This window comes from Acuticoccus kandeliae, assembly GCF_003073115.1.
Window position 1 is genome coordinate 633,893 of sequence record NZ_QBBV01000004.1, and the last position, 113,318, is coordinate 747,210.

Below are 113,318 nucleotides of genomic sequence, written 5' to 3' on the forward strand. Positions count from 1 at the left end.
TGGTCGGCCACCTGCCGGGCGGCCTCGGCCACGTCAACGTCGTCGTGTCGATGCTCTTCGCGGGCATCTCCGGCTCGTCGACGGCGGACGCGGCGGGCATCGGATCCCTCCTCATCCCGCAGATGAAGAAGGAGGGCTATGACACCTCCTTCTCCGTCGCGATCACGGCGTGCTCCAGCGTCATGGGCGTCGTCATCCCGCCTTCGATCCTGATGGTGGTGTGGGGCGGCCTGATGTCGGTCTCGATCGGTGGGCTGTTCCTCGCGGGCGTGCTCCCCGGCATCCTCATCGCCGGCTCGCAGATGCTGACCGTCTACATCTACGCCAAGCGCCGCAACTACCCGGTCTCGGTCCGCTCGAACCTGCGCGAGCTGATCTCGGCCGTCTCCGGCGCGGTGCTCGCCCTCGTGACGCCGCTCATCATCATCGGCGGCATCGTCGGCGGCTTCTTCACGCCGACCGAGGCCTCGGTCGTCGCGGTGCTCTACTCGCTGGTGCTCGGCGTCCTCATCTACCGCACGGTGCCGCTGCGCCGCCTGCCCTCGATCCTCTATGACAGCGCCCGCTTCGCCGCGATCTCGCTGTTCTGCATCGGCACGGCGTCGGCCTTCGGCTGGTGCCTCGCCTACTTCAAGATCCCGGCCGCCCTCGTCGGGCAGATCGAGGCGATGGGCCTCGGCCTCGTCGGCACGGGCATCATGGTCGCCGTCGCCTTCCTGATCATCGGCATGTTCATCGACGCGATCCCGGCGATCATCATCCTCGGCACGGTGCTGATGCCGGTGACCGAGCATGTCGGCATGAACCCGATCCACTTCGCGATCATCGGCGTCGTCAGCCTCTCCTTCGGCCTCATCACGCCGCCCTACGGGCTGTGCCTGCTGATCGCGGCCTCGATCGGCAAGATCAGGCTGGTGGACACCTTGAAGGACGTCGCCGTCCTCCTCGTCCCGATGCTGGTCGTCCTTCTCGCGATCGTCCTCCTGCCGGGCATGATCCTCTTCCTGCCGCGCCTCATCATGCCGCAATTCGTCGGCTGATCCGGACCGGACCGCGGAACGAAAAAAAGGCCGGGGTGGTCACCACCCCGGCCTTTTCCGTGTCCGAGGGCCGACGCCCTCAGGGCATGTACTGCCCGCCATTCACGTCCATGATCTGGCCGGTGATGTAGCCGCTGCAGGCGTTGGAGGCGAAGAACAGGTAGATCGGCACGCACTCAGCCGGCGTCCCCGGCCGCTTCATCGCGACCGAGTTCGTCATCGCCTCCTTGCGCGCGGCGGGTGTCGCGGCGTGGAACGGGGTCTCGATATAGCCGGGCGCCACCGTGTTCACGCGGATGCCGTCGGCCGCGAACTCCTTCGCCATGTTGCGCGAGATGTCGTGCACGAAGGCCTTCGACCCGGCATAGAGGAGCGAGCCGATGCCGCCCCCGTCACGCCCGGCGATCGAGCCGGTGTTGACGATCGCGCCGCCGCCGGCCGCCTTCAGATGCGGGATCGCATAGCGCGACATCATGATGACCGAGCGCACATTGAGGTCGAGCACCGCGTCATAGGTCTCGTCCGTCACCGCCTCGGCGCCGACGCGGTGGAGCAGCGCCCCGGCATTGTTGATCAGCACGTCGATGCCGCCGAAGCGCGCGACGAAGGCCTCCACGAGGCCGAGGCACGCCTCGGTCTTCGACACGTCGGCGACGAACAGCTCGGCATCGGCGCCGGCCTCGCGCGCCGCGCGGACCACCTCTTCGCCAGCCGCCTTGTTGCTGTGCGCCACGACGCCGACGCGGGCGCCGGCCCTGGCGAAGGCGATCGCCAATTCGGCGCCGATGCCGGTGCTGCCGCCGGTGATCAGAACGCGCTTGTCCACGAGGTCGTTGAACACCGAACCCCTCCCTTTTCCTGAATTTTTCTCCGGGCACGGCTAGCATTGTGCGCCCGGAGGGGAAAGGGAAACTACCGCGTGATCGGCCGGATCGTGCGCCGCCGCGCCTGGCGCAGCCGCACCACGCGCAGCGAGTCGATGAGGACGGCGAGGAAGATCACCCCCGCGAGAACGATCGGCTGCAGGTAGAGGTTCACCGTGGTGAAGACGAGGCCGGTCTTCACCGTCTGGATGAGGAGCGCGCCCACCGCCGCGCCGAGCGCCGAGCCGATGCCGCCGAAGAGACTGACCCCTCCGAGAACCGCCGCGGCGATGACGTCGAACTCCCGCCCCTCGCCGAAGGCGACGTCGAGGCGGCCGATCTGGGCGATCAGCACGAAGCCCGCCACCGCCGCGCACGCGGACGAGATGATGTAGACGCGCGCCCGCACCCACTCGACCTGAATGCCGGCCTTGCGCGCCACCTCAGGGTCGGCCCCGACCGCATAGACCTGCCGCCCGAAGGTCGTCCGGGTGAGGACGATGTGGGCGACGATCACGAAGACGAGGAGGATCACCACCGGCACCGGCACGCCCGCGACGCTCGCGAGGCCGAAATCGAGGAGCGAGCGGTCGAAGTCGAACTGGCGCGAACTCGTCATCCACGTGCCCGCCCCGCGGAAGAAGAACAGCGTCGCCAGCGTCACGATGAAGGGGGCGATGTTGAAGCGCACGATGAAGAGCGCGTTGATCGCCCCCATCGCGAGCCCGGCGAGGGCCGCGACCACGAGCCCGCCCGCGACGCCGACCCCGAGATCGCGCATCGCGAACCCCGCGATCAGCGGGCCGAGATACATGACCGAGCCCACCGAAAGGTCGATCCCGCGCGTCAGGAGGACGAAGCTCATCCCCACCGCCGCGACCCCGATGAAGGAGGATTGCTTGACGATGTTGGCGAAATTCTCCGCCGACACGAATTGCGGCGCCTGAAGCCAGAAGAAGGCGATCACGGCGACGAAGATGAGCGCCGTCGCGTTCTTCAGGACGAGCCGGGTGAAGAGATCCTGCATCGCGCCCTCACGCCCCCTGCCGGAAGGCCATCGACAGGATGGCCGACTGCTCGAAGGGCGGCGCGGCGAACCCGCCCACGATCTCGCCCTGGCTCATGACGAGGATGCGGTCGCAGACCCCCATCAGCTCCTCGATCTCGGAGGAGATGAAGAGCACCGCCCCGCCGCCCGCCGCGAGGCGATCGGCGAGCGTGTAGATCTCGTATTTCGCGCCGACATCGACGCCGCGAGTCGGCTCATCGAGGATGAAGACCTGCGGCTCGCGCATCAGCCACTTGCCGATCACCACCTTCTGCTGGTTGCCGCCCGAGAGGGACTTCGCCGGCTGGCGGCGGATGTTGCCGGCCTTCAGGCGGACCTGGTCGGCGACGAAGCGCGTGTCCTCGTCGAAGGCCTCCGCGTCGATGAGGGAGAGGGGCGGACGGGCGAAGCGGTCGACGGCGACGAGGGCGAGATTGTCGGCGATCGGGGCCTCCATCATCAGCCCTTCGGCGCGACGGTCCTCCGTCACGAAGGCGAGCCCCGCCTCGATCCGCGCCCGCGGCCCGCCCGACAAGGGCTGCCCCGCGATGGTAACGACGCCCTCGGTGTGCGGGTCGAGCCCGAAAAGGATGCGCGCAAGCTCGCTGCGGCCCGACCCCATCAGCCCGAAGAGGCCGAGGATCTCGCCGCGATGGATCTCGAACGACACCTTCTCGAGGACGCCCGGCTGGGAGAGGTCGGTGACGGCGAAGACCGGATCGGCCGTCGGGCGGGAGGTGCGCTCGGGAAAGAGGCCCGTCAGCTCGCGCCCGATCATCGCGCGGATCATGCGCGGGATGTCGAACTCGGCGGCCGGCGCCGTCTCCACCAGCTTGCCGTCGCGCAGCACCGCGATGTGTGTGCAGAGCGCGGCGACATCGCCGAGGACGTGGCTGATATAGATGATCGTCTTGCCCTGCGCGTTCAGCCGGCGGATCACCTCGAAGAGGCGCACCGTCTCGCGCGGGGTGAGCGAGGTCGTCGGCTCGTCGAAGATGATGAGCTCGGCGTCGCGGTGGAGCGCCTTCGCGATCTCCACGAGCTGCCGCTCCCCCGGCGACAGATCCTCGATCAGCGCGTCGGGCGACACGTCGAGATCGAGCGCCTCCATCAGCTCCTTCGCGCGGCGGCGGATCGCGCCGCGATCGATGAGGCCGTGCCACTTGGGAAAGCCGTCGACGAAGAGATTTTCCGCGACGGTGAGGTTGAAGAAGAGGTTCAGCTCCTGGTGGATGAAGGAGACGCCGCGGGCGGTGGCGTCCGCCGCGTCGCGCGGCGCGTAGGGCTCGCCCCGCCACAGCATCGCCCCGCCCGACGGCTCCACCACCCCGCCGACCATGTTCATGAGCGTGGACTTGCCCGCCCCGTTCTCGCCGATGAGACCGAGAATGCCGCCCTCCGGCACGTCGAAGGAGACGCCCTCCACCGCGTGGACGCCGAAGAAGGCCTTCGAGAGATCCTCGAACCGCAGGAGGGCAGTCATGTCGCGCGCTCCCGCAACAGGCGCGTGCGCAAGACGTCGAGCATCGCCGCGGCCAGGATGACCCCGCCTTTCACCATGTCGATGTGGAAGGAGGAGAGGTTCATGAGGTTCAGCGTGTTGGAGAGGAGCACGAAGAAGAGGACGCCCCAGACCGTCCAGATGATCTTGCCCTTGCCGCCGAAGAGACTCGTCCCGCCGATGACGACCGCGCCGACCACGTCGAGCAGGAACGCGCCTTCGCCGAGTGTCGGGCGGCCGGCCTCGAGGCGGGCCGAATAGAGGATGGAGCCGGCCGCCGCGCACGCCGCCGAGATCATGAAGACGAGCACGATCACCCGCTTCACCGGCACGCCGGAAATCTCGGCGGCACGGCGGTTGGCGCCGATCGCGGTGACGTAGCGGCCGAAGACGGTGCGCGAGAGGAGGATGTGCGCGCCGATCGCGATCAGGACGGCGATCACCATCGGGTAGGTCACGAAGGAGTAGATCTGCCGGCGCGGAATGCGCGGCTCGTCCTGCGCGCCGAGATAGACCGAGACGATGTCGCCCTTGCCGAGGTCGACGAAGCTGTCGGGGAGCGGGCGGATATTCTCCGACTGGGTGAGCCAGATCGCGAGTGCGCCGATGCCGATGAGGCCGACGAGCGTCACCATGAAGGGCGGCATGTTGAGATAGGCGACGGACGCGCCGTTGATCGCGCCGATGATGAGCCCGGTGACGAGCATCGCGCACACGCCGAGGAGGACACCATAGGGCACGCCCGCGAGCGGACCGCCCTCCTCCGTCAGCACCGTGCCCCAGAGAGGTGCATTCTCCAGCACCGCGCCCGACCCGCCGACCGCGAGGAGCGCCCCGCCGACGACGCTCGCGAGCCCGATGACCGAGCCCTGGCTGAGGTCGATGCCCGCGATGGTGAGGACGAAGGTCTGCCCCACCGCGACCACCAGGAGCGGCCACATGTTGGACAGGATGTTCGACACGTTCGCCGGATTGGAGAGGGTCGGCAGGAAGGGCAGGAGGACGAGAACGTAGGCGAGCGAGAGATAGAGGACGAAATAGTCCGACAGGAAGAGGTCGCCGACGCGCCGCGACAGCCGCGCGGCCGCGGACCGCTGCCCCCCGGACGGCCGGCGCACGCCGAGGCGCGGCGTGGTGTGCGCCGGCGTCGCGGTGGCGGCCGGGCTGGGCGCCGACTCGCCTCCCGGCCCGTGGGCCGGGAGGGGGCGCGTGGCGTTGCGCGCGGCCTCGCTCACTTCTTGAGGAAGCCTTCGGACAGGAGCACGCAGCCCCACATGTCCATCTCACGCTCGCCGAGATTGGCCGAGGTGAGCGCGAAGCCCGGATCCTCGATCACCTGGTTCGGGGTGTACTCGCCCGAGTCGATCGCGGAGAGGATCGCCTTCAGCGACTGGTCGGCCTCGAAATAGAGGTCCTGCACGCCGGTCGCGTCGACATAGCCGTCCTTGATGAGCTGGCAGGCGGTGGCGTCGCCGTCGAGCCCGCCGAGGAGGATGTGGCCCTCCTCGCCGGACTTCTTCCACATCCCGCGCGGCTCCAGCACGGAGCGGATCGTCGGGAACAGGAAGTCGGAGGAGGTGAAGATGAGATCGATCTTCGGGTTCGCCGTCACCGCGGCTTCGAGGTTTGCGAGCGCCGTCGCCGCATCCCACTCCGTCGCGACTTCGATCGGGGTCTCGAAGCGGTCCTTGTGCTCGCCGATCGCGGCGTAGAAGCCTTCCTTGCGGCCGACGGCGTTCGGGTCGCCGAGATCGCCGACGAGGATCAGCGGCTGGAGCTTCGCGCCGTCACCGGCCTTGGCGAGGGCCTGTTCGGCGAGGAAGGAGACGGCCTGGCCGGCGATCGTCGCATTGTCGGCGACGACGACGATGCCGCGCGACAGGTCAGAGGGCGGGCGGTTGAAGACGGCGATCGGAACGTCATTCTCCTGCGCCTCCTTCACGATCGTGACCGCGCTCTCACCGTCCTGCGGGATGATGATGATGCCGTCGACGCCCTGGGCGATGCAGTCGCGCACCTGCTCGAGCTGGCGGTTGGCGTCCTCGTTCGCGTTGCGCTCGATGACGGTGTGGCCCTCGTCCTCCAGCGTCTTGGTGATGGCGGCGTGGCCGGCGACCCAGAACTCGGTCTCGAGATCCTGGAAGGCGAAGCAGATCGTGGCCGCCGAGGCCGGGCCTGCGATGGCGGCGCCCGACGCGGCAAGCACCGCGCCGAGACCGAGTTTCGTCAATCGATTCATGAAATTTCCTCCCGGTTGATGTCAAAAGGGCGGGTGGCTTCTCAGGCCGCCTCGCCCGGCTCGCAGATGTCTTTCACCGAGGCGAGGACCGCCTCCGGTGCGAACACGCGATCGAGCCATCCCTCGCGGAAAATCTTCGGCTCGGCTTCGCGGATGGCGTGGAGCGCGCCGTCGGAGAAACGCCCTTCGGGGAAGATGCCGAAGGCGATGGCGAGCTCGATGTTGAGGTGTCCGAGCATGAAGTCGATCGCGGCCTGCTCGGGGACGCCGCGGCGCACGGCTTCGTCGGTCGCCTTGCGCAGCGCGAGGGCGAAGGTGGCCCCCACCGTCTCGGAGAGCGCCGGCTCCAGGATCGCCATCTGCTCGACCGTCACGCGGTGCGAGCGCATCACCGGCTTGTAGATCGTCCGGGCGACCTCTTCGCACAGGGCATAGTGCTCTTCCGGCCCCTGCATCAGCGCGCACACGATGTGCTGCTTCGCCTTCACGCCGCCGAAGAAGTCGAGCCGGTCCTCGTTGTTCTCGTCGTTGAAGATCGGCGGATGGCAGGGGTGGGTGACGAAGTAGGTGATGTCGGCGCGCGCGGGGAGTTCGCCGGCGTGCGGCGCGGCGGCGTCGAGCATGATGATGGCCGCGCCCGCCTTCACCTCGTTGATGATCTCGTGCGCGATCTTGCCGATGAGGCGGTCCGGCGTCGCCATCACCACCACGTCGGCCTCGGCGAGCGCGGTGTCGCGGTCGACGCAGTCGAACCCGGTCGCCGCCTTCAGTCGCTCGCGCCCGGCGGGCGCCACCTCCACATGGGCGACGTCGAAGCGGGAGCCCTTGAGGTTCGTCGCGAGGCGGACACCCATTTTCCCGCCCGCGCCGAGCAGCGCAATTTTCGTCATGATCGTCCTCCTGGGCCACCGGCCCTCAGTTGTTCGAAGAAGTTGGGCGGGCCCATCTGTCCGCCCTTGAGCGCGATCTCGAGGCCATCGGTCGCCGGGTCGTCGCCGTGCCCCTTGAGGAGGGCGACGCCGGGCGCCAGCGGCGCTTCGGCGGTCACGGCATAGAGCCCGAGCCCGCGCGCGGCCGCGCTCGAGGTGTCACCGCCGGCGATGGCGGTGCGGGTGAGACGTGCGGTCCGCACGATCTCGTTGAGGATGAGGCCGAGACCCTCGCCGAGGCGCGCGTTCACCGCCTCTGAGGAGGCGCCCGCGGTCGCGATCGCCTCGCGTAGCGCCGCGACGGCCGGATCGCCCGGACCGCGCGCGGAGTGGATGAGGGGATCGCCCCCCTCCCCGATCACCTTGAGCGCGGCGCCCACCGCGCGCCCCCGCTCCGCCTCCCACGCGCCGGGATCGATCGCGGCGCGGGCGTCGAGGGGGATGAGCACGAAACCGTCCGACCCCGCGGTCGCGATCTGCTCGGCCGTGATCGGCGAGCAGGAGCCGGAGACGACGGCGACGCGGTCGGCCCGCCGCGGCGGCGCGGCGCGCGGCGCCTCGGGCGCGAGGCCCGCCGCACGCCAGGCGGCGACGAGCGCATATTCGACGCCCTGGGAGCCGAGCGCGAAGAGCTGGCGCTCCTGCGCATTCTCCCAGACGAGCGCGCCCGCGGCCGCGAGCGTCGCAGCGTCCACCACGTCGAGCGCGACGATGGAGCGGCCCGCGGCCCGCTCCGCGGCGAGCGCGGCCGCGCCCGCTCCCGCGCCGAGCGCCCGCAGGTCGACGAGGCCGACGCGCTTCTCCGTCTGCTTTTCGAGGTGGCGGCGCACGTCCGCCTCGTCCATCGGCGTCACCGGATGGACGGACATCGTCGGATGCCGGTCGAGCCGGAAGACCTCGCGCCCGGCCGCCGCGAAGAGCGTGCCGAAGGCCTGCCAGCGGCCGATCTCCGGCGCGCCGATGAGGAGCGGCGCCCACGCCCCCTCGCCCATCCCGAGATCGGCGGCCTTGCCGATGGAGCCGACATGGGGGGCGGAATCGAAGGTGGAGCAGACCTTGTAGTGGACGACCGGCGCGCCCGTCGCCCGCAGCGCCGCGTAGACCGGCGGCAGGTTCGCCTCCATCCAGGCGGGCCCCTTGGCGCGCGCCTCCCCGGCGATCCCGATGCCGCGCAGATCCCCGAAGCGCGCGAGGCGCGCCGCGTCCGGCGTCTCGAAGAAGAGGACCGAGGGAAAGCCCGCGAAGGTCAGCACCTCCATCACCGCCGAAGCGCCGGTGAAGTCGTCGCCATACCAGGCGACGAGAGGTCCGGCCGGAAGGCTCATGCGTAGGCCCCGAGCGCGGCGGCGAGCGCCGGCCGGCCGCGCGCATATTCGTCGAGCGGCGTGCCCGCGATCGCCGCCGCCCACGCATCCTTGAGGCTCGCGACACCCGCCGCCGGCCCGTTCGGATGGGCCATGATGCCCCCGCCCGCCGCGAAGATGAGGTCTGACGTGCCGAGCGCGCGATAGGTGCCGGGCGCCTGCTTGGCGGACTGGCCGGACGAGAAGACCGGCATCGCGATGCACGGCTTGTCCTCGTACATCGGCGTGAGGCAGGCCCGCGCCGAGGCGATGACGCTGTCGTCCGCCTCGCAGAATTTGTTGGAGAGGCCGTTCACGTGCATGTGGTCGGCGCCGATGAGGCGCCAGAATTTCTGCCACGCCACGTAGGAGAACCCGAGGAGCGGGTGGCGGTCGAACATCCCCCACCCGTTGCGGTGGGCGTGGATCGGCAGGGCGCAATGGCGGCGGAAGGCGGCCATGCCGACGAGTCCGACCGAGTTGAGGCTCACCATCGCGCAGGTGCCGCCGAGTTCGGCGACGAGGTCGTGGCGGCGGCGCATCTCGTCGTGCTCGCCGGTGACGTTGAAGGCGAACATCACCTTCTTGCCGGTGCGGTCCGCGTGGCGGTTGATCACCGCCATCACCGCGCGCGCCCGGTCCTCGAACGGGCAGCCCGGCCCGTCGGACTGAAGCTCGTCGTCCTTGATGAAGTCGATATCGGCGGCGCAGAGCGTGTCGGTGAGCGCGGCCGTCTCCTCCGCGGTGAAGCCGATGCTCGGCTTGATGATCGTGCCGATGAGGGGCCGCCCCTCCACGCCGGAAAGGCGGCGCGTGCCCTCCACGCCAAAGGCCGGACCCTGATAGGCGTCGGCGAAGGCGCGCGGGAGGCGCAAGTCCAGGAGCTTGAGGCCGGAGAATTGCTTCAGCTCGAAGAGGTTGCCGGCGACCGTCGCCATCAGGTTCGGCAGCGACGGGCCGATATTGGCGAGCGGCCAGGAGAGGGTCACGCGCGCGCGGCGGTGCGGGGCATCGGCCTTGCCCGCGCCCGGCAGCGCGGGCGCCTCGACCGGGCCGAGATCTTCGAGGTGCACGACCTGCGCGGCGGCGCGGGCCTTCAGTTCGGGCGTCTCCCCCGGCACGGGGACGAAGGTGCCGGAGGATTGTTCGCCCGCCATCGCCTCGGCGGCGGCCTCCAGCGGGTAGGCGGTCTCGATCAGATAGTCGGCTTCGAACCGCTCGCTCACCGTGCGCCCTCCGCAATGAAGGCGTCGATGTCGACGGTGCGGCCCGTCTCGGCGGAGCGGTAGGCGGCGAAGGCCATCGCGAGGGTCTCCAGATTGTGTGCGCCCGAGGGCTGGGGCTCGGCGTTCCCCCGAAGGACGTCGACGACGTGGCGCTCGAACGCGGCGACCGAATCCTGCACCGCGTGCCAGGGCGTGGCGCCCCATGCGGGGACGGCGGGCTCCACGTCGATCTCCTCGAGCGCGCCGTCCTTGTGGATGCGCAGGCGATAGTCGCCCGTGACCTCCAGCGTCCCCGCGTCGCCCTCGATCCAGGCAAGCGTCTGCGGGAACGGGTCGGGCACGATCTTGGAGAAGAAGGAGCACTCGATCGTGGACACGACGCCCGTGTCGTGGCGCAGCGTCGCGACGAAGGCGTCCTCCCCGGCGATGCCGGGCTTCAGGCTCTGGGTGCGGCAATGGATGTCGGCCGCGTCGCCGATGAGAAAGCGGATTGCGTCGAAGAGGTGGATGCCCACGTCCATCAGCGCGAACTGCTTGGTCTTCGCCAGATAGGGCTGGTTCGCGTAGACGTCGTAGCCGTGGCGGAAGGCGAGGCGCGCGTAGGTCGGGTTGCCGATCACCCCGGCCGCGAGCTTCTCCTTCAGCGCGATCAGCGGCAGCTGCCAGCGGAAATTCTCGTGGACGAAGAGCGGCTTGCCGGCGCGCTCGGCCGCGTCGACCATCGCCTTGCCGTCGGCGAAGGTCTCGGCGAACGGCTTCTGGCAGATCGTCGTCGCGCCGTGGGCGAGCGACAGCTCCACCAGCGGGCGGTGCGACTCCACCGTCGTCGCGATGTCCGCGAAGTCCGGGGTCTCCGCGCCGAACATCTCCGCCGCGTCCGCATAGGTGCGCGCGATGCCGAACTCGCGGGCGAACGCCTCGGCCTTGCCGGTGTCACGGTCGCAGACGGCGACGATCTCCGCCCCCTCGGCGTCGGCCCAGCCGTGCATGTGGTTCTTCGCGAAGAAGCCACAGCCGATCAGGACGCCGCGGAATGGTTCGCTCACAAAGTCTCTCCTTCACCGAACAGAAAAGCGACGTCGAGCGGGTCGAGGCGCGCCCCCTCGGCGATCGGCGCGTCATCGAGCCAGCCCGGATCGGCCGCCGCGTCGAAGGTCGCGACCGAGAGGACCGCCGCGCCGCCCGAGAGGTCCGCCGGCGCCGCGCCGAGATTGGCCGCGACGCCGCAGAGCCCGGCCCGCCCCTTTGCGCGGACCGTGACGAGGCCGTCGCGCCGCGTGATGTCGGCGGAGGCGCCCGCGAGATGGGCGAGCGCACGGGCGACGTGGAAGAGCGGATAGGCGTGGGACTTCTTGCCCGCCATGAGGCCGAGCGGCCCTGACCCTAGCGCCGGCGAGAGGCTCTCGATCCCGGCCTCGGCCGCCGCCGCCACGACCCCGACGAGGAAGGCCGCGCCGAAGAGGCCGCGCTGGCGCGGGTCGGCGAAGGCCATCGGGATGCGGCCGAGCGAAGGGTTGTCGGCGACGGCGCTGCCATAGGGGTTGGTGCGCATGCCGATCGCCGAGAGGCCGAGCCGGATCGGGCGTGCCCCGGCGATGTGGCGCGCGCTCGCATAGAGGCCCGGCAGCGTCTCCAGCGTCTCCAGCACGGAGGTGTCGTCGGCGGCGTGGACGATGGCGCACGTCCCGAACGAGACGGTGTCGCTGTCGAAGGCGGGCCGGCAGCGGTTGAACTCGGTAAAGTTGGTGAGGACGCCGCCCGTGATCGCGGCCTCCGGGAAGATCTCGCGCGCGGCGGCGGCCGCCTCGGCGAGGGTGCGCTCGGGCCAGGGACCGGAGGGCTGGATGCTCGCGAGATAGCCTTCGGGGAGGGCAAGCACGCGCTGCGGCCGCACGCCCGCCGCCGCGCACGCGCTGCGCACCGCGGCGAGCGCGTCGGTCATCGCCATCGCGTCCGGCAGCTCGATCTCGAGTTCCACCGGGAGGTCAAGCTGTGCGGCGCGGCGCAGGTCCGTCCCCGCCCGATCCGGCCGCGTGCGCACCTGGACCGCCGCGAACGGGATCGACCCGAGCGCCGCGTCCGCGCGGGGGCCGAGCGGGGCGCGCGCCTCGTCAAGCGCGAGGGTGATGTCCGGAAAGCGGCCCTCGCCCGTCGTCGCGCCCGCCTTCTGCGCCTTCGCGGGGCCGGGCGTGAGGGTGAGCGTGATCGTCTGCTCGATCCGTTCGCCGGGGGCGAGGTCGTATGGCCACGGGAGGGAAAGCGGGCGGCAATAGGTCTTGAACGACGCGTCGCTCCAGTTTCGCTGGTCCTCCATCTCGAAGACATCGCCCTCGAAGGCGATGTCGACGCCCACCCCGTGGACGGAGAGGGACATGCCGGCGAGGTCGAAGGCGGGCTGGCTGGGAGAGATGAGGGTGGGAAAGGCGAGCTCGTCGCGGCTTCCGTCCGGGCGGTGCGCGGTGAAGGGCTCGCCGACAACCCCGCTCAGCGGATGGAGGACGACGAAGCCCGCGCGGTTCACCGTGAAGGCGCGCCGGGGCACGAGGACGAGGCTCGCGACCAGCGTCGGCGTCGCCCCGCCCTTCGCGACCACGCGGAAGGTGCCGTCGAAGTCGTCGTCGCCGACGGTGAAGTCGCGCTCATAGACCGCGCCGTCGCCGTCCTCGCGGAAATCTTCGCGCACGGTGTGGGTCGGCGGCGTGCCCCAGTCGGCGTCGCGGACCGGGTAGTCGATCGCGCGGACGATCTCGGTGTCGCCAGCTCGGATCCAGCGGATCGCGCCGCGATCGATCGCGAACGCGATGCCCTCCGTCTCCACGAGCCGTGGTGTCTCAGCGCGCGCGCTGGTGCCGAAGCGGGCGATGTCCGCATCGGTGCGCGCGGTGGCCTCGGTCGACCCCATGCGACCGCCTCCCCGTCCCTGTGGCGGCCCGTCAGGCCGCGTGCCAGCCCGTCGCGGACCGAGACCCACGCGCGCTCTTATTCTGATCTACTCATTATACCAGGACACCCTACCGCCGCAAGCGACGGAGGGCGTCATTGGGCAAGGTGCGCCCGGCGATAGAGTTCGTTCGCGCGGGTCAGATGGTCGGTCATCGCCTGCCCGGCCGCGTCCGGGTCGCGCCGCTCGATCGCGTCCGCGATCTGGCGGTGCTCGGCGATGGTGAGCTGTTCGAGGCCCGGCACCGCGACGAGGTCGACGTGGAAATGGTTGAGCCACCCGAACACCGCCTCGGAGACGGCGGGCCAGATCGGGTTGCCGCTGATCGCTGCGATCTCCCGGTGGAAGCGCCCGTCGAGCGCGCGGAAGCGGACGGGCTCGCTCGCCGCCGCCTCCTGCTCCTCGATGAGGGCGCGCAGGCGCTTCACGTCCGCCTCGGTGCGGCGGCGGGCGGCGATCCTGGCGATCTCCCGCTCCAGCGTCGCCCGCGCGTCCTTCAGATGCTCGAGGTTGGCGGGGGAATGGACGAGGAGATGGCGCATCGTCTCGCCGATCTGCTCGACCATGTGGCCGAAGGACGGCTCGCTGACGCGCGCGCGCTCGCCGTGCTTGATCTCGATGAGGCCCATGCGCGCGAGCGCCTGAAGCGCCTCGCGCACGGCGGGGCGCCCAACCCCCAGCGTCTCCATGAGGTTGCGCTCGGAGGGCAGCGAGTCGCCGGGCTTGAGGGTCCCGTCCTTGATCATGTCGAGCACCCTGTCGAACACGTCGTCCGACAGTTTCCGCCGCTGGATCGGCGCGCTCTCCATCAGCATCCGTTCTTTCACGCCCCCTCCTGTCCTGGCGAGCAAATTGACCACCCTCGGCGACTGGTATAATCATTAACACGCCCTGGGTCGACTGGGCGCAATGCGGGGCCGCCCAAGACTTACCCGCCAAAATGTAAAAAATGACTGGGAGGGACTTCATGACCATCGCGCGCGCGACGCTCGCGTCCTTACTCGCCGCCACCGCTCTCGCCGGCGCGGCCTCACTTCCGGCGCTGGCGGCCGACAAGCCGGTCATCGCGCTCAGCAACTCCTTCTACGGCAATGACTGGCGCCGGCAGATGGTCGATTCCTTCACCGCGGCCGCGGAAGAGGCGAAGGGCAAGGGGCTGATCGCCGACTTCGTCGTCCTCAATGGCGACGGCAGCGTGCCGCAGCAGCAGAGCCAGATCGCCGATCTCATCCTGCGCGGGGTCGACGCGATCGCGATCAACGCCGCTTCCGAGACCGCGCTCAACGACATCATCACCAAGGCCTGCTCCGCCGGGATCGACGTGATCGCGTTCGACAGCCTCCTCACCGCCGACTGCGCCCACACGCTCGGCTTCGACTTCACCGAGTACAAGACCGAACAGGCCAAGGCGACGATCGGCCTCATCGGCGACAAGGGCAACGTGATCGTCGTGCGCGGCGTGAAGGGCTCCGGGCCGGACGAGCAGATGTATGCCGCGCAGATGGCCGTCCTGAAGGACCATCCGAACGTCAACATCGCCGCCACCGTCTACGGCCAGGCGACCGCGCCGATCGCGCAGGCCGCGATCGCCAACGTCCTGCCGAGCCTTCCGAAGATCGACGCCGTGTTCGGCCAGGGCGGCAGCGACGACTACGGCATCGCCCAGGCGTTCGAGCAATATGGCGGCGAGTATGAGGGCGCGATGCCGGTGATCGAGGGCGGCGGCAGCGCCGACTTCATCCGCTGGTGGGCCGCCCAGCACGAGGCGAACGGCTACACCACGACCTCGATGAACACGACGCCCGGCATCGGCGGCGCCGCCTTCTGGGTCGCGCTTGCCCTGTCCGACGGCAAGGACGTGCCGAAGGAGATGACGATGCCGGTCGCCGTCGTCGAGGAGGCCAATCTCGGCGACTATGCCGACATGCCCCAAGGCCGCATCGTCAGCCCGACCTACACGCAGGAATGGGTGGACGAGAAGCTCCTGAACGCGGCCGACTGATCCCAGCCGCGCGCCACCATGGGTGAAGCGTTGCACAAGGCGTGGCCGGCCGACCCGGCCGCCACGACCTCCGACCGGCCCGCCGTCATCGCGCTCGACGATGCGCGCGTGACCTATGGGCCGACCGTCGCGGTCGCCGGGCTCAGCCTCCTCATCCGCCCCGGCGAGGTCATCGGCCTCGTCGGGGCGAACGGGGCCGGCAAGTCCACGCTGATGCGCGTCCTGTGCGGCGCCGTCGCGCCCGAGACGGGGACGCTCGCGGTCGGCGGCGCGCCCGTCGACTTCGCCCGCTACGGCGCGCGCGAGGCGCACAAGGCGGGCATCCGCATCGTGTGGCAGGAGCTTTCGCTCTGCGCCAACCTCACCGTGGCCGAGAACATGTTCGTCGAGCGGCCGGACGTCCCCGTCCCGCCGGTCGGCTGGCGCCGCCCCTTCCGCCGCCTCGCGCGCGAGAGCCTCGAGGCGGTCTTTCCCGACGCGCGCATCGGCGTCGACCGCGTCGTCGGCGACCTGCCGATCGGCCAGCGCCAGATGGTGGAGATCGTGCGCGCGGCGACCGCGCCCGGCCTCTCCCTCCTCATCCTCGACGAGCCGACCTCCTCCCTCGACGCCGTGCGCAGCCGCCAGTTGCGGGACTATGTGCGCGCCCGCGCGGCGGAGGGGCTCGCGGTGATCTTCATCAGCCACAAGCTCGGCGAGGTGCTCGACATCGCCTCCCGCGTCTTCGTGATGCGCAACGGGCGCGAGGTGCTCGACGCGCCGGCCGCCGAAGTCTCCGCCTCCCGCCTCGTCGAGGCGATGGGCGGCAAGGAGGCGGTCCCGGCGAGCACGCGCGCCGCCAACGCGACAGGCGCCCCGCTCGCGCGTATATCCGGTCCCCTCACCACGCCCCTCGGCCACGATGTGACGCTCCACGCGGGCGAGATCGTCGGCGTCGCTGGCCTCGAAGGGGACGGGCAGAAGGAGCTTCTGGAGCGCCTCTTCCACGGCCGCGCGGGGGACCGCGAGGTCACACGGCTCGGCCGCGCCGCCTACGTCTCGGGCGACCGGGCGCGCGAGGGCGTGTTCCCGCTCTGGCCGGTCTCGGCCAACATCGCGATCGGGCGCATCGCGCAGCGCGCGGGCTGGTCGCGCGTCTCAGCCAGCGCCGAGCGGGAGGCCGTGCGGCCGGAGGCGGAGCGGCTCGACCTCGACCCGGCGCGCTTCGATTCCAATATCCTCGAACTCTCCGGCGGCAACCAGCAGAAGGCGCTCGCCGCCCGTGCGCTCGCGACCGAATCCGACATCCTCCTCCTCGAGGACCCGACGCGCGGCGTCGACATCGCGACGAAGCGCGCCTTCTACGATGTCGCCCGCGACGCCGCCCGGCGCGGCAAGCTCGTCATCTGGCACTCCACCGAAGATGCCGAATTCGCCGAGTGCGACCGCGTCCTCGTCATGGCGTCCGGCCGCATCACCGCCGAACTGACCGGTTCCGCGATCAGCGAGGAGCGCATCCTCGCGACCGCCTTCGCGGGCCGCGAGGCGGAGGGCGCGCGCCCGGCCGCCCGCACGTCCGGGCTCGGCCTCGGCCTCGCGCGCCTCATCCTGCGCAACGCGGCGATCGTCGGCCTCGTCCTCGTCTGCGCCGCCCTCGTCTCGCTGAACCCGATGGTCGCGAGCGCGTTCGGCATCGAGCTTCTCCTCGGCCCCGCCGTCGCGCTGACGCTGATCGCGCTCGCCCAGATGTTCATCGTCGGCGGCAGCGAGATCGATCTCGGCGTCGGCGCCTTCGCCGGCCTCGTCAACGTCCTGAGCGCGACGCTCCTCTTCACCGCCCCCGTCCTCGGCGTCGGCGCGATCCTCGCCGGCCTCGCGGGGTACGCGCTGATGGCGACGATCATCCGCGTGCGCGCGGTGCCCGCGATCGTCGTCACGCTCGGCGCGTCCTTCATCTGGTACGGCATCGGCTATTCGATCCAGCCCTCCCCCGGCGGCACTGCGCCCGGATGGCTGCGCGCGCTCACCCAATGGTCGATCCCGGACGTGCCGACCCCGCTCGTCCTCATCGTGATCTTCACGCTCGTCGCCCTCCTCATCCACCGCTCGCGCCTCGGCACGGTGCTGCGCGGCTTCGGGGCGAGCCCACTCTCGCTGGAGCGGTCGGGCTGGTCGCCGCTGCGCTTCGGCATCATCCGCTACCTGATCGCGGGCGCGTTCGCCGGCGCCGGCGGCCTCGCGATCACCGCCATGAACGGGGCGAGCGACATCAACGCGGGGTCGGGCTACACCCTCCTCGCCGTCGCCGCCGTCGTCCTCGGCGGCTGCCGCCTCCTCGGCGGCTTCATCTCGCCCGTCGGCGTCGCAGCCGGCGCGGTGACGCTCTCCCTCATCGGCGCGCTTCTCGGCTCGCTGGGCGTCTCGACCGACTTCAACGCCGCCGTCCAGGGAATCCTCATGATCAGCGTGCTCGGCCTGCGCGCATTGGTGGAACGGGAGGAGGCATGAACACGCTCCTCGCCATCCCGCGCCGCCATCGCTGGATCTGGGCCGCGCTCGGCGTCGTCATCCTGTGGGTGGCGCTCTCGATCGCGACCGAGCGCTTCAGCCTCCACAGCGTCTCGGGCGTCGCGCGCTCGGCCTCCTTCCTCGCCCTCGTCGCGCTCGGGCAGATGTTCGTGGTCGCGACCGGGCGCGGCAACATCGACCTGTCGGTCGCGGGCGTCGTGACGCTCAGCGCCTTCATCACCGTCACGATCGCGGACGGGACCAACCTGCACCTGCCGCTCGCCCTCGGGGCCGCGCTCCTCACCGGCGCGCTCGTCGGCCTCGTCAACGCGCTCCTCGTCGTCCGCTTCCGCATCGCCGCGATGATTGCGACGCTTGCGATGGGGTACGTGCTCGCCACTGCGACACTGATGGTGAACCGCCAGGTGCGCGGCTTCGAGACGGCGCCGATGCTCGAATGGCTCGCCTCGGGCCGGATCGGCGACGTGCCGGTCGTCGCCCTCCTCGCGATCGTCGCCGCGACGCTCGCCGCGTACGTCCTCAACCGCACATCATATGGGCAAGCGCTCTCGGCGACGGGCCAGAATATTCGGGCAGCCGAGCTTGCGGGCGTGCGCACCGGGCGGATCGTGACGACCTCCTTCGTCATCAGCGGCATCTGCGCCGCTCTCGCGGGGGCGCTCCTCTCGGCCAATGTGGGCGGCGCCTTCCTCGACATGGGGACGCCCTATCTCCTCCAGTCGGTCGGCGCGGTGGTGCTCGGCGGATCCTTGATTTTCGGCGGTTTTTCGACCGCGCTCGGCACCCTTTTCGGCTCCCTCCTCCTCATCCTCATCGTCACCACCATGCAGATCTGGGGGCTCCCCGCCGGGGCGCAGGACGTGGTTCAGGGCGTCGTGATCGTCGCCGTCCTCGCCTTCGCGGGCGATGTCGGCGGGCGCGTCGTGCGCCGCCGCAAGGCCGGCGGCTGATGTGGCGGCATAACAAATTTCAAAAATAATTCGTTCGCGGAGGGAACCGATCAACGATTGGTGAGTTGACCCAATCAGCTTGGTCGACACCAAGATCAGAGATTGCATATTTGAGGCTTTAGGTGGATCGCATGCCTGACAAGCCTTTGCGAGGATGGGAACCGCTCGGCTTCGATTTTACGTTTGCGTTCCAGCCGATCGTCGATTTGGGTTCCCGGTCCGTGTTTGGCTACGAGGCCCTCGTGCGTGGTCGCGAGGGGCAGCCGGCCGCGTCCGTGCTCGCGAAGGTGGATGCCGAAAACCGGGAGCAGTTCGACCAGGCGACGCGCCTGAAGACGATCTCCCTCGCCCATCGCCTGTTCGGCAACACCGACGCGCGCCTCACGATCAACGTCTCCCCGAACGCCGTGGTTGAGCCGGCGCGCAGCGTCCACACCACGGTCGAGATCTGCACCGCGCTCGGCTTCCCGCTCGACCGGCTGATCTTCGAGATGACCGAGCACGAGACAATCGAGAATGTCGCCCACCTGCGCAGCGCCGTCGATCATTACCGTGTCCACGGCCTCGCGACGGCGATCGACGATTTCGGCAGCGGGATCTCCGGCCTCACCATCCTCGCCGACTTCGTGCCGGATTATCTGAAGATCGACCGCGCCCTGGTCCGCGGGGTGGATGGCTGCGGGAGCCGCCAGGCCATCATCGACGGGATCCTGCTCATCGCCGACAGGCTCGGCGTCAAGGTCGTCGCCGAAGGGATCGAGCGGGAGGAGGAGCTCGCCTACCTCGCCGGGTGCGGGATCGACCTCTTCCAGGGCTACTACATCGCCCGGCCCACCTTCGAGGCGGTGCCGGAGATCGATTTCAGCCGCTTCCCCACCGTCGGGGGCACGAGGGAGACCGCCGCCCCCCTCCTCGCCGCCGCGCTCGCCTGAGCGGCGCGGCCGGCGTTCGCGCCAGCCCGATCAGGCCGCGATTGCGAAGGGCGAGTCTTCCGAATGGATGTGGCCGAGCCCGTCCTCGCGCTGGCTCCAGCCCCGGCCGGGGGCCATCAGCCACAATTGCGCCGCCGCGGAGAGCGTCGAGAAGGTGTCGCGCGTGATCGCGGCGACGAACATCTTGTCGTGCTGGCCGAGCGCGGGGCGCACGAGCGCACCGACCTGGTCGGCGTCGCGGGCGGTGTCGACGAGCCAATATTCCACCCCGACGCGGTAGACGTCGGGAAAGCGCTGGCGGAGCATCATGTCGACTGCCGCGCCGTTCTTGTTCTTCGGTGAGATGAAGACTCCGTGGATGGCCATGAATCGCTCCCTTCGCCGCTGTGAAGGATGGTGAACAGCCATGGTTAACAAGGATCTAACCAAGCCCCATCTTCGCCACACTCTCCCCCGCCGCGCATCATTCCACCGCTCCCGCCGCGTCCCGAGCGCGCGGTCGATTTTCTTCGCCCTCAAAGCGCGCTAAAGGCGGAGCCCATGGCCAGGCCCCCACTCCTTTCTCTGCAAGACATCTCCCTCACCTTCGGCGGAACGCCCCTCCTGGAGGAGGCGTCGCTGCAAGTCGGGCCCGGAGAGCGCATCGCGCTCGTCGGGCGCAACGGCTCGGGCAAGTCGACGCTGCTCAAGATCGCCGCCGGGATCATCGCGTTCGATTCGGGGCGGCGCTTCATGCAGCCGGACGCCACCGTGCGCTACCTCGCACAGGAGCCGGACCTCTCGGCCTATCCCTCCATCGAGGCCTATGTGCAGACCGGCCTCGGGCCGGGCGACGACCCGCACGCGGGGCGCATCATCCTCGAAGGGCTCGGCCTCGATCCGGACGCGCCGACGACCAACCTGTCGGGCGGAGAGACGCGCCGCGCCGCGCTCGCCCACACGCTCGCCCCCGATCCCGACGTCGTCCTCCTCGACGAGCCGACCAACCATCTCGACATCGCCGCGATCCGCTGGCTCGAAGAGCTGTTGAAGGCGCGGCGCAAGGCCCTCGTCCTCATCAGCCACGACCGCCGCTTCCTGGAGACGCTATCCACCGCCGTCGTCTGGCTCGACCGCGGCCGCACCCAGCGCATGGACCGCGGCTTCGCCGAATTCGAGGACTGGCGCGACGCCCTCATCGCCTCGGAGGAGGAGGAGCGGCGCCGGCTCGACAAGAAGATCGAGCAGGAGCAGGAGTGGCTGCGCTATGGCGTGACCGCCCGGCGCAAGCGCAACATGGGGCGCCTGCGCAATCTCCAGGCGCTGCGCCAGGAGAAGCGCGACCAACGCAAGCAGACCGGCCTCGCCGACATGCAGATCGCCTCGGCCGAGCGCTCCGGCAAGCGCCTGATCGTCGCCGACAAGCTGCAGAAATCGTTCGGCGACCGCGCGATCTCGAAGGACCTCTCCCTCACCATCATGCGCGGCGACCGGCTCGGCCTCGTCGGCCCCAACGGGGCGGGCAAGACGACGCTCATCAACCTCCTCCTCGGCCGCCTCGCGCCCGACGCAGGGACGGTGAAGTTCGGCGTCGACCTGAAGCCCATCCTCCTCGACCAGCGGCGCGAGGGGCTCGACCCCAACATGCCGCTGCGCCAGGCGATCAGCCCGTCGGGCGGGGACCAGATCACCATCGGCAGCGTGACGAAGCACGTCGCGGGCTATCTGAAGGACTTCCTCTTCACCCCCGAGCAGTTCAACACCCCGGTCGGCGCGCTCTCCGGCGGCGAGCGCGCGCGCGTCCTCCTCGGGCGCGCCTTCGCGATGGAATCGAACATCCTCGTCCTCGACGAGCCGACCAACGATCTCGACCTCGAGACGCTCGACCTCCTCGCCGAGGTGATCGGCGACTATGACGGCACGCTCCTCCTCGTCAGCCATGACCGCGACTTCATCGACCGGACCGTGACGACCACCCTCGTCGCCGAAGGGGACGGGACGTGGGGCGAGTATCCGGGCGGCTATTCCGACATGCTCGCCCAGCGCGGCGAGGGCCCGTCCGAGCTCCTCGTCGAGGCGCGCGAGAAGGCGGTGAAGAAGGATGCGCCGGCGTCCGCGCCGAAGCCCGCCCAGAAGCGCAACAAGCTCTCCTTCCGCGAGAAGCACGACCTCGAAACCCTCCCCGCCCGGATCGAGACGCTCGAAGGGGAGATCGCGAAGCTCTCCGACCAGCTCGCCGACCCGAGCCTCTACGCCAAGGACAAGAAGCGCTTCGACACGCTGACGAAGGACCTGACGGCGAAGCAGGCCGAGCGCGACGCCGCAGAGGAGCGCTGGCTGGAACTCGAAATGAAGCGCGAGGAGCTGGAGGCGGGGTGAGCGCCGCCCCGCCGATCCGGATCACCGACCGGGACGCGCCCGAGATCGCCCTCTTCCGCGAAGTGCGCGAGCGCGACCTCGTCGGCCGCGAGGGTGTCTTCATCGCCGAGGGGCTGTCGGTGCTGAACGTCCTCCTGCGCTCGTCGCTGAGCGTGCGGGCGATCCTCGTGGAGGAAGGGCGGCTCTCGCGGCTCCCCGTGCTCGAGGCGCGCGGTGCGACCCCGCTCTACGTCGCCCCTCAAGACGTGCTCGACGCGATCGCGGGCTTCCACCTCCACCGCGGCATCCTCGCCGCCGCTGAAGTGCCCGCCTCGGCCGATCTCGCCGTGCTCCCCGAGACCGGACCGCTCCGCCTCCCCGTGCTCGTGACGCTCGCGAACCACGACAATGTCGGCGGGATCTATCGGAACGCGGCGGCTTTCGGCGCGGCGGCCGTCGCGATCGACGCGCGCACGGCCGATCCCTTCTATCGCAAGGCCATCCGCGTCGGCGTCGGGGCCCCGCTCATCGTGCCGACGATCCGGACCGAGAGCGCTGAGGCGCTCCTGCCCGTCCTCGCCGCGCGCGACATCACCCCCTACGCGCTGACTCCGCGCGCAACGCGCTTCGTCGGCGAAGCGCCGCTCGCCCCGCGCGCCGCCTTCTTCCTCGGCACCGAGGGCGAGGGGCTGCCGGACGCGCTGATCGATGCGGCGGAGCCGCTCGCGATCCGCATCGCGCCGGGCTTCGACAGCCTCAACGTCGCCGCGGCGAGCGCCGTCGCCCTCCACGCCCACGCAATCGCGCACCGGGCCTGACGGCCGGCCCGCCCCTGCGTCGTCGCGGAGGGAGGGAAAGGGGTCAGTGCCCCTCGAAGGAGAGGACGCTGTAGACCTCGACGCCGCGCTCGCGCAGGCGGTCCGCACCGCCGAGCTCGGGCAGATCGATCGCGAAGGAGGCCGCCGGCACCGTGCCGCCCGCCCGCTCCACGAGCTTCACCGCCGCGACCGCCGTGCCGCCCGTCGCGATCAGGTCGTCGACGATCAGCACGCGCGCCCCGGCCGGGACCGCGTCGATGTGGATTTCCACCTCGTCGACGCCGTATTCCAGCGCGTATTCCTCGCGATAGACCTCGGCCGGAAGCTTGCCGCGCTTGCGCACGGCGACGAAGCCCTTGCCGAGCTCCATCGCGATCGCGCCGCCGAGGATGAAGCCGCGCGCGTCGATCCCAGCGACGAGGTCGACGCCCACCCCGCGCGCATAGTCCGTCATCAGCGCGACGGTGCGGCGGAAGCCCTCGGCGTGGCTGAAGAGGGTCGTGACATCGCGGAAGATGATGCCCTTGCGCGGATAGTCGGGGATCGCGCGCACGAGCGCGGAGAGGTCGTTCATCGTCAGCTCCGGGAGAGGACGCGGCCGGCGACCGCGTCGAGCTTGGCGAGAAGCGCGGGATCACGTTGTTCCGGCGCGGTGATGATGGCGAATTCGAGCGCGGTGTCGGACCCGCGCGAGCACGGTTCGCGCGTCGCCGGCATCCCGACCGCGAGCGTCGCGACGAGCTGGCGCGCGGCGTCGCCATTGTGGTGCATCGTCTCGATGATCTTCGCGATGTCGACCTCGCCATGGTCGGGGTGCCAGGAATCGAAGTCGGTCACCATCGCGACCGTCGCGTAGGAGATCTCCGCCTCGCGGGCGAGCTTGGCCTCGGGCATGTTCGTCATGCCGATCACGTCCGCGCCCCACTGGCGGTAGAGGAGCGATTCGGCGAGGGAGGAGAATTGCGGCCCCTCCATCACGAGATAGGTGCCGCCGCGCCGGTGCGGCACGCCGACGACCTTCGCCGCCGCCTCGATCCGGTCGCCGAGATCGCGGCTCACCGGGTGCGCCATCGAGACGTGCGCGACGCAGCCGGGACCGAAGAAGGTCTTCTCCCGCGCGAAGGTGCGGTCGATGAACTGGTCGACGATCACGAACGTGCCCGGCGGCAAATCCTCGCGCAGCGAGCCGCACGCCGACAGGGAGATGAGGTCCGTGACCCCCGCCCGCTTCATCACGTCGATATTGGCGCGATAGTTGATGTTCGTCGGGTCGACGCGGTGGCCGCGGCCGTGGCGCGGCATGAAGACGATGCGCGTGCCCTCGATCGTGCCGCGCAGGACCTGGTCCGAGGGCGCGCCCCAGGGACTCTCGATCGTCTCCCACTCACCCTTCAGGCCGGGCAGGTCGTAGAGGCCAGAGCCCCCGATGATCCCCAACGTCACGTCCATCAACCGTCCTCGTCGTCGTAGTCCACCTGTGTGAGGATCAGCCCCGACGCCGGCGCGACCGGGCCACAGGCCGGCCGCGAGCGCGCCGCCAGCGCCGCCGCGATATCATCCGGCGTCCAGCGGCCGAGCCCCACTTCCACCAATGACCCCACCATGGACCGAACCTGATTGTGAAGGAAGGAGCGGGCTACCGCTTCCACGGTGACGAGCGCCCCCTCCCGCCGCACGTCGAGCCGGTCGAGCGTGCGCACCGGGCTCGCGGCCTGGCACTGGGAGGCGCGGAAGGTGGTGAAATCGTGCCGGCCGAGGAGGTGCTTCGCGCCCGCATCCATCGCCGCCGCATCGAGCGGAACGGCGACCTGCCAGGCGATCGTGTCGAGCGCCAGCGGCGGGCGGCGGTTGATGATGCGGTAGAGATAGCGCCGGCGGCGGGCCGAATGGCGGGCGTCGAATTCGTCGCCCACCTGGGAGGCGGCGAGGATCGCGACGGGCTCGGGCCGCATGTGCGCGTTCATGGCGTCGCGCACGGTGTCGGCCGGCCACGCGCGCTCGAAGTCGAGATGGGCGACCTGGCCGGTGGCGTGGACGCCGGTGTCGGTGCGGCCCGCGCCGTGGACGCGCGTCGGCGTCCCGCACAATTTCTCGGCCGCCGCCTCCAGCGTCTCCTGCACGGAGCGCCCGTTGGTCTGACGCTGCCAGCCCACGAAGGGCCGGCCGTCATATTCCACGACCAGCTTGTAGCGCGGCACTCAGGCCGCCTCGAACTTGTCCCCGGCGCCGACCCGCGCGCCGCGCAGGAACGCGTCGGCATCGACGGGGCCCTTGCCGGCCCGCTGCACGCGCAGGAGTCGGACCGCTCCGCTGGAGCAGGCCACGGTGAGCGCATCGTCGAGGATGGTGCCGGGCGCGGCGCCTCCATTGCCGCTCTCGGCGGCGGGGACCGCGACGGCCTGGAGGATCTTCAGCCGCTCGACCTTGCCGCCGATCGGCAGCGTCGCATACGCGCCGGGGGCGGGGCTGAGGCCGTGAATGTGGTTGCGCACGGCGACGCAATCCTGCGCGAAATCGATCCGCGCCTCGGCCTTGTCGATCTTCTTGGCGTAGGTGACGCCTTCTTCGGGCTGCGCCTGGAGGTCGAGCGCCCCGCGCTCCAGCCCGCCGAGCGCGCGCCCCATCAGGTCGGCGCCAAGGCGCGAGAGGCGCTCGGTCAGCGTCGCGGCCGTGTCGTCGGGACGGATCGGCGTGCGCTCCACCATCGCGACGGGGCCGGTGTCGAGGCCCGCCTCCATCTTCATGACGGCGACGCCCGTCTCCGCGTCGCCCGCCATGATCGCCCGCGCGATCGGCGCGGCGCCGCGCCAGCGCGGCAGCAGCGAGGCGTGGACGTTGAAGCAGCCCTGCTCCGGCGCGTCGAGCACGTCCTGCGGCAGGAGGAGGCCGTAGGCGACGACGACGGCGACATCGGCCTCATGGGCGGCGATCTCGTCCGCGGCTCCCTTCAGGGTGAGCGGGTGGAAGACCGGCAGGGCGAGCGCCTCGGCGGCCTCGTGGACGGCGGATTTCTTCTCCCCCATCCCGCGCCCGGCCGGACGCGGCGGCTGGGTGTAGACGGCGGCGATGTCGTGCCCCTGGCCGACGATCTCCATGAGGGTCGGGACGGCGAAGGGCGGGGTCCCCATGAAGATGACGCGCATCATCGCGTTTCACCGCGTGTCACGAAGGTCGGCGTGGCAGACAAATGTCGTCCCCTGGCGGTCATTGGGCGAAAGCGCGCCATCTTCGCGGGGCCGCGGCGTCGTGTCGAGCCGCGTCGGCGCGCCGATGATCTCAGATCATCTCGGGCTCGTCGCCGCCCGCGGCGGCGAGCTTCGCCTGTTTGGTGAACTTCTTCACGACCCGCTCCCGCTTCAGGCGCGACAGATAGTCGATGAAGAGGACGCCGTTCAGATGGTCGATCTCGTGCTGGAGGATGACGGCGAGGAGACCGTCGGCCTCCACCTCGCGCGCCTCGCCCTCGAGGTCGGTATAGGCGACGCGCACGGACGCGGGGCGGATCACGTCCTCGACATAGTCCGGGATCGAGAGGCAGCCCTCTTCCCAGACCTTCGTCTCCTCCGAGCTTCCGACGATCTCGGGGTTGATCAGCACCATCGGCTGCGGCTCGGCCCCCTCCTCGTTCGCCGGGTCGGCGACGATGATGCGCTCGGTCACACCGATCTGGGGCGCGGCGAGGCCGACGCCGGGGGCGTCGTACATCGTCTCCAGCATGTCCTCCGACAGCTTGCGGATGCGCTTGTCGATGGTCGCGATGGGGGTCGCAACCTTGCGCAGAACGGGGTCGGGGAGGATGAGGATCGGGAGCTTCGCCATATTGTGCGAAATATGGTGTGCGAAACGTCCGGTCAACGATCATCGTGTGCGCAAAGACGGCCGATGCTGCAATGCGGCATCATGGCCGCACCGAATCGCGCCCCTGCGGCCCGAACCGCCCGTCCTTCCTTCCCTCCTCGCCCTTCCGGTTCTAGGTTCGGCCGACCTTAAGCACGGCGGAGACCTGATGGCGGCCCTCATTGCGACGTCGGCCCGAGTGGTGGAGAAGTGGAAGGACAAGTTCCGCACCTCCGCACCGGAGCGGACCTTCTACATCCACGGCGAAGACGACTACGATCCGGCCTCGATCCGCTACGCCATCGTCTGGAATCCGCCCTCCGCATCGCTGAGCGCGCTGCCCAACCTCGAGGCGATCTTCAATCTCGGGGCGGGCGTCGACGGCATCCTGAAGGATTCCTCGGTCCCGGCGGACGTGCCGATCGTGCGCCTCGTCGAGAACGACATGACCGAGCGCATGGCCGAATGGGTGACGCTCCAGGTCCTCCTCCACCACCGCCACACGCTGCAATATCTGGAGCAGCAGCGGCGACGCGAGTGGGCCGACATCACCCAGCCGATCGCGAACGAAGTACGCGTCGGGATGATGGGGTACGGCGTCCTCGCCCAGCACGCGGGCAAGATCCTGCGGATGCTCGGCTTCAAGGTGCACGCCTGGTCCCGCTCCGAGAAGCCGGCCGACGTGCCGCTCTTCGCCGGCCCCGCGGCGCTGCCGGACTTCCTCGCCGAGACCGACATCCTCGTCGCCCTCATCCCGCTCACCGAGGAGACGCGCGAGATCATCAACGCCCGCCTCATCGACGGCATGGCGAAGGACGGCGCGCTCGGCGGGCCGATCATCGTCAATGGCGGGCGCGGCGGGCTCCAGAACGAGGCGGACCTCCTCGCCGCGCTGAAATCGGGCGCTCTCAAAGGAGCGAGCCTCGACGTGTTCCAGACCGAGCCGCTTCCGGCGGACGACCCGATCTGGGCGGCGCCCAATCTCGTGATCACCCCGCACGTCGCGGCGATCAGCGAATTGAACGCCACCGCGGCCTACGTGCTGCGCCAGATGGAGGCCTATGAGCGGGGCGAGCCGTTCCAGAACGTGGTGGTGCGCGACCGCGGCTATTGAGCCCGGCCGCGCGGCCCTCGAACTCGGCGGCCAAAGGCTGTATCGTTCGGCCAATTCAGCGGTCGGTCATTTTCGCTCTGCTACATTGCAGCAATTGGCGCGACCGCGCCTGCGCTGGTGTGGCGTGATTCGGGCGGCGCCTTGTGCGGCCCACCCGAACCGCCGAGTTCGGAGAGTACACATGAAGCGCTTTGCGCTGATCATCGCGGCGACGCTGACGAGCGGCGTGGCACTCGCACAGAACTACCAGAGCGCCTTGCCCGTCAGCCCCGCCGAGCGGCGCGCCATCGAGGCGCGGCTGTCGACGATCCTCGACTATGCCGGGACGGACGAAGTGAGCCGCTTTTCCCTGCCGACCGGCCGCCAGGTGCTCGTGCGCACCTATCGCCCGGTGATGCGCAACGGGCGCCAGCCCTGCCGCGGCTATCGCATCGACGTCGCCGGCCCGCGCGGCACGACGGCGGTTGACGGCTATCGCTGCCGCCGCGCGCGCAGCCAGGCCTGGGTGATCGTGGAACCGGAGATCGTGCTCGCGCAGAACGGCGCGCCGCTCGATCTGCGCAACCTGACCGAGGCGCCCCCGGCGCAGGTCGCCCCGCCGCCCGGCGGCGGCTTCGGCGCGCCGCCCCAGCGCATCGAGCAGCCGGGCCGCTTCTCCGACCAACTCCTCTATCCCGACGAGCCCGATCCCGTCGCCGAGAGCACCGAGCCGCCGCCCGTGCCGCGCCCGGCTCCGCGCACCGACATCGCGACGGGGACGACGACCGGCCCCGCCGACACGTCGACCTTCAGCGCCGCGCCGCCGGCCGCGACCGACATACCGCCGCTCTCCAACGGCACGAGCGGGGCGAACGGGACGAGCGTCGCGACGACGAGCCCCGCCCCCATCATCCCGAGCACCTCGGGGCTCGACGGAGTGCGCCGGGTTCTGGCCGACGGCGAGCGCCCCGCGAACGTCGCCAACGCGCCGGCACCGGCGCAGGCGCCCGCCCCGACGAGCACCGCGGCCGCCCCTTCCGCCTCGCCCGGCGTCTCGGTGGTCTCGCCCTCCTCCGGGAATGGCGGCGGCGCGCCGGTCACGACGCTGTCGCGCGAGCAGCCGGCACGGTCGAACGGCCCCGCCCAGACCGCGCGCGTCGTCGGCGAGCGGAACGAGGCGTCCGACGACGCCTTCTCCGGCAACGCGACGATCGTGAATGCGCTGAAGGATCTCGACTATCTGCCGCTGGAGGCGACGGTCGACGAGGCCGGCGTGCAGGCCGCGGTCGACGATTTCGCGCGGGACGAGCGCTTCGCCCTCCCCGTCTCGTCCGACGCGCTGATCGCGCGCCTCAACGACGCGCTCGACCGCTCCGAGACGCTGCCGACCTGCACGGGCGGCGCGGCGGGACCCTGCGTCGTCCCGGAATGATGGGAATGACGGCGCCGGGCTGACCGGCGCCGCGTTCGGTCAGGGAAGCGGCGCGACGCGGACGACGGTCGGCTCGCGCACCACGCGCACCGACAGGCTCGTCGTGTCCGTCACCGGCACCTGCAGCGCCTGCTGCGTCCCGTCGACGGTGTAGACCTCGCCATTGAGGCGGACGCGGAACGGGCCGTCCGCGCTCACCACCATCGTCCCGACGCCGCCCGGCACGGAGACCCAGCCGTCGGCGGCACGCACCTCGATCCCCTGCGGACCGGACGAGATGCCGCTCGCGATCCGGCCGCGCAGGCCGAGATCGGCGATGCCCGTGCGGTCGACCCACCAGGCGCCCGCACCCACCACCACGATCATCACGAGGGCGAGCATCGCCGTCCCGGTGAGGCTGCGCCGCTTGGAGCGACGCGGCCGCGTGGTCAGCTCGCGCGAGGAGGAGGCCGGCGGGACGCGCTCGGCGATGACGACGCGCCGCTCGCGCGAGGCCCGGTCGCGTTCGCGCGCGGGGGTGACGGTGAGGCCGCCGACATCGCGCTCGCGGTGCCGGCCGCGCCGCTCGCCGACGGGCGCGCGCGGCGCGTTGAGGGTCGAGGCCTCGTGCTCGTGGGCCTCGTCCTCGTCGTCGAAATCCTCGTCTTCGTCCGCGTCATAGTGCGCGGGCTCCGGCTCGCTCGGCGCGCCGAAGGCCGGCTCGCGGCGGCGGTCGTGCCGCTCGGGCTCCGGCTCCGGCGTGGGGGCGGCGGCGGCAGGCTTCGGCGGCGACGGCGGCGCGGGCTCGGCCTCGCGCTCCGTCTCCCGCTCGCGGCCGGGAACGACGCTCAGCTCATCGTCGAGCGCGCCGCGCAGGTGCTCGGCGAGATTGTCGACGTTGAACTCCGCCGTCCGGCGGTCCTGCTTGCGGGTGGGGTCGACCGCGGCCGGCGAATCCGGCGCGTTCGGCGTGCCGGGCGTGCCCGTGGGAAAATCGATCCCACAGACCGGGCAGCGATAAGCGCCGGCGACAACCGGCTCGCCGCAAGCCCGGCAACGGAAGAAGGCGCGTGAAGCCAATCGGGTCCCCTTTCACTGGACGCGGGGCGAATGCCACGCACCGGCCTCGCGGTCAAACCGTGAGCTGGATGATGTGGTACCGGCCAGGGCGAATTCCCTCGGGAAGAGGCAAAGCAATCTGACGCTCGAACGGCAAGGGAAAACTCGTCAGCACGATCGCATCGGGGCGCGACACCGCCTCGATCGCGGGGGCGAGCCAGTGGCCGATCGCCGCGTTCGCGACCGGATCGGCCGAGCCGAGATCGTTATGGACGAGCGCCGCGGGTGCGCCGATGCGCGGCAGGCAGACGGGCAGCGTGTCGCGGATTTCACCCAGGATCATGTGGTGAGTATCGGGCAGGCCGCCGAACGCACCCTGAACGAACTGGTCGAAGGCGAACACGTCCCGGTCCGGAAACAGCGCGCACAGATGGTCGTAGGTGCGTCCCGACCCGAGGCCGAGATCGAGGATCGGGCCCGCGACGTCGCCGAGCCGCGCCGCCGCCGCCTCGATGAGGAGGCGCTGGGCGCACATGCGGCGGATGAAGCTGTCGAGGCGGCTCATCGCGCCCCGCCCGCTGGCGAGGGGGGAGCCTGTCTCATGGGGTCTTGCGGTAGATCCAGTAGCCGCCCGTCTCGGCGGCCTCGCTGCGCGGGAGGGCCGAAAAGCCCGGCATGTCGAGCGCCAGCGCGCTCGCGACGCAGCCGCCGGGCGCGGTGCGTGCGGCGATCAGCGGCGCGAGCCAGCCCGCGCGGGCAAGGTTCGCCGTCGGGTCGCCGGTCGCCATCGCGCAATGGATGAGGGCAGCCGGCGCCTTCACGCGCAGGCTGCAGAAGGCGAGCGTGTCGCGAACGTCGCCGATGATGACGTGCTCGCCGTCCGGCATCGAATCCGGCGGCGCGATCAGCGTGTTGTCGAAGACGAAGATCTCGCGGTCCGGCAGGATCTCGCGCAGGTGGTCGAAGGTCCGCCCGTTGCCGAGGCCGATCTCGATGACCGGCCCCGCGACGTCGCCGATCATGCCGGCGACGCTCTCAAGACATTCCTTCTGCGCCACGATGCGGGCGATGAAGGCGTCGAGGCGGCTCGCGCGCCGGGGCCGGGCCCCGGACTCCACCGCTTCGCTCACGTGCGCAGGGCGCTGCGCAGCCGTTCCGGATCGGGCATGCCCTTCTGGACGAGCTCCGGCCGGTCACCGGCCGTGAAGACCTTCAAGACGCCGCAGTTGAAGATGCGGTCGACGAAGGTCTGGTCGATCTGCACGGTGCGGATCGATTCGAGCTCGATCTCGAGCCGCTCCTTGTTGAAGACGCCGCGCGAGAGCAGGACGCGCTCGTCCCCGACGGTGAGGAGCGTGCACTTGATCTTGATGTACCAGACGATGAGCCAGACGATCCCGACCCCGATCGGGACCAGGAGGCAGGCGAGCAGGAACTTGCCAGGCTCGTCCGCGAACATGCGCGGATGTTCCTGGTAGCGGGGCTTCATGGACGGAGTAGCGGACATGGAGTCGGACCTTTTTGGGCGGATCGATCAGTCGTTGCGGGCGTTCCGGAGCGCAGCGCGCAGCCGGTCCGGGTCGGGCAGGCCGCCCTGCTCGAGGTCCGGATTGTCGCCCGCGGTATAGACTTTCAAAATGCCGCAATTGAAGATTCGATCCACAAACGTCTGATCGACGCGCACGGCGCGGATCGAGGGCATCTGAACCTCGATGCTCTCCTTGTTGAAGATGCCTCGGCGCAGCGTGATGCGCTCGGCGTCAACGGTCACGATGGTCGAGCGGTTCGTGATGTACCACCAACCGAGCCAGAAGATCCCGATGACGAACGGCACGAGAAGACAGGCGAGGATGAACTTTCCCGGTTCGTCGGCGAACATCGTGGGATGTTCTCGGTAAAGCGGATTCATGGCGGGCCTTTCGCTGAGCACAGTGTCCGAAGCTTATATGGCCAACGCTTCGGCCGGCGCCCACCCTGACGCTTTCGTGTCGCGCCGGTCATTCACCGCCCGAAATGCTCGACCGCAAAGGACGGCCCGCGTCGCATAGCCCAAGGATGCGCCGCGCGCCAGCCGATTTCGGGATTGGGCCGAGCATTCAGACTAGTGAAAGTGTTCGTAGCGCACCGTGCGATAGAGACCCGGTGAAATGAGCCGCCGGCATGTCACGTTGACCGAATGCAACGGCCCTTCAATCTCTCGTTTCCAAAAGTCCAAAAATGTTTCGAGAACTGGAAATTCGGGCGCCTGGTCGTATTCCTGCCAGATGTACGATTGGAGAAGCGCCGGATGATCCGGCATGCGGTACAATATCTCAGCGGTGGTCAGGCTAAATCCGGCAAGCTGACGCTCAAGATCACTTCTCATCCCCACCTCCAACAAACTCACACCATGAGTTTGCCACGACGCAAGCAAGAAACAAGCCATCTTTTTAGCTAGCTCACGACTGAAGACAGCTTGTTAGCAGCCCACTTTGTCGAGTGCTAATTCTTGTGATCTTCCCCCGGCAAGTAATCGGCCATCACGGCATTGCGCATCCCCTTCGGCTTGTAGGGGCCGCTCGTCGTGTCGGTCGCCACCTGATGCTCGATCTCCGAGTTCAGCTCCGCCCCCGCGAGCATCACGTAGAGCGAGATGTAGAGCCACATCATGAAGCCGATCACGGCCCCCAGCGCCCCATAGGTCGCGTCATAGTTGGCGAAGTTCGACAGATAGAACGAGAAGCCCGCCGACACCGCGACCCACAGGATGGCCGTCAGCGCCGTTCCCCAGGAGATCCAGCGCCACTTGGGCGGCCGCCGCGAGGCGCCGAATTTGAACAGGAGCCCGATGCCGCCCATGATCGCGACGAGCAGGATCGGCCAGCGCAGGATGGCGATCAGGATCTCCGTCTCCGCGCCGAGCCCGAACATGCTGAGGACCGAAGGCGCGGCCACCACGACCACGATGAGGAGGCTCGCCCCCACGATCGCGGCGAGGGTGAAGGCCAGCGATTTCAGCGTCAGCTCGATGAAGCCGCGCTTCTCGCGCTCGTCATAGACGACGTTGAGCGCGGCGAAGAGCGCCTTCACCCCCGCATTCGCGCTCCACAGCGCGACGAGGAGGCCGATGAGGAAGCCGATCCCGAGCGAGCCGTTCGACTGCGAGGCGAGGCGCTCCAGTTCGCCCCCGATGAGGTTCACCGCATCGGTCGGCATCACCCCGGAGAGGAGGTTGAGGTGCTCCTCCACCGTCGAGACGTCCGAGACGAGGCCGTAGAGGGCGACGAAGGCGGCGAGCGCGGGAAAGATCGCGAGGAGGAGGAAGAAGGCCGCGCCGCCCGCAATCAGCGAGATGTTGTCCCGCGAGATCTCCGTCGCCGTGCGCGACAGGATCTCCTTCCAGCCGCGGACCGGAATATGCCGGACCGTCTCGGCATATCGCCCAACACCTTCCGCCTCGTGCGCGTCGATACTTTTCGCCATCGGGAGCCCTCCGTCTTCCATCGAACGCTGCTTCCCCCGCTGGCGGTTCCCGAACGGGTCCCTCATCTGCAACAATGGCACGGGAGTGCCCGAAGGATGAGATGGACTCCGTCCACACCGATGATATGAGCCAACAATTCGCGATGGCGCCGCTCAGGAGGACACGACGATGAATGCCGAGGAGGATGACCGGCGCGGCACTGTCTACGTTCCGGCCGGATCGCGGGAGCGCCAGCACCTCGCGGGATTCGACAATGCCCCGGCGCTCGCGGCCTCCTTCCCGGCCGACCTCGCCCCCCTCTTCTCCGAGGTCGCCGAGCTGAAGCGGGTCGGCTCGGAGCTGTGGGAGGGGCGCAGCCTCGCTGACGCGCGGTTCCGCCGGGCCTGGGCCGCCCTCGTCGCCGGCGCGACGCCGGAGCGCGTCGCCTATACCGAGATCGCGGTCGCCGGGGCGCACGTCTCCTTCGGCACCGTCGACGGGACGACGCTGACGCGCGCCGGCGTCTCCACCGACGACCGCCGCACCATCTATCACCGCGCCGCCGCCCGCGCGCTCGGCCCCCTGGAGCCGCCCTTCGACGACGCGATCGAGAGCCTCGCCGACGGCTTCACGCGCCCGGTTCCGGTGCCCCCGTTCGTCACGCGCCTCTCCGAGCAGCAGCGCGCCGGCGCGCCGAAGCCGATCCACCGCGCCGCCCCCCGCGCCCCCTCCTACGAGGACGGTCTCGACGACGTCTTCGCCGAGTACGAGGCGGAGAACGCCCGGTTCGACCCGATGGAGGATCTTGTCGACCCGCTCCAGGCGGAGGAGCGGCAGAGCGAGCATTGCTGGACGGTGGCGGTGATCGCCGGGATGATCCAGCGCTGGCGCGGCGAGCCGGTGTGGCCGGCCGTGCTCCTCGGCCTCGTCCACCATGCCGAGCACGCCTACCTCCCCACCGAAGGGCCGGAATACGTCCACGAATACAGCGAGGCGCTGCGCGCGGCCTCGCTCGAGAAGGCGCTCTCGGAGTGCCCGCGCGACCTCGCCGAGACCTGCCGCACCCTCCTCGCCGCCCGGCAGGAGACGACGACGACCCTCGGCAGCGCCTTCAACGCGGCGAACGTCGTCGACCGCGTCCTCCAGCAGCGCCACTACGCGAACCTTGCCGGCCTCTCCCTCTCCGACACGGCGGACGGGCACGACGTGGTGCGGCCCGGCCCGCTGGAGTCCTTCCACCTCTACGTCCTCGACGCGCTCCGCCTCGCCTTCTGACGGACCCGCCCCGCCCGCGACGGGCGGGGCGGCCCGCCGTCAGGCGACGGTCTCGGTGCGCACCGTGTGCTTCGCCACCGCGTCCTCGTCGACATCGACGCCGAGGCCGGGCGCGACCGGGATGTCGAGGCACTCCTCGCGCAGCGTGAAGGACTGCCGCACGAGGTCGTCGCGCAGCGGATTGTAGGTGCGGTCGAACTCGATCATCGTCTCGTTCTGGAGCGGCACCGGGTTCGCCGTGTAGGGCGCGTAGGGCACGATCGCGAGCGCCTGGAGCGCCGCGGCCACCGCAACGCCCGATCCCCATACGTGCGGCACCACCATGACATTGTGGCTCGTCGCGAGGGCGAGGATGTTCTTCCACTCGGTGAAGCCGCCCGCCGCGCAGATGTCGGGCTGGGCGATGTCGACGCAGCCCTCGCCGATGAGGTCGCGGAAACCGTAGCGCGTGAACTCCGCCTCGCCACCGGCGATCGGCACGTCGAGCGCGTCGCGCAGGCGCCGATAGCCCTCCCGGTCCTCCGGCACCACCGGCTCCTCGAACCACAGGAAGTTCAGCGCCTCCATCGCGCGCCCGATGCGCAGGGCCGCCGACGCGGTGTAGGCGTGGTTCGCGTCCACCATGATGCCGATATCGTCGCCGAGCGTGCGGCGCACGAGACGCATACGCTCGATGTCGTCCTTGATGGGGAGAAGGCCGATCTTCATCTTCACCGCGCCGACGCCGGTCTCGCGGATGCGCTTCACCTCCGCCTCCAGCTTTTCGAGCATGACCGGCCGGTTCTGATAGTCGGGCGGGTAGTAGCAGCCGGTGCCGTAGGCGCGCACGCGCTGGCGGATCGCCCCGCCGAGGAGGGCATGGACCGGGCGGCCGACGACGCGGCCGAAGATGTCCCACAACGCGATGTCGATCGCGCTCAGCGCCTCCACATAGGCGCCCTTCTGGCCGAAATCGCGCGTGCGGGCGTAGAACTCCTCGAAGATCGCGGTCGGCGCGGTCGCCTCGCGTCCGATGAGCTTCGGGCCGAGCACGTCGCGGATGCACGCGGCCGGCGGCTCCGGCGGGCCGTACTGGCCGCCCTCGCCCCAGCCCACCGTGCCGTCGTCGCACGTGATTCGCACGAGCAGGCTCGACCGCTCGTCGAAATATTCCTGAGAGGAGTAGAAGCTTCCCGCCCCGCTCGGCACCTTCAGAACATAGGTGTCGATCTGTTTGATCTTCGTCATTTTTGTTTTTCGTGCTCGTTCGCTTTGGCTGACTTGCCCGCCGCGCCCCGGAGGGCCGCGGCGACGGCCGTTGCATTGAGGCCTCTCGCGGCAGAACTGTCGAGCGATTTCGCGCGGGCGCGCCGGGCGGAGTGCGACACGGCGCGCGCCGCTGGAAACACCCTTGCCAAGCCCGCCGCGCATAAGGAAAAGTCGCACGGGGCGTCGCCCTTGCGCGGCGCCTCCCCGGCCCGAACAAGCAGGCATCGCCCGTCGTTGCTTCGGACGAGACTTTGACACTAACGGCTCAGAAGGCCGCCTGACGATGCTGCGCTTTGCCTACAACACGAACGGCTGCACCAACCATCGGCTCGACGATGCGTTGGAATTGATCGCGGAGGCCGGCTATTCCGGCGTCGCGCTCACGCTCGACGTCCACCATTTCGACCCGCTTGCGGACGATTATGAGGCGCGGGCGGAAGCGCTCGCGGCACGCCTCGCCGCGCTCGACCTCGCCGTGGTGCTGGAGACGAGCGCTCCCTACCTCCTCGACCCGCGCGCCCGGCAGGAGCCGACCCTCCTCCACCCCTCGCCCGAGGGGCGCGCGCGCCGCGTCGACTTCATCCGCCGCGCGATCCGCATCGCGAAGATCTGCGGCGGGGAGTCGGTGTCCTATTCGTCCGGCCGGCCGCGCCGCGGCGTCCCGCAACAGGACGCCGGCGTCTGGCTCCTCGACGGGCTGAAACAGATCTGCGAGTTCGCGGCGGCCGAAGGCGTCGTCGCGGCGCTGGAGCCGGAGCCCGGCCACATGGTCAGCACGCTCGACGATTTCATCCTCGTGCGCGAGACGCTGAAGCAGATGACGGACGCCCCGCTGCGCCTGTCGCTCGATGTCGGCCACTGCCTCGTGACCGGCGATCGCGAGCCGGCGAGCGCGGTGAAGGAGTTCGACCCCTTCATCGGCGCCGTCACCGTGGAGGACATGAAGCGCGGCGTCCACGAGCACCTCCCCTTCGGCGAGGGCGACATGAATATGACCGCCGTCCTGCGCGCGCTGGAAGACATCGGCTTCGAGAAGCTCGTCACCGTGGAGCTGCCGCATGACGGCCATCGCGCCCACGAGATGATCCCCCGCTCGATCGACTGGCTGCAGGAGCACCTGCCGAGCGACTGACCCGATCGCCACCGCGGCGCTGGACTTTCTCCCCCGCGGTGCGATCTATCTCCACTGGCCACCGAACGGACTGCGCCCCGCGAGAGGCGCGCGCACAGCGGGGACGTTGACGGCATGGGGCTCACCCTCTTCGACAAGCTCTGGCAGAGTCACGTGATCGCGGAGCGGGAGAGCGACGCGCTTCTCTTCGTCGACCGCCATTTCGTCCACGAAGGCTCCTTCCACGCCTTCGACAAGGTGCGCGCGCGGGGCGAGCGGGTCGCCCGGCCCGACCTCACCTTCGGCGTCGCCGACCACTACGTCCCGACGCGGCGTGAGGGGCCGATCGCCGAGCCCGAGATCCGGCGCATGGTCGATGATCTCCGCGCCAACTGCGCCGAGCACGGCATCCACCTCTTCGGCCTCGACGATCCGCGCCAAGGCATCGTCCACGTCGTCGGCCCCGAGCAGGGGATCGCCCTCCCCGGCCTCATGATCGTGTGCGGCGACAGCCACACCGCGACCCAGGGCGCCCTCGGCGCCTACGCCTTCGGCATCGGCGCGACGGAGGTGAGCCACGTCCTCATGACCCAGACGCTGTGGCAGACGAAGCCGAAGCGGATGCGCGTCACCGTCGACGGTGTCCTCTCCGACGCGGTCGCGGCGAAGGACGTCGCCCTCTCCATCATCGCCAAGATCGGCGCCGACGGGGCGGCGGGGCACGCGGTCGAATATGCCGGCAGCGCGATCCGCGGCCTCTCGATGGAGGGGCGGATGACGCTCTGCAACATGACGATCGAGGCCGGCGGGCGCTGCGGCATGGTCGCGCCCGACGAGACCACCCTCGCCTATGTGCGCGAGCGCCCCTACGCCCCGGCCGATTTCGACCGGGCGGCGGCGGACTGGCTCGCCCTCGCGAGCGACGCCGGCGCCGTCTTCGACCGCGAGATCCGGCTCGACGCCGACGCGATCGCGCCGAGCGTCACCTGGGGGACGAGCCCGGAGGACACGCTCCCCATCACAGCGACCGTCCCCGCCCCGTCCGACCTTCCGGCGCGGGCCGACCATGTCGCCGACGCGCTCTCCTATATGGGCCTCACGGCCGGGATGCCGCTCGACGGGCTCGCGATCGACCGCGTCTTCATCGGCTCCTGCACCAACGCGCGGCTCGAGGATCTGCGGGCCGCCGCCCAGATCCTCCACGGGCGCAAGGCGAAGGTGCCCGGCATCGTCTCACCCGGCTCCTCGATCGTGAAGGCGCAGGCCGAGGCCGAGGGGCTCGACCGCACCTTCACCGCCGCCGGCCTCGAATGGCGCGAGTCGGGCTGCTCCATGTGCGTCGGCATGAACGGGGACCGCGGGGCACCCGGCGAGCGCGTCGCCTCCACCACCAACCGCAATTTCCGCGGCCGCCAGGGGCGCGGGGTGCGCACGCACCTCATGAGCCCCGCGATGGTGGCCGCCGCCGCCGTCGCCGGCGCGATCACCGACGTGCGCCCGCTGATGCGGGGGCCGCGATGACCCCGATCCTCACCATCGAGGGGCGCGCCGCCCCGCTCGGCCTCGACAATCTCGACACCGACCAGCTCTGCGCCGCGCGCTTCATGAAGCGGCGGCGGCATGAGGGCTATGGCGACGCCCTCCTCCACGATCTGCGCTTCACCGAGGCGGGCGCGGCGAAGGCGAACCCGATCGACGCCGCCGCCGGCGCGCCGATCCTCCTCGCGGGCCGCAATTTCGGCGGCGGCTCCTCGCGCGAGGCGGCGGTCTATGCCGTGCTGGACGCCGGTTTCCGCGCCGTGCTCGCATCGAGCTTCGGCGACATCTTCGCCGCCAACGCCGCGCGCAACGGCCTCGTCCCCGCCGTCGTCGCGCCCGATGCGCTCGCCGCCTTCCTCGACCTTGCCCGCAGCGCGCCACAGACGCCCTTCCGGCTCGACCTTGCGGCGCGCACCGTGTCCGCCGGGCCGCACGTCGCCGAATTCGCGATCGACGACGCGCGGCGAACAATGTTGATGAACGGATGGGATGATTCGGACGTGACGCGGCAGTATAGAGATGCCATCGCCGCATTCGTCGAAGAGGACGCCGTGCGTCGCCCCTGGGCGAAACCCGCCCCCTGACCACATTGCCCATCCGCTGCACGGCGCGTCCGGCGCCGGCCCGCATCCTTGCGGATAAGCCGATTCGGGCAACTTCGGATTAACCATACTCGGTAACCCTTTGGCCCGTTCCTATCGGGCTTCAGGACGCGACATGCACACACGCAATCTCCTGCTCGCGGGCTTGCTCGCGGCGCTCCTCGCCGGCTGCCAGACCGAGCGAGCCACAATGTCCTATGCCGCGAGCGGGACCCCCACCATCGCGCGCCCCGCCGCACCGGTCGCCGCCGCGCCGCAATCCCAGTGCGGTCCCGTCCGGCGCGCCGGCACGTCCACCCTCGCCGGGCGCGTCCTCCCGGTCTCGAAGGTGTCGGACATCAAGCTGCGCAAGGGCGAGGTCGTCCTCACCTTCGACGACGGGCCGGCCCGCAAGCGCACGCCCGCCATCCTCGACACGCTCGACCGCTATGGCGTGAAGGCGACCTTCCTGATGGTCGGCCAGATGGCCGCCTCCTATCCCGACCTCGTGCGCGAGGTCGCCCGGCGCGGCCACACGATCGGCTCCCACACCGCCCACCACGACAATTTGCGGAAACTGAGCCAGACGGCGGCGCTGGAGGAGATCGCGAAAGGCGAGCGCTCGGTGAACGCCGCCCTCGTCGGCACCGGCTACGGCCCCGCCCGCTTCTTCCGCTTCCCCTATCTCGCCGACACGAAGGCGCTGCGCGGCGCGCTCGCGAGTCGCGGGACCGTCGTGCTCGACGTCGACATCGACTCGCAGGACTATCACCGCGTCTCGGCCGACGCGGTGGCGGCTCGCACCCTCGCGAAGCTGCGCCGCCAGGGCCGCGGGATCATCCTCTTCCACGACATCCACGCGCGGACCGTCGCGATGCTGCCGGGCTTCCTCGCCGCCCTTCAGAACGAGGGCTACCAGGTCGTCCAGCTCGTCCCCCCGGGCGAGGCGGGCTGCCCCGCCGTCGCCTTCTGACGGCCGGCCGCTCTCAGGTGCGCCCGCCGAGGGCGTGGAGCGCGTGGAGCATGCGCTCCGCGCTCTCCGGCGTCTCTCCGGCGAAGGGCAGGAACGAATGCGGCAGCGCGCCGTGCCGCGTCTCGCCGTCCGCCTTCGCATCGTAGACGACGGCCCCGTCCTTCACCGTCACGAGGACGTCGATCTCGGCGAGCGTCTCCGGGTCGATGGCGGTCGGGTCCTCCGACAGGATGACGAAGTCCGCGTCCTTGCCGGTCTCGATCGACCCCTTCCGCGCTTCCTCGAATTGCTGCCATGCGGGCCAGATCGTCATCGCCTTCAGCGCGGTCATCACGTCGACGCGCTGGCTCGGGCCGAGAATGTCGCCCGAGCGGGTGCGGCGCGTCACGGTCGCGGAGAGGACGCGCATCGAATCGGGGAAAGCGACAGGCGCGTCATGGTGCGTGCCGAACTTCATGTCGCGCGTCACGACCCAGCCGGTCGGCGAGATATTGTCGGCGTTGACCGGACCGACCGTGTGCTCGCGGTGCCAGTCACCCCAGTAGAAGGTGTGCATCGGGAACAGGGACGGGAAGATGCCGAGGCGCTTCAGGCTGTCGACCTGATCCTCCCGCAGGAACTGGCCGTGGATGAGGACGGGGCGGATGTCGGGCGTGCCGTACTTCTCCTGCGCGGCGCCGATGGCCGCGAGCAGCATGTCCGTCGCCCCCTCCCCGTTCGCGTGGGTGATGATCTGGATGCCGTGCTCGTAGCACCAGTTCACCGCGTCCTGCGTCTCTTCCATGGTGATGGCGGAATAGCCGGCATAGCCCGGCGGATAGTCGCCGACCGGGTCATAATAGGGACGGTCGCGCAGCGCGGTGAACCCTTGCGGCGAGCCGTCGATCGTCAGCTTGCAGCCGCCGACGCGGACCCTGTCCTGAAAATCCTTCGAGACGTTCGCCTCGATATAGTCCCGCGATTCCAGGACATCGGGATAGGCGATGACGTCGACCGGGAGTTCACCCGCCGCGCCGAGCGCCTTCAGCGTCTCCACGATCGGGCCGGAGGAGCGGCCCTCCTGCGCCGTGGTGTAGCCGAAGCGCGCCCACAGTTCCGTGCCGGCGCGGGCGAAGGTGGAGAGGCCCTCCGGCCCCACCCGGCCGAGAAGGGGGATCAGCACCTCGAAGAAGGCATACTCCTCGAGCACCCCGTTCGGCGCGCCGTCCGCATCGCGGCGGATGATTCCGCCCGGCGGGTTCGGGGTGTCGGCGGTCACGCCCGCCTCCTCGAGCGCCTTGGAGTTCGCGACGCCGAGATGGCCCGACTGGTGGACGATCACGATCGGAACGTCCTCGGACACCGCGTCGAGATCCTCGCGCGTCGGGTGGCGCAGTTCCGCGAGCTGGGCGTTGTCGTAGCCGAAGCCGACGATGAGGCCCACTTCGTCCACCGCCGCGCGGTTCGCCTCCATCCAGGCGCGCAGCGTGTCCTGAAGGGAGGCGATGTCGGTGACCTCACCGTCCGGCGGGGCGAGGAGGTTCGCCGACAGCGCCTGGATCCCACCCATCACCACGTGGCCGTGACTGTCGACGAAGCCGGGCAGCATCGTGCGGCCCGCAAGGTCGAATTCGGCAGTGCCCTCGCCGCGATGGGGTGCGATCGCGTCCATCGAGCCGACGGCGATGATCGTCCCGTCCTTCACCGCGACCGCCTCGGCGGTCGGCGCGGCATGGTTGATGGTGAGGATCGGGCCGCCCGAATAGATCGTGTCGGCGATCTCCTGCGCGGACGCGAACGGGGCGAACCCGACGGACGCCGACACGACCAGGGGCGCGAGCCAGTGACGGGACATGATCACTCTCCTCTCCATGAGCAAATCGACCATGCACCGGCCGAGTTCGGTGTCAACCAAGTATAGTTCAGAAAAGACGATCTGGCTCTGATCAGTCATTCGCGCACGGCGGACCGTTAAAGTTAAGCAAAACCGAAAATTCCAGGTATGTTCTGGGTCCGTTGACTGAAATCAATTTGAGAGATGCACGACGGATTGCCGGGATCCGCGCATATGGAGGCAAGGCGCAGCCGGAAAATCACGACAATCGGCGCCGGCACGTGACCTGCCGGCCCGATTGACGAACGCCTCCAGAACCGCCCTGGCGCTCGTGAAATCAAGAGAGCCAGGGCCGCTCGGCATCGAAGAACGCTGGACGCGCTAGTGGGAGGAGCCGTGGCTCGTGCCGTGGGCGTCACCCTCGCCGTGGCCGTGTCCGCCCGCGCCGTCTCCGCCGGGGAAGGCGCCGGCGCCGAACTGCGACACGGGCATCGTGACCTCCACCGGGCCAGCCTCGGCGAAGTCGAGCGTGACGGTCACCGTGTCGCCGGGCTTCGGCGGGGCGCTGAGCTCCAGGAACATCAGGTGATAGCCGCCGGGGGAGAGCGTCACCGTCTCGCCGGGGGGCAGCGGCAGGCCTTCGGGGAGCGGCGCCATCGTCATCATGCCGTTGGTCATCGCCATCTCGTGCACCTCGACCGCGCCCGCGAAGTCGGTGGACCCGCCGAGGAGCCGGTCGGGCGCCGTGCCGCTGTTGACGATGGTGAGGTAGCCGCCCGCGACCGGCGCACCCGGCGGCACGCCGCGCACCCAGGCCCGCTCGATCGCGAGATCCCCGGCATGGGCCGCACCCACGACCGCGCCGGTGTCGGCGATGGTGAGGACGGGGGCCGGCCGATCCAGCGAATGGGGGTCGACGCCCGGCGCCGCGCGCTCCACCCACGCGATTTGCGCGTCCGCGCAGACCTGCCTTGTCGGGAAGGCGAGCGCGGACCCGGCCGGCAGATCACCGAGGCGGCCGGTGATCGCGAACGTCTCCTTCGCGTCGGCCGGGAGACTCCCGCCCTGCCACACGATTTCGCGCACGCCGGACGCGGTCTCGGCGAGGCTCGCTTCCCACCCGTCCTTCGCGACCGGGGCGGCGTCGGTGAAGCCGTCGGGCAGCTCCACCCGCACCTCCAGCGTCGGCTGGCCGTCGCAGCCGTGGCCGATCCGGATCGCGGCCTCGTAGGCGCTGTTCGCGGGGGCGGTCTTCGTCTCGAGGCTCGCGTGGGCGAACGCCGTCGTCGGCGCCAGGACGAGCGCCATCATCATGAGATTTTTCATCGTTCATTCCTCGGAAAAGCTGGGCCGTGCGCCGGGCGGCGCACGCATGATCGCGTCAGCTTTCGAGGGATGGCGGTCCGCGAATGGGGGGGACGGGCGGTCGGCGGGCGGGCGCCGGGTTGGCGGCGACCGCCTCGTGCAGGATCTCCGCCTTCTCGGGCAGAACGAGGGCCGGCGGCGCGATGTCGGGGAGGACGGCGGGGACGCAGTGGTCGCAGATCGGCTTCGCCCAGGAATCGGGCGAGAGGCCGCCGAGCGTGCCGATGCACCACGTCCCGTCCGCCTTGGCGACGACGGGAATGACCGTCGCCCAGATGACGAGGACGACGCCGAGCGCGGCGAGTGGATGGCCGAGCGCGCGCAGCGAGCGCAGGAGCCAGGGCGTGCGATCGAAAGCGCGCGGAGGCGTCAAGGCACGATGCGCCGCCCACGCCTGCGATCCGTTCGCGCCGTCCCCGGCCATCGCGTCCCCCGCTCGGGGGGCTCGCCCCCGCACCGCTTCGCCGAAGGGCTTACATCCAGTCGCTGGCGCGGGGAAGAGCCGATGCCTGACCGGGGATGAGGCACGTGCGCCCGCCCCTCGTTGCCAAATTCCCGCACTGGCGCAGGAACTTGGATTCGGCCCCTTCCGGTCGACGCTTTTGGTTGCACTTCTGATAATCGATCGGCAGCGTTCGATCATCATGAGGAGGATTTTGCGCTGTGAGAGCCATACTGACCACATGCCTCGTCGTCGTCGGGCTCACCGGGTGTCAGATGTCGGGCGGCCAGGGTGTCGAGGGCAACTGGGCCTCGGACGACGGCGTTTTCATCGCGACGTTCCAGAACGGGGCTTTTTCGTCCCGCCTGACCGGAACGGGCGAGACCGTCGTCGCCGACGGCCGCTATGGACGCAACTCGGGCGGCCTGCAGCTTGAGTGGACGAGCATCGCGGCGAACGAGCGCCGCGCCGCCGATTGCCGCTTCCTGACCCCGCAGAAGCTGTCCTGCACGCCGACCGTCGGGCAGACCTTCACCATGACAAAGGTGGTCTAAGGCCGGCGAGCGCCGCCTCGACCCCTCAGCTTCGGCCGGACGCGACGAGCGCGTCGACGGCCCGGCGCGTGCCCGGGCCGAACTCGGCGTCGATCGCGCCATTATAGTGGCCGTCGGCCCGCAGGAGCCGCTGGAAGGCGCGGCGGAAGGCCTCCGTGCCGTCCCCGCCCTTCACCCAATCCACATGCTCCTGGCTGCCGCCGGCGATCGCGCGGTGCATCCAGTCCGCCGCCGCCTCGGGGTCGGCCGCGACGCCGCGCCCCTCGTCGAGGGCGAGGGCGAGATTGCCCATGGCGCGCGTGTTCCCGGCCTCCGCCGCGCGGCGGTACCAGCCTGCCGCCTCCGCGTCGCTCGCCGCGACGCCGCGGCCATTCTCGTACATCCAGCCGAGATTGTTCATGGCTGACGCACTGCCGGCCTCCGCCGCGCGCTGGAACCAGGCGACGGCCTCGCCATCGTCCGCGTCGACGCCAGACCCGTCGCGGTACATCAGCCCGGCATTCTCCATGCCGGTGACGTTGCCGGCCTCGGCGGCGCGGCGATACCAGCGCGCCGCCTCCGCGTCGTCCCGTTCGACGCCGCGCCCGTTGCGGTACATCCAGCCGAGATCGTTCATCGCCGACCCGTTGCCCGCCTCCGCCGCGCGGCGGTACCAGTTGACAGCCTCCGCGTCGTCCGCCGGCACGCCACGGCCGGAGAAGTAGATGTCGGCGACATTGTACATCGCGCCGGGATCGCCCGCCTCGGCGGCCCGCACATAGAGCGCCAGCGCCTCGGCCTCGTCGCGCGTGACGCCGCGCCCGTTGGCGGTCATCCAGGCGAGGTCGCGCATCGCCTCGATGCTGCCGAGATCGGCGGCGCGGCGGTACCAGCGCGCGGCCTCCGCCTCGTCCTCGTCGAGGCCGCGGCCGTGGAAATAGAGTTCGCCGAGATTGAAGGCACCGCGCGCGTCGCCCGCCGCGGCCGCCGCCTCGAACCAGGTCGCCGCCGTCGGATAGTCCTGGGCGACGCCCGCGCCGGAGGCGTAGAGCATCCCGAGATTGTTCATGCCGAGCGCGCTGCCCGCCTCCGCGGCGCGGCGATACCAGTCCGCCGCCGCGGCGGGATCGGCGGCGACGCCCTGGCCTTCCTCCATCATGTAGCCGACGGCGTTCATCGCCCCGGCATGACCGGCATCGGCGGCCTTGCGGTACCAGTCGAGCGCGGCTGCGAAATCCTCCGCGACGCCGCGCCCGCTCCGGTGCATCCAGCCGAGATCGTACATCGCGTCGGCGTAGCCGGCCTCCGCGGCACGGCGGTACCAGGCCGCCGCCTCCGCCTCGTCCTGCGCGACGCCGCGGCCGTAGAAATAGAGTTCGCCCACGCGGTAGAGGCCCTCGGCGCTCCCCGCGTCGGCGGCCTTGCGGTACCAGGCGCCGGCCGCGGCGGGATCGGCGGCGACGCCGTTCCCCGCCTCGTAGGCGTGCGCGAGGGCGAGCATCGCGGTGACGTCGCCCATCCCGGCCGCCCGCTCATAGAGCGCGAGCGCGTCCTCGAACGCCGCCGGCCCGCCCTCTCCGGCCGCCTTCATGCGCGCGAGCGCCGTGAGGGCCGGGACATAGTCCGCCGCGCCGGCCGCCTCGTATCCGGCGATCGCGGCGGCGACATCACCGCCCGCCTCCGCCGCCCGCGCGGCCTGGAATTTGATGCGCGGCGAGTCTGGCGCGGCGGCGCACGCGGCCCTGGCGGCGGCCGCGTCCATCGCGTCGAGCGCGACGCCGGCCGCCGTGGCGCCAGGATCGTCGGGCGAGGCGGCGAGCCGGTCGCATTCCGCGAGCGCCGCCGCGTCCTCGGCCGCATTGTCCGGGGCCGTCGCGACCTCAACGCCGGTGGACGCCTCGGACTGCGCGGCGGCTGCCACCTCGGTCTCCGCCTCGGCGGGTGGCGCAGGGGTGGCCGCGGCCGTCTCGGGCGCGGCCTCAACAGGAGGTGTCGTCGCATCGGGCGCGGCGGGAGCCGGCGTCTCGACCGCGGCGACGGGCGCGACCGATGGCGCGGCGGCGGGAGCTTCGGCCTCGGATGCTGCGGCCGGACGCGATGCGGCTTGCGCGGCGGCGGCCTCCGCCTCCTTCCGCGCAACCTCCTCGGCGGCAGCGGCCTCCGCCTCCTTCCGCGCAACCTCCTCGGCGGCAGCGGCCTCCGCCTCCTCGCGCGCGGCCTCTTCGGCGGCGGCGGCTTCCGCCTCCTTGCGCGCGGCTTCTTCGGCGGCTGCGGCGGCTTCGGCCGCTTCCTTGCGTGCCGCTTCCTCGGCGGCTGCCGCCGCCTCCGCGGCCTCCTTGCGCGCCGCTTCCTCCGCGGCTGCGGCCGCCTCCGCGGCTTCCTTGCGCGCGGCTTCCGCGGCCGCCTCCGCGGCCTCGGCCCGGCGGCGGGCGGCCTCCTCCGCGGCGGCGTCGGCCTCGAGGCGGGCAAGGCGCGCGTTCGCGAGCGCGGCCTGCAGCGTTCCGGCATGGGTGCGGGCGAAATCGGCGAGCGCGCCCTGGTCCTCGCTCGCGGCGAGTGCCGACCAGGCGCGAGCCGCCTCGCTGCCGGGCGTCTCGGTGTCCGCCCCCGCCTCGGCCCCGAAGGTGCAGCCGGCGAGATCGGCGGGGTCGGCCATCGCCTTGAAGGTCATGGTGTTGACGGGCATCGCGCCGTCGAACCGGGCGAGGCGCACGCGCACGGCCTTGTCGGTGCCCTTCGCGGGATAGAGCGTCGCGACGATGCGGCCCTCCCCCGTCGGCCCGCCGCGAATCGTGAGGGTGGAGCCGCGCGATCGCGCCTCCTCGCGCGCCCGCGTCATCCGCTCCGGCAGCGAGGTCGCGAGCGTGCAGGCCCCGTCGATCCCCTCCACCGCCATCGGCGGCGACCCGGCGGAATCCGCGGCGCCGATGCGCCGCATTCCGTTCGCGAGCCCGGCATCGAGGATCACATAATCGTCGATCGCCCCCTCGGGCGCCGCGCCTTCGAGCAGCGTCGCGCTGTCGAGGAAGACGGGCGCGGTCTCGAGGCAGCCGTAGCGGTTCTCATCGTCGATCGCGACGAGGTTCAACTGGAGGAAGATCGTGTCGACCGTCGGCCGCGCCGTCTCGATGAAGAGGATCACCGGGGCGCTGTAGCGGCGGGCGAGCACGTCGCCGAGCGCCTCGGCGTTCGCCTGGCCCTGCATCACCGAAGGCAGCAGGCCGGAGGGCTGGATGGGGTTCGCGATCCAGCGCTCGATCCCGTTCACCGCCGCCGTCGCCGCCGCGTTCACGCCCGCCCTGTCGGCCGCCGCGAGGTGGGTGGATTCGGGCTGCACGCCGATCACCAGGACCTCGCGCATCGTCCCCGGCAGCGGCACGGCGCATTCGGAGAGCCGCACCGCCATCGCCTCGACCTTCTGCGCGAGCGTCTCCCGCAGGGTCGGGCTCGCGGCCTCGGCCTTTCCGCCCGCCAGCGGCACCGTGGCGACGCACGCCACAGCCACGACCGCCCGCGCAACGATTCGAACAGAATTCAGCAAGTTTCTCGCCTGCCTCCCCATGGCGTCCACCCGTCATGCCGCGTCGCGTGAGAGTGTCCGGCGGTGTGCGGAGGTAATCGGAATCGCCTTGGCCCCGCAACGCCGAACGTCGTCTTTTATGTCAATTGTACGGCAAGGTGCGGGGGCCCCGCGACGTGTCATCCCATCGCGCGGCACAAAAAAAAGGCGGTGCCGAAGCACCGCCTTTCAACTTGGGAGCCGGGTCGCCTTACGCGGCGGCCTCGGGCTTCACTTCTTCGCCGGTCTCCTGATTCACGACCTTCATCGAGAGGCGGACCTTGCCGCGCTCGTCGAAGCCCATGAGCTTCACCCAGACCTTCTGGCCTTCCTTCACGACGTCGGACGACTTCTCGGGGCGGCCCTGCGTCATCTGCGAGATGTGGACGAGGCCGTCACGCGGACCGAAGAAGTTCACGAACGCGCCGAAGTCCACGACCTTCACGACCGTGCCTTCGTAGATCTGGCCGACCTCGGGCTCGGCGGTGATGCCCTTGATCCAGTTCAGCGCGGCGTTGATCGCCTTGCTGTCGGACGAGGCGACCTTCACCGTGCCGTCGTCGGAGATGTCGATCTTCGCGCCGGTCTTCTCGACGATCTCGCGGATGACCTTGCCACCCGAGCCGATCACTTCGCGGATCTTGTCGACCGGAATGTTGATCACCTCGATGCGCGGCGCGTACTCGCCGAGCTCGGTGCGCGCGGTGTCGAGCGCCTTCGCCATCTCGCCGAGAATGTGGAGACGGCCGTCCTTCGCCTGGCCGAGGGCGACCTTCATGATCTCCTCGGTGATGCCGTCGATCTTGATGTCCATCTGGAGGCTGGTCACGCCGTTGGCGGAACCGGCCACCTTGAAGTCCATGTCGCCGAGATGGTCTTCGTCACCGAGGATATCGGACAGGACCGCGAAGCGATCGCCTTCCTTGATGAGACCCATCGCGATGCCCGCGACCGGCGCGGAGAGCGGCACGCCCGCATCCATCAGCGCGAGCGAGGAGCCGCAGACCGTCGCCATCGAGGACGAGCCGTTCGACTCGGTGATCTCGGACACGACGCGGGTCGTGTACGGGAAGTCGTGGTGCGCCGGGAGCATCGGGTGCACGGCGCGCCAGGCGAGCTTGCCGTGGCCGATTTCGCGGCGGCCGGGCGAGCCCATGCGGCCCGTCTCGCCGACCGAGTAGGGCGGGAAGTTGTAGTGCAGCATGAAGGTCTGCTTCGTGGTGCCTTCGAGAAGGTCCACGAACTGCTCGTCGTCGCCCGTGCCGAGCGTCGCAACCACGAGGGCCTGCGTCTCGCCGCGGGTGAAGAGCGCCGAGCCGTGGGCGCGCGGCAGGATGCCGACTTCGGCCACGATCGGGCGGACCGTGACGAGGTCGCGGCCGTCGATGCGGGTCTTGTCGTCGAGGATCTGGTTGCGGACGATCGAGGCTTCGGCCTTCTTGAAGAGGCCGCCGACGTCCTGCTTGGTCGGGCCTGATTCGCCTTCGGCGGCGACCAGCGTCTCGAGGACCTTCGCCTTCACCGCGTCGATGGCGTTGCGGCGCTCGGTCTTGCTGGCGATCGCGTAGGCCTGCTTCAGCTCGGCGCCAGCAAGGTCGGTCACCTTCGCGTAGAGCTCGGCGACGTCCGGAACGACGTGCGTGCGGGGCTCCTTCGCGGCGCGCTCGGCGAGGCGGATGATAAGGTCGATCACCGGCTGGAACTCGCGGTGGCCGAACATCACGGCGCCGAGCATGATGTCCTCGGAGAGCTCCTTGGCTTCCGATTCCACCATGAGGACCGCGTCACCCGTGCCGGCGACGACGAGATCGAGGACCGTGTCCTCCATCTGGTCGAGGGTCGGGTTGAGGACGTAGTTGCCGTCGACATAGCCGACGCGCGCGGCGCCGATCGGGCCCATGAAGGGGACGCCCGAGAGGGTCAGCGCGGCGGAGGCGGCGACCATGGCGACGATGTCGGGCTGGTTCTCGAGGTCGTGCGACAGCGTGGTGATGATCACCTGCGTGTCGTTCTTGTAGCCCTCGACGAAGAGCGGGCGGATCGGGCGGTCGATGAGGCGCGAGGTGAGGACCTCGTGCTCGGACGGACGGCCCTCGCGCTTGAAGAAGCCGCCGGGGATCTTACCGGCCGCGAACGCCTTTTCCTGGTAGTTCACCGTCAGCGGGAAGAAATCGAAGCCGGGCTTCGGCTCCTTCTCGGAGACGACGGTCGCGAGAACGGTGGTCTCGCCATAGGAGACCATCACCGCGCCGTCGGCCTGGCGGGCGACCTTGCCGGTCTCGATGGTCAGGGTGCGGCCACCCCATTCGATGGATTCTTTGTGGATGTCGAACATGTTCTTGCCTTTCATGCGTGTCCGGCACGCGGGCGGGCAAGACGACGAGCCGCTGCCCGTCATGAGCAGCGGCCGGCAATCCTGCCCCACTCCGGGACCGGAGGCCAAATGGCCGATGGGGCGCGTCCTGGCCCCTGCGTCTCGGGGCACCGTGCCCCACGTGTGTGACGGGACGAACCGCCCCGTGAAAGGAGGGCCCTGCCCTCCGCGGATCGGGAACCAGACCCGGCCCCCATGAAAAAGAGGCCGCACGAAGGCGGCCTCGTCGTCGATCGTCGCTTAGCGGCGCAGGCCGAGTCGCTGGATCAGGCTCTGGTAGCGCTCAGTGTCCTTGGCCTTCACATAGTCGAGAAGGTGACGGCGCTGGGAGACGAGCTTCAGCAGGCCGCGACGCGAGTGGTTGTCCTTCGCGTGCGTCTTGAAGTGCTCGGTGAGGTTGACGATCCGCTCGGTGAGAAGCGCGACCTGCACCTCGGGGGAGCCGGTGTCGCCTTCCTTCGTGGCGTATTCCTTGATGAGCTCCTGACGGCGCTCGGCAGTGATCGACATCGGGGATCTCCTTGATCTAGAGGAACGCGAAGAGCCGGGATGTCGTCCAGCCCTCGCGGAAGCGGTGTGGCGCGCCACACCTGCGGCAACGCCAAAGTGCGGAGCCGGCGCGCCACATATGGCGATCCGTTCGGCTCCGCTCAACTCATTTCTGTCCTGCGCGGCCGCATGGCCGCGCCGTCGCGCGTTATTGGCAGATGAGGTCGCGCGTGTACACCCATCCATAATATTGGTTGAAGCGCGGCGGCTTGATTCTCACCCACAGGTCGCGCGAGCGGCTGTAGGGCGTGTCGAGAATCTCGACCTCCATGCCCGCCGGCAGAACCCCGTTCGACGGCTGGCCGGGTGCGATATACACCTCGACCGGGTTCCCCGTGAAGCAGAGATTGTCCGGCTGCGTCACCGCCACTTGCGGGACGATGACAACCTGGGGTTCGATCGGCATGGGCAGATCCGCCGCGCCGGCCGGGACGCCCCAGAAGAGGGCGGCTCCGGCGATCGCGGCGGCGATGGAGGTCGTTTGGCGCATCACATCGTGGGCTCTGGCTGGTTGATCGGGACCGTGATCCGCCGCCGGGGGCTGCGGAACACACGGACAGGATGCAACGAACCAGCTTGCGCCGAGCAGAGGGCGACGAGATCGTCGCCCAGCATCGCGCAGATATCGCCCTCGCCGACCGTCTCGCCCGGCCGAAGCAGCGTGCTCTGCCCCCGGCGCAGGCGGCCGGCGGCATTGCGGTCGATCTCGAAGCGCGGCAGGCCGAGAAGCGCGTCGGAGGGCGCACGCAGAACCGAGTTCACCGCCTCCTGGACGTCTTCCGCGGCACGCTCACGCAAGGCTTCGAGCGTGATCATGTCCTTCTCGCCGAACGGGCCGACGCGGGTGCGCCGCAGCGCCGTCACGTGGCCGAACGTGCCGAGCATGATGCCGAGATCGCGCGCGATCGCCCGCACATAGGTGCCCTTGCCGCAATCGGCCTCCAGCGTGACGCTGTCGGCGTCCGGCATGTCGACGATGGCGAGGCGCGTGATCGTCACGATGCGCGACTTCAGCTCCACCACCTCCCCCTCGCGGGCGAGGTCATAGGCGCGCTGCCCGCCGACCTTCACGGCCGAATAGCGCGGCGGCACCTGCTCGATCTCGCCGACAAAGGCGGTGAGCGCCCCCTCGATCTGCTCGGGCGTCGGCCGCACGTCGGAGGTCGCGATCACCGAGCCGTCCGAATCGTCGGTGTCGGTGGCGACGCCCCAGCGCACGGTGAAGCGGTAGCTCTTCGCGCCGTCGACCACGAACGGGACCGTCTTCGTCGCCTCGCCGAGGGCGAGCGGCAGGAGGCCGGTCGCGAGCGGGTCGAGCGTCCCGGCATGGCCGGCCTTCTCGGGCAGGAAGAGCCGCTTCACGGCGGCGAGCGCCTGCGTCGAGGTCAGCCCCATCGGCTTGTCGAGGATGATCCACCCGTCGAGGTGGTTCTTGGGCTTGCCGCGGCGGCGCGGCTGTCCCTTCGCACGCATGCGGGGCGGCGCGGAGGGCGCGGACGCCGTCGCCTCGGAAAGGTCGAACGTTCTAACCATTGCGGCCCTCCCCGTCTTCGGCGGCATCGTTCTCGTCGAGATCGTCCGCCACCTTCGGGTCGGCCAGCATCTCGCGCATCTTGTCGTCGTCGTCGAAGCGGGTATCGAGACGGAATCGCAACTCGGGCATGTACTTCAGCTGTCGGATTTCTTTGGAAAGTTCACCACGAAGGAACTTGGCGGAGCGCGCCAGCGCCTTCACGACGCGATCGCCCTCGCCGCCCCCGAGGGGCATCACGAAGACGGTCGCGATCTTGAGGTCCGGGCTCATGCGCACCTCCGGCACGGTGATCGGCCGGCTGTCGAGCTCGGGATCGTAGGTCCCGCCGCGCATGAGGATGCCGGACAACGCGTGCCGGACGAGTTCGCCGACACGAAGCTGTCGTTGTGAAACGGTCATAATTCGAACCCTCGGGAAACGGCGGGGCGATGCCCGCCGTCCGCCAAGTCACTCGAATATTTAGGCGAGACTCCGCTCGATCTGCTCCACCCGGAAGCACTCGATCTGGTCGCCCTCGCGGATGTCTTCGTACCGCTCGAACGCCATGCCGCACTCCTGACCGACGGGCACTTCCTTCACTTCGTCCTTGAAGCGCTTCAGTGTCGACAGCTTGCCTTCGTGGATCACCACGTTGTCGCGCAGCAGGCGCACGCCGGCGCCGCGCTCCACGATCCCCTCGGTGACCCGGCAACCCGCCACCTTGCCGACCTTCGTGATGTTGAAGACCTGCAGGATCTGGGCGTAGCCGATGAAGGTTTCGCGCATCTCCGGCTTCAGCATGCCGGACATGGCTTCCTTCACGTCGTCGATCAGGTTGTAGATGATCGAGTAGTAGCGGATCTCGACACCGGCACGGTCGGCCGCGTCGCGCGCCTGCTTGTTGGCGCGGACGTTGAAGCCCATGATGATGCCGCCGGTCGCCGCCGCGAGGGTGACGTCCGATTCGGTGATCGCGCCGACGCCCTGGTGCAGGATGCGCGCCGCCACCTCGTCGGTGTTGAGCTTCTCCAGCGCGCCGACGATCGCTTCGACCGAGCCCTGGACGTCGCCCTTCAGAACGATCGGGAACTCGGAGAGCCCCGCCGACTGCAGGTTCGTCATCATCTGCTCGAGCGACATCGAGGTCGACGGCGCCGCGCTCGTCTCGCGCTTCAGGCGGGCACGATACTCGGTGATCTCACGGGCGCGGGCCTCGGAGTCGACGACCACGAACTGGTCGCCCGCCTCGGGGGTCGCATTGAGGCCGAGCACCTCGACCGGCATGGACGGAGGCGCGCTCTTCACGCGCTCGCCCTGGTCGGTCACCAGTGCGCGCACCTTGCCCCACTCGGTGCCGGCGACGATGATGTCGCCCACCTCGAGCGTGCCCTGCTGGACGAGGACGGTCGCCACGGCGCCGCGCCCCTTGTCGAGCTGGGCTTCGACGACGGTGCCCTGCGCATCGCGGTCCGGGTTCGCCTTCAGCTCCAGGATTTCGGCCTGGAGGAGACACGCCTCGAGCAGCTTGTCGAGGTTGATGCCCTTGAGGGCCGACACTTCGACTTCCTGCACGTCGCCCGACATCGATTCCACCACGATATCGTGCTGGAGGAGGTCGGTGCGGACCTTCAGCGGGTTCGCGTCCGGCTTGTCGATCTTGTTGATCGCCACGATGATCGGCACGCCCGCCGCCTTGGCGTGGCTGATCGCCTCCGCCGTCTGGGGCATGACGCCGTCATCGGCCGCGACCACGAGGATGACCATGTCGGTCGCCTTCGCGCCACGGGCACGCATCTGGGTGAAGGCCGCGTGGCCCGGCGTGTCGAGGAAGGTGACCTTCTGACCGCCGAGCTCGACCTGGTACGCGCCGATATGCTGCGTGATGCCGCCGGCTTCGCCGGACACCACGTTGGCATGACGGATCGCGTCGAGAAGGCTCGTCTTGCCGTGGTCGACGTGACCCATGATGGTCACGACCGGAGGCCGCGGCACGGCATTCTCGTGGTCGATCTCGCGCTCGTCGAACAGGCCCGTTTCGACGTCCGCCTCGGAGACGCGCTTGACCGAGTGGCCAAGTTCGGTCGCCACGAGTTCGGCGGTGTCGGCGTCGATGATGTCCGTGATCTTGTGCATCTGCCCCTGCTTCATCAGGAGCTTGATCACGTCCACACCGCGCTCGGACATGCGGGATGCCAGATCCTGAATGGAAATGGCGTCGGGGATCGTCACTTCACGCATAACTTTTTCGCGCGGACCGGTACGCGACCCGCGCTTTTCCTTTTCACGGCGACGGCGCAGGGCAGCCAGCGACCGACCGCGCTCGGAATCGTCTTCCAGCGCAGTGGTGATCGTCAGCTTCGTCTTGCGGCGGTCGTCGCCCTTGGCCGCGGTCTTCGTCGGAGTCGCGCGGGCCTTCTTGGCCTTTGCGCTCGCGGCCTCGTCTTCCTCAAGTTCCTTCGCCGTCTTGCGACGGACCGGGGTCGCGCCACGCGTCGCCGAGCGCTGCTCGCCGTCGGCCGGCGCGGCCGATGCATCGGCCGCCTGGTTGGCGGCCGCCGTCACGGCCTCGGCCTCGCGCTTGGCGGCGAGAGCCTCCTCGGCCTTGCGGCGCGCTTCTTCGCGCTCGCGGCGCAGCTCGGCCTCGGCGAGGTCGCGCTTCGCCTGGTCGATCGCCTCGCGCTCGCGCACGGCCTCTTCTTCGGCCCGGCGGCGCTGTTCGCCTTCCTGCGTGCGGGCCATTGCAAGGGCGCGGGCACGCGCCTCCTGCTCGGCCTTCGACAGGGTGCGGTGAACCTGCGGCCCGCCAGGACGACGCTGGGCGTTGCGGTCGCGATCGCGATCGCCGCCGCCGCCACGCTCGTTGCGGTTGCCCTGCGGGCGGTCGCCGCCACGACGGTCGCGATCCCGGTTTTCGCGGGCGTCGCGATTGTCACGGCTCTCGCGCACCTCGCCGGTGCGGGCCTGCGCACCGCGCGGACCCGGCGAAGACGCCTGGGCCGAACGGCGGCGCGGCTGGTTGGTGTCGGCGACGGGGGCCGGCGCCGAGCGCACCTCTGCCATGCCGATCACGCGTGGGCGGCGCGGCATGTTGAGGGCCTGGGCGGCCAGCTCGTCGGCACTCAGCTCACGCGAAGGCGCATCCGACGGCGCGGCGGGCCGCGCCTCGGCGCTCGCCTGCGGCGCGGCGGCCTCGGCCGGAGCCGATGCTGCGGGCGCCGGCTCGGACGCACGCTCGCTCGCGGCCGGCGCGGGGGCCGGCTCGGCGGCGACCGACGGCTGGGCCGGTGCGGGCTGGTTCTGGGCGGGCGCCTTGCGCGCCTCGGGAGCCGGCGTCGGTGCAGTGGCCTGAGGCGCCGTCGGTTCGGGGGCCTGCCCCGGAACCATCACGCGGCGCTTCTTCTTCTCCACAACAACCGACTTGGTGCGGCCGTGGGAGAAGCTCTGACGCACAGTGCCTTTCTCCACACCGCCACGGCGCAAGGACAAGGTCTTCTTGCGTCCGCCAAGCTGTTCGCCGGTGTCGTTCGTTTCGCTCATACTGCCAATGGTCCTGCGAACGCGTGTTCGTCGGGCTGATGTCCGCGATGCTTTTCGGGGTGCGTTACGCCAAACATATAGGCGCGCAAGCGCGCAGCATCCAGAAAGAAGATTTCGCTCGATCGACAGGGCATCAGTGCGACATGAACCACACGTTCGCGCCCCAGCGTGCTCTCCAGCTCAGCTGAAGAAAACAGGTCGATCACGTTCCCTTTGTTATGGAGATCGCAAGCCTTCTTGGCAAGCGATTCCAATTTTTGACGCCCGTCCGTCGCCGCATCTGAGGCGAAAACGAGCCCGGCCGGACCGTCGCTCTGCAGCGCGCTCCGAACCTTCTCGAAACCGGCAATCAACGCACCGGATTTCTGCACAAACGACAGACGCTCGAGCGCACAGCGACGCAGGAGCCGCTCGACGATGTCGGGCAGATCCTCGCTCACCTCGACTTGCGTCTTGAAGCCCCGTGAGAAGGCACGCTTCTTCACGGCGGCCGCGACACACTCACGCGTCGCGTCGATCCACACGCCCCGCCCCGGCAGGCGCCGCTTCACGTCGGGCACGACGTCTCCGTCGGGCCCGAGCACGAAGCGAATCATGCTCTCGGGCGCCCCTGTGCGCCGGGTCAGCGCACACGTTCGCTCGGCTGGTTTCGTGCGGCGCGAACTCAGGATGTCCCCTCCAAGGTCGGATCGCCCTCTTCGTCGACCTCCTCGCCCTCGACGGGTTCGTCACCCGCGAGGTCGTCCTCGGTGATCCAGCCGGCGCTGACGCGCGCGGACAGGATCATCTGCTCGGCGTCGGAGCGCGAGATGCCGAACTCGGCGAGCGGACCCGTGTGACGGACCGTCTCCGCGCCGCGCTTCTCGACCCAGCCGACGAGATCGTCGGGCACCGAGCCTGCGAAATCTTCCAGATTCTTCACGTCGTCCTTGCCGAGCGCGACCATCATCGCGGTCGTGATGCCCGGAACCTCGCGCAGATCGTCGTCGACGCCGAGCTCGCGCCGGGCCTCGTCATTCTGCCGCTCGAGCTCCTCGAGGTGCTCGCGGGCGCGGGCCTGGATCTCCTCGGCGGTCTCCTCGTCGAAGCCTTCGATCGAGGCGATCTCGTCGATCTCGACATAGGCGACCTCCTCCATGGAGGTGAAGCCTTCCGAGGCGAGGAGCTGGCCGACCACCTCGTCGACATTGAGACCGTCGACGAAGAGCTGGGTGCGCTCCTGGAATTCCTTCTGACGGCGCTCCGATTCCTCGGCCTCCGTCATGATGTCGATGTCCCAGCCGGTGAGCTGCGAGGCGAGGCGGACATTCTGGCCGCGACGGCCGATGGCGAGCGAAAGCTGCTCGTCCGGCACGACGACCTCGATGCGCTCCGAATCCTCGTCGAGCACGACCTTGGACACTTCCGCCGGCTGCAGCGCGTTCACGATGAAGGTGGCGGCGTCCGGCGACCAGGGGATGATGTCGATCTTCTCGCCCTGCAGCTCCTGCACGACGGCCTGGACGCGGCTGCCGCGCATGCCGACGCAGGCGCCGACCGGGTCGATCGACGAATCGTTGGAGATGACCGCGATCTTCGCGCGGCTGCCGGGGTCGCGGGCGACCGACTTCACCTCGATCACGCCGTCATAGATTTCCGGCACTTCCTGGCGGAACAGCATCGCGGTGAATTGCGGATGCGTGCGCGACAGGAAGATCTGCGGCCCGCGCGGCTCGCGCCGCACGTCCATGATGTAGGAGCGGATGCGGTCGCCGGGGCGGAAGACCTCGCGCGGGATGAGCTGGTCGCGCCGCACGATCGCTTCGCCACGGCCGAGATCGACGATCACATTGCCGTATTCGACGCGCTTCACGATGCCGTTGATGATCTCGCCGATCCGGTCCTTGAACTCGTCGAACTGGCGGTCGCGCTCGGCCTCGCGCACCTTCTGCACGATGACCTGCTTCGCCGACTGCGTCGCGACGCGGCCGAACTCGATCGGCGGCAGCGGGTCGGCGATGAAGTCGCCCACCTGCACTTCGGGATTCTTCTCCAGCGCGTCGACGAGGGCGATCTGAGTCGCCGGGTTCTCGACTTCCTCGACCACGGCGAGGAGGCGCTGAAGCCGCGTCTCGCCGCTCTTCGGATTGATCTCGGCCCGGATCTCGGTCTCCTGGCCGTAGCGCGCGCGGGCCGCCTTCTGGATTGCGTCTTCCATCGCTTCGATCACGATGGCGCGGTCGATCTGCTTTTCGCGTGCGACCGCATCGGCGATCTGCAACAACTCCAGCTTGTTCGCGCTGACTGCCATGGAACGTTCCTGTTACGCGGGGCGCTCGGGCCCCGGCCTCTTTTGCGACGGCTCAGAGCCGTTGTTTCGTGTCCTAGTTCAACGCCTGACTGCGCTTGCCCGCCTTCAAAGACTGCTCGATCAGCGCGTCCGTGAGGACGAGGCGCGCGTCCGAAACCTCGCCGAGCGGGAGCCATACCGTCTCGCTGCCGAGGTCGTGAAGCCGGATTCCGACAGTGTCCCCATCGACGCCGATGATGATGCCGCGAAAGCGGCGGCGGCCGTCGATCGGAACGGCGGTCTCGAGCTTCGCCTCGAACCCGCTCCACCGCTCGAAATCAGCGCGGCGCACGAGCGGACGGTCGATGCCGGGCGAGGACACCTCGAGATGATACGCCTTGCCGATGGGATCGTCGACGTCGAGCGCCGGAGAGATGGCGTGGCTGATCGCCTCGCAATCGTCGACCGTCAGGGTGCCGTCCTCACGCTCGGCCATGATCTGCACGGTGCAGCCATTCTGGCCGGTGACGCGAACGCGAACCAAGCGGAAGCCCAAGGCGTCGAGGCTCGGCGCGACGACGCGCGCAACCCGCGCATCGAGTCCGGTTTCCGTGATCAGACGGTCGTCGTTCAGCAACAGCACTCTCTCGATAATGGACGCCAAGGCGCGACTGGGACGATGGGATTGCGCAAATGCCGATTAGGCCGGCGCTGGGGCAGCGCCAACCCGGAATGTCACCGCACAATCCTGAGTGTGGCGCCTACATAGCCCCTGAGGCGACATCGCGCAAGGGCCGCAGCGGAAGTGCGTAGGGCGCGAAGGCCTCCACGACGTGCTCGTAGACGGCCCGCTTGAACGGGACGACCACCTCCGGCGTCTTGTCGAGCTCTTCCCATTTCCAGCGGGAAAACTCGGAATGGTGCCCGTCCGGCGGCTCGACGACGTTGATCTCGTCCTCGTGCCCCTCGAAGCGGAAGGCGAACCAGCGCTGCGCCTGCCCGCGGAAGCGGCCGCGCCAGACGGCGAGGTCCTTCGGCAGGTCATAGTGGAGCCAGCCCTCCACCTCGCCGAGGAGGGTGACGGAGCGGATGCTCGTCTCCTCGTAAAGCTCGCGCGTCGCGGCCTCGATCGGCGATTCGCCGTGATCGACCCCGCCCTGCGGCATCTGCCAGGAGAATTTCGGCACCACCCCGCGCGAGGAACGCTTGCCGAGGAAGACACGCCCCTCCGCGTTGAAGAGGGCGATGCCGACACACGGACGATAGCCCTTGCCGGGCCGCTGGCGGACGATCTCGCTCATCAGAAGGCTGGCGTCGCGAGCGCACGCTCGACCGCGCCCATCACCTGTGGCGAGCGTGGCGAGACGTAGGACGGGAAGGCGGCGACGAACTTGCCGTCCCGCCCGATCAGGATCTTGTGGAAGTTCCACGCCGGCACCGCGAGCTTGCCGCCCGCACGCCGCGCCCAGGCGAAGAGCGGGTGCGGGCTCTTCCCGGTGACGGTGGCCTTCTCCAGCATCGGGAAGGTCACGTGATATTTGGAGGAGCAGAAATTCGCGATCGCCGCATTGTCGCCCGGTTCCTGCCCGCCGAAATCGTTGGACGGCACGCCGATCACGGTGAGGCCCGCCCGCTGATGGTCCTGCCACAGGGCCTCCAGGCCCTCATATTGCGGGGTGAACGCGCAGCGCGAGGCCGTGTTGACGAGGAGAACCACACGCCCTTCGTAAGCGGACGTATCGATCACCGCGCCATCAATCGAGACCAGCTGCATCGTCGGCCAGGCCACCGGCGGCGCGCTCTCAGCACGCCCTTTCGCCGCGAGGGCGAAGCCGCCCACCGCCGCCGCCGCAGCCGTCATCGCGACCATTCGCATCACACCTGCCGCCACTCCGACCATCCGCGCTCCTTCGCCCGCTCAGGGGGCCACCCAACTCGCCGCCGGGACCGGTTTATAGGCGATCCGCGCCCGCCGATTGCCCGCGGCGGCAAGATAAAGCCAATCAACGTGATGCACGCAAACCGAAATCACCACAAAGTGGGAATAACCGGCCGCGTCCGTCAGAAGGCCTCCCTCCTCCGCATCATCGGGTGATGCAAGAAGGATGCCCGGTCCGACCGGCTGCCGATAGCAGAGCTTGCTCGCCTCGGCCATGCCCGCCCAGTGCGCCGCCGCCACCTCGTCCCCGGCATGGAGCGTCGCCGTCCCGGCCACCACGAGCTGCGTCTTCGCCCCGTGATCGTAGAACACGAGCGTGAGGTGCACGTTAAGCCGCAGCTCCTCACATTTCGGCGAGCGGGCGTCGGTGTAGGCGACGAGCGCCCGCGCGCCCCGGTCCGCCCCGCGCAGGATCACCGTGCGCGCCGATGGCAGCCCGTCCGGCGAAAGGGTCGCGAGCGTGCCTTGGCGGAAGGGATGGTTGCGCGTCGCGGCTCCGGCGGCGAGCATTTCCCAGGCCGCCTCCTCCACCGCGTCGAGATCGGCGGGAGGGATGGTCGAAAGAGCCATCAGGGACGCGGGATCCCCCGCCCCGACCGGCCCTCAGCCACGCGTCTGAACCCGGTCCATCACCTGCGCGGCACGCATGAAGGCCTGGCCGAACATCGAACGGGCGAGCGCGACCGGGCCGAAGGCGGCGGCCGAGACCGGGCCGATCACCACGGTCCGCTGCCGCCCGAGCGCGGCGAGCGTGGCGCTCGCCACCTTCTCGGCCGACATCGCGCCGGGGATCGCGGCCCCACGATAGCCCGCGCGGGCGCCGAACTCGGTCTTCACCGCGCCGGGGCAGGAGACGAGAATGTCGATCGGCGCGTCGGCGAGTTCGGCCGAGAGCGATTCGGAGAAGGAGAGCACGAACGCCTTCGACGCCGCGTAGGTCGCGAAGGTCGGCACCGGGAAGAAGGCGAGCGAGGAGGCGACGTTGATAACCCCCGCGCGGCGTCCGGACGCCTCCGCCCGCTCGATCATCCCCGGCACGATGCGGTGGATGAGGGCGAGCACGGCCTCGTTGTCGATGCGCAGCGTGGCGCGGTGCTTCTCGAAATCGACGTCGAGAAAATTGCCGTAATCGCCGACCCCGGCATTGTTGATGAGGAGGTCGCACCCCAGCGAATCGGCTGTCGCGGCGACCGCGCCGATCCCCTCCTCGGTCAGGAGGTCGGCCGAGACGATCTCGGTCTGCGGGCCGAACTCGTCCTTCAGCGCGGCAAGGCGCGCCTCGTCACGGCCGGTCAGGATCAGCTTGGTGGTGGGGGCGAGGGCACGGGCGAACGCCTCGCCGATGCCGCCGGTCGCGCCCGTCACGAGCGCACACATCGCGGGCTCGCGCGGCGTGCGCTTCAGTCTCTCTCGGAGGCGATCTTCAATCATGCAATATGACATACGCCTCTGCCGCGATTTGTCGACCGGGAGCGCCGTCGTGACGCTCCCGGCACTGTTGGCCTATTCGGCGGCTTCCTGGAAGTCCGACGGCGCCTCGTAGGTGAGGATCGGCTTGCGCGCGCCGCGCGTCTCGTCGAGCCGCCGGCGCGGGGCGTAGCGGGGCGCCTCGGTGAAGCGCTCCGTGTCCCCTTCCCGCGCGCTCTTGGCGAGGTCGCGCAGCGTCGCGATGAAGAGGTCGAGAGAGGCGAGCGATTCGGACTCGGTCGGCTCGATCAGCATCGCCCCCGGCACCACCAGCGGGAAGTACATCGTCATCGGGTGGTAGCCCTCGTCGATCATCGCCTTGGCGAAATCGAGGGTGGTCACGCCGGAGCCCTTCAGGAAGCGGTCGTCGAAGAGCACCTCGTGCATCGACGGGCGGTCCGGGAAGGAGACGGTCATCACGTCCGCGAGCTGGGCCTTGATGTAGTTCGCCGCGAGCACGGCGTCCTCCGAGGCCTGGCGCAGCCCGTCCGAGCCGTGCGCCAGCATGTAGGAGAGCGCGCGCACATACATGCCCATCTGGCCGTGGAAGGCGACGAGGCGGCCGAACGGCAGCTCCTCCGCCTCGCACTGGTCCGTCCGCTCCACGAGCGTGCCGTCCTCGCGCAGGAACGGCACCGGCGCATAGGCCGCGAGCCGCTCCGACAGCACCACCGGACCCGCGCCCGGCCCGCCGCCGCCGTGCGGGGTCGAGAAGGTCTTGTGCAGGTTGATGTGCATCGCGTCGACGCCGAGCTCGCCCGGCTTCGTCTTGCCGACGATCGCGTTGAAGTTCGCCCCGTCGCCGTAGAAATAGGCGCCCGCCTCGTGGATCGCGGCGGCGATGGCGGCCACCTCCGGTTCGAAGAGGCCGCACGTGTTGGGGTTGGTCAGCATGATCGCGGCGACGTCGCTGTCGAGCGCCTCGCGCACCGCCTCGACCGAGACGGTCCCGTCCTCGCGCGCCTTCACCGCCTTCACGCGGTAGCCGAGCGCGGCGGCGGTGGCGGGGTTGGTGCCGTGCGCGCTCTCCGGCACGAGCACGGTGCCGCGATTCTCGCCCCGCGCGCGGAGCGCGGCGCGGATCGCCATCATGCCGGCGAGCTCGCCCTGCGCCCCCGCCTTCGGCGACAGCGCGACGGCCTTCATCCCGGTCAGCGTCAGGAGCCAGCGCGACAGCTCGCCCATCAGCTCCAGCGCGCCCGGCACGGTGGAGAGCGGCTGCAGCGGGTGGATGTCGGCGAAGCCCGGCAGGCGGGCCATCTTCTCGTTGAGGCGCGGGTTGTGCTTCATCGTGCACGAGCCGAGCGGGTAGAGGCCCATGTCGATCGCGTAATTCTGGCGCGAGAGGCGCACGAAATGGCGCATCGTCTCGGGCTCGGAGAGGCCCGGCAGGTCGATCGGCGTGGTGCGCGCCTGGCCGCCGAGGCGATCCTCGAAGGTGCCCGCGTCCTCGATGTCGACGCCCGTGACCTCGCGCCGGCCGATCTCGAAGATCAGCGGCTCGGAGAGGGCGAGGGCCTTGTTTCCGGTGAAGGTCACAGCACGTCTCCCAGGGTCGCGGCGTAGGCGCCGATATCGTCGTCGGTGGTGAGTTCGGTGGCGGCGACCACGATCAGGTCGCCCGGCGCCTTCGGGTCGAGGCGGGACACGGGCACGCCGCCGAGAACGTCGCGCGCGGCGAGCTTCTCGATCACGGTGTGCGCGTCGCCCTTCACCTTGATGGTGAACTCGTTGAAGAAGCTCTTGTTGAGCACGGTGACGCCCGGCACCCGCGCGAGCGCGTCGGCCGTCGCGATGGCGCGGGCGTGGTTCAGCCGCGCAAGACGCGTGAGGCCGGTCTCGCCGAGCAGCGTCATGTGGATCGTGAAGGCGACCGAGCACAGCCCCGAATTGGTGCAGATGTTCGAGGTCGCCTTGTCGCGGCGGATGTGCTGCTCGCGCGTGTTGAGCGTCAGCGTGTAGCCGCGCTGGCCGTCGGCATCGAGCGTCTCGCCCGCGAGGCGACCCGGCATCTGGCGCACGTGCTTCTTGAGGCCGGCGAAGAGGCCGACATAGGGGCCGCCGAAGGTGAGCGGGTTGCCGATCGACTGGCCCTCGCCGACGACGATGTCGGCGCCCTGCGCGCCCGGCGCCTCGATCGCGCCGAGCGCCACCACCTCGGTGAAGCAGGCGACGAGGAGCGCGCCCGCCTTGTGGCACGCCTCCGCGATCGGCTTCAGGTCGAGGATGTGGCCATAGAAGGAGGGCGATTGGACGACGACGCACGCGACGGTCTCGTCGATGCGCGTCGCGACATCCTCGGCGGCGGTCGGATCGGCCGGCATCGCCTCGATCTCGACGCCGACGGAGACCGTCTCGATCACGTCGCGATATTGCGGGTGGACGCCGCCGGCGACGATGGCGCGGCCGCGCCGGGTGAGGCGCGCAGCCATCATCACGGCCTCGGCGGCGGCGGTGGAGCCGTCATACATGGAGGCGTTCGCCACCTCCATGCCGGTGAGGCGCGCGACCTGCGTCTGGAACTCGAAGAGGACCTGGAGCGTCCCCTGGCTGATCTCGGCCTGGTAGGGCGTGTAGGAGGTCAGGAACTCGGAGCGCTGGATGAGATGGTCGACGCTCGCCGGGACGTGGTGGCGATAGGCCCCCGCCCCGACGAAGAACGGCCCGTCTCCCGCCGCACGGTTCTTCCGCGCCATCTTGGCGAGCGTGCGCTCGACCGACAGCTCGGTCTGCCCTTTCGGCAGATCGACGAGCCCCTCGATGAGCCGCCCCTTCGGGACGTCCACGAACAAATCGTCGATCGAGGCGACGCCGATGCGCGACAGCATCAGCGCGCGATCGTCGGGAGTGAGCGGGTGGTATCGCATGATCCGTCCTTCGCTGGGCGGGTGACAAAGGGCCGTGGTCCCGGCGCGTCTCGCGCGCGGCCTGGCGCCAGGCTTTAAGTGACGAGCTCTTCGAGGCCGTCATAGATGACGCCCTCGACGGGGTGGAACGCCACGCGGGCGAGGCTGTCGGGCTTCACGCGGATGCCCGCCATCTCGGCCTCGGTGAAGAAGCGGCGCAGGGTGACGACGGCCTCCGGGTCGATCCAGGCCGGATCGAGCCCGCCGCCGATAACGCGCGCCCGGAAGAAGAGGTCGACCTGGTGGAAGCCGTCGGCCGGGTTGTGGAACTCGTTGAGGAGGACCAGCGGCCCCACCTCGATCACAAGTCCGGTCTCTTCGGCCACCTCGCGCGCGAGGTTGGTCGGCAGGTCGGTTCCACGCGTCACGCCGCCCCCCGGGGCACACCACAGATCGCTGCGACCGTCGGGATAGGCGTTGACCAGCAACAGCCTGCCCTCCTCGACGATCACGGCGCGGGCGGCGAGACGCGGCGAACTCATTCGATGGTCTTGAGGAAGGCGTCGTAGGCGGCCCGGTCCATCAGCGCCTCGATCGCGGCCGCATCCTCGACCTTCAGCTTGATGAACCAGCCGTCGCTCTCGGCCGACTCGTTGACGAGCTCGGGCTTCTCGTCGAGCGCGGCATTGGCCTCGGCGACCTCGCCCGCGACGGGCGCATAGACGTCGGACGCCGCCTTCACGCTCTCCACCACCGCGAACGCCTCGCCCGCCGACAGCGCGCGACCGGCCTCGGGCAGCTCGACGAAGGTGATGTCGCCGAGCGCGTCCTGCGCGTGGTCCGTGATGCCGACGGTCAGGATGTCACCGTCGAGTTCGACCCATTCGTGGTCTTTGGTGAAGCGCTTCATGAATTATTTGCCCTTGCGTTTGGTGCGGGAGGCCAGGAAGGGGAGCTTGGCGACGGAGATGTCGACGCCCTTGCCCCGCACGATGGCGGCAAGGCGCGTGCCGATCGCGGCGTGCTCGCGGTCGATGAAACCCATGGCGATCGGCGCGCCGACCGTCGGGCCGACACCGCCCGAGGAGACCGTGCCGGCCGGAGCGCCGTCGATCTCGATCGGGGCGCCGGCGCGCACCGGCACGCGGCCCTCGACGGCGAGGCCGACGCGCAATTTCTGCGGCCCTTCGGCGATTTCCTTCAGGATGCGCTGGTCGCCGAGGAAACCGCCCTCGCCGCGCCGCCGCTTCGGGATGATCCACAGGAGCGCGGCCTCAATCGGGCTGATCTCCTCGTTGAGATCCTGGCCGTAGAGGCAGAGCCCGGCTTCGAGGCGCAGCGTGTCGCGCGCGCCGAGGCCGACCGGGCTGACGCGCTCGTCGCCGACGAGCGCCGCCCAGGCCCCCGCGGCCGCCTCATTCGGCAGCGAGACCTCGAACCCGTCCTCGCCGGTATAGCCGCAGCGCGAGACCATCGCGTCGACGCCGAAGGCGGTCGTCTCGACGGCGTGCATGAAGTCGAGATCGGCGATGGGCGCCGCGACATGGGGCGCGAGCACCGCCTCGGCGGCCGGCCCCTGCAGCGCGATCAGCGCGCGGTCGAGCGGCTCGACGACGACGTCCGGATCGGCGTAGCGGGCGAAATGGTCCGCCACCGCCGCGCGGCGCGCGCCGTTCACGACGAGGCGGAAGCCCTCGCCCATGCGGGTGATGATGAGATCGTCGACGACGCCGCCGGCCTCGTTGGTGAGGACGGTGTACCGCGCCTGACCGTCGGCGAGACCGCCGATATCGGACGGGGTCAGCCGCTCGAGCCATGCGACGGCCGCGCCGGGGCGTTTCTCCGTGAGGCGGAGCTGGCCCATATGGGACACGTCGAAGAGGCCGGCGCTCTCGCGCGTCGCCTTATGCTCGGCGACGATGCCCGCATATTGGAGCGGCATCAGGTAGCCGGCGAAGGGCACCATGCGCGCACCGGCAGCCTTGTGGCTCTCGGTGAGCGGCGTCGTCTTCAGCGCCTCGGCGCCGGATTCAATGTTCGCGTCGTCCGTGGGATGTGCCACGCATCCTCCAAGCCCATGACTGACCGTGCGCAGCGGATGCCGCACACTGCCCTTCTGTCATGGCACCTGAGAGATTTCCCGCGGGTTGCCCCGCAGCTACTCCTTCGGTGGGCGCCCCGATAGACGCCGCTTTCCAGAATGTCTCAGCACACGCGGTCCTTTTGCCTGAGAGTTTCCGGGCCGTTGCTCCTTCGGCGCCGCCAAGAAGGCGGTCTCTCCCGCGTAGGCCCCTTCAGAGTATGAAGCCGCGGCCTCCTGTCAAGACGCACAGGCCGCGAAAGTGGCGCGATCCCAAGCCGGATCGCGCCCTGCCGAGCCGCGATCAGCTGTCGAAGCCGACCACGATCTGCGCCGAGCGGGGGTCGGCGACGGGGATCGGGCCGTCGACGAAGGCCCAGGACTGGGAGGCGCCGGACATCGTCACGCGCACATTGTGGACGCGGCTATAGGTCACCGTCTCGCCCTCACGCACGGCGACGCGCAGCGGCAGCTCCACGACCTGCGGCGCGCCCTTCGGCCCGGTCACGATCCGGCCCGAGGCGCCGACGCGCACCGTCACCGCCTCGCCCGTCCCGCGCTCGCACTCGCGCGCCGTGCGCACGATGCTCGCCTGCCAGCGCAGCCCCTCCGGCTTCTCCGAGCCGTCATCGCGGCGGATGACCTCGGTGTCCTGCAGGACCCGCACCGACGGGCACACGACCGGCGCCATCGTCAGCTCGGGATCAATCGTCGTCGGTTCGGCGGTGGTTCCTCTGAAGAATTGTCCGAGCGCGGTCTCGGCCGGCTCGTTGCTCGCCGCTTCGGGGGCCGGGGTGCTGTTGCACCCGGCGAGAAGCCCCGCGATCAGCATTCCCGTCACGAGCGCTCCGGCCCGTCTCAACTCGACACGTCCCATCTTTCTCACCGCCACGCAGCTACTCATCGATCGGCGATCCTTGACTTCACGACCTAGCCCTCCTCTATGACTGAGCGTGTGGGCAATGCAATGCGGAGCGACGGGGTGATGAGCGAGCGTCCCAATCTGTCGGTGATCCTGTGCGCGCCCCGCGGTTTCTGCGCGGGCGTCGACCGTGCGATCCAGATCGTCGAGCTCGCGCTCCAGCGCTACGGCGCTCCCGTCTATGTGCGACACGAGATCGTCCATAACCGATTCGTGGTCGAATCGCTCGAGGCGCGCGGCGCCGTCTTCGTCGAGGAGCTCGACGAGATCGAGGAGGACGACCGCCCCGTCATCTTCTCCGCCCACGGCATCCCGAAGCAGGTGAAGACCGACGCCGAGGCGCGCAATTTCTTCTATCTCGACGCCACCTGCCCGCTCGTCTCGAAGGTCCATCGCGAGGCTGAGATCCACCATCGCCGCGGCCGCGACATCGTGCTCATCGGCCACAAGGGCCATCCGGAAGTGGTCGGCACCATGGGCCAGCTTCCCGAGGGCGCGGTCACCCTCATCGAGACCGTCGGCGACGTGATGCGCCTCGAGCCGCGCGATCCCGGCAACCTCGCCTGGATCAGCCAGACGACCCTTTCGGTGGACGACACGCGCGCCATCGTCGAGGCGCTGCGCGAGCGCTTCCCGGACATCGTCTCCCCCCACAAGGACGACATCTGCTACGCGACGACCAACCGCCAGGAAGCGGTGAAGGCGGCGGCGAGCGACTGCGACGCGATGATCATCGTCGGCGCGCCGAACTCGTCGAACTCGCAGCGCCTGCGGGAGGTCGCGGTGTCGAGCGGCTGCACGCGCTCGGTCCTCATCCAGCGCGCGCGGGACATCGATGTCGCCGCCTTCGCAGGCATCAGGACGCTCGGCATCAGCGCCGGCGCCTCCGCGCCCGAGACCCTCGTGGAGGAGATCCTCGAGGCGTTCGCGGCGCGCTTCTCGCTGTCGATCGAAACGCGGCGCATCGCCGACGAGACGATCTCCTTCCCCCTCCCCCGCCCGCTGCGCGAGCCGGCCAACCCGCCCGCCGCCGAAAAGGCGCTCGCAACCTCCTGATCGGCTCACACTCATGGCGGTCTATACGACGGTCGACGACGAATCCCTCGTCGCCTTCCTCGCCGACTACGATGTCGGCGACCTCCTCTCGGCCAAGGGCATCGCGGAGGGGGTGGAGAACACGAACTATCTCCTGCGCACGACGAAGGGCACCTTCATCCTGACGCTCTACGAGCAGCGGGTGGAGGTGGCGGACCTGCCCTTCTTCCTGAAGCTGATGGAGCATTGCGCGGCGAAGGGGCTGTCGACGCCGCAGCCGATCCGCCGGCGCGACGGCGCGCTGCTCTCGACGCTGTGCGGGCGCCACGCGGCGATGGTCACCTTCCTCGACGGCATCGCCTGCCACCGCCCCTCCCCGGCCCATTGCGCCGAGCTCGGACGCGGTCTCGCCGCCCTCCACATTGCCACCGAGGATTTCGGCATGCGCCGCGCGAACGCGCTCGGCGTCGCCTCGTGGGCTCCCCTCTTCGCGCAGTCGCGCGAGGCGGCCGACGGCGTGATCCCCGGCATGACGGCGCTGATCGACGACGAGCTCGCGACGCTCGCGGCCGAGTGGCCCGACACGCTCGCGACCGGCGTCATCCACGCCGACCTCTTCCCCGACAACGTCTTCTATGTCGGGCGGGCGCTGTCGGGCTTCATCGACTTCTATTTCGCCTGCAACGACATTCTCGTCTACGACCTCGCCATCTGCCTCAACGCCTGGTGCTTCGAGGATGACGGCGCCTTCAATGTGACGAAGGCGCACGCGATGACGACCGGCTACGAGGCGGTGCGCCATCTGTCGCGCGAGGAGAAGGCGGCGCTGCCGATCCTGTGCCGCGGGGCGGCGCTGCGCTTTTGCCTGACGCGCCTCCACGACTGGCTGCGCGTGCCGGAGAACGCGCTCGTCACGCCGAAGGACCCGAAGCCCTACTACGAGCGGCTCCGCTTTCACCGCCGCGTCCGCGCGTCGAGCGAATACGGCATCGACTTTTGAGCGGGGGCGGAGAAGGGGATGCGACGCCGGGCGCCGCGGGCGGCCGGCGCGGGGCGGCGGGCGCAGGCGCAGGCGCGGGCGCGGGTCGGGTGACGATCTACACGGACGGCGCGTGCAGCGGGAATCCGGGCCCCGGCGGTTGGGGCGCGATCCTCGCCTATGGCGACCACAAGCGGGAGCTCTTCGGCGGCGAGGCGCACACGACGAACAACCGCATGGAGCTCACGGCCGCGATCCGCGCGCTGGAGGCTCTGAAGCGGCCCGTCAGCGCCGACATCTACACCGACTCCCAATATGTCCGGCAGGGCATCACCGAGTGGTTGCGCAACTGGAAGCGCAACAACTGGCAGACGGCCGCGAAGAAGCCCGTGAAGAACGCAGACCTGTGGATGGCCCTCTCGGACCTTGCCACCAAGCACGACCTCCACTGGCACTGGGTGAAGGGCCACGCCGGCCACCCGGAAAACGAACGCGCCGACGAGCTTGCCCGCCAGGGCGTCGCGCAGGTGCGCGGCGAGGGGTAGGCGCGGCGGCACTTGAGCGCAGGGGCCCCCACCTGGAGATGGGTCGCCGCATCTGCCGCAAGTTTTCTCAACGCTGAAAGCGCGCCCACCCGGACGCGTTTCCGCCGGGTGAGACCCTCGCGATTTCGGCTGTGTGCAAATTCGCAGCAGCGGGGTCGCTGTTCTTCCTGGATAAGCAGGGTCGAGACGTGAGGCACACGGCCCCGCCTCCTCCGAGCCGGTGCGAAGCCTACCCCGCCGCTATCCCTGAAAGCCGACGCCGACAGTTCGTCGCCATCCCCCGGCACCAGACGATCGATGCATCTTCGGCGCTCCATCGTCCGATCCGGCCGGCAGGCCGCCCTACCGCCAGACATCATCCTCTTCGACGGCCTCGAACGCGTTCTCCAGATATTCCATCCGCGCCCCCGGCCACACGAGCGCGATGTCGAAGCGCAAGGTGTGCCCGGCATAGGCTGGATTCTCGGCGAGCCATTCGCTGGCGGCGCGGCTCAGCCGCCGCTGCTTGGAGAGATTCACCGCCTCCAGACCATCCCAGCCGCGCTTGCGCGCCTTCACCTCGACGAAGGCGACCATGTCGTCCCGCACGGCCACGAGGTCGACCTCTGCGGAGCGCGTGCGGCGACGCTGGCCGATGACGTGATATCCGCCGGCGTGCAGATAGCGCGCGACCGAGCCCTCCGCCTCCATCCCGAAGGCGTGAGAGCGCCGGCGTTCCGCGGGGCTGCGCCCGGCGCCCTGACGCTTGGGTTGTGGTCGGGACCCGGCCACTGCCGGGCAATCGAGCAGATCACGAAACATCGCACCCTCCGATACCGCAATCTAAGGATGCATCAATTCCACCGCCGCCACAAGTCCCTATTCGCTCCGCGCCACCGTGCCGCGCACCTCCGCCGCGTGGCGGATGAGGAGGTCGGGGTCGGTCGGGGTCTCCTCCTCGTTGAAGAGGGTCACGAGGCGCGGCGGCTTCACGCGGGGCATCGGGGCCGGGCCGCCGCCGACGATCTGGCCCGAGAGCGGGTCGGGGCGCGCTTCGTCCGCCCCGCCGATCGCGATCGGGATCGGGGTGATCGCGCGGGAGGGACCCAGATACGAGAGCGGGAGGGCCGGCGGGCGGGCGCCTGGCGGGGCGCGCAGGTCCGCCACCTCGAACGGGTTCGCGTGCGGGCGCGCGGGGGACGGGATCCAGTCGGACGGGGCGAAATCGCTGATCGTCACCGGGCCCGAGGCGACCTCCACCGTCGCGACCGCCGCGCGGTTCGGGTGGCGCACCGGGGACGCGCCGGGGTGACCGCTCTCCCAGCCGTCGAGCAGGAGCTCCACCTCGGCGAAGGCGCGGCTCGGGGGCGGCGACAGGGCGAGATCGTCCGATTCGGCCGAGCCCGCCTCGAGTTCGGTCCCCGGGAGGATGCGCGGCTCGGCGAGGATCTTCGCCTTGCCCGATTCCTGCGCGGCCACCTTCCCCTGATAGGCGAGGAGCGCGACGCGCTGCGCCTCCACCTCCCCGCGGGTCGCCACCGTCCCCTCGTCATAGCGCGTCGCGGGCCGCTTCGCGCCGCAGACCTCGCTCTGGCGGTCGGCGACGGCCACCTCCGGGTCGACCTCGAGCGCCGCGACGAGCCCCATCGGGGCCCGCTCCCCCGCGACCGGGGCGAGGGACAAGGTCGCGCCGAGATCGTCGAACCCGTCGAGCGCCACCACGCCGCCATTCTTCACCGCCTCGAACCCCTTCTCCAGGAGCTCGGCCGTGCGCTGATCGCGCTCGTGCGAGGTGAGGCCGCCGAGGACCACCGCCCCGAGGCGCTTGCCGTCCCGCGTCGCGCTCGCCGCGAGATTGAAGCCGGAGGCGCAGATGAAGCCCGTCTTCATCCCGTCCGCGCCCGGAAAGCGGCGGATGAGGGCATTGTGGTTCGTGAGCAGCTTGTTGCCGAGCTGCACCCCGCCCATCGAGAAGAAGTCGGCATAGTCCGGAAAGTCGCGCTGCAGCGCCATCATCAGGAGGGCGATGTCGCGCGCGCTCGTGATCTGCTTGGTGTTCGGCAGCCCGTGCGGATTGTCGAACTGGCTCGTCGCCATGTCGAGCTTGGCCGCGGTCGCGTTCATCCGCTCGACGAAGCCGGTCTGGGTGCCGCCCACCGCTTCGGCGAGCGCCACCGACACGTCGTTCGCCGACTTCGTCAGGATGATGCGCAGCGCCGTCTCGACGGTGATGACCGTGCCGACCGAGAAGCCCATCCGGCTCGGTGGCTGCTGGAAGGCCTGGGGCGAGATCTTCACCGGCGATGTCATCGCGAGGCGCCCGTCCGCGATCGCCTGGAAGGTGACATAGGCCGTCATCAGCTTCGTGATCGAGGCCGGGTACCAGGGCGTCGTCGCCTCGTGAGCCGCGAGCACCGTGCCATCGTCCATGTCGAACAGGAGATAGGCGCCGACCTCGGCGCGCGCGGGCGCCGCGGCCATCAGCGACGCGCAGACTCCCAGGACGCTCCAAATGAATTTGTGGCGAATCAGCAAACCGTCGCCTCCACTCTCGGGTCACACTGCGAGCGTGTTCGATCCGGGCGCGGTGCGCAATGCCGGCCCCGTCCCGGCTCCTCGCCGAGCACCGTTCCCGCGCACCGCCACCCCGGCCGCGCCGAGCGCGCCGGTCCACGCGTCGCATTGAAACGCATTGGAAAGAGTGGCGAGGGTCTGTCAATGGGATGGATGCGACGAATTCGCCGTCCGCCAACACAAGCCGGGAGGAATTTTCCCCTCATGGGACCCGTCGAGACCCGTATCGTCACCGCGCTCCGCGCCGCCTTCACCCCGACCAAGCTGGAGGTGATCGACGAATCGCATCTTCACGCCGGTCACGCCGGGGCAAGGCCCGAGGGCGAGACCCATTTCCGCGTCATCATCGAGGCGGAGGCGTTCCGCGGCCAGAGCCGCGTCCAGCGCCACCGCATGGTCAACGAGGCCGTGGCGGCCGAGCTCGCCGGCCCCGTCCACGCCCTCGCGATCCGGGCCGAGCCTCCGGCCGACCCGGCCTGAGCCTCGCCCGACCGGCGCGGTCGCGGGGTCTCAGGCGTTTGGGCTCAGGCGGCCGTTCTCAGGCTAACGGTCTCAGTCGATCGGCTCCAGCGTGTCGATCCCGCCGCGCGCCGCGCTCCAGGCGAGCGGCGCCGCGAGGAAGGCGTTCACCTCCTCGATCCGCCCCTTGTCGAGCGAGCCGTCCTCGGCGCCGACCGCGAGCACGTCGCGCCAGCGCGCGAGCGCGTGGATCGTGAGGCCGTGGGCGCTCAGCCGGTCGCGGCTCTCGGGGAAGATGTCGTGGTGGAAGACGACGATGCAGTGGGCGACCTCCGCCCCCGCCTCGCGCAGCGCGTTGACGAAGCGCAGCTTGGAGCCGCCGTCGGTCGCGAGATCCTCGACGAGGAGCGTGCGCTGGCCGGGCGTGAGGCTCCCCTCGATCTGCGCGTTGCGGCCGAACCCTTTCGGCTTCTTGCGCACATATTGCATCGGCAGGCCCATGAGGTCGGCGATCCAGGCCGCGAACGGGATCCCCGCCGTCTCGCCGCCGGCGACCGCGTCGAAGCGCTCGAGCCCGACCTCGCGCACCATCGTCGCGACGGAGAGCTGCATCAGCACCGAGCGCAGGCGCGGATAGGCGATCAGCTTGCGGCAATCGACATAGACCGGCGACTTCAGGCCGGAGGTGTAGGTGTACGGCTCCTCGGGCCGCAGATGCACCGCCTGCACTTCGATGAGGGCGCGCGCGGCGATGCGGGAGACCTCTTCGGCCGAGGCGATGGGGACGGTGAGCATGGCGATTTCCTCAGGCGCCGGGCGCGAGGCGCCAGGTGAGCGCGAAGCCCGGATCGAACACGGCGATCGGGCCTTCGGGGGTTTCGATGGGGTCGAGCGCGTAGGGGGCGCAGCGCTCGAGCGTGATGGTCGTCTCGGCCTCGGGGAGGCCGTAGAAGCGGGCGCCGTTCCTCGACAGGAACGGGTCGAGCGTGTCGAGCCGGTCCGCCTCCTCGAACACGTGGGCGAGGATCGGCAGCGACACCGGCGCGGTAAAGCAGCCCGCCGCGCCACAAGGGCCGAGCTTCTTCGGGTCGGTGTGCGGGGCGGAGTCGGAACCGAAGAAGAAGCGCGTGTCGCCGCCCGTCGCCGCCTCGACGAGCGCGACGCGGTCGCGTGCGCGCTTCACGATCGGCAGGCAATAATTGTAGGGTCGGATCCCGCCGACGAGGAGATCGTTGCGGTCGATCACGAGGTGGTGGGCGGTGATGGTGCCGGCGAGCCCCGCCTCGGCGCTCTTCACATAGTCGACGCCGACGGCCGACGAGATGTGCTCCAGCACCACCTTCAGCCCCGGCACGCGCCGGCGCATCGGGTCGAGCACGCGCTCCAGGAAGACCGCCTCGCGGTCGAAGATGTCGACCGAATGGTCCGTCACCTCGCCATGGACGAGGAGGAGGATACCGCGCTCGGCCATGCGCTCCAGCACCGGGGTCAGGCCCTCGATGTCGTTGACGCCGGAGGCCGAGTTGGTGGTCGCGTGCGCGGGGTAGAGCTTCGCGGCGACCGCGACGCCCTCGATGGCGTCGATGTCCTCGGGCGTCGTGTCGTCGGTGAGGTAGAGCGTCATCAGCGGCTCGAACGCCATGCCCGCCGGGCACGCCGCCTCGATCCGCGCCCGATAGGCCGCGATCGCGTCGGCCTTCGTCACCGGCGGCACGAGGTTTGGCATGATGATGGCGCGCGCGAAATCGGCCGACTGGCCCGCGACCGCCGACAGGATCGCACCGTCGCGCAGGTGCAGGTGCAGATCGTCCGGGCGGTGAAGGATGATGGTGTCGGTCAAATCGCTCTCCTGCGGACGAGATCCTGTGCCGCCATGCCGCGCGCATCGAGATGGGCCCCGAGCGCGTCGATGAGATGCACCATCGTCGTCGGGCGCGAAAGGGTGGCGGTGCCGACGGCGACGGCGGTCGCGCCGGCGGCGAAATAATCGAGCATGTCCTGCAGCGTCGCAACGCCGCCGCAGCCGATGATGGGGATCGCGACGCGGCGGGCGATCTCGTCGGTGAGGCGCAGATTGATCGGCTTCACCGGCACGCCGGAGAGGCCCCCGGTGCGGTTCGCAAGGCGCGGTGCGCCCGCCTTGTCGAAGGCGATGGCGAGCATCGTGTTGGCGAGGATGAGCGCGTCGGCCCCCTCACCCGCCGCCGCCTCGGCGACGGTGCCCGGCGCGCCGGCATTCGGCGACAGCTTGCACCAGAGCGGCAGCGTCGAGACGGCGCGGCAGGCGCGCACGACGCGCGCGGTCGGCTCGGGGTCGAGCGCGAAGGCGCGCCCGCCCGCCTCGAGGTTCGGGCAGGAGAGGTTCAATTCGATCGCCGTCAGCCCCCCGGCCGCGCACAGGAGCGCGACGCACTCGGCGAAGGTCTCGGCGGTGTCGGCCGAGACCGAGATGACGAGCGGGGCGTCGAAGGCGCGATAGAGCGGCAGCGTGTCGGCGATGAAGGCCCTGATCCCGGCCGAGGGAATGCCGATCGCGTTGATGAGGCCGCCCGCCTCCTCGGTGAGGCGCGGGGCGGGATGGCCGGGCTGCGCGTCGGGCATCACCGTCTTCGGGACGAGGGCGCCGAGGCGGGTGATGTCGAAGATCCGCGCGTGACCGAGGCCGAACGTGCCGGAGGCGGGCAGGACCGGGTTCGCGAGGCGGACGTCGCCGATCCGGACGGAGAGGTCAGCCATGGGCCGCGCCTCCCGTGGCGACCGGAAAGACCGGCTCGGCAAGATCCACGATCGGCGTCTCGCAGATGATCCGCATCGGGCCGTCGCGGAAGGGGCGCACGCACACCAGGCAGACGCCGACGCCGCACGCCATCGGCGCCTGGAGGGCCACGACGCCAGGGATGCCGAGGCGGCCCGCGACCGCCTGCACGCCCGCCATCAGGTGGTCGCCCGCGCCGGCGGCGATCATGGCCGGCCGCGCGCTCTCGATGGCGTCTTCAAGGTCCGGCTCGGCGACGATTGTGACGGCGGCGCCGGTCGCGGCGAATTCGCCGGCGAGGAAGTTCGTCGTCGCGGACGGCGCGCCATTCTCCTCGGCGCCGGTGACGAAGAGCACGTCGGTCGGCAGGCCCGCCGCGCCGCGCTCGCGCGCGAGGGACAGGGTGGTGCCGACATGGCTCGCGTCGCCGATGATGGTGACCAGCGTCCCAGGCAAATCGAACGGCTTGCCGAGCGGGCCCACGATTTGGACCACCTCGCCCGGCATCGCGGCGGCGAGGAAGCGCGTGCCGGTGCCGACGATGTTGAACATCAGCTCCAGATTCGCCCCGTCGTGCAGGATGGTCAGCGGCCGGCCGAGGAGCGGCGCGCCCGCCCGCAGGCTGCGCACCAGGACGAACTGGCCCGCACGCGCCGCCCTGATCTCCGGCGGCGCGGCGACGAACAGGCGTCCAACGCCGTGCTCGACCCGCGCATCATGGACCGTGACATCGATCTCGACGACCTTGTCACCGCTCGCTCCGCCACTCATCGCGTCTCCTTCGTGCCGCCCTCGGCGCGCGCCCAGAGGGGCGAGCCCGGCTCATGCGCCGCCGCGATCCAGGAAGCCTTCGAAGAAGGCGGCGATGTTGTCGCTGAGCGCGGCGGAGAGATAGCCGCCTTCCTGGATGATCGCGACCGGAATCTTGAGTGCGCCGAGACGCGCGCCCGCCCGGCGGATGCCGGCCGTCGTCACCGCCATGCCGCCGAGCGGGTCGCTCTCGTGCACGTCGAGCCCCAGCGAGAGGACGAGGACGTCCGCCCCGAAGCGGGAAATCGACGCGAGCGCGGTCTCGATCGCGCCGAGCCAGGCCTCGTCGTCAGCGCCCATCGGGAGGGGCAGGTTGACGTTCGCGCCCTCCCCGGCCCCGATCCCCGCCTCGTGCGCATGGCCGACGAACCAGGGATAGAAGCTGCCGGGATCGGTGTGGACGGAGACCATCAGCACGTCGGCGCGGTCGTAGAAGATCGCCTGCGTGCCGTTGCCGTGATGGACGTCGATGTCGAGAATCGCGGGGCGGGCGCCGAGCGCGACGAGATCGGCGGCGGCGATCGCGGCGTTGTTGAGGATGCAGTGGCCGGCCGCCACCTCGCGGCTCGTGTGGTGGCCGGGCGGGCGGGCGAGCGCGTAGGCGACGCGGCCCCCGTTCACCGCCGCACGCGCGGCGGCAAGGGCGCTGTCGGCCGCCCGCATCGCGGCGCGATAGGTGTACTGGCCGATCGGGCAGGCGAGGTCGCCCATGTGCCAGCCGGCACGGCCGACGATGCCGGTCGGATAGGTCGCCTCGGCCCGCCGAGGCTGGACGTTGCCGAGCACCTCCGCCCCCGCGCCGGGCAGCTTCTGCCACTGGCACCAGGCGGTCTCCAGAAAGTCGAGAAAACGGGGCGAGTGGACCCGCGCGACGGGCATCCGCCCCGCCTCGGCCGGCTCCTCGGTCTCGAGCCCCAGGCGCGCGATCCCCGCGAGGAGCCGCTCGGCCCGCTCCGCGCGCTCCTCATTGAGGGTGGGTCGCCCGCGCAGGAGAAAGAATTCGGGGGCGTGAAGGCTGGTGTCGGCGGCATAGAAAACGCGCATCGAAGCTCCGTCGTCGCTCGGCCCGGCCGCACCGCGCGCCAACGACGCGGACAGATCCGCGGGTCTCGGCGGTGCGGGATGGATCGCCCGATCATCGTGGAGGGCGCCGCCCTCTTCAATGGTTGAATCGGATCGTGCCCAAATTGCGCGCCACGGGCCCGCCGCCGCCCGCTCCCTCGATGCGCCGCACAACCCAACCGTTTGACAGCGGCCGGATCATGGTCAGACTGTCGCACAGCCCAATTCGGAGCAGGCGTTGCAGCCCAATCGTCTCCCTGCCCACCCCGCCATGATCGCCCGGGACCTCACCGGCGCGCGGGCGCACGCAACTGGGCGGCCCCATGATGATCAACCAAGAGGAGCCACTTTTTTGATGAAACGACTCCTACTGCCTGCCGCGCTCGCGGCCCTCGTCGCGGTCGGCCCGGCCGCCGCACAGACCGCCGGCGGCCGGCTCAACGTGGTGATCCAGCCAGAGCCTCCGGGACTGATGCTCGGCCTCCTGCAGAACGGTCCGGTGCAGATGGTGGCGGGCAACATCTATGAGAGCCTGCTGCGCTACGACACCGACCTCAACCCGATGCCCTCCCTCGCGCAGTCTTGGGAAGTGTCCGAGGACGGCCTCACCTACACCTTCCACCTGAAGGAGGGCGTGACCTGGCACGACGGCGAGCCGTTCAGCTCGGCCGACGTTCTCTTCTCCGTCGACGAATTCCTGCGCGAGACCCATCCGCGCCTGCGCGTCTCGCTCGGCCACGTGGACACCATCGAGGCGCCGGATGCCAACACGATCGTCTTCAAGCTGAAGGAGCCGTTCGGCCCGTTCCTCGGCATCTTCGAGGTCGGCACGATGCCGATCGTCCCGAAGCACATCTATGAGGGCACGGACTTCGCCAACAACCCGGCGAACGCGACGCCGATCGGCACCGGCCCGTTCAAGTTCAAGGAGTGGGTGAAGGGGTCCTACATCCACCTCGTGAAGAACGAGAATTATCACGTCGAGGGGATGCCCTATCTCGACGAGATCTACTGGCAGGTCATCCCCGACGCCGCCTCGCGCGCCGTCGCCTTCGAGACCGGCGAGATCGACGTCCTGCCCGGCGGCTCGGTCGAGAACTGGGACATTCCGCGCCTCACGGCGATGGACGGCGTCTGCTCCACCGGCAAGGGCTGGGAATATTTCGCGCCGCACTCCTGGGCCTGGCTCAACAATCGCGAGGGGCCGACGGCCGACAAGCGCTTCCGCCAGGCGATCATGTACGCGATGGACCGCGAGATGATGCGCGACGTGATCTGGAGCGGCTTCGGTCAGGTCGCGAAGGGGCCGGTCTCCTCGAAGACGAAATTCTTCGACAAGGAACTCCCCAACTACGACTACGACCCCGACAAGGCCCGCGCCCTCCTTGAGGAGATGGGCTATGACGGCACGCCCGTTCGCCTCCTTCCGCTCCCCTATGGCGAGACCTGGCAGCGCTGGGCCGAGGCGATGAAGCAGAACCTCGAAGAGGTCGGCATCAAGGTCGAGATGGAAGCGACCGACGTCGCCGGCTGGAACCAGAAGGTCTCCGACTGGGACTACGACATCGCCTTCACCTACCTCTACCAGTATGGCGATCCGGCACTCGGCGTCGCGCGCAACTACATCTCCTCGAACATCGCCAAGGGGAATCCCTGGAACAATGTCGAGGGCTACTCCAACGAGACGGTCGACACGCTCTTCACCGAGGCAGCCGTCACCGTCGGCGCCGACAACCGGCAGAAGCTCTATGACGAGGCACAGGAGATCCTTGTCGAGGACGTGCCGGTCGCGTGGCTCATCGAGATCGAGTTCCCGACGATCTATCGCTGCAACGTGAAGGACCTCGTCACCACTGCCATCGGCGTGAATGACGGCTTCATGGACGCCTACGTCGAAAAATGACGCAGGCCGTGCGGGGCCGGCCATCTGCCCCGCGCGTGATTGAACCTATATGGATGGTCGGCGGCGGACCGCGCCGCCGGCAACGGGACAGCGAGAGCAGCGCGGCTCCTCCTGAAGGATCGGGTTAGACGAACGTGCATCTCGATGTCGCGACGATGATGGTGATGGGTGCGCTGATCGCCTGCGCGAGCGGGCTCATCATGATCGCCCACTGGGTCCGGCACCGGGACGGGACGACACCCGCCCTCATCTGGGGTCTCGGCAACATCGCGAACGGGATCGGCGTCGCGGGAATGGCGTTCGCCCCGCTCGCGCCCCCGCCCGTCAGCCTCGTCCTCGCTCCGGCCGCGCTCGCGGCGGGCGGCGCGCTCTGGTGGGTGGCCGCGCGCGACCTCGACCGTGGCACGGACCGGCGCGGCCCGCTCATCCTCGCCGCGGCAACCGTTTTCGTGGTGGCGGTCGCCGCCGCGACCCTGCGCCCCTCCGTCAACATCGCGGTCGCCGTCGCCTTCCTCGTCGGCGCGTTCGACCTCTTCGCCGCCCACGCGCTGTGGCGCGGGCGCGCGGACACGCTGTGGGGCCGGCGCGGGCTGATCGCCCTCCTCCTCATCCACACGATCGCGCTCGTCCTCATCGCCATCGAGGTGTCGACGACGGGCCTCCTGACGCTCCCCGTGCTCGGCCCGTTCGGCCTCGTCCACTTCACCGCCCCGATCTTCACGGTCGGCAGCGCGGTCTTCCTGATCGCGATGGTGCGGGAGCGGTCGGAGCGGCGCTATCGCAAGGCCGCACTCTTCGATTTCCTGACTCAGATCCACAACCGCGCCGCCCTCATCGAGGAGGGGGAGCGCCTCGTCGCGCTCCAGCGGGCGCGGCACGAGCCGGTCGCGATCCTCGCTTTCGACCTCGACCGCTTCAAGCGCATCAACGACACGTTCGGCCACGCGACCGGCGACGCGATGCTGCGCCTCTTTGCCGACACCGCCCGCCGCCAGCTCCGCCCCGTCGACACGATCGGGCGTATCGGCGGCGAGGAGTTCGTCGCGGTCCTGCCCGCCTGTGGCGAGGAGGCGGCGATGGCGATCGCGAACCGCGTGCGGCGCGCCTTCGCCGAGGCGGCCGAATTCCACGAGGGGCAGAAGATCGGCGCCACGGTGAGCGTCGGCGTCGCGATGATGGTGGACGGGGATACGGCCGTCGGCCCGCTCATCGCCCGCGCCGACGGCGCGCTCTATCGGGCGAAGGCGGCCGGGCGCAATTGCGTGGTGCTCGGCGAGCGGCCGGACGCGTCGGCGAGCCCCACCAACATTGTCCGCCTCGGCTGAGGCGCCACCCGGCGGCTCGCCCGGCTTCTATCCCGCGAACCCCATCGCGCCGAACTCGCCCGGAACGGGCGCGCGATCCTGCGGCGGGCCGGCGACGCACACTCGGTTCCGCCCGCCGCGCTTCGCCTCATAAAGCGCCTGGTCCGCGCTCGACAGCATCGCCTGCACCGTCAGATCGCGCGCCGCGTCGTTGCTGATGCCGATGCTGATCGTGAAGCGGATGATGTCGCCCTCGACCTCCACCACCTCCTCCTCGACGCGCAGGCGGATGCGGTTCGCCGCGATCTCGGACGATTTCGTGTCGGTGTTCGGCAGGAGGATGACGAACTCCTCCCCGCCGATGCGGGCCGGAATGTCGGACCCTCGCGCCTCGGATCGCATGATGTCGGCGAGACGCCGGATCACCTCGTCCCCGGCCGGGTGGCCGTAGCGGTCGTTGATCAGCTTGAAGTAGTCGATGTCGATGATGATGATCGAGAACGGGTTACGGTACCGCTCCCATCGCCGCCAAGCCTGCTCCAGGTGACTGTAGAAGGCGCGCCTGTTGGAAAGGCCGCTCAGCTCGTCGACGAAGGCGAGGCGTCGCACCTCCGTCTCGGCCGCGACGCGGCGAACCTCGTGCAGGATGAGGAGCCCCAGCGCCAGGATGCCGATGATGCGCACGAAGGCGAGCGGCAGCACGGACTTGATCAGCGACACCGCGATGTCGAACGGCAGCAGGAAGATCGTCAGCGACAGGAAGGGCGAGATCGCCGCGAGGATCAGGATGTCGGACGAGCGCGGCCGGCGCCCCCGCGCCTTCACGAGATAGTAGCCCGCGAGCCCGATCACTGCCGAGGCGAAGATGCCGACAACGCCCGCCGGCACGCCCTGCCCGCCGATGGAGATGCGATAGAGCGTCGCCGCGAGCCAGGTGATGCTGCCACCGATCGGCCCTGCGAAGAAGCTCGACAGCATGACGAGCGTGGAGCGCGAATCGACGATCACCCCGGGCAGGATCTCGGACGGCTCCATCATGGACAGGATCGCCCCCGCCCCCATCAGGAGGCCGAGGATGACGTTCGCGACCCACCCGCGCACATTGGCGACGATCAGCCCGTAGACGAGCGCGATGAAGGCGACGAAGCTGACATTCCTCAGGAGCGAGAGGGTGAGTTCGATCATAAGTCCCCCGCGGCTTTCATTCGTACCACCACGGATCGGCCTCCGTCATCCACGATCGCTCCGGCGCGGCGTGGGCCGCGCGGCCCCACGCGCGGGCGCCGGCCGCCCGAATGCTAGCTCCCGGCGAGCGCCGTGAGGCGGGTATAGGCGGCGGAGAAACCGGCGAGCGAGACTTCGAGGCGAACCTCCGCCTCATTCTGCGCGGCGACCATCGCGACGCTCATCTTCTGCCCGCGCCGCAGGGAGGCGAGCTCGGTGTCGGCGAGCTTCTGCTCGATCAGGCAGCCCTGCGGGACGCAGGTGCGGAACTGGAGGATGCGCGGCGCGGCATCGTCGATCGCGACCGTGAGGCCGGACGGGAGCAGCAGGCCGAAGGGGGTGAGAAGCAGCATCGTCGGCGCGCCGCTCGGCAGCGCGAGCTCGAACTGGAGGATGCGCTCGCCCGACCCGGTCCGGTTCAGCGTCTGCACCATCCAGCAGCGGCGCGACCCGCCCTCGGGCGTCGCGCAGCGCACGGTCCAGTCGCGATAGACCTCGGTGAGCGCGTCCGGCCCCTGTGCCGGGGTCTGCGCCCCCGCCGGCGCGAACGCGACGAGGAGCCCGGCGAACACCGCGGCCATCCAGAATGCGGACCGCCGCGCCGTCCGCGCCGAAAGGAAGTCTGTTGTCGCTCGCCCCACGCCACGCACTCCACTGGTGATTGCCCGCCGCCGCGCCGTGACGGCGATCCTGTCTTTTTGACGAGGGGGAGAGGACGCGTCCACTCAGAACGCCGCCGATGGGGAAAAGAGACGGGCCCGACGCGGAACAAGGGCCGAAGCCGTTGCATGAATGCACCGGCCGTGGCGGGGCCACGGCCGGTGCTTGAGGTTCGGGACCGTCCGTCGGGCGGCGGGGAGCCTAGGCGAGCTCGGGGAGCTTCGCCTCGATCTCGCTGCGGAAGGGCTCGTAATTCTTCGGCAGCTTCAGCGCGCCGCCCAGCGAGGCGAGCGGCTCGTCCACCGCGAAGCCCGGATCGTCGGTTGCGATCTCGAAGAGGACCCCGCCCGGCTCACGGAAATAGACCGAGCGGAAATAGTCCCGGTCGACCTGATCGGTCGTGCGCATCCGGTGTTCGCCCCGCAGCTTGGCGGCCATCGCGGCCTGCCCCGCCTCGTCGGCGCGGAAGGCGACGTGGTGGACCGTGCCGGCGCCGGAGCGGCCGCGCAGGAAGTCCCCCACCTCGTGGATGTCGACGACACCGCCATAGGGGGCGCCCTCGGCCGCAAAGCGCACGGTCGAACCGTCACGGCCGACTTCCTTGAAGCCGAGCACGTCGGTCAGGATCTCGCCCGTCGGCGCGGCCTCCTTGAGGAGAAGGTCGACGCTGTGGACGCCCCGGATCGCGCTCTCGATCGGCACGCCATTGCCGGTCCAGCCGATCTCGTCCTCGATGCCGGGGACCGCGACGAGCGCGATGCGCATCCCGTCCGGATCCTTGAAGGTGATCGCCGTCTCACCGAAGCGGCGCTCGGCCCGGTCGGCCTCCACGCCCTTTTCGAGAAGGCGGTGCGTCCAGTAGCCGACCGCCGATTGCGGAATGCGGAAGCTCGTCTCCTCGGTCTCCCCGACGCCGACCCGGCCGGGAACCGCATGCTCCCACGGGAAGAAGGTCAGGATCGTGCCGGGCTGCCCCGCCTCGTCGCCATAATAGAAGTGGTAGGTGCCCGGATCGTCGAAGTTCACCGTCTTCTTCACGAGACGCATGCCGAGCGTCTTCGTGTAGAAATCGATGTTCCGGGCGGCGCGGCCGGCGATGGCCGTCACATGGTGAATACCCGCTTGGCTCATGATGGCCTCCATCTGTTCGGGCAGTGCCCGTTTGTTGCAGCAAAGATGGACGCGACCGGCGGTGAGTGCTATGCCCCCATCATTGCGTCAGCGCAATTGGGAGGCTGCAATATTGCCGATGGCATTGCATCTGATCCGACGCCAGATTGGTCCCAGCCAATCACGGCTCAGGAGACAGTTCCATGGTCGATACTCGCCTCGCTCCTTATGGAGCCTTCGTCATCCGCGCCGCTCTTGGCGCCATGTTCATCGCTCACGCCTATCTGAAGATCGCCGTCTTCACGGTTCCGGGCTTCGCCGGCTTCCTCGGCTCCATCGGCTTCCCGACCTTCCTCGCGTGGCCGATCATCCTTGCCGAGCTTCTCGGCGGCATCGCGATCCTCGTCGGCTTCCACAGCCGCCTCGTCAACATTGCGCTGCTTCCGGTCCTCCTCGGCGCGCTCTCGGTCCATGCACCGAACGGTTGGGTCTTCAATGCGCCGAATGGCGGTTGGGAATATCCGGCCTTCCTCGCCGCCGCGGCGGTCGCGCAGATCCTCATCGGCGACGGCGCCTTCGCGCTCCGCACGACGCGCCTTCCGGCCGCGCTGACCTCCCGTCTCGGCCTCGCCTCGGCCTGACGCAGCCTTCCCCGTCTCCCTGGCCGGACGCCCCGCGTCCGGCCTTTTTTTTGTCGCGATGCGCACCCAAGACAAAGAGCGGGCGCCGCTGATGGGCCCGCACAATCTCAACTGGGACGATTTCCGCCTCGTCAAAGCGATCGCGGACACCCGCACCCTACCGGCGGCGGCCGAGAGCCTGGGCCTCAACCACTCCACCGTCTTCCGGCGCCTGCGCCAGATCGAGGACGATCTCGGCCACAAGCTGTTCGAGCGTCATCGCAGCGGCTACGCGGCGACCCCGGCGGGCGAGGAGATGATCGCGCTCGCGGGCGAGATGGCCGACGGCGTCGCGACCTTCGCGCGCAAGATCGCCGGGCGCGAGATCGCCCCCTCTGGCGAGGTGCGCGTCACCACCAGCGACACGCTGCTGACCTGCCTCCTCACCCCGCTCTTCGCCCGCTTCCGCGCCGAATATCCCCACATCCGGCTCGACATCGTGCTCGCGAACCAGTCGCTGAACCTTTCCCAGCGCGACGCCGACGTCGCGATCCGCGCGACCGACGCGCCGCAGGAGAATCTCGTCGGCCGGCGCGTCGCGAAGATCGGCTGGTCGATCTATGGCCGCGCGGAGGACTATCCGGACGGTGGCCCGCCCGACCGCCACTCCCTCTTCGCCGCGAACTGGATCACGCTCGGCGAGAACATGGCCGGGCTGAAGACCGTCCAATATGTGAAGGCGCACGTCCCGGCGGAGCGGATCGTCTACCGCATCAACACCGTGCTCGGCCTCGCCGAGGCGATGGCGGCCGGGATCGGGATCGGCCCCCTCCCCGCCTTCATCGGCGACCCGTGGCCGGGCCTCGTCCGCCTCGCCCCGCTGGAGCCCGAATTCGCGACGGACCTCTGGCTCCTCACCCACGCGGACCTGCGCGCCTCGCCCCGCGTGCGCGCGCTCCTCGATTTCCTCGGCGAGGCGATCCCGGCTGAGCGGGCGATCATCGCGGGCGCCGTCGCGGAGGAGGCGCCGGACTGACCGCCGCGCCTCAATCCTTCGGGAACGGCACGTCGCCGGGAATCGGCGGCACCTCGAAGGCGACGATCGTCATCGAGATCAGCGTGTAATAGCCGAGGATCCCGACGAGCTCGACGACGCCCCGCTCCCCGAGCTCGCGCTTGGCGAGCGCCATCGTCGCCTCGGAGACGGCGCGGCGGGAGAGAAGCTCCTGCGAGAATTCGTAGACGGCGGCGGCTTTCAGGTCGGCGATCTTCGGCCGCACGCCGGCGCGGATCGCCTCGACGATCTCCGGCGCCACGCCCGAGGCCTCGGCGATCGGGGCGTGGACCTGCCACTCATAGTTCGCGCGCCAGTGTGCGCCCATCACCAGGATCGCGAGTTCGGAGAGGTGCGGCGGCAGCGTCGTGCCGTAGCGGCAGAAGGCGCCGAGCGACTGGGCGTGTTCGGCGAGATGCGGGCTGTGGAGCCAGATCCGCAGCGGCGCCGGCACCGTCGCGCGGGGACCGGCGGCGATCGCGTCATAGACGCGCTGCTGGTCCGCATCGAGTCTTTCGGGGTCGAGGTCGCTCACGCGCATCGTCTGCTCCCATGGGCTGTCCGTGACGGCGCGCCCCGCTCATGGGGCGCCTCCATCGACGGTATGCCTCAACGCGGGCGCAATCCGAAGAGGGCGTCAGGCGGCGCTCGCCATCCGGACCCGCGCCTCGGCCGCGCGGATGCGCGCGAGCGCCCGCCCCATCTCCTCCATCCCGAACGGGGTCGGGGCGAGGAAGGGCGCGCGATCGTGCACCGGAAGGCCGAGCTTCTCGGCCATCAGGCGCTTGCCGTAGCAGAGCATTCCGGGGATCGAGCGCGACATGAACACGATCGCCGGCAGGATCATCTCGTGGAGACGCTCCGCCTCGGCCCAGGCCGCCTCGCTCCCCTCCTCCATCAGCGCGAACATGCGCACCTGGACGGCGAGGAAGTCCGGCGCGGGGATGAGGCCCGTCCCGCCCGAGCGCATCAGGGCCGGATATTCGATGCCGCCATGGCCGCCGAAGACGTCGAGCGCGCCCTCGGCCCCCGCGATCGCCCGCGCGATCTCCACCGAGAACCCCTCCGCCTTCAGGATGGAGATGTTCGGGTGGGTGCGGTGGAGGGCGACGAGATCGTCGGACTCCAGCGACACGGCAAGGTTCACCGGGTTGTTCTGGATCGCGACCGGCAGGCTCACCGCGTCGGCGACCGCGCCGAAGAAGGCCATCACCTCCTCGCGTGTGCCCGACGGAGGCGGCTGGAGGATCACCCAGTCCGCGCCCGCCCCCGCCGCCATCTCGGCGAAGGCGACCTGATCGGCGGCGCTCGTCTCGCCGATCGTCACGGCGTAGGGCAAGCGGCCCGCGAGGAGGCGCCCGACGGTCTCCACCAGATGGCGCCGCTCCGCGCTCGTCATCTTGTGGACCTCGGTCACGAGGCCGAGGACCATGATGCCGTGCGCGCCCTCGGCGAGGCAGTGCTCGATCTCGACGCGCATCGCCCCTTCGTCGAGCGAGCCGTCTTCGTTCCAGAAGGCGTAGAGAACGGGGTAGACCCCGCGCGTGCGTTTCCGTCCGGTCATGCCGCGATCACATACTTCCAAAGATCATCGTTGGGGGTCACGCCGATCCCCGGACCTTCCGGAAGGATGTAGTGCCCCGCCGCGGACCCCATCACGCCATTGGTAAAGGCGAGGTTCCGGTCGAAGATCGAGTGCTGGTACTCGTGATAGGGCACCCACTGGAGCGCGCTCGTCGCGCACAGCGAGGCGGCGGTGAAGAGGCCGATCGAGATCGAGGCGTGCGGGATGGTCTTCACGTGGAAGGCGCCCGCCATGCGGCCGATGGCCATGAACTCGGTGATCCCGGTGTGGCCGATCTCGGGCTGGATCACCCCCATCGCGCGCTTCTCGAAGCGGGGCCGGTACTCGAAGGTGGTGCGCCATTCCTCGCCGAGCGCGAGGACGGTGCCGATCGCGTGGGCGACGCGGGCCTGGCCCTCCATGTCCTCCGGCTGGACAGGCGCCTCGGCGAAATAGAGGTCGTAGGGCTCGAGCTTGCGGATGAGGCGGATCGCCTCCGAGGCCTCGAACTTCCAGTGGAGGTCCACCATGAGGTCGATCTCGGGGCCGACCGCCTCGCGCAGCGCCGCCATCTCCCGCACGATCCCCTCCTCGGAGACCGCCGCGGCGAACTTGATGCCGCGATAACCCTTGCCGACCCACTCCACCGCGAGGTCGCACCGCTCCTGGAGCGTCGCGCGCGGTAGGCCCGAGACATAGGCCGGCAGCCGCTCGTGCCGCCGCCCGCCGAGGAGCGTCGCGAGCGGCAGGCCCGTCACGCGGCCGAAGAGGTCCCACACGGCGATGTCGACGCCCGCGAGCGCATCGACATAGTAGCCCGTGGTGAAGCCGCGCACGCGCATCAGGTCGTAGAGGTCCTCGTGGAGCGGGACCGGGGCGCCGGGGTCGCGGCCCTTCATCACCGGGGCGAGAAGCTCGTCGATGATCGCCTTCGTCGCCTGCGGAGCGGCGATGCCGTAGGTCTCGCCCCAGCCGACATGGCCGGACTCGCCGGTGATCTTGATGACGAGCGTCATGTCCGAGGACGGATAGATGCTCTTGTTGCCGCGGCGGACGAGATAGCCCTTCTCGTTGATGAACTCCCCCTCCTTCAACGGCCCGAGATATGGCACGTCGCGGGGAACGGAGATGATGAAGGTCTCGACGCTCCGGATCGCGTCGATCGCGTGGGCGGCGCGGGGGGGCGTCATGGTCGCCGTGTCCATCAGGCCGGCACCTTCATGGGCGGACGCACGGTGAAGAGGTTCGCCTCGACCGCCTCGGCGAGGAGCTTTTCGAGCTCGGCGACGTCGCCCGCATCCATCCCGACGTCCGGCGCGCGCACCTTGGTGTGGGTGATGATCCCCCGCTCCTTCAGGACGAACTTCGTCATGTGCATCCGGAAGACGGCCTGGAAGTTGAGGAGCGGCAGGGAGGCCGCGAAGAGCGCCCGCGCACGTGGCTCGTCGCCCGCCTGGAAGGCGTGGACGAGGGCGGTGTGGACGTCGGCGAGCTCGACGGCGGGCACGGTGCCGGCCGCGCCGCGCGCGAGCTCGTCGGTGATGTAGCGCCCGCCCGCGCCGCCGAAGATCGCTTCGAGGCCCGGCCCCGCCGCCGCCTTCAGCCGCGTGAGGTTCTGCCCGCAGGGGAGCGTCTCCTCCTTGGCGTAGCGGATCGCGGGGACGCGGGCGACGACCTTCGCGACGTCCTCCGGCTTGAGGCCCGCCCCGTGCGGGGGCGGCGCGTTCTGGATCATGATCGGGATCGGCGCTTCGGCGACAACGCCATAGAATGCGACGAGGCCGTCGACGTCGCCGGCGCTCTTCGGCGCCATCACCATCGCGGCGGAGGCGCCGGCCTCGGCCCCCTCGCGCGCCCGCTCGCGGGCGAGCGCCGGATCGGGGTCGCTCGCGCCGCACACGAACGGGACGCGCCCGTCGATGCGCTTGCCGAGCCGGGCGACGAGGCGCGCGCGTTCCTCGGCCGTGAGGAAGGCGACCTCGCTCGCGGTGCCGGGGAAGACGACGCCATCGACGCCGCACTCGATCGCGAACTCGATGACCGCGTCGAAGTCGCGTTCGCTGACCGCGCCGGTGTCGTCGAACAGGGTGGGAAGGACAGGAAACGTCCCTTTGAGGCTCATTTGACCGCTCCTGCCGTCACGCCTTGGATGAAGAATCGCTGGAGAAGAACGAAGCCGACGATCACCGGGATCGAGGCGAGCAGCGAGGCCGCCATCGCGCCGCCCCAGTCGGAGTGGCTGTCGTTCAGGTAGGTGAGAAGCAGACCCGGCCCGACCGTGCGCTTGTCGTCCGACACGATGAGGGTCAGCGAGTAGAGAAGGTCGTTCCAGCTCCACATGAAGGAGTAGAGGAAGACCGTGATGATCGGCGGCATCGAGATCGGCAGGATGATCGTGTGGAAGATCCTGAGATCGGACGCCCCGTCGGCACGCGCCGCATCGATCAGCTCGTTCGGGATCTGGCTGAAGTAGGAGTAGAGCATGTACGTCGCGACGGGCAGCGCGAACACGATGTAGGACAGCATCAGCCCGAAGCGCGTGTCGAGGAGGCCCCATCCGGTCAGAAGCGGGTAGATCGTGATGAGGAGCAGCCCGAACGGGAACATCTGCGCCGACAGCATGAAGAGCATGATCGGCCGCCGCCCGGCATAGCGGTACTTGGCGAACGAGTAGCCGGCATAGACGGCGAGCGTCGCGTTCACCGCGGCCGAGCCGAGCGACACGGCGAGCGTGTTCGCGAGCTGGAGCGGCAGCTTGCCGACCGTCAGCGCCTTGATGAAGTGCGTGAGGGTGATCGTCTCGGGAAAGAGGGTCGGCGTCACGCGGTAGAGCTCGGCGTCGGATTTGAAGCTCGACACGACCAGCCAGTAGACCGGGAAGAAGAGGAAGAAGCCGATCCCGATGGCGGTGGCGCCGACGACGATCTTGGCGCGGGTGGAGGTGAGATCCAGCATCACTCGGTCCCCTTCATGAGCTGGCGCAGGTAGAAATAGGCGGGCGGCATGATGAGCGCGACCCAGACGACGCCGATGCAGGCGGCAAGGCCGATGTCCCATTGCTCGAACGCGCGGCGATAGACCTCGATCGACAGCACCGCCGTCGCGCGGACGGGTCCGCCTCCGGTGAGCGCCCAGATCGTGTCGAAATGCTGGAGGTTGCCGATCATCCCGAGCACGACGGTGACGAGGAGGACAGGCTTCAGGTGCGGGATCACATGGTCGCGCAGCACCGCCCAGTTGCCCGCCCCGTCGACGCGCGCGGCGTCGATCTGGTCGCGGTCGAGGTTCGCGAGGCCGGCGAGGAAGAAGGCCATGAAGAGCGGGACGGAGAACCACACCTTGGTGATGATCACCGCCGCCATCGCGCCCGTCGCGTCCGAGAGCCAGGCCTTCGGGAAGTCGATGAGGCCGAGCTCCAGCGCCGCCGCGTTGAGGAGGCCGTAGCGCGAGTTGAAGATCCAGCCCCACAGGAAGGCGGCGACGACCGCCGGCATCACCCACGGGAGCAGCGAGAGGCCGCGCAGCGCGTCACGTCCCGGAAAGGGCTGGTTCAGCACCAGCGCCCAGGCGAGGCCGAGGACGATCGAGAGCGTGGTCGCGCCGGCGACGTAGATGATCGTCGCGAAGAAGGATTGGCGGATCGCCGGGTCCGACAGCACACGGGCGAAATTCTCGAGCCCGATATATTTCGGCTCGCTCATTTCGATCGTGTACTGGAAGAGCGACAGGCCGAGCGCTTCCAGGAACGGGAAGAGCACGACGACGCAGAAGGCGATCAGCGCGGGCAGGAGGAGGAGGATGCCGAGCCGGCTTTCCCCTGCCTTGAGGCCGCCCCGCCGGGCGTGCGGTGAGACCGGAACCGGGCCGCCGGTGTGGGCCCCGATCGCCGGTGGCGATTGGTCGAGAACAGTCATTCCAGCCTCCGAGATGGACCGGCCGCGGTCCGTGGACGCGGCCGGCCCTTGCGGAACGTCGGATCAGTCGATGGCTTGCTCGAGGCGCGACTGCATCGCGTCGGCCGCCTCTTGCGCGGACTTCTGGCCGAGGAGCGCCGCCTGCACCTCCTCACCGATGATCCCGGAGACCTCCGAGCCGTTGGAGAGGGAGGCGATGATGTTGCGCTTGGGCGCGGGCGCACCGGCCGCCCATTCGGACAGGTAGGTGTCGCTCGCGATCGTCTCGGCCGCCTGCCCGCTCACCGTCGAGGGGAGCGCGCCCTTGGCGTAGGCGTATTCGACGAGCTCCTTGTCCGACAGGAGGTGGCGCACGAAGTCGGCCGCCGCCGTGTCGGGCTTCGCGTTGTCGTCGCCATAAAGGACGAGGACGTGGCCCCACTGGATCGACTGCGGCGTGTCGCCCTCGGCGAGCACCGGCGTCGCCATCGGCGCGATGTTCGGCGCGTAGGCCTCGCCCTGGCCGGAGAACTGGCCGATGAAGCCCTTGGCGGACGGGGCGTCGAAATAGAAGCCGGACGCTTCCTGGCCGAAGAGGCGGCGCGCGTCGGGACGGTCGATCTCGGGCGCGGCGAGGCGGTCCTTCATGAGGCCGACCATGAATTCGAGCGCGGCGACGGCCTCGGGAGAGTTCACCGCGGGCTTGCCGTCGACGACCACGTCGCCGCCATGGGTCCAGACCCAGATCAGATAGTCGAGGACGATCGAGTCCGGGTTCTTGGTGGCCATCGCGTAGGGCACCGAGTTCGGCACCGCGTCGCGGATCTTCTCGAGCGCGGCGTGGAACTCCTCCACCGTTCCGGGAATGCCGTCGACGCCGGCGGCTTCCAGGACCTTGCGGTTGGCGACCATGCCGATCGTGCCGCCGATCCAGGGGAGCGCCACCTGCTTGCCGTCCACTTCACCGAAGGCGAGGAAGCCCGGCGCGAACATCTTCTCGAGCTCGGCGCGGTCGAACACGGTGTCGAGGTCGACGATGCCCTTGATGTTGGCGAGCGTCGGCAGGAAGCGGGCCTGAACCTGGCTCACGTCCGGCAGCGTGTTGGTGCGGGCGCGCAGGAAGGTGTTCTTGTTCATGTCCTTCCAGGCATAGCCGATGATCTCGACATCCTTGCCGCTGTCGGCCTCGTAGTCGGAGACCATCTTCTCGATCTGCTCCTTGCCGCCGTCCTCCGTGTAGGTCCACGACATGAATTCGACGTCGGCCGAAAGGGCCGGTGTCGCGATCGCGAGTGCGAGGAGCGCGGCTCCCGCCAGCTTGAAATGCTTCATCTGATTTCCTCCCGTTTTTGTCCTTCTGCGGCGATTTCTAGCCCGTGGGCTCGGACGCCGCAAGAAATTGGAACCAAGTTTCAATCGGTCTCGGCGCACACGTCGCCGTCGTCCATCCCGTCTTCTCTAGGGCCGTCCGCCGCCCCGCCTCACACGACGCCCCCATCGACGATGAAGGTCTGCGAGGTGACCATCCGCGCGTCGTCCGCGACGAGCCACAGAGCGAGGCGCGCGATGTCGGGCGGAAAGAGGAATTCCTTGAGGCATTGCTTCGCGAGATACTCGTCGAACTTGCCCTGGTAGATCGCCTCCGCCCGCTTCACCTGGCGCTCGGTGAGGATCCAGCCGGGGGCGATGCAGTTGACGCGCACATTCTTGTCGCCGAACTCGCGCGCGAGCGAGCGGGTGAGCCCCGCGACCGCCGACTTCGCCGTCGTGTAGGCGACGAGGCCGGGCGCACCCTGCATCCACGAGTTGGAGCCGAGATTGACGATCGCGCCGCCGCCGGCCGCGATCATCCCCGGCAGGACGGCCTGGGCGCAGAAGAATTGGTGGCGCAGATTGGTCGCGAAGCGCTCGTCCCAAAGCTCCGCCGTCACCTCGAGGGCGGGGTGGCGGTCGTCGTTCCCGGCATTGTTGACGAGGCCGGTGATCGGTCCGCCCGCCTCGGCCGCGAGCGACTCGATCGCCGCCTTCGTGGCGGTGGTGTCGCAGAGGTCCACCGCGCGCCATTTCGGCGCCTTGCCCGTGCGCTCGGCGATGTCGGTCGCGGTCTTTTCCGCCGCCGCCTCGCTCAGCTCCAGGAACAGCGTCTCCGCACCCTGGTCGGCGAAATGCTCGACGAGGCTCGCCCCGATGCCGGATCCGCCGCCGGTGACGAGCACCACCCGCCCCTCAAGCGAGGGGTAGCGGGCCGTGCCGGGCTCGACGGCGCTTTTCAGTGCGATCATTGCACCGCCGCGAGCTGCGGGCGGGCGGCCTTCGCGACGAGGGAGCGTCCCTCGGCATCGAAGAAGTGGAGGCGCTCGCGGTCGAAGGTGATGCCGGTGCGCGTGTGGGGCTTCACCGTCTCCGAGCCCGCGAGGCGGACGAGGAAGAGATCCTCCCGCTCCGGCAGGGCGATATAGGCGTAGGTGTCGCTGCCGAGGCGCTCGACGAGCATGATCTCGCCCGCGACGTCGCCCTTCTCCGGCTCGACGAGCCGCGTGTGCTCGGGCCGCACGCCCACCTCGGCCGCGTCCGGCCCGCCGAGACGGTCGCGCAGCGGCCCGGCCGGCATGATGTTCATGCGCGGCGAGCCGATGAAGGTCGCGACGAAGCGGTTCACGGGGTTCTCATAGAGCTCGATCGGGCTGCCGACCTGCTCGATCCGGCCCGCATTCATGACCACAATCTGGTCCGCTAGCGTCATCGCCTCGGTCTGGTCGTGGGTGACGTAGATGGTCGTCGTCCCGAGCCGCTCCTTCAGCCGCGCGAGCTCGATGCGCATCTCGACGCGCAGCGCGGCGTCGAGGTTGGAGAGCGGCTCGTCGAAGAGGAAGATCGAGGGCTCGCGCACGATGGCGCGGCCGATCGCGACGCGCTGGCGCTGGCCGCCCGAAAGCTGGCGGGGCTTGCGCTCCAGATAGTCGGTGAGTTTCAGGATCGCGGCGGCCTTCGCGACGCGCTCGGCGATCGTCGCCTTCGGCTCGCCCGCGAGCTTCAGCGCGTAGCCCATGTTCTGGGCGACCGTCATGTGCGGATAGAGCGCGTAGGACTGGAACACCATCGCGATGCCGCGCTTGGCCGGCGGCACGTCGTTGACGACATGCCCGTCGATGACGAGCTCGCCCGCCGTCACCGTCTCGAGGCCGCAGATCAGGCGCAACAGGGTGGACTTGCCGCAGCCTGACGGGCCGACGAAGACCGTGAAGGAGCCGTCCGGGACGTGGAGGTCGACGCCGTGCAGCACCTCCACCGCCTCGTAGCGCTTCTTCACGTTGTTGAGCCTCAATTCGGCCATGGCGTTTCTCCCTCCCCGATCAGCCCGCGAACGGGGTCTCGGGCAGTCCCTTGATGTTCGTGTGGATGGCGAAGACGCTTCCCGAAAGCGGCGCTTCCTTGAGTTCGCCCGCCGAGAGGCGGATGCGCGCCGTCGTGACGTAGAGCGTCGACAGGTCCGCCCCGCCGAAGACGCACGAGGTCGGCCGGGGGACCGGCAGGTCGATGACGCGCTCGACCTTGCCGTCCGGGTCGTAGCGGGTGACGCACCACCCGTCCCAATGGGCGCACCAGACGAAGCCCTCGGCGTCGACGGTGAGGCCGTCGGGCGTGCCGCTCGCCTCGGTGATCTCGGCGAAGATGCGCCGGTTCGCGACGGTGCCGGCCGCGATGTCGAAATCGTAGGCGTAGATCGTGCGGCGGCCTGAATCGGTGAAGTAGAAGGTGCGGTCGTCCGGGCTCCAGCCGAGCCCGTTCGAGACGTGGATCCTGTCGTCCATGCGCACGGCCGACCCGTCGGAATCGACGCGCCAGAGGGCGCCGCGATCGGGCGTCGTGTTGAGGGCGAGGCTGCCCACCCAGAACCGGCCGCGCCGGTCGCACTTGCCGTCATTGAAGCGGTTGCCGGGACGGTCGGCCTCCGGATCGGCGAAGAGGGTCGAGACGCCGGTCTCCGGATCGAATGTCTTGATGCCGTTCTGCGTCGCGAGCAGGAAGCCGCCCTTGGCGCGCGGGACGGCGACGCCCACGATGTCGTCGACCGGCAGCACCTTCGCGGTGCCGGTCGCGACGTCCCCGCGGATCACCGCCGGGGCGAGGATGTCGACCCAGATCAGTTCGCCCGTGCGGCTGTCCCAGTGCGGCCCCTCGCCGAGGAAGGCGCTCGACGGGATCGCGACGCTCACATCGTCGCGCACCGCATGGAGCGGGCGCGGGTTCACGGAAATCGACATGGCGGACTCCCCCGCATTGCCCGAGATGCGGCGGGCGGCCTCGATCACGTCGCGACCGAGGGCGTGGAGACGCTCGCCCGGCAGGCGGAAGGCGGGCGCGACGACGCCGATCGCGCCGATCGGCTCGGCCCGATGGTCGAGCACGGGCGCGGCGACGGCGTTCACCCCGTCGTGCGTCTCCTCCACCGACATCGCGTAGCCGCGGCCCTTGATGAGATCGAGCTCGCGCGCGAGCGCCTCCCGGTCGGTGATGGTGTGCTCGGTCGCGCGGGACAGTTCGAGCCGCGCGAGGAGCCCCGCGCGCCGCGCGGTCGGCAGATGGGCGAGCATCGCCTTGCCGAGCGCGCTCGCGTGGAGCGGCGCGCGGCCGCCGACGGCGCTGTTGACGCGCACGGCGTGCGGCACGTCCCGCTGGTCGACATAGAGGATGGTGTCGGCGTCGAGGATGCCGAGGCGGACCGCCTCGCCGGTGAGGTCCTTGAGGCGCTCCATCTCGGGCTCGGCCGCGCCGCGCAGGTCCGTCGTGTCCCAGACGCGGTGGGCGAGCTCGAAGAGGCGCGAGCCGAGGCGGTAGGTCTGGTCGCGCGCCTCGATCGCGACATAGCCGCTTTCGATCAGCGTCGCGAGGAGGCGGTGGAGGGAGCCCTTCGGAAGGCCGAGCCTGTCCTGCAGGTCGGTGAAGCGCAGCGAGCCGGGGGTCGCGCCGAGGACTTCCATGATCTGAAGGCCGCGCGCGAGCGCCTGCGTGCCGGGGGCGTGCCCGACCTCATCCCCGTCCACCGCTGGCTGCGGCTCGACCACTCGTGCTCCGGATCGACGGCTCAACTGAGTGTAATCCCTTGTTTGTCTTCTCCCTTGAGCGTCGACTAGCACGAGTTGGAACTCAGTTTCAAATCTTTATCGCGGAGCCCTGCATCACGGTTGTCGCAGCCTTTCACGAACGGCCGAGCATTCCTGGCAAATGTGGTTTAGAAGGGGAGGATCGTGGAACGGCCGACGTCCCGGGATCGCCCGGGGAAAGGGGCCGCCGACAATCTCGCCAACCGAGCAGGAAGACCCATGACTGCGCACCCGAATTCGCTCGCCGCGCGCGACATCGCCTATCACATCCACCCCTACACCAACGCGCGCCGTCACGAGCGTCAGGGTCCGATCGTCATCGATCGCGGCGAGGGCATCTATGTCTATGACGACCAGGGTCGTCAGATGATCGAGGCGATGGCGGGGCTGTGGTCGGTCGCGCTCGGCTTCGGCGAGAAGCGCCTCGTGGAGGCGGCGACCAAGCAGATGTCGCGCCTGCCCTACTACCATTCCTTCTCGCACAAGGCGCACGAGCCGGGCATCGAGCTCGCCGAGAAGCTCGTGCAGATGACGCCCGAGGGCCTCGACCACGTCTTCTTCACGAACTCCGGCTCGGAAGCCAACGACACCGTCGTGAAGATGGTCTGGTACTACAACAACGCGCTCGGCCGGCCGCAGAAGAAGAAGTTCATCGCCCGCAATGGCGGCTATCACGGCATCACGGTCGCCGCCGGCAGCCTCACCGGCCTCCAGGTGAACCAGAAGGGCTTCGACCTGCCACTCGACTTCGTGCGCCACGTCACCTGCCCGCACCTCTACCGCTACGGCAATCCGGGCGAGACCGAGGAGCAGTTCGCGACGCGCCTTGCCGAGGAACTCGAGGCGACGATCCTCGCCGAAGGGCCCGAGACGGTCGCCGCCTTCATCGGCGAGCCGGTGATGGGCGCGGGCGGCGTGCTCGTCCCGCCGAAGGGCTATTGGGAGAAGGTGCAGGAGATCTGCCGCAAGTACGACATCCTGGTCGTCGCGGACGAGGTCATCAACGGCTTCGGCCGGACCGGTACGATGTTCGCCTGCGAGCAGTTCAACATCAAGCCGGACATCATCGTCCTCTCCAAGCAGATCACCTCGTCCTACCTGCCGCTCGCCGCGCTCGTCATCTCCAACAAGATGTACCAGGGGATCGCCGACGAGACCGAGCGTCTCGGCACGTTCGGCCACGGCTACACGGCGACGGCCCACCCGGTCGCGACCGCGGTCGGCCTCGAGAACCTGAAGATCATGGAAGAGCGGGACCTCGTCGCGAGCGCCTCGCGCGCCGGCGCCCGCCTCGGCGCCGCCCTCAAGGCCCTCTCCGACCATCCGCTCGTCGGCGAAGTGCGCGGGCTCGGCCTCATCTGGGCCGTGGAACTCGTCGCGGACAAGGCCACCAAGGCGACGTTCGAGACCCCCGGCAAGCTCGGCACCTACATCTTCGAGCGCGGCCACGAGCACGGCCTCATCATCCGCGCGATCCGCGACACGGTCGCCTTCTGCCCGCCGATGATCATCACCGAGGAAGAGGTCGACGAGCTCGTCCGCCGCTTCGAGCTGACGCTCGCCGACGCCACCGAGTGGCTGCAGAAGGGCATGCCGGCCGCCTGAGCCGCCGCGCTCCGCCCGACATTCCGCGCCGCCGCCCGCCGGCGGCGCGGCCCACGGCGCGACCAACGTGATCGTGATTCAACCGGATGGTTGAATCCGTTTGCCGTCGGCCCGTCCGCTGTTCTACTCTTGCGGCCCGACACCCGCCTTGAGGACCCGACGGATGCCGCTCCGCGCCGACGAGATTCCCGCCAGCGTTCGCGCGATCATTTCCGCCGGCACGGTCATCCCGGCCCACCCGCTCGCCCTCACGGCCGACCGCACGCTCGACGAGCGGCGCCAGCGCGCGCTGACCCGCTACTATATCGATGCCGGCGTCGGCGGCCTCGCGGTCGGCGTCCACACCACCCAGTTCGCGATCCGCGATGTCGGCCTCTACGAGCCGGTCCTCTCCCTCGCCCGCGAGGAGGCGGCCGCATGGACCGACCGCCCGCTCGCCCTCGTCGCCGGCCTTGCCGGACGGACCGAGCAGGCGTGCCGCGAGGCGGACATCGCCGTCGGCCTCGGCTATCACGCCGGCCTCCTCAGCCTCGCCGCCCTCAAGGGCGCGGACGAGGATGCCCTCGTCGCCCATTGCGAGAGCGTCGCCGAGCGGATCCCTCTCTTCGGCTTCTACCTGCAGACCGCGGTCGGCGGCCTCCCCTTGAGCGAGTCCTTCTGGCGCCGCTTCGCCTCGATCCCGAACGTCGTCGGCATCAAGATCGCCCCCTTCCACCGCTATCGCACGCTCGACGTGGTGCGCGGGGTCGCCCTCGCGGGCGCGGAGGACCGGGTGACGCTCTACACCGGCAATGACGACCACATCGTCGCCGACCTCCTCACCCCGTTCGACGTCCGGCGCGGCGAGGAGACGGTCCGCATCCGGATCAAGGGCGGCCTTCTCGGCCACTGGAGCGTCTGGACGAAAAGCGCGGTGGAGATCTTCGAGCGCTGCCGCGCGGCCGCCGGAACCGACACCGTGCCCGCCGACCTCCTCGCCCTCGACAGCGCCGTCACCGACATGAACGCCGCCGTGTTCGACGTCGAGAACGACTTCCACGGCGTGATCGCCGGATGCCACGAAGTGTTGCGGCGACAGGGGCTGCTCGAAGGCATCTGGTGCCTCGACCCGGCCGAGGGGCTCGGCCCCGGTCAGGCCGAGAAGCTCACCCGCGTCGCCGCCGACCATCCCGGCCTCGTCGACGATTCCTTCGTGGCGGCGAACCTTTCCCGGTGGCTCGGGTGAGCGCGGCGGAGGCGGCGACGGAGGCCGCGCCCAAGGCGCGCGAGCGCATCCTCGCCACCGCGGTGCGCGAATTCTCCGCCCGCGGCCTCGCCGGCGCGCGGGTCGACGTGATCGCGCGCGAAGCGGCGGCCAACAAGCAGCTCATCTACTACCATTTCGGCTCGAAGGAGGGGCTCTATGTCGCCGCCCTCGAGACGGTCTATCGGGACCTGCGCCAGCGCGAGACCGCGCTCGACCTCTCGCACGAGCCCCCGCTCGCGGCGATCCGCAAGTTCGTGGAATTCTCCTTCGACTATGTGATGGACCACCCGGAATTCGTGCGCCTACTCGCGCACGAGAACCTCCTCGAGGCGCGCTACCTCAAGGGATCGACCGAGCTGTCGGCGATGAAGATGCCGCTCGTCGACCTCCTCGGCGAGATCATCGCGCACGGCGTCGCGGACGGCGTCTTCCGCGAAGGGCTCGACCCGGCGATGCTCTACACGACCATTGCCTCGCTCTGCTTCTTCTACGCCTCCAACATCCACACCCTCTCGGTGTTCCTGGAGTCCGACCTCCACGCCCCGGACGCGGTGGCGCGCTACCGCGAACAGATCATCGGCGTGGTCCTCGCCTACATGACCGACCGCAGCGCCCCCGCCCCGTCGCTCCCGCCCCTTTGAAGCCGCCCCGCCACGCTCTAAGATCCGGTCAAAGCACCGTTCCGAGGGGGTGAGCGCGCGACAATGGGCGAGAACGCGACGGCGAACCTCTTTCTCCGGGTGATCTTCAACAACGACGCGATGCTCGGGCCGGGGAAGGCCGACCTCCTGGAGCATATCCGCGAGACGGGTTCGATCTCGGCCGCAGGGCGGCGCATGGGCATGAGCTACAAGCGCGCCTGGACGCTCGTCGAGACCATGAACACCATCTTCGAGGAGCCGCTCGTCGACAGCGTGCGCGGGGGGCCGAGCGGCGGCGGGGCGCGCCTCACCGCCGAGGGCGAGCGCGTCCTCGCCCACTATCGCAGCCTCCAGGGCCGCGCCTACGAGGCCGCCCAGGAAGACATCGCCGCCATCGAGTCGATGCTGAAGGATGTATCCGGCGGGAAATAACGCTTGCGCGACCCCACCCGCCTCGTCGATATTCCCGGCCGGACATATCGATTGGAGACTCCCATGCTTCGACGGCTCGCTCGCCGCACCCTGCTCAGCGGCTTCCTCGTCGTGGTCGGCGGCGCGCTCGCCGTCGCGGCGCCCCGCCCCGCCGCCGCGGACGACGTCGTCGTCTTCGCCGCCGCGAGCCTCAAGAACGCGCTCGACGATATCGGCGCTGAGTGGCAGGCCGAGACCGGGAAGTCGGCGACGATCTCCTATGCGGGCAGCTCCGCCCTCGCCCGCCAGATCCAGCAGGGCGCGCCCGCCGATCTCTTCATCTCGGCGAACCCCGACTGGATGGACACGCTGGAGAGCGACGGCCTGATCAAGGCCGACACGCGCCGCGACCTTCTCGGCAACGCGATCGTCCTCATCGCGACCGGCAAGGACGCCGCGTCCGTCGAGATCGGCCCCGGCTTCGACCTCTCCGGCCTCCTCGCCGATGAGCATCTCGCGATGGCGCTCGTCGATTCGGTCCCGGCCGGCGTCTACGGCAAGGCCTCCCTCACCGCGCTCGGCCTCTGGGACTCGGTCGCCCCGAAGGTTGCCCAGGCCGACAATGTGCGCGCCGCCCTCGCCCTCGTCGCGCGCGGCGAGGCTCCTTACGGCATCGTCTACGCGACGGATGCCGCGGCGGAGGACAACGTCACCATCGTCGGCGCCTTCCCGGCCGATTCCCACCCGCCGATCATCTACCCGGCGGCCCTCATCGCCGATTCCGACAACGTGGATGCGGCGGCCTTTCTCGACTATATTTCGTCGGCGCGCGCTCAGCCCCTCTTCGAGCGCCAGGGCTTCACCGTCATCGACTGACCATTGGCCGACCTCATCTCCCCCGCCGAATGGACCGCGGTCCTGCTGTCGCTCCGGGTCGCCGTCTGGGCGACCCTCGTCAGCCTTCCGATCGGCATCCTCGTCGCGCTCGCCCTCGCCCGGACCGAGTTCTGGGGCAAGGAGATCGTCAACGGGATCGTCCTCCTGCCGCTGATCCTGCCGCCGGTCGTGACCGGCTACATGCTCCTCGTCCTCTTCGGGCGGCGCGGGCCGATCGGCGGCTTCCTCTATGAGAATTTCGGCATCAGCTTCGCGTTCAGCTGGACCGGCGCGGTGCTCGCCACCGCCATCATGGGCTTCCCGCTGATGGTGCGCGCCATCCGCCTTGCCATCGAGGCGGTGGACCCGAAGCTCGAAGAAGCCGCCGGCACGCTCGGCGCCAGCCGCGTCACGACCTTCCTTGTCGTCACGCTGCCCTTGATTTTCCCCGGCATCATCGCCGGCGCGGTGCTCTGTTTCGCGAAGGCGATGGGCGAGTTCGGCGCGACGATCACCTTCGTCTCCTCAATCCCCGGCGAGACGCAGACGATCCCCTCGGCGATCTACGCCCTCCTCCAGGTGCCGGGCGGCGAGCCGCAGGCGCTGCGCCTCGTGGTCGTCTCGGTGATCGTGTCGATGGGCGCGGTCGTCGCCTCCGAGATCCTGGCACGGCGGGCGGCACGACGGATCGCCGGCGCATGAGCATCGACATCGCGATCCGCCACACGTTCGGCGCCTTCTCGCTCGACGTCGCCTTCGACGCCCCGCCCGGCATCACCGCCCTCTTCGGCCGCTCTGGCTCGGGCAAGACCACCATCGTCAACGCGGTCGCGGGCCTCTTCCAACCGCAGACGGGCCGCATCGTCGCCGGCGACGCCGTCCTCCTCGACACGGAGAGGGGCATCGCCATCGCCCCGCACCGCCGGCGCGTCGGCTACGTGTTCCAGGAAGGGCGGCTCTTCCCGCACCTCACGGTGCGGCAGAATCTCGCCTTTGGCCGCTGGTTCGCGCCCGCCCGCGCCCCGCGCGTCGAGACCGGGCCGATCGTCGCGATGCTCGGCATCGGGCACCTTCTCGACCGGCGACCGGGACGGCTTTCGGGCGGGGAGAAGCAGCGCGTCGCGATCGGGCGCGCGCTCCTGTCGAGCCCGCGCGTCCTCCTCATGGACGAGCCGCTCGCCGCGCTCGACGAGGTGCGCAAGAACGAGATCCTCCCCTATCTGGAGCGCCTGCGCGATCACACGGACGTGCCGATCCTCTATGTGAGCCACTCGCTCGCCGAGGTCGCGCGCCTCGCGACCACCGTCATCGCGCTCGATCACGGGCGGATCGTGCGGGCGGGCCCGGCCGGCGCGGTCCTCTCCGATCCCGACGCCGTGCCGCTTCTCGGCGTCCGCGACGCCGGCGCGGTGCTGACGGCGCGCATCGTCGGCCACCACGCCGCCGACGGCCTCACCGAGCTTGCCGTCAGCGCCGGGCACCTCTTCCTGCCGCGCATCGACGCCGCGCCGGGCGCCCCGATCCGCCTGCGCATCGAGGCGCAGGACATCATCCTCGCCCGCTCCGCGCCCGAGGGGATCAGCGCGCTCAATGTGCTGCCGGCGACGGTGACGGCGATCCATGTCGGCGAGGGTCCGGGCGCGGCGGTCGGCCTCCTCGCCGGGGAGGACCGGCTTCTGGCGCGCGTCACGCGCCGCTCGGTCGCGGCCCTCGGCCTCACCCCCGGCGCGCCGTGCTACGCGATCCTGAAGGCGACCAGCGTGTCGCGCCAGGATATCGGGCTCCTCTGACGGCTCAGCCGCGCACCCGCGCCGGACGCCCCGTCGGCGCGCCCGGCCCCGCCCGGCGCAGGATCTCCTGCACGAGGAGAACCGGCAGCGGCAGGGCGAGGATCAGCATCGCGAACCACATCGGCCGGATCTGGTAGCTGAAATCGACATTCGACAGGAGGATCTGCCAGGCCGGCAGATTGGTCCCGAGCGCGTACCATGCATACTCGACGAGCGCCGCCCCGACGCCCGCGAGCGGCACCACCACCAAAACGGCAGCAGCCGCCCCATGGCGCGCGCGCACCCCGTCGAGCGCGCGATAGAGCATCAGCCCGATGAAGATGCCGCTGAGGAGCACCGCCGGCGACACGTCCGCCTTCGACTGCATGAAATAATGGAGGAGGCCGAGCGGGGTGAGAACGTAGACCGCCTGGTGGATCCGGCGCCAGCGCGTGCCGAGCCGGCGGATCGCCGAGTCGAACGAGGTCGCGGCGAGCACCGACAGGCCGACGAGCGCGACGAAGCCGATCGTCAGATAGATCCGCAGCGCGATCTCGCTCGCCACCATCGCGAGGTCGAAGCCCTGGTCGACGATGTAGAGGCCGAAATGGCCCACGAGATAGGCAAATGCGGTGAGGCCGAGCAGGCGGCGGATGCCGACGAGGCGCGCCCAGCCGAGAAGCCGGCGCAAGGGCGTCACCGCGAGGGAGGCGATGAGGAAATAGAGCGTCCACTCCCCCGTCAGCAGCGTCGCCTCGCCGTACGGCTCGGCGGCATAGCGCCCCGTGATCAGCGCGCTGACGATGAACACGCTCGGCACCACCGCCGCCGCGAACGCCACCGTCCGCAGCCACGAGAATCGGCCGCGCCGGTCATTCCACGGCAGGTACGTCGCGATTGGCATCAGATTCGCTCCTCGTCGCGCGAAACGCGTCGGGCAACACCTATGGTCGACACGGTGCCACGTTGAGCGGGGATCACGCGAATGTTGAACGAGTTCAACGCGCGGGGATCGTTCCCGTGACACAAACGCACCGCGACAATCTTGGGAAAGAGCCCGTCCGACCTATCTGAAGGCGAAGAGTCAGTTTACATTTATGTTTCCTTTTCGATTGTGTTCTTCGTGTGGACATCCGCGCGGCCGTGGCGTTCCAGCCGTTTGTGTGGCCGTCGTTCCTTGGAATGCAGTAACGAGTGGGCCCGCGCCAACGACATGAAAGCTGTGCTCAAATCCATCCGCAACGAGGTGCTGCAGCCGCTGGTGCGCCGCCCTCGTCCCCTCCAGGTGGCCGCCCTGTGCTGGCGCCAGAAGGGCAAGGAGCGTGAAGTGCTCCTGGTGACGAGCCGCCGCTCCAAGCGCTGGATCCTGCCGAAGGGCTGGCCCATCCCCGGCCAGGACGGTGTCGGCAGCGCGCTGCAGGAGGCCTGGGAAGAGGCCGGCGTCCAGGGCAAGCCGAGCGCCGACGGCCCGATCGCCCGCTACACCTATGACAAGCGCGAGGAGTCGGGCATCAGGGTCCCGTGCGAGGTGCTGGTCTACGAAATCAAGGTCCAGGGTCTCGACAGCGACTATCCTGAGCGTCGTGAGCGCACCCGCCAGTGGGTGCCGGCCAAGAAGGCGGCGCAGATGGTGACCGAACCGAATCTCAAGGCGATCCTGCAGAATTTTTGACGCCGCGGACCCGGTGCAAGTCAGCTCTTCGTCGGCGAAGGGTTGACTCCGGGCGTCAAACAATGGTCGTCGCGTTGACGCCATCCGCGTCGACACGGCCGTTTTCACGGCTTCTCTGAATTCACGCTCACCCAAGCAGCAAGGAACGCGCGACGCGTGGCACTCGACGAAGGCAGACGGCGCTTTAAGGGCCTCGACAAGGATCTCGGGCGGATCGGTCAGGTCGAGTACGCGGCCCAATCGCTCCTCGCGCCGCTCGTCGCGCCGGCCATCGCGCTCGCCTTCATCGTCCTCGCCGGAGCGCTGTCGGCGCTCTATTTCGGCATGGCGAACACGCCGGTCATCGTCGTGGTCGCGGCGGCCTTCGGGGCCTACATGGCGCTCAATATCGGCGCCAACGACGTCGCCAACAACATGGGCCCGGCGGTCGGGGCGCGCGTGCTCACGATGGGCGGGGCGCTCGTCGTCGCCGCCATCTGCGAGACGGCGGGGGCGCTGCTCGCCGGCGGTGACGTCGTCTCCACCATCTCCAAGGACATCATCGACCCGAACGCCGTCGCCTCGCCGGACGTGTTCGTGTGGGCGATGATGGCCGCGCTCATCTCCTCCGCCCTGTGGGTCAACATCGCGACCTATATCGGCGCGCCGGTCTCCACCACGCACTCGGTCGTGGGCGGCGTCATGGGCGCCGGCATCGCGGCGGCCGGGATCTCCGTCGTCAACTGGTCGACGATGGGGGCGATCGCTGCGAGCTGGGTCATCTCCCCCCTCCTCGGCGGCGGCATCGCGGCCATCTTCCTCGCCTTCATCAAGTGGCAGATCGTCTATCGCGACGACATCGTCGGCGCGGCGCGGCGCTGGGTGCCGCTGCTGATGGCGATCATGGCAGGCGTCTTCGCCACCTATCTCGCGATGAAGGGGCTGAAGCGCGTCGTCGCGATCGACGGGCTGGCGGCGGTCGGGATCGGCCTCGCCGTCGCCATCGGCACCTATCTCATCAGCGTGCCGGTGATCCGCCGCCAGTCGGTCGGCCTCGAGAACCGCAAGCGCTCGCTGAAGCCGCTCTTCGGGCTGCCGCTGATCCTGTCGGCCGCCCTCCTCTCCTTCGCGCACGGCGCCAACGACGTCGCGAACGCGGTCGGCCCGCTCGCCGCGATCGTGGACGTCTCCCAGTCTGGCGCGGTGACGGCCGCCTTCGCGATCCCGGCCTGGGTGATGGTGATCGGCGCGTTCGGCATCTCGATCGGCCTCTTCCTGTTCGGCCCGCGCCTCATCCGCATGGTCGGCGACCAGATCACCAAGCTGAACCCGATGCGCGCCTATTGCGTGGCGCTGTCGGCGGCGATCACCGTGATCGTCGCCTCCTGGCTCGGCCTGCCGGTGTCCTCCACGCACATCGCGGTGGGCGGCGTCTTCGGCGTCGGCTTCTTCCGCGAGTGGGATTCGGAGCGCCGCTCGCGCCTCAAGGCCGGGCGGCCGCGGCGCGCCAAGCAGATCGACATCGAGGAGCGCAAGCGGCGCAAGCTCGTCCGCCGCTCGCACTTCATGACGATCGTGGCCGCCTGGGTCATCACCGTGCCCGCCGCGGCGACGATGTCGGCGATTGTCTACCTCGCCATCCGCGCGATGGTCGGCTGACAGCTCACCGCGCGACCGAGCGGTACGAGACGACGCGCCAAAGGTACGAGACCACCACGCTCGCGACGATGACGTTCGAGATCGGGTTCATCCACGCCTCGACGACGCGATATTGGGTGCCGAGAAGGTAGCCCGCCACCGCGAGGACCGCGGTGAAGGCCGTCGTGCCGATCGTCGTGTAGACGAGGAAGCGGCCGGGCGACATCTGCGCGACGCCCGCCGGGATCGAGATCAGCGTCCGGATCGTCGGCAAGAGGCGGCCGATCAGCACCGCGCTCTCCGAGTGGCGCGCGAACCAGGCGTGGATCTTGTCGATCTCCTCGTTCGTGATCGTCAGCCACCGGCCATAGCGCGCGATGAAGCGGTGGACGCGCGCAAGCCCCAGCCACCAGCCGACATAATACCAGAACGCCGCGCCGCCGACGGAGCCGAGCGTCCCGGCGAGGATGGTGAGCGCGAGGTTCATGTCGCCCCGGCTCGCGACATAGCCCGCGAGCGGCATGATGATTTCGGACGGGATCGGCGGAAAGACGTTCTCGAACAGCATGAGGAGAGCGAGGCCCACATAGCCTCCGTGCTCCAGAAGTGCCGTGATCAGATCGAACATTCCCGGTCCCCGTGGTCGCGTGCGGCGCGCGCCATCGGATGGCGCACATGCATCCAACGCGCCAGGGGCGGCGGGGTCGCGGACATGTGCGAATTCAAATGTCGCACCGATGGGCCGGACGGGTTTGGTGCTCCATATCCCTTCCCGTCCCCCCAATCGGTGACAGGAGACGAACGATGCAACGACAGAAGACGATCCTCGCCGCGGCCCTCATGGCGCCCGCGCTCGTGATTGCGCCGCTGGCCTCCGCCCAGACCCAGACGCCCCCGGCCGAGACGACCGCCCCGTCCGCGACGCCCTCCACCCCGGCGACCCCTGGCGCGACGACGACCCCGGCGGCGCCCGACGCGACGGCGACGACGACCACCACCCCCGCCGCGCCGAGCGCGACCGTGACGACCACCCCCGCCCCGGCGACGTCGAGCACGGCCGCCGCGCCCGCCACCCCCGCCGCGCCCGGTGCCGCGCAGGGGGTCACGATGACGCAGGCGATCGAGACCGCCGTCCAGGCCGTGTCCGGCAGCGGCGTGATCGATGCCGAGCTCGAGGACAAGCGCAGCGGCCCCGTCTACGAGATCGAGGTCGTCGCCGAAGATTCGATCATGGAAGTCCAGGTCGACGGCAACACCGGCGAAGTCCTGAACACCAAGAAGGAGCGCCTGAAGGGCCTCTGGATGGACTGGTTCCGCGCCGACCGGATCGAGGCGACCCGCGGCGCGCTCGGCACGCTGAGCGCCGCGATCGAGACCGCCGAGTCGACCCATTCCGGCCAGGTCGTCGAGGTCTCCCTCGACGAGGAGAAGGATCAGCTCTACTGGGATCTGGAGCTGAAGACGGCCGCAGGCGAGATGGAAGTGATGGTCGACACCGCGACGGGTTCGATCATTGCCAGCGATCGCGACTGACCCCGTCGGGGCGCCGGCGCTCGGCGCCGGCCCCCTTCGGCAGGACGCGCGAGGCAGCAGCGAGGCGATGAACATCCTTCTCGTCGAGGACGACGACCGCGTCGCGGCCCACATCACCAAGGGTCTTGGCGATGCGGGTCACGCGGTCGACGTCGCCACCGACGGCGAGGATGGCCTCGCGCGAATCCTGAAGGGCAGCCACGACGCCGTCATCCTCGACCGGATGCTGCCGAAAATGGACGGCATCAGCGTGCTGCGCGCGATGCGCGACGCCGGCAAGGCGACGCCCGTCATCGTCTTGAGCGCGCTCGGCGAGGTGGACGACCGGGTCAACGGGCTGAAGGCGGGCGGCGACGACTATCTCGTGAAGCCGTTCGCCCTCTCCGAGCTCGTCGCCCGTCTCGAAGCGCAGGTGCGGCGCGGGGCCCACCCGGCCGAGCGGATCAAGCTCGAATTCGCCGATCTCGTGATGGACCTTCCGCGCCGCGAGGTGTCCCGCGGGCGGCGGAAGATCGACCTCACGCCCCGCGAATTCCTCATCCTCGAATATCTGATGCGGCACGCGCGCCAGGTGGTGACGCGCAGCATGCTCCTCGAGAATGTGTGGAAGTACCGCTTCGACCCCCAGACCAACATCATCGACCAGCACGTGAGCCGGTTGCGCCAGAAGGTGGACCGGCCGGACGAGCTGACCCTCATCCAGACCGTGCGGGGTGCCGGCTACACCCTGCGCGAGTCCGACTGAAGGGACCGGCGGTGATCAGGGTCCTGAAGAGTCTGACCTTTCGCCTGGCGCTCTTCTATCTTGCGTTGTTCACCGTGTCCGTTGCGGGTCTCCTGGCGCTCGCCTGGTGGGTCGCGGTGCAGATCCCGCTGCAGGACGTGAGCCGCGGCCTCTCCTCGGAAGCCGAGCAGCTCGCCGGCTTCTACGCGCTCGACGACCCGCAGCCCCTCATCGACCGCCTCGTCCTGCGCGGCGACACGCCCGGCGAGCGGCACCCGGTCCACGCCCTCGTTGGTCCGGACGGGCGCACCCTCGTCGCCAACATCCCCCGCTGGCCGGGCCGCCGCGGCGACCCGTGGCTGAACTTCGAGCTCGACGAATACGAATCGTTCGACGGCGAGGAGCGCGAGGTCCTCGCCTACGACATCGACCTGCCGGACGGCGGACGCCTCCTCATCGGGCGCGACGTCGAGGATCTCGACGACCGGGAGGACCTCATCACCAACGCGCTCGGCTGGGGTGCAGCGGCGATCTTCGCCTTCGGCCTCCTCGGCGGCATCCTGATGAGCCTCATCGTCGCCCGCCGCATCGACGCGGTGCGCCGCACGGCCCGGCAGGTGATGGCGGGCGACCTCTCCGGGCGCGTGAAGGTGCACGGGACGAACGACGATTTCGACAGGCTCGGCGAGACGCTGAACGACATGCTCGCGCGGATCGAGCAGCTCGTGCAGTCGGTCGGGCGCGTCTCGGATTCGATCGCGCACGAGTTGCGCACGCCGCTGACGCGCCTGCGCGCCGACATCGAGGACCTTGCCCACGAGATCGACGAGACTCGGCCGGAGGCGTTGCGCCTCGTCGACCAGGCGCTCTTCGAGGTGGAGCGGCTGCAGGCGACGTTCGACGCGCTCCTGCGCATCGCGCGGATCGAGACCGGGCGCCATACGCGCACCGCCGAACCGATGAACGTCGCCGAGATCCTGGAGGACGCGGCCGACCTCTACGGGCCCGCGGCGGAGGAGCGCGCCCAGGCGATCGGCCTCTCGGTGGAGCCGAACCTCACCATCGTCGGCGACCCGAACCTCATGTTCCAGGCGGTCTCGAACCTCATCGACAACGCGATCAAGTACGGGCCCGAGGCGGGGGCGATCCTGCTCTCCGGCCGTCGGCGGGGCGACGCGGTGGAGATCGTGGTGGAGGATCGCGGCCCCGGCATCGACGAGGCGCACCGCGCGCACGTGGTGGAGCGCTTCTATCGCGCACCGGGCCACAATGCGGTGGACGGGCTGGGGCTCGGCCTCAGCCTCGTCGCCGCCGTCGCGCACCAGCACGGGGCGGAACTCGTCTTCGAGGACGCCGGACCCGGCCTGCGCGCGACGCTGCGCGTCCCCGTCCCCGGCCCGCGATAAAGGGCGGTTTCCAATGCGTTCACCCGCGGCCGATAAGAGGGCACGAGTTCGCCCGAACCGACACCGACGAGGAGGATCCATGGACCGCATCATCACGCTCAGCGCCGCCGCGCTCGCCCTGTCCCTGGCCGGCGCCCACGCCGAGGAAGCCCGCACCCGCATCCCGATCGACGTGACCGAGAAGGCGCCGCAGGGCGGCCTCGAATCGATCGCCGACGAGGCCAACGAGGTGGGCGAGATCGACGACGCCTCCCCCCTCGGCAGCCAGGAAGGCGGGATGGAGCGCGAAGTTCAGGAAATGAACGAGAGCGAATCGCAGGACGGCTGCATCAACAACAGCGACCAGGTCGGCTGCGAAGGCTTCACGAACTGAGCCCGATCGACGGGCTGCCCGGCGGGACGCGGCGCGCCCCGCCGATTGCCGCGCTCAGCGCGACATCAGGATCGGGACCGGCGAGGTCTCGAGGAGATCGCGCGTCGCACCGCCGAAGAGCGCCTCGCTGAAGCGGGAGTGGTTGTAGCCGCCCGTCACGATGAGGTCGGCGCCGACATCGCGCGCGTGGGTGAGGAAGGCGTTCGCGAAGGAGCGGTCGTTGCGCGCGAGCGTGTCGACCGAGACCTTCAGCCCCTGCCGCACCAGCATCGTCGCAAGGTCCGCGCCCGGCTCGGCCCCGTGCCGGTCGATCGTGACGCGCGGATCGAACATCACGACGCGCACGTCCGTCTCCGGCGTCAGGAAGGGTCGCGCGTCGGCGATGGCGCGCACGGCCTCGCGGCTTGCGTCCCAGCCGATCGCCACCGTCTTGCCGATCTCGTTGAGGCGCACGCCCGACGGCGTCACGAGCACGGGATGGCCGCTCTCGAAGAGGGTCGCGTCGAAGATCTGATGGATCGTCCCCGCCCCGTTGGATTGCGGCAGGAGCGCGATGTCGGCATAGCGCGCGTGACGGGCGAACTCCGCCCCCACCATGCCGACAGGCAGGCTGACGCCGCGCACCTCGAACGAGATCGCCTCCGTCGACAGCTTCGCGTCGAGCCGCTCGGCCGTCTCCTTCACGCTCTCGCGCGCGGCCTGGATGTCGTCGATATAGCCGGTGAACGGCACGTCGACCATGCTCGCATAGGGCTGGATCGGCTGAAGCCCGATCGTCAGCGCGACGAGGTGGGCATCATGATGACGGGCGAAGCTGACCGCCTGCGTGATCAGCTCGGCCCCTTCGTCGCTCTCTTCGGCGTAGACGAGGACGGTTTTGAAAACCATTGCATTTCTCCAACGATCGGACGGCTTTCTCTAGCGCCGTTCCGACCCAATCGCCCGACAATTAAGCACCTTCCCCACCGTGCGTGTTTTGACCTTGGTCAAGCGGGCGCGGCGGCGCTCAGCTTTCCACCCCGATAAAGGCGGAGGGGCGGCGCGCCGATTTCTGCACCACGACGCGATAGCTCTCGATCTTGCCGGACGGCCCCATGCACTGGGCCGTGCCCCAGAGATAGAGGCGGAAGAGGCGGAGCGTCTTGGCGCTGAAGGTCTCGAGCAGCTTCGGCGTCGCCTCCTCCAGATTGCGCGCCCACTGGCGCAGCGTCAGGAAATAGGAGTGCCGGTCGTTGTCGATGGTGACGATCTCGAAATCGCTCTGGTTCACCGCGGCGACGAGGCCGGGCATATGGACGAGCGAGTGGTTCCCCTCGAACACATGCTGGTGGGAGAAGGTGCTCGACGCGTATTTGCGCCGGTTCGCGGCGAAATCCATGTAGATCCGCCCGTCGTCGCGCAGGATCTGCCCGACATGGCGCAGGAAGCGCGCATAGTGCGGCAGGTGCTCCATCACGCCGAGGAGGACGACGGCGTCGAACTTCTTCTCCGACTGGAACTCGTAGATGTTGCGCAGGATCGGCGTCATGTTGGCGCCGTGCTCGCTCGTCGCGGCGAGATTCTTGAGGAAGGCGAGCTGCTCGGTCGAGATGGTGAGCATCGTCACCTCCGCACCGCGCGAGGCGGCGTAGTTCGAGAAGCTCCCCCAGCCGGCGCCGATATCGAGCACGCGCGAGCCGGGCTGAAGGCGGCAGGACTCCCAGATCTTGTCGAGCTTGCGCCGCGCCGCGACCTCCAGCGGCTCGTCGTCGTCGGCATAGAGCGCCTGCGAGTAGAGGCGGTGCGCCCTGTCGAGAAAGGCGAAGTAGAACGCGTTGCCGTGGTTGTAGTGCTTCGGCACCAGATCGTTGTCGTTCTTCACCTGCCCCCGGACGAATGGCAACGCGAAGCGCACGAACTGCAACCACGGATGATGGTCGGTCAGATAATCCCGCATATCGAGGAGCTTCAGGAGATCCCCGTCGAGATCGATGTCGCCCTCGAGATAAGCCATGGCGAGCTTGTATTCGTCGAGCGAACCCAACGCAGCCGCACCCGTATCGGTCTTCAGGTCTATGGTGAAGACGACCCCGTCGGACGCCGATGGATCACCGAACGTTTCCGTCGCGCCATCCGGGTATGTAACCTGGAATTGCGGAACGGCCGCGTGGCCAATTCTTTCCGAGACCGCCTTGGAGATGGAGGCCTTGTCTATCGCTGCCATAAGGGATCGCTCAAGGTCTTATTTTATTGGGGACGCGAGGACACGCACCACACAAATAAAGCAGAAACAAAGGAACACTTCATCGGAAATTTGAGATCATCCATAAGACGGCAAAGGATCTCAACGGATGCGACGGGGCTTCTTCGGCGTGCGACGCGCTAACTGGCGTTCGCCTTGTGCCGCTCCTCGCGCTCGGCGGCCTGCAGATTGCTGAGGAGGGTGCGCGCGGCGTCGAGCTCGATCCCCTCCACCTCGTCGGAGAGGGTGCGGCAGGCGCCGTCGAGCACCGCGATCGCGTCGACACGGTTGCCGATCCCGGACTGGAGCTGCGCGAGGTCGACGCAGGCGCGCAGCCGCAGGAAGCAGGCACCCTGCCCTTCCGCGATCTCCGCCGCCTTCGCGAACCAGGCGGCCGCGGCCCCCTTGTCGCCCCCCGAGAGCGCGTGGCGGCCGCGCAGGCGATAGAGCTCCGCCTCGCACCAGCGCACGTCCGTCTCGGCGATGGCGTCGGCGCAGCGGTCGAGCGCGTCGGCCGCGCGCTTCGGGTCACCGAGCGCGAACGCCCGTTCGGCAAGGCACAGGAGCATGAAGCCGATATTGTTGCGCTGGTCGGTCGGCGCGTTCGCCGAGATCTCCTTCTCCATCTCGTCGAGATGGGCGGCGTCCCCGTCCTCGTCGATCGCGAGTTCGGCGAGCCAGAAGCGGGCGGCCGCGTCGAAGGCGGGAAAGCCGCGCGAGCGGGCGAGCGCGCTCGCCTCCACCGCGAGCGCGCGCGCGGCCTCGAGATCCCCACTCAGCCGGTCGATCGCGACGAGGCGCACGAGCGCGTAGCCGAGGGTGAAGGGGTGCTCGAGATCGCGCGCGAGTGCGAGCGCGTCGGCCCGATAGGTCCGGTAGCGCGCGAGGTGGCCGCCGAGCCAGGCGTGCATCGCGAGCCACACGAGCGCGGTGCAGCCCGGATCCTGGCCGAGACGGTGGGCGAGCAGGCGGTCGCGGACCGGGTCGTAGGCGGCGTGGGCGATCGACAGGTGCCGGTGCGCGTTGTTGAGGTCGCCCGCCATCAGCTCGGCGATGCCGACGAGAAGCTCGGCCGTCAGCACAAGCTCGGGCTGGCCGAGCTTGTGGGCCGCCCCGAGGAGGTCGCCGCTGAGCG

At 69.5% G+C, this 113,318-nt stretch carries 109 protein-coding genes and 1 riboswitch (2 of these 110 running past the window's edge); of the genes, 36 read left to right on the forward strand and 73 right to left on the reverse strand.

Features of this window, described 5'->3' with window-relative positions:
• Positions 1-1,040, forward strand: the 3' portion of a protein-coding gene (locus tag DBV35_RS26050; RefSeq protein ID WP_108663297.1) for a TRAP transporter large permease. It extends 265 nt beyond the left edge of the window; only the last 1,040 of its 1,305 coding nucleotides appear in the window; its start codon lies off the left edge, out of view; it ends in the stop codon at positions 1,038-1,040.
• Between the two features lie 79 nt (positions 1,041-1,119).
• On the opposite strand, the gene DBV35_RS26055 is transcribed toward DBV35_RS26050, so the two are convergent.
• The 11 genes from DBV35_RS26055 to nanR all read right to left on the reverse strand — a co-directional run bounded on the left by DBV35_RS26055 (position 1,120) and on the right by nanR (position 13,957).
• Positions 1,120-1,881, reverse strand: coding sequence for an SDR family NAD(P)-dependent oxidoreductase (locus tag DBV35_RS26055; RefSeq protein WP_108663298.1), 762 nt, complete (start codon positions 1,879-1,881; stop codon positions 1,120-1,122).
• A 71-nt stretch (positions 1,882-1,952) separates the two neighbouring features.
• Positions 1,953-2,930 carry an ABC transporter permease gene (locus DBV35_RS26060; protein ID WP_108663299.1) on the reverse strand — a complete coding sequence of 326 codons (978 nt, stop codon included), beginning with the start codon at positions 2,928-2,930 and terminating at the stop codon, positions 1,953-1,955.
• Between the two features lie 7 nt (positions 2,931-2,937).
• Positions 2,938-4,434, reverse strand: coding sequence for a sugar ABC transporter ATP-binding protein (locus DBV35_RS26065; protein WP_205648875.1), 1,497 nt, complete (start codon positions 4,432-4,434; stop codon positions 2,938-2,940).
• Positions 4,431-5,687 (reverse strand): ABC transporter permease, encoded by a 1,257-nt coding sequence (locus DBV35_RS26070; protein WP_108663300.1) that lies wholly within the window; start codon positions 5,685-5,687, stop codon positions 4,431-4,433. The genes DBV35_RS26065 and DBV35_RS26070 overlap by 4 nt, the downstream gene beginning before the upstream one ends.
• Positions 5,684-6,691 (reverse strand): sugar ABC transporter substrate-binding protein, encoded by a 1,008-nt coding sequence (locus tag DBV35_RS26075; RefSeq protein ID WP_108663301.1) that lies wholly within the window; start codon positions 6,689-6,691, stop codon positions 5,684-5,686. The genes DBV35_RS26070 and DBV35_RS26075 overlap by 4 nt, the downstream gene beginning before the upstream one ends.
• A gap of 41 nt (positions 6,692-6,732) precedes the next feature.
• Positions 6,733-7,581, reverse strand: coding sequence for a phosphogluconate dehydrogenase C-terminal domain-containing protein (locus DBV35_RS26080; protein WP_108663302.1), 849 nt, complete (start codon positions 7,579-7,581; stop codon positions 6,733-6,735).
• Complete coding sequence (locus DBV35_RS26085; RefSeq protein ID WP_108663303.1) at positions 7,578-8,945, reverse strand: four-carbon acid sugar kinase family protein; 1,368 nt, start codon at positions 8,943-8,945, stop codon at positions 7,578-7,580. The genes DBV35_RS26080 and DBV35_RS26085 overlap by 4 nt, the downstream gene beginning before the upstream one ends.
• Complete coding sequence (locus tag DBV35_RS26090) at positions 8,942-10,189, reverse strand: ribulose-bisphosphate carboxylase large subunit family protein (RefSeq protein ID WP_108663304.1); 1,248 nt, start codon at positions 10,187-10,189, stop codon at positions 8,942-8,944. Before DBV35_RS26090 ends, DBV35_RS26085 begins: the two co-directional genes overlap by 4 nt.
• Positions 10,186-11,235 (reverse strand): Gfo/Idh/MocA family protein, encoded by a 1,050-nt coding sequence (locus tag DBV35_RS26095; RefSeq protein ID WP_245944097.1) that lies wholly within the window; start codon positions 11,233-11,235, stop codon positions 10,186-10,188. The genes DBV35_RS26090 and DBV35_RS26095 overlap by 4 nt, the downstream gene beginning before the upstream one ends.
• Positions 11,232-13,091: a D-apionate lactonase family protein gene (locus tag DBV35_RS26100; protein WP_108663305.1), complete on the reverse strand. Its 1,860-nt coding sequence runs from the start codon at positions 13,089-13,091 to the stop codon at positions 11,232-11,234. Before DBV35_RS26100 ends, DBV35_RS26095 begins: the two co-directional genes overlap by 4 nt.
• Positions 13,092-13,225: 134 nt before the next feature.
• Positions 13,226-13,957 (reverse strand): transcriptional regulator NanR, encoded by a 732-nt coding sequence (gene nanR / locus DBV35_RS26105; protein ID WP_245944099.1) that lies wholly within the window; start codon positions 13,955-13,957, stop codon positions 13,226-13,228.
• A 140-nt stretch (positions 13,958-14,097) separates the two neighbouring features.
• Here nanR and DBV35_RS26110 point away from each other — a divergent pair, with 140 nt between their 5' ends.
• From DBV35_RS26110 to DBV35_RS26125, 4 genes are all read left to right on the forward strand, one after another.
• Entirely contained in the window at positions 14,098-15,132 is a 1,035-nt protein-coding gene (locus DBV35_RS26110; protein ID WP_108663307.1) for an ABC transporter substrate-binding protein, read from the forward strand.
• Between the two features lie 18 nt (positions 15,133-15,150).
• Positions 15,151-17,619 (forward strand): ATP-binding cassette domain-containing protein, encoded by a 2,469-nt coding sequence (locus DBV35_RS26115; protein ID WP_108663308.1) that lies wholly within the window; start codon positions 15,151-15,153, stop codon positions 17,617-17,619.
• Positions 17,616-18,590, forward strand: a complete 975-nt coding sequence (locus tag DBV35_RS26120; RefSeq protein ID WP_108663309.1) for an ABC transporter permease — start codon at positions 17,616-17,618, stop codon at positions 18,588-18,590. Before DBV35_RS26115 ends, DBV35_RS26120 begins: the two co-directional genes overlap by 4 nt.
• Positions 18,591-18,721: 131 nt before the next feature.
• On the forward strand, positions 18,722-19,522 hold the full coding sequence (locus DBV35_RS26125) for an EAL domain-containing protein (protein ID WP_108663310.1): 801 nt from the start codon (positions 18,722-18,724) through the stop codon (positions 19,520-19,522).
• Between the two features lie 30 nt (positions 19,523-19,552).
• Here DBV35_RS26125 and DBV35_RS26130 read toward each other — a convergent pair whose 3' ends face one another.
• On the reverse strand, positions 19,553-19,888 hold the full coding sequence (locus tag DBV35_RS26130) for a hypothetical protein (protein ID WP_108663311.1): 336 nt from the start codon (positions 19,886-19,888) through the stop codon (positions 19,553-19,555).
• Between the two features lie 174 nt (positions 19,889-20,062).
• Here DBV35_RS26130 and DBV35_RS26135 point away from each other — a divergent pair, with 174 nt between their 5' ends.
• Both DBV35_RS26135 and DBV35_RS26140 read left to right on the forward strand, forming a co-directional pair.
• Positions 20,063-21,880 carry an ATP-binding cassette domain-containing protein gene (locus DBV35_RS26135; protein WP_108663312.1) on the forward strand — a complete coding sequence of 606 codons (1,818 nt, stop codon included), beginning with the start codon at positions 20,063-20,065 and terminating at the stop codon, positions 21,878-21,880.
• Positions 21,877-22,677, forward strand: coding sequence for a TrmH family RNA methyltransferase (locus DBV35_RS26140; protein ID WP_108663313.1), 801 nt, complete (start codon positions 21,877-21,879; stop codon positions 22,675-22,677). The genes DBV35_RS26135 and DBV35_RS26140 overlap by 4 nt, the downstream gene beginning before the upstream one ends.
• A gap of 43 nt (positions 22,678-22,720) precedes the next feature.
• Here the strand turns inward: DBV35_RS26140 and DBV35_RS26145 are convergent, their stop codons facing one another.
• The 5 genes from DBV35_RS26145 to def all read right to left on the reverse strand — a co-directional run bounded on the left by DBV35_RS26145 (position 22,721) and on the right by def (position 26,496).
• Complete coding sequence (locus DBV35_RS26145) at positions 22,721-23,251, reverse strand: adenine phosphoribosyltransferase (RefSeq protein WP_108663314.1); 531 nt, start codon at positions 23,249-23,251, stop codon at positions 22,721-22,723.
• A gap of 2 nt (positions 23,252-23,253) precedes the next feature.
• Complete coding sequence (locus DBV35_RS26150) at positions 23,254-24,129, reverse strand: S-methyl-5'-thioadenosine phosphorylase (RefSeq protein ID WP_425428498.1); 876 nt, start codon at positions 24,127-24,129, stop codon at positions 23,254-23,256.
• Positions 24,126-24,875 carry a tRNA pseudouridine(38-40) synthase TruA gene (gene truA, locus DBV35_RS26155; protein WP_108663316.1) on the reverse strand — a complete coding sequence of 250 codons (750 nt, stop codon included), beginning with the start codon at positions 24,873-24,875 and terminating at the stop codon, positions 24,126-24,128. Before truA ends, DBV35_RS26150 begins: the two co-directional genes overlap by 4 nt.
• Positions 24,876-25,820: a methionyl-tRNA formyltransferase gene (gene fmt, locus DBV35_RS26160; RefSeq protein ID WP_108663483.1), complete on the reverse strand. Its 945-nt coding sequence runs from the start codon at positions 25,818-25,820 to the stop codon at positions 24,876-24,878. It lies immediately after the preceding gene.
• Positions 25,821-25,953: 133 nt separating this feature from the next.
• Positions 25,954-26,496, reverse strand: coding sequence for a peptide deformylase (gene def / locus DBV35_RS26165; protein WP_108663317.1), 543 nt, complete (start codon positions 26,494-26,496; stop codon positions 25,954-25,956).
• Between the two features lie 187 nt (positions 26,497-26,683).
• Between def and DBV35_RS26170 the strand changes: the two genes are divergently transcribed.
• On the forward strand, positions 26,684-27,628 hold the full coding sequence (locus DBV35_RS26170; protein ID WP_157961992.1) for a 2-hydroxyacid dehydrogenase: 945 nt from the start codon (positions 26,684-26,686) through the stop codon (positions 27,626-27,628).
• Between the two features lie 181 nt (positions 27,629-27,809).
• On the forward strand, positions 27,810-29,039 hold the full coding sequence (locus DBV35_RS26175) for a hypothetical protein (protein ID WP_108663319.1): 1,230 nt from the start codon (positions 27,810-27,812) through the stop codon (positions 29,037-29,039).
• Positions 29,040-29,078: 39 nt separating this feature from the next.
• Here DBV35_RS26175 and DBV35_RS26180 read toward each other — a convergent pair whose 3' ends face one another.
• The 7 genes from DBV35_RS26180 to DBV35_RS26210 all read right to left on the reverse strand — a co-directional run bounded on the left by DBV35_RS26180 (position 29,079) and on the right by DBV35_RS26210 (position 33,539).
• A complete protein-coding gene (locus DBV35_RS26180) occupies positions 29,079-30,098 on the reverse strand; it encodes a hypothetical protein (protein WP_108663320.1) in 1,020 nt (339 codons plus the stop codon).
• Between the two features lie 52 nt (positions 30,099-30,150).
• Positions 30,151-30,642, reverse strand: coding sequence for a class I SAM-dependent methyltransferase (locus DBV35_RS26185; protein ID WP_108663321.1), 492 nt, complete (start codon positions 30,640-30,642; stop codon positions 30,151-30,153).
• 34 nt (positions 30,643-30,676) lie between these two features.
• Complete coding sequence (locus DBV35_RS26190) at positions 30,677-31,207, reverse strand: class I SAM-dependent methyltransferase (RefSeq protein WP_245944103.1); 531 nt, start codon at positions 31,205-31,207, stop codon at positions 30,677-30,679.
• Positions 31,204-31,584, reverse strand: coding sequence for a PH domain-containing protein (locus DBV35_RS26195; RefSeq protein ID WP_205648877.1), 381 nt, complete (start codon positions 31,582-31,584; stop codon positions 31,204-31,206). Before DBV35_RS26195 ends, DBV35_RS26190 begins: the two co-directional genes overlap by 4 nt.
• A 27-nt stretch (positions 31,585-31,611) precedes the next feature.
• Positions 31,612-32,007 carry a PH domain-containing protein gene (locus DBV35_RS26200; protein ID WP_205648878.1) on the reverse strand — a complete coding sequence of 132 codons (396 nt, stop codon included), beginning with the start codon at positions 32,005-32,007 and terminating at the stop codon, positions 31,612-31,614.
• Positions 32,008-32,178: 171 nt separating this feature from the next.
• Complete coding sequence (locus DBV35_RS26205) at positions 32,179-32,442, reverse strand: usg protein (RefSeq protein WP_108663325.1); 264 nt, start codon at positions 32,440-32,442, stop codon at positions 32,179-32,181.
• A 116-nt stretch (positions 32,443-32,558) separates the two neighbouring features.
• Positions 32,559-33,539, reverse strand: coding sequence for a YihY/virulence factor BrkB family protein (locus DBV35_RS26210; protein ID WP_108663326.1), 981 nt, complete (start codon positions 33,537-33,539; stop codon positions 32,559-32,561).
• Between the two features lie 169 nt (positions 33,540-33,708).
• On the opposite strand from DBV35_RS26210, the gene DBV35_RS26215 reads away from it, so the two are divergent.
• Positions 33,709-34,794: a hypothetical protein gene (locus DBV35_RS26215; RefSeq protein ID WP_108663327.1), complete on the forward strand. Its 1,086-nt coding sequence runs from the start codon at positions 33,709-33,711 to the stop codon at positions 34,792-34,794.
• Positions 34,795-34,833: 39 nt separating this feature from the next.
• Here the strand turns inward: DBV35_RS26215 and DBV35_RS26220 are convergent, their stop codons facing one another.
• Positions 34,834-36,021, reverse strand: coding sequence for a mandelate racemase/muconate lactonizing enzyme family protein (locus tag DBV35_RS26220; RefSeq protein ID WP_108663328.1), 1,188 nt, complete (start codon positions 36,019-36,021; stop codon positions 34,834-34,836).
• Between the two features lie 304 nt (positions 36,022-36,325).
• Here DBV35_RS26220 and DBV35_RS26225 point away from each other — a divergent pair, with 304 nt between their 5' ends.
• The 4 genes from DBV35_RS26225 to DBV35_RS26240 all read left to right on the forward strand — a co-directional run bounded on the left by DBV35_RS26225 (position 36,326) and on the right by DBV35_RS26240 (position 40,246).
• Positions 36,326-37,174, forward strand: coding sequence for a sugar phosphate isomerase/epimerase family protein (locus DBV35_RS26225; RefSeq protein ID WP_108663329.1), 849 nt, complete (start codon positions 36,326-36,328; stop codon positions 37,172-37,174).
• A 114-nt stretch (positions 37,175-37,288) separates the two neighbouring features.
• Complete coding sequence (gene leuC / locus DBV35_RS26230) at positions 37,289-38,674, forward strand: 3-isopropylmalate dehydratase large subunit (protein ID WP_108663330.1); 1,386 nt, start codon at positions 37,289-37,291, stop codon at positions 38,672-38,674.
• Positions 38,671-39,276 carry a 3-isopropylmalate dehydratase small subunit gene (gene leuD / locus DBV35_RS26235; protein ID WP_108663331.1) on the forward strand — a complete coding sequence of 202 codons (606 nt, stop codon included), beginning with the start codon at positions 38,671-38,673 and terminating at the stop codon, positions 39,274-39,276. The genes leuC and leuD overlap by 4 nt, the downstream gene beginning before the upstream one ends.
• 133 nt (positions 39,277-39,409) lie before the next feature.
• Positions 39,410-40,246 carry a polysaccharide deacetylase family protein gene (locus DBV35_RS26240; RefSeq protein ID WP_108663332.1) on the forward strand — a complete coding sequence of 279 codons (837 nt, stop codon included), beginning with the start codon at positions 39,410-39,412 and terminating at the stop codon, positions 40,244-40,246.
• 13 nt (positions 40,247-40,259) lie between these two features.
• Here DBV35_RS26240 and DBV35_RS26245 read toward each other — a convergent pair whose 3' ends face one another.
• The 3 genes from DBV35_RS26245 to DBV35_RS26255 all read right to left on the reverse strand — a co-directional run bounded on the left by DBV35_RS26245 (position 40,260) and on the right by DBV35_RS26255 (position 43,797).
• On the reverse strand, positions 40,260-42,080 hold the full coding sequence (locus tag DBV35_RS26245) for an amidohydrolase (RefSeq protein ID WP_108663484.1): 1,821 nt from the start codon (positions 42,078-42,080) through the stop codon (positions 40,260-40,262).
• 360 nt (positions 42,081-42,440) lie between these two features.
• Positions 42,441-43,385: a copper chaperone PCu(A)C domain-containing protein gene (locus tag DBV35_RS30915; protein WP_108663333.1), complete on the reverse strand. Its 945-nt coding sequence runs from the start codon at positions 43,383-43,385 to the stop codon at positions 42,441-42,443.
• 55 nt (positions 43,386-43,440) lie between these two features.
• A complete protein-coding gene (locus tag DBV35_RS26255; RefSeq protein WP_157961993.1) occupies positions 43,441-43,797 on the reverse strand; it encodes a hypothetical protein in 357 nt (118 codons plus the stop codon).
• Between the two features lie 290 nt (positions 43,798-44,087).
• Here DBV35_RS26255 and DBV35_RS26260 point away from each other — a divergent pair, with 290 nt between their 5' ends.
• On the forward strand, positions 44,088-44,420 hold the full coding sequence (locus tag DBV35_RS26260) for an Omp10 family outer membrane lipoprotein (RefSeq protein WP_157961994.1): 333 nt from the start codon (positions 44,088-44,090) through the stop codon (positions 44,418-44,420).
• A gap of 25 nt (positions 44,421-44,445) precedes the next feature.
• Here DBV35_RS26260 and DBV35_RS26265 read toward each other — a convergent pair whose 3' ends face one another.
• The 20 genes from DBV35_RS26265 to DBV35_RS26360 all read right to left on the reverse strand — a co-directional run bounded on the left by DBV35_RS26265 (position 44,446) and on the right by DBV35_RS26360 (position 67,394).
• Positions 44,446-47,904: an SEL1-like repeat protein gene (locus tag DBV35_RS26265; protein WP_157961995.1), complete on the reverse strand. Its 3,459-nt coding sequence runs from the start codon at positions 47,902-47,904 to the stop codon at positions 44,446-44,448.
• Positions 47,905-48,169: 265 nt separating this feature from the next.
• Positions 48,170-50,293, reverse strand: coding sequence for a polyribonucleotide nucleotidyltransferase (gene pnp / locus DBV35_RS26270; RefSeq protein WP_108663337.1), 2,124 nt, complete (start codon positions 50,291-50,293; stop codon positions 48,170-48,172).
• Between the two features lie 279 nt (positions 50,294-50,572).
• Entirely contained in the window at positions 50,573-50,842 is a 270-nt protein-coding gene (gene rpsO / locus DBV35_RS26275) for a 30S ribosomal protein S15 (protein WP_108663338.1), read from the reverse strand.
• A 187-nt stretch (positions 50,843-51,029) separates the two neighbouring features.
• Positions 51,030-51,371: an SH3 domain-containing protein gene (locus tag DBV35_RS26280; protein ID WP_108663339.1), complete on the reverse strand. Its 342-nt coding sequence runs from the start codon at positions 51,369-51,371 to the stop codon at positions 51,030-51,032.
• Positions 51,371-52,414 (reverse strand): tRNA pseudouridine(55) synthase TruB, encoded by a 1,044-nt coding sequence (truB, locus tag DBV35_RS26285; RefSeq protein WP_425428499.1) that lies wholly within the window; start codon positions 52,412-52,414, stop codon positions 51,371-51,373. Before truB ends, DBV35_RS26280 begins: the two co-directional genes overlap by 1 nt.
• Positions 52,407-52,814: a 30S ribosome-binding factor RbfA gene (gene rbfA, locus DBV35_RS26290; protein ID WP_108663341.1), complete on the reverse strand. Its 408-nt coding sequence runs from the start codon at positions 52,812-52,814 to the stop codon at positions 52,407-52,409. Before rbfA ends, truB begins: the two co-directional genes overlap by 8 nt.
• A gap of 60 nt (positions 52,815-52,874) precedes the next feature.
• Complete coding sequence (infB, locus tag DBV35_RS26295; RefSeq protein ID WP_108663342.1) at positions 52,875-55,931, reverse strand: translation initiation factor IF-2; 3,057 nt, start codon at positions 55,929-55,931, stop codon at positions 52,875-52,877.
• Positions 55,928-56,602, reverse strand: a complete 675-nt coding sequence (locus DBV35_RS26300) for an RNA-binding protein (protein ID WP_108663343.1) — start codon at positions 56,600-56,602, stop codon at positions 55,928-55,930. Before DBV35_RS26300 ends, infB begins: the two co-directional genes overlap by 4 nt.
• Entirely contained in the window at positions 56,596-58,221 is a 1,626-nt protein-coding gene (gene nusA / locus DBV35_RS26305; protein ID WP_108663344.1) for a transcription termination factor NusA, read from the reverse strand. Before nusA ends, DBV35_RS26300 begins: the two co-directional genes overlap by 7 nt.
• Before the next feature lie 73 nt (positions 58,222-58,294).
• On the reverse strand, positions 58,295-58,843 hold the full coding sequence (gene rimP, locus DBV35_RS26310; RefSeq protein ID WP_342752400.1) for a ribosome maturation factor RimP: 549 nt from the start codon (positions 58,841-58,843) through the stop codon (positions 58,295-58,297).
• A 118-nt stretch (positions 58,844-58,961) separates the two neighbouring features.
• Positions 58,962-59,501 (reverse strand): RNA pyrophosphohydrolase, encoded by a 540-nt coding sequence (locus DBV35_RS26315; RefSeq protein WP_108663345.1) that lies wholly within the window; start codon positions 59,499-59,501, stop codon positions 58,962-58,964.
• Positions 59,501-60,070: a glutathione peroxidase gene (locus tag DBV35_RS26320; RefSeq protein ID WP_205648879.1), complete on the reverse strand. Its 570-nt coding sequence runs from the start codon at positions 60,068-60,070 to the stop codon at positions 59,501-59,503. Before DBV35_RS26320 ends, DBV35_RS26315 begins: the two co-directional genes overlap by 1 nt.
• Before the next feature lie 48 nt (positions 60,071-60,118).
• Positions 60,119-60,649, reverse strand: a complete 531-nt coding sequence (locus DBV35_RS26325; protein ID WP_157961996.1) for a pyridoxamine 5'-phosphate oxidase family protein — start codon at positions 60,647-60,649, stop codon at positions 60,119-60,121.
• Positions 60,650-60,742: 93 nt separating this feature from the next.
• Entirely contained in the window at positions 60,743-61,516 is a 774-nt protein-coding gene (locus tag DBV35_RS26330) for an SDR family NAD(P)-dependent oxidoreductase (RefSeq protein ID WP_157961997.1), read from the reverse strand.
• Between the two features lie 126 nt (positions 61,517-61,642).
• Positions 61,643-63,145 (reverse strand): aminomethyl-transferring glycine dehydrogenase subunit GcvPB, encoded by a 1,503-nt coding sequence (gcvPB, locus tag DBV35_RS26335; RefSeq protein ID WP_108663348.1) that lies wholly within the window; start codon positions 63,143-63,145, stop codon positions 61,643-61,645.
• Positions 63,142-64,473, reverse strand: coding sequence for an aminomethyl-transferring glycine dehydrogenase subunit GcvPA (gene gcvPA / locus DBV35_RS26340; protein WP_108663349.1), 1,332 nt, complete (start codon positions 64,471-64,473; stop codon positions 63,142-63,144). The genes gcvPB and gcvPA overlap by 4 nt, the downstream gene beginning before the upstream one ends.
• 74 nt (positions 64,474-64,547) lie before the next feature.
• Complete coding sequence (locus tag DBV35_RS26345) at positions 64,548-64,994, reverse strand: NUDIX domain-containing protein (RefSeq protein WP_108663350.1); 447 nt, start codon at positions 64,992-64,994, stop codon at positions 64,548-64,550.
• A complete protein-coding gene (gcvH, locus tag DBV35_RS26350; protein WP_108663351.1) occupies positions 64,991-65,362 on the reverse strand; it encodes a glycine cleavage system protein GcvH in 372 nt (123 codons plus the stop codon). Before gcvH ends, DBV35_RS26345 begins: the two co-directional genes overlap by 4 nt.
• Positions 65,363-65,365: 3 nt before the next feature.
• Positions 65,366-66,514: a glycine cleavage system aminomethyltransferase GcvT gene (gene gcvT / locus DBV35_RS26355; protein ID WP_245944106.1), complete on the reverse strand. Its 1,149-nt coding sequence runs from the start codon at positions 66,512-66,514 to the stop codon at positions 65,366-65,368.
• A 143-nt stretch (positions 66,515-66,657) separates the two neighbouring features.
• A riboswitch (glycine riboswitch) is annotated at positions 66,658-66,745 on the reverse strand.
• A gap of 91 nt (positions 66,746-66,836) precedes the next feature.
• Complete coding sequence (locus tag DBV35_RS26360; protein ID WP_157961998.1) at positions 66,837-67,394, reverse strand: hypothetical protein; 558 nt, start codon at positions 67,392-67,394, stop codon at positions 66,837-66,839.
• A 123-nt stretch (positions 67,395-67,517) separates the two neighbouring features.
• Here DBV35_RS26360 and ispH point away from each other — a divergent pair, with 123 nt between their 5' ends.
• From ispH to rnhA, 3 genes are all read left to right on the forward strand, one after another.
• A complete protein-coding gene (gene ispH / locus DBV35_RS26365; RefSeq protein WP_108663488.1) occupies positions 67,518-68,510 on the forward strand; it encodes a 4-hydroxy-3-methylbut-2-enyl diphosphate reductase in 993 nt (330 codons plus the stop codon).
• Positions 68,511-68,523: 13 nt separating this feature from the next.
• The gene (gene thrB / locus DBV35_RS26370) at positions 68,524-69,489 is read left to right on the forward strand and encodes a homoserine kinase (protein ID WP_108663353.1); all 966 of its coding nucleotides are present in this window, start codon (positions 68,524-68,526) and stop codon (positions 69,487-69,489) included.
• 89 nt (positions 69,490-69,578) lie between these two features.
• Positions 69,579-70,013, forward strand: coding sequence for a ribonuclease HI (rnhA, locus tag DBV35_RS26375; RefSeq protein WP_108663354.1), 435 nt, complete (start codon positions 69,579-69,581; stop codon positions 70,011-70,013).
• A 342-nt stretch (positions 70,014-70,355) separates the two neighbouring features.
• Here rnhA and DBV35_RS26380 read toward each other — a convergent pair whose 3' ends face one another.
• Positions 70,356-70,814 (reverse strand): YraN family protein, encoded by a 459-nt coding sequence (locus tag DBV35_RS26380; RefSeq protein WP_108663355.1) that lies wholly within the window; start codon positions 70,812-70,814, stop codon positions 70,356-70,358.
• 57 nt (positions 70,815-70,871) lie between these two features.
• Positions 70,872-72,473 carry a D-alanyl-D-alanine carboxypeptidase family protein gene (locus tag DBV35_RS26385; RefSeq protein WP_108663356.1) on the reverse strand — a complete coding sequence of 534 codons (1,602 nt, stop codon included), beginning with the start codon at positions 72,471-72,473 and terminating at the stop codon, positions 70,872-70,874.
• Positions 72,474-72,770: 297 nt separating this feature from the next.
• On the opposite strand from DBV35_RS26385, the gene DBV35_RS26390 reads away from it, so the two are divergent.
• Positions 72,771-73,046, forward strand: coding sequence for a BolA family protein (locus DBV35_RS26390; protein WP_108663357.1), 276 nt, complete (start codon positions 72,771-72,773; stop codon positions 73,044-73,046).
• Positions 73,047-73,118: 72 nt separating this feature from the next.
• Here the strand turns inward: DBV35_RS26390 and DBV35_RS26395 are convergent, their stop codons facing one another.
• From DBV35_RS26395 to DBV35_RS26415, 5 genes are read right to left on the reverse strand one after another with little or no spacing between them, the layout of a single operon-like run.
• Positions 73,119-73,820, reverse strand: a complete 702-nt coding sequence (locus DBV35_RS26395; RefSeq protein ID WP_108663358.1) for an orotate phosphoribosyltransferase — start codon at positions 73,818-73,820, stop codon at positions 73,119-73,121.
• A 10-nt stretch (positions 73,821-73,830) separates the two neighbouring features.
• A complete protein-coding gene (pyrC, locus tag DBV35_RS26400) occupies positions 73,831-74,865 on the reverse strand; it encodes a dihydroorotase (protein ID WP_108663359.1) in 1,035 nt (344 codons plus the stop codon).
• Positions 74,862-75,761: a dihydroorotate dehydrogenase gene (locus tag DBV35_RS26405; protein ID WP_108663360.1), complete on the reverse strand. Its 900-nt coding sequence runs from the start codon at positions 75,759-75,761 to the stop codon at positions 74,862-74,864. The genes pyrC and DBV35_RS26405 overlap by 4 nt, the downstream gene beginning before the upstream one ends.
• Positions 75,754-76,551 carry a ferredoxin reductase domain-containing protein gene (locus tag DBV35_RS26410; RefSeq protein ID WP_108663361.1) on the reverse strand — a complete coding sequence of 266 codons (798 nt, stop codon included), beginning with the start codon at positions 76,549-76,551 and terminating at the stop codon, positions 75,754-75,756. The genes DBV35_RS26405 and DBV35_RS26410 overlap by 8 nt, the downstream gene beginning before the upstream one ends.
• 51 nt (positions 76,552-76,602) lie before the next feature.
• Positions 76,603-77,634: a histone deacetylase family protein gene (locus DBV35_RS26415; protein ID WP_108663362.1), complete on the reverse strand. Its 1,032-nt coding sequence runs from the start codon at positions 77,632-77,634 to the stop codon at positions 76,603-76,605.
• A 370-nt stretch (positions 77,635-78,004) separates the two neighbouring features.
• Between DBV35_RS26415 and DBV35_RS26420 the strand changes: the two genes are divergently transcribed.
• Together DBV35_RS26420 and DBV35_RS26425 are read left to right on the forward strand one after the other, a co-directional pair.
• Complete coding sequence (locus DBV35_RS26420; protein ID WP_425428500.1) at positions 78,005-79,555, forward strand: ABC transporter substrate-binding protein; 1,551 nt, start codon at positions 78,005-78,007, stop codon at positions 79,553-79,555.
• A 134-nt stretch (positions 79,556-79,689) separates the two neighbouring features.
• Positions 79,690-80,880 carry a GGDEF domain-containing protein gene (locus DBV35_RS26425; RefSeq protein WP_108663364.1) on the forward strand — a complete coding sequence of 397 codons (1,191 nt, stop codon included), beginning with the start codon at positions 79,690-79,692 and terminating at the stop codon, positions 80,878-80,880.
• A gap of 27 nt (positions 80,881-80,907) precedes the next feature.
• On the opposite strand, the gene DBV35_RS26430 is transcribed toward DBV35_RS26425, so the two are convergent.
• From DBV35_RS26430 to DBV35_RS26440, 3 genes are all read right to left on the reverse strand, one after another.
• Complete coding sequence (locus tag DBV35_RS26430) at positions 80,908-82,044, reverse strand: diguanylate cyclase (RefSeq protein WP_108663365.1); 1,137 nt, start codon at positions 82,042-82,044, stop codon at positions 80,908-80,910.
• A gap of 113 nt (positions 82,045-82,157) precedes the next feature.
• Positions 82,158-82,655, reverse strand: coding sequence for an invasion associated locus B family protein (locus tag DBV35_RS26435; protein ID WP_170135043.1), 498 nt, complete (start codon positions 82,653-82,655; stop codon positions 82,158-82,160).
• A gap of 289 nt (positions 82,656-82,944) precedes the next feature.
• Entirely contained in the window at positions 82,945-83,874 is a 930-nt protein-coding gene (locus DBV35_RS26440) for a ring-cleaving dioxygenase (protein WP_108663489.1), read from the reverse strand.
• Positions 83,875-84,056: 182 nt separating this feature from the next.
• Here DBV35_RS26440 and DBV35_RS26445 point away from each other — a divergent pair, with 182 nt between their 5' ends.
• Positions 84,057-84,494 carry a DoxX family protein gene (locus DBV35_RS26445; RefSeq protein ID WP_108663367.1) on the forward strand — a complete coding sequence of 146 codons (438 nt, stop codon included), beginning with the start codon at positions 84,057-84,059 and terminating at the stop codon, positions 84,492-84,494.
• 91 nt (positions 84,495-84,585) lie between these two features.
• Complete coding sequence (locus tag DBV35_RS26450) at positions 84,586-85,509, forward strand: LysR family transcriptional regulator (protein WP_108663368.1); 924 nt, start codon at positions 84,586-84,588, stop codon at positions 85,507-85,509.
• 10 nt (positions 85,510-85,519) lie between these two features.
• Here DBV35_RS26450 and DBV35_RS26455 read toward each other — a convergent pair whose 3' ends face one another.
• The 10 genes from DBV35_RS26455 to DBV35_RS26500 all read right to left on the reverse strand — a co-directional run bounded on the left by DBV35_RS26455 (position 85,520) and on the right by DBV35_RS26500 (position 96,050).
• Positions 85,520-86,068: a carboxymuconolactone decarboxylase family protein gene (locus DBV35_RS26455; RefSeq protein WP_108663369.1), complete on the reverse strand. Its 549-nt coding sequence runs from the start codon at positions 86,066-86,068 to the stop codon at positions 85,520-85,522.
• 96 nt (positions 86,069-86,164) lie between these two features.
• Positions 86,165-87,091, reverse strand: a complete 927-nt coding sequence (locus DBV35_RS26460) for a dihydrodipicolinate synthase family protein (RefSeq protein WP_108663370.1) — start codon at positions 87,089-87,091, stop codon at positions 86,165-86,167.
• On the reverse strand, positions 87,088-88,296 hold the full coding sequence (locus DBV35_RS26465) for a mandelate racemase/muconate lactonizing enzyme family protein (RefSeq protein WP_205648880.1): 1,209 nt from the start codon (positions 88,294-88,296) through the stop codon (positions 87,088-87,090). The genes DBV35_RS26460 and DBV35_RS26465 overlap by 4 nt, the downstream gene beginning before the upstream one ends.
• Entirely contained in the window at positions 88,296-89,213 is a 918-nt protein-coding gene (locus DBV35_RS26470; protein ID WP_108663371.1) for a dihydrodipicolinate synthase family protein, read from the reverse strand. Before DBV35_RS26470 ends, DBV35_RS26465 begins: the two co-directional genes overlap by 1 nt.
• Positions 89,210-90,046, reverse strand: coding sequence for a carbohydrate ABC transporter permease (locus DBV35_RS26475; protein WP_108663372.1), 837 nt, complete (start codon positions 90,044-90,046; stop codon positions 89,210-89,212). Before DBV35_RS26475 ends, DBV35_RS26470 begins: the two co-directional genes overlap by 4 nt.
• Positions 90,046-91,005 carry a carbohydrate ABC transporter permease gene (locus DBV35_RS26480; protein ID WP_108663373.1) on the reverse strand — a complete coding sequence of 320 codons (960 nt, stop codon included), beginning with the start codon at positions 91,003-91,005 and terminating at the stop codon, positions 90,046-90,048. The genes DBV35_RS26475 and DBV35_RS26480 overlap by 1 nt, the downstream gene beginning before the upstream one ends.
• 63 nt (positions 91,006-91,068) lie before the next feature.
• A complete protein-coding gene (locus DBV35_RS26485; protein WP_108663374.1) occupies positions 91,069-92,316 on the reverse strand; it encodes an extracellular solute-binding protein in 1,248 nt (415 codons plus the stop codon).
• A gap of 149 nt (positions 92,317-92,465) precedes the next feature.
• Positions 92,466-93,266 carry an SDR family NAD(P)-dependent oxidoreductase gene (locus DBV35_RS26490; protein ID WP_108663375.1) on the reverse strand — a complete coding sequence of 267 codons (801 nt, stop codon included), beginning with the start codon at positions 93,264-93,266 and terminating at the stop codon, positions 92,466-92,468.
• Positions 93,263-94,318: an ABC transporter ATP-binding protein gene (locus tag DBV35_RS26495; protein ID WP_108663376.1), complete on the reverse strand. Its 1,056-nt coding sequence runs from the start codon at positions 94,316-94,318 to the stop codon at positions 93,263-93,265. The genes DBV35_RS26490 and DBV35_RS26495 overlap by 4 nt, the downstream gene beginning before the upstream one ends.
• A gap of 19 nt (positions 94,319-94,337) precedes the next feature.
• Positions 94,338-96,050: an SMP-30/gluconolactonase/LRE family protein gene (locus tag DBV35_RS26500; protein ID WP_205648881.1), complete on the reverse strand. Its 1,713-nt coding sequence runs from the start codon at positions 96,048-96,050 to the stop codon at positions 94,338-94,340.
• Between the two features lie 258 nt (positions 96,051-96,308).
• On the opposite strand from DBV35_RS26500, the gene DBV35_RS26505 reads away from it, so the two are divergent.
• The 7 genes from DBV35_RS26505 (at position 96,309) to modC (ending at position 102,658) form a co-directional block, all read left to right on the forward strand.
• The gene (locus tag DBV35_RS26505; protein ID WP_108663377.1) at positions 96,309-97,694 is read left to right on the forward strand and encodes an aspartate aminotransferase family protein; all 1,386 of its coding nucleotides are present in this window, start codon (positions 96,309-96,311) and stop codon (positions 97,692-97,694) included.
• Between the two features lie 163 nt (positions 97,695-97,857).
• Entirely contained in the window at positions 97,858-98,919 is a 1,062-nt protein-coding gene (locus DBV35_RS26510) for a dihydrodipicolinate synthase family protein (protein WP_108663378.1), read from the forward strand.
• Positions 98,916-99,581, forward strand: a complete 666-nt coding sequence (locus DBV35_RS26515) for a TetR/AcrR family transcriptional regulator (protein ID WP_205648882.1) — start codon at positions 98,916-98,918, stop codon at positions 99,579-99,581. The genes DBV35_RS26510 and DBV35_RS26515 overlap by 4 nt, the downstream gene beginning before the upstream one ends.
• 63 nt (positions 99,582-99,644) lie before the next feature.
• Positions 99,645-100,013 (forward strand): winged helix-turn-helix domain-containing protein, encoded by a 369-nt coding sequence (locus DBV35_RS26520; protein WP_211100052.1) that lies wholly within the window; start codon positions 99,645-99,647, stop codon positions 100,011-100,013.
• 63 nt (positions 100,014-100,076) lie between these two features.
• Positions 100,077-100,868: a molybdate ABC transporter substrate-binding protein gene (gene modA / locus DBV35_RS26525; protein WP_108663380.1), complete on the forward strand. Its 792-nt coding sequence runs from the start codon at positions 100,077-100,079 to the stop codon at positions 100,866-100,868.
• Positions 100,869-100,871: 3 nt separating this feature from the next.
• Positions 100,872-101,570, forward strand: a complete 699-nt coding sequence (gene modB, locus DBV35_RS26530; RefSeq protein ID WP_108663381.1) for a molybdate ABC transporter permease subunit — start codon at positions 100,872-100,874, stop codon at positions 101,568-101,570.
• Positions 101,567-102,658, forward strand: a complete 1,092-nt coding sequence (gene modC, locus DBV35_RS26535) for a molybdenum ABC transporter ATP-binding protein (RefSeq protein ID WP_108663382.1) — start codon at positions 101,567-101,569, stop codon at positions 102,656-102,658. Before modB ends, modC begins: the two co-directional genes overlap by 4 nt.
• A 4-nt stretch (positions 102,659-102,662) precedes the next feature.
• On the opposite strand, the gene DBV35_RS26540 is transcribed toward modC, so the two are convergent.
• Positions 102,663-103,541 (reverse strand): protein-methionine-sulfoxide reductase heme-binding subunit MsrQ, encoded by an 879-nt coding sequence (locus DBV35_RS26540; RefSeq protein WP_108663383.1) that lies wholly within the window; start codon positions 103,539-103,541, stop codon positions 102,663-102,665.
• 309 nt (positions 103,542-103,850) lie between these two features.
• Between DBV35_RS26540 and DBV35_RS26545 the strand changes: the two genes are divergently transcribed.
• Both DBV35_RS26545 and DBV35_RS26550 read left to right on the forward strand, forming a co-directional pair.
• Complete coding sequence (locus DBV35_RS26545) at positions 103,851-104,309, forward strand: NUDIX hydrolase (protein ID WP_108663384.1); 459 nt, start codon at positions 103,851-103,853, stop codon at positions 104,307-104,309.
• 156 nt (positions 104,310-104,465) lie between these two features.
• Entirely contained in the window at positions 104,466-105,947 is a 1,482-nt protein-coding gene (locus tag DBV35_RS26550) for an inorganic phosphate transporter (protein ID WP_108663385.1), read from the forward strand.
• A 4-nt stretch (positions 105,948-105,951) separates the two neighbouring features.
• Here DBV35_RS26550 and DBV35_RS26555 read toward each other — a convergent pair whose 3' ends face one another.
• A complete protein-coding gene (locus DBV35_RS26555) occupies positions 105,952-106,554 on the reverse strand; it encodes a DedA family protein (protein ID WP_108663386.1) in 603 nt (200 codons plus the stop codon).
• Positions 106,555-106,730: 176 nt separating this feature from the next.
• On the opposite strand from DBV35_RS26555, the gene DBV35_RS26560 reads away from it, so the two are divergent.
• From DBV35_RS26560 to DBV35_RS26575, 4 genes are all read left to right on the forward strand, one after another.
• Complete coding sequence (locus tag DBV35_RS26560) at positions 106,731-107,459, forward strand: PepSY domain-containing protein (RefSeq protein WP_170135044.1); 729 nt, start codon at positions 106,731-106,733, stop codon at positions 107,457-107,459.
• A gap of 67 nt (positions 107,460-107,526) precedes the next feature.
• Positions 107,527-108,204 carry a response regulator transcription factor gene (locus tag DBV35_RS26565; protein WP_108663493.1) on the forward strand — a complete coding sequence of 226 codons (678 nt, stop codon included), beginning with the start codon at positions 107,527-107,529 and terminating at the stop codon, positions 108,202-108,204.
• Positions 108,205-108,215: 11 nt separating this feature from the next.
• Positions 108,216-109,589: a sensor histidine kinase gene (locus DBV35_RS26570; protein WP_157962001.1), complete on the forward strand. Its 1,374-nt coding sequence runs from the start codon at positions 108,216-108,218 to the stop codon at positions 109,587-109,589.
• Positions 109,590-109,668: 79 nt separating this feature from the next.
• Positions 109,669-109,962 carry a hypothetical protein gene (locus DBV35_RS26575; protein WP_108663389.1) on the forward strand — a complete coding sequence of 98 codons (294 nt, stop codon included), beginning with the start codon at positions 109,669-109,671 and terminating at the stop codon, positions 109,960-109,962.
• Between the two features lie 54 nt (positions 109,963-110,016).
• On the opposite strand, the gene DBV35_RS26580 is transcribed toward DBV35_RS26575, so the two are convergent.
• The 3 genes from DBV35_RS26580 to DBV35_RS26590 form a co-directional block, all read right to left on the reverse strand.
• Positions 110,017-110,850 (reverse strand): universal stress protein, encoded by an 834-nt coding sequence (locus DBV35_RS26580; protein WP_108663390.1) that lies wholly within the window; start codon positions 110,848-110,850, stop codon positions 110,017-110,019.
• 118 nt (positions 110,851-110,968) lie between these two features.
• Positions 110,969-112,165 (reverse strand): SAM-dependent methyltransferase, encoded by a 1,197-nt coding sequence (locus DBV35_RS26585; protein WP_108663391.1) that lies wholly within the window; start codon positions 112,163-112,165, stop codon positions 110,969-110,971.
• Between the two features lie 158 nt (positions 112,166-112,323).
• On the reverse strand, positions 112,324-113,318 hold the 3' end of the coding sequence (locus DBV35_RS26590) for an ATP-binding protein (RefSeq protein ID WP_170135045.1). The gene runs 2,275 nt beyond the window's last position; 995 of the gene's 3,270 nt are visible here — the last part of the coding sequence; the start codon falls outside the window, past its right edge; the stop codon is at positions 112,324-112,326.

Coding starts and splice junctions, on each gene's coding strand:
- DBV35_RS26060 (WP_108663299.1), bottom strand. CDS start 2,930: ATGCAGGATCTCTTCACCCGGCTCGTCCTGAAGAACGCGACGGCGCTC.
- DBV35_RS26065 (WP_205648875.1), bottom strand. CDS start 4,434: ATGACTGCCCTCCTGCGGTTCGAGGATCTCTCGAAGGCCTTCTTCGGC.
- DBV35_RS26075 (WP_108663301.1), bottom strand. CDS start 6,691: ATGAATCGATTGACGAAACTCGGTCTCGGCGCGGTGCTTGCCGCGTCG.
- DBV35_RS26080 (WP_108663302.1), bottom strand. CDS start 7,581: ATGACGAAAATTGCGCTGCTCGGCGCGGGCGGGAAAATGGGTGTCCGC.
- DBV35_RS26085 (WP_108663303.1), bottom strand. CDS start 8,945: ATGAGCCTTCCGGCCGGACCTCTCGTCGCCTGGTATGGCGACGACTTC.
- DBV35_RS26100 (WP_108663305.1), bottom strand. CDS start 13,091: ATGGGGTCGACCGAGGCCACCGCGCGCACCGATGCGGACATCGCCCGC.
- DBV35_RS26110 (WP_108663307.1), top strand. CDS start 14,098: ATGACCATCGCGCGCGCGACGCTCGCGTCCTTACTCGCCGCCACCGCT.
- DBV35_RS26115 (WP_108663308.1), top strand. CDS start 15,151: ATGGGTGAAGCGTTGCACAAGGCGTGGCCGGCCGACCCGGCCGCCACG.
- DBV35_RS26120 (WP_108663309.1), top strand. CDS start 17,616: ATGAACACGCTCCTCGCCATCCCGCGCCGCCATCGCTGGATCTGGGCC.
- DBV35_RS26125 (WP_108663310.1), top strand. CDS start 18,722: ATGCCTGACAAGCCTTTGCGAGGATGGGAACCGCTCGGCTTCGATTTT.
- DBV35_RS26130 (WP_108663311.1), bottom strand. CDS start 19,888: ATGGCCATCCACGGAGTCTTCATCTCACCGAAGAACAAGAACGGCGCG.
- DBV35_RS26135 (WP_108663312.1), top strand. CDS start 20,063: ATGGCCAGGCCCCCACTCCTTTCTCTGCAAGACATCTCCCTCACCTTC.
- DBV35_RS26145 (WP_108663314.1), bottom strand. CDS start 23,251: ATGAACGACCTCTCCGCGCTCGTGCGCGCGATCCCCGACTATCCGCGC.
- fmt (WP_108663483.1), bottom strand. CDS start 25,820: ATGCGCGTCATCTTCATGGGGACCCCGCCCTTCGCCGTCCCGACCCTC.
- def (WP_108663317.1), bottom strand. CDS start 26,496: ATGGCGAAGCTCCCGATCCTCATCCTCCCCGACCCCGTTCTGCGCAAG.
- DBV35_RS26170 (WP_157961992.1), top strand. CDS start 26,684: ATGGCGGCCCTCATTGCGACGTCGGCCCGAGTGGTGGAGAAGTGGAAG.
- DBV35_RS26175 (WP_108663319.1), top strand. CDS start 27,810: ATGAAGCGCTTTGCGCTGATCATCGCGGCGACGCTGACGAGCGGCGTG.
- DBV35_RS26185 (WP_108663321.1), bottom strand. CDS start 30,642: ATGAGCCGCCTCGACAGCTTCATCCGCCGCATGTGCGCCCAGCGCCTC.
- DBV35_RS26195 (WP_205648877.1), bottom strand. CDS start 31,584: ATGTCCGCTACTCCGTCCATGAAGCCCCGCTACCAGGAACATCCGCGC.
- DBV35_RS26205 (WP_108663325.1), bottom strand. CDS start 32,442: ATGAGAAGTGATCTTGAGCGTCAGCTTGCCGGATTTAGCCTGACCACC.
- DBV35_RS26210 (WP_108663326.1), bottom strand. CDS start 33,539: ATGGCGAAAAGTATCGACGCGCACGAGGCGGAAGGTGTTGGGCGATAT.
- DBV35_RS26215 (WP_108663327.1), top strand. CDS start 33,709: ATGAATGCCGAGGAGGATGACCGGCGCGGCACTGTCTACGTTCCGGCC.
- DBV35_RS26220 (WP_108663328.1), bottom strand. CDS start 36,021: ATGACGAAGATCAAACAGATCGACACCTATGTTCTGAAGGTGCCGAGC.
- DBV35_RS26225 (WP_108663329.1), top strand. CDS start 36,326: ATGCTGCGCTTTGCCTACAACACGAACGGCTGCACCAACCATCGGCTC.
- leuC (WP_108663330.1), top strand. CDS start 37,289: ATGGGGCTCACCCTCTTCGACAAGCTCTGGCAGAGTCACGTGATCGCG.
- leuD (WP_108663331.1), top strand. CDS start 38,671: ATGACCCCGATCCTCACCATCGAGGGGCGCGCCGCCCCGCTCGGCCTC.
- DBV35_RS26240 (WP_108663332.1), top strand. CDS start 39,410: ATGCACACACGCAATCTCCTGCTCGCGGGCTTGCTCGCGGCGCTCCTC.
- DBV35_RS26245 (WP_108663484.1), bottom strand. CDS start 42,080: ATGTCCCGTCACTGGCTCGCGCCCCTGGTCGTGTCGGCGTCCGTCGGG.
- DBV35_RS30915 (WP_108663333.1), bottom strand. CDS start 43,385: ATGAAAAATCTCATGATGATGGCGCTCGTCCTGGCGCCGACGACGGCG.
- pnp (WP_108663337.1), bottom strand. CDS start 50,293: ATGTTCGACATCCACAAAGAATCCATCGAATGGGGTGGCCGCACCCTG.
- rpsO (WP_108663338.1), bottom strand. CDS start 50,842: ATGTCGATCACTGCCGAGCGCCGTCAGGAGCTCATCAAGGAATACGCC.
- DBV35_RS26280 (WP_108663339.1), bottom strand. CDS start 51,371: ATGCGCCAAACGACCTCCATCGCCGCCGCGATCGCCGGAGCCGCCCTC.
- truB (WP_425428499.1), bottom strand. CDS start 52,414: ATGGTTAGAACGTTCGACCTTTCCGAGGCGACGGCGTCCGCGCCCTCC.
- rbfA (WP_108663341.1), bottom strand. CDS start 52,814: ATGACCGTTTCACAACGACAGCTTCGTGTCGGCGAACTCGTCCGGCAC.
- infB (WP_108663342.1), bottom strand. CDS start 55,931: ATGAGCGAAACGAACGACACCGGCGAACAGCTTGGCGGACGCAAGAAG.
- nusA (WP_108663344.1), bottom strand. CDS start 58,221: ATGGCAGTCAGCGCGAACAAGCTGGAGTTGTTGCAGATCGCCGATGCG.
- DBV35_RS26315 (WP_108663345.1), bottom strand. CDS start 59,501: ATGAGCGAGATCGTCCGCCAGCGGCCCGGCAAGGGCTATCGTCCGTGT.
- DBV35_RS26320 (WP_205648879.1), bottom strand. CDS start 60,070: ATGGTCGCGATGACGGCTGCGGCGGCGGCGGTGGGCGGCTTCGCCCTC.
- DBV35_RS26325 (WP_157961996.1), bottom strand. CDS start 60,649: ATGCTCGCCGCCGGAGCCGCGACGCGCAACCATCCCTTCCGCCAAGGC.
- DBV35_RS26330 (WP_157961997.1), bottom strand. CDS start 61,516: ATGTGTGCGCTCGTGACGGGCGCGACCGGCGGCATCGGCGAGGCGTTC.
- gcvPA (WP_108663349.1), bottom strand. CDS start 64,473: ATGCGATACCACCCGCTCACTCCCGACGATCGCGCGCTGATGCTGTCG.
- DBV35_RS26345 (WP_108663350.1), bottom strand. CDS start 64,994: ATGAGTTCGCCGCGTCTCGCCGCCCGCGCCGTGATCGTCGAGGAGGGC.
- gcvH (WP_108663351.1), bottom strand. CDS start 65,362: ATGAAGCGCTTCACCAAAGACCACGAATGGGTCGAACTCGACGGTGAC.
- ispH (WP_108663488.1), top strand. CDS start 67,518: ATGAGCGAGCGTCCCAATCTGTCGGTGATCCTGTGCGCGCCCCGCGGT.
- thrB (WP_108663353.1), top strand. CDS start 68,524: ATGGCGGTCTATACGACGGTCGACGACGAATCCCTCGTCGCCTTCCTC.
- DBV35_RS26380 (WP_108663355.1), bottom strand. CDS start 70,814: ATGTTTCGTGATCTGCTCGATTGCCCGGCAGTGGCCGGGTCCCGACCA.
- DBV35_RS26385 (WP_108663356.1), bottom strand. CDS start 72,473: ATGGCCGCGGCGCCCGCGCGCGCCGAGGTCGGCGCCTATCTCCTGTTC.
- DBV35_RS26390 (WP_108663357.1), top strand. CDS start 72,771: ATGGGACCCGTCGAGACCCGTATCGTCACCGCGCTCCGCGCCGCCTTC.
- DBV35_RS26395 (WP_108663358.1), bottom strand. CDS start 73,820: ATGCTCACCGTCCCCATCGCCTCGGCCGAAGAGGTCTCCCGCATCGCC.
- DBV35_RS26405 (WP_108663360.1), bottom strand. CDS start 75,761: ATGGCTGACCTCTCCGTCCGGATCGGCGACGTCCGCCTCGCGAACCCG.
- DBV35_RS26410 (WP_108663361.1), bottom strand. CDS start 76,551: ATGAGTGGCGGAGCGAGCGGTGACAAGGTCGTCGAGATCGATGTCACG.
- DBV35_RS26415 (WP_108663362.1), bottom strand. CDS start 77,634: ATGCGCGTTTTCTATGCCGCCGACACCAGCCTTCACGCCCCCGAATTC.
- DBV35_RS26430 (WP_108663365.1), bottom strand. CDS start 82,044: ATGATCGAACTCACCCTCTCGCTCCTGAGGAATGTCAGCTTCGTCGCC.
- DBV35_RS26440 (WP_108663489.1), bottom strand. CDS start 83,874: ATGAGCCAAGCGGGTATTCACCATGTGACGGCCATCGCCGGCCGCGCC.
- DBV35_RS26445 (WP_108663367.1), top strand. CDS start 84,057: ATGGTCGATACTCGCCTCGCTCCTTATGGAGCCTTCGTCATCCGCGCC.
- DBV35_RS26450 (WP_108663368.1), top strand. CDS start 84,586: ATGGGCCCGCACAATCTCAACTGGGACGATTTCCGCCTCGTCAAAGCG.
- DBV35_RS26455 (WP_108663369.1), bottom strand. CDS start 86,068: ATGCGCGTGAGCGACCTCGACCCCGAAAGACTCGATGCGGACCAGCAG.
- DBV35_RS26460 (WP_108663370.1), bottom strand. CDS start 87,091: ATGACCGGACGGAAACGCACGCGCGGGGTCTACCCCGTTCTCTACGCC.
- DBV35_RS26465 (WP_205648880.1), bottom strand. CDS start 88,296: ATGGACACGGCGACCATGACGCCCCCCCGCGCCGCCCACGCGATCGAC.
- DBV35_RS26470 (WP_108663371.1), bottom strand. CDS start 89,213: ATGAGCCTCAAAGGGACGTTTCCTGTCCTTCCCACCCTGTTCGACGAC.
- DBV35_RS26475 (WP_108663372.1), bottom strand. CDS start 90,046: ATGCTGGATCTCACCTCCACCCGCGCCAAGATCGTCGTCGGCGCCACC.
- DBV35_RS26480 (WP_108663373.1), bottom strand. CDS start 91,005: ATGACTGTTCTCGACCAATCGCCACCGGCGATCGGGGCCCACACCGGC.
- DBV35_RS26485 (WP_108663374.1), bottom strand. CDS start 92,316: ATGAAGCATTTCAAGCTGGCGGGAGCCGCGCTCCTCGCACTCGCGATC.
- DBV35_RS26490 (WP_108663375.1), bottom strand. CDS start 93,266: ATGATCGCACTGAAAAGCGCCGTCGAGCCCGGCACGGCCCGCTACCCC.
- DBV35_RS26495 (WP_108663376.1), bottom strand. CDS start 94,318: ATGGCCGAATTGAGGCTCAACAACGTGAAGAAGCGCTACGAGGCGGTG.
- DBV35_RS26505 (WP_108663377.1), top strand. CDS start 96,309: ATGACTGCGCACCCGAATTCGCTCGCCGCGCGCGACATCGCCTATCAC.
- DBV35_RS26510 (WP_108663378.1), top strand. CDS start 97,858: ATGCCGCTCCGCGCCGACGAGATTCCCGCCAGCGTTCGCGCGATCATT.
- DBV35_RS26520 (WP_211100052.1), top strand. CDS start 99,645: ATGGGCGAGAACGCGACGGCGAACCTCTTTCTCCGGGTGATCTTCAAC.
- modA (WP_108663380.1), top strand. CDS start 100,077: ATGCTTCGACGGCTCGCTCGCCGCACCCTGCTCAGCGGCTTCCTCGTC.
- modC (WP_108663382.1), top strand. CDS start 101,567: ATGAGCATCGACATCGCGATCCGCCACACGTTCGGCGCCTTCTCGCTC.
- DBV35_RS26540 (WP_108663383.1), bottom strand. CDS start 103,541: ATGCCAATCGCGACGTACCTGCCGTGGAATGACCGGCGCGGCCGATTC.
- DBV35_RS26545 (WP_108663384.1), top strand. CDS start 103,851: ATGAAAGCTGTGCTCAAATCCATCCGCAACGAGGTGCTGCAGCCGCTG.
- DBV35_RS26555 (WP_108663386.1), bottom strand. CDS start 106,554: ATGTTCGATCTGATCACGGCACTTCTGGAGCACGGAGGCTATGTGGGC.
- DBV35_RS26560 (WP_170135044.1), top strand. CDS start 106,731: ATGCAACGACAGAAGACGATCCTCGCCGCGGCCCTCATGGCGCCCGCG.
- DBV35_RS26565 (WP_108663493.1), top strand. CDS start 107,527: ATGAACATCCTTCTCGTCGAGGACGACGACCGCGTCGCGGCCCACATC.
- DBV35_RS26575 (WP_108663389.1), top strand. CDS start 109,669: ATGGACCGCATCATCACGCTCAGCGCCGCCGCGCTCGCCCTGTCCCTG.
- DBV35_RS26580 (WP_108663390.1), bottom strand. CDS start 110,850: ATGGTTTTCAAAACCGTCCTCGTCTACGCCGAAGAGAGCGACGAAGGG.
- DBV35_RS26585 (WP_108663391.1), bottom strand. CDS start 112,165: ATGGCAGCGATAGACAAGGCCTCCATCTCCAAGGCGGTCTCGGAAAGA.